Genomic DNA, 114,293 nt, shown 5'->3' with positions numbered 1-114,293 from the left:
CCATCCCATCTCGGCTGGAGTGTGGTCGCCCTTGACGTTGTTGCAGCGCAGGCAGGCGGCCACCAGGTTCTCCCACGAATCGGCCCCGCCCCGGGACTTGGGGTGAACATGGTCAATGGTGTGCGCCGCTTTCCCGCAGTAGGCGCATTTATGCCCGTCGCGCCGGAGTACGCCCCTGCGGCTGACGGCCGTGGAGTGGTTGTACCGGGGCCGGATGTAGCGGTTGAGGAGGATCACGGACGGGCGGCCCAGAATGTCAGTAGGGCCCACCACGGGGTCGTCACCTTCGGCCACCACACTTGCCTTGCCTGTGAGCACAAGCACCAGCGCCCGGCGGAAAGTAATAACCGCCAGCGGTTCATATCCAGCATTCAGAACGAGAGTGCGCATGCACTTACCTCTTCACGGCCGCACCCGTCAGGGGCACGAGGGCCGGCTGCCCTCGGCATGTCCGGGCTATGGATCGACATCACAAGAGTAAACAAAGAAGTGCAGAATCGGGTAATCGCCACCCTGGAGCAGGACAACGGCTGGACACCGCGGGAGGGTCGGCCGCGGGCGGCGCGGGCCGATTAAGCGCGAAGGACCCCCGCCGGGATGGCGGGGGTCCTTGGGGGCATTGCCAGGCCTGCGGCCGTTCAGGCCTGCCTTGGGATGCTTAGTTGACGCGGATGAACACGGGGCCGGAACCCACGTTTGCGCTGAAGACCACAGTCTGGTTTCCGTTGTAGCCGCCGTGGACTGCCATGCCGTTTCCGGCGTAGACAGCAATGTGGGCCATGCCCGCGCCGCCGTCAGCGTAGTAGATCAGGTCGCCCGGCTGCGCTTCGGCTGCACTCACGGTGCGGCCCAGGGACAGGTAGCCGGCGGGCCAGTCATGGAAGTGGATGCCGACGGCGGCCAGCGAGTTGGTGACCAGCATCGTGCAGTCCTGCATAACGCCGAGCTGGGCGTAGGCGGCCGAGAGGATTGCAGCGCCCTTGCCGCTGGCGGAAGCCTGGGCAGCGGGAGCGGCCGGAGCAGCAGCGGTGGCAACCTTGGCGGTGACCTTGGGAGCCGCAACGGGCTCGGCGGCAGGAGCAGCTTCCTGCACCTCGACCTGGGGCTCAGGCTCGGCGACGGGAGCCGGCGTGGTGGTGACAGCGGGCTTCTCGTAGCTGATGGCGATGGTGGAAGCCGCGGAAATCGGGGCGTCGATTGCGGATTCAACTTCCAGTGCGGACGCCGGAGCGGAATCACGCTTGACGTTGGCGTCGGCAGCGTTGGCCGCGATGCCGCTGGTCAGGACCAGGCCGGAGGCGGCAGCGATAACCGCAGCCTGGCGGCCCATGCCGCCTGCGTTGTCGCTGACGGCCTTTGCAATAACAGCGATCGAGTTGGTTTTGGTGACCTCGGCGCGATGCCGTGCGGTGGCACGAGTCGTCATCAGTTCTCTCTTTCGTTTTTCCCTCAAACCGCTTGTAGGCAGGCGAAGGTTGTTGGACGCGCCGGCATCTTGGGGGTACGTCGGCGCGTCCCGAACGGGGATGTGGTTTCTAGCGAAAAAGCCTTGGGCAAAGAAATAGCCCTTGGAGCGTTAAGCCCAAGAACTAGTTGCCGTAGTGGTAGTACGAGGAGGTGCCAGTGGCTGCAGGCGAGTGGAGCAGCGTGCCCTGGGAGGGGTTGAGTGCGCTGATCATCATGCCGTTGCCGACGTAGATGCCGACGTGCGCGCCACCGTTCTGGACAACCAGGTCACCCGGCTGCGGGGTGGAGGTGGGAGTCATGATGCTCCACGCATTGGTGCGGGGGATGCTGATTCCGGCCTGGGCGTAAACCCACTGCACGAACCCGGAGCAGTCCCAGCCGGTGACCGGGCTGGTGCCGCCCCACACGTAGGAGTGGCCGATGCCGGTGTAGGCGATGGCAGCGATGCCCGAGGTTGCCGCAGCGGATACGGTCTCCGCCGTCTTGGCGGCCGGAGACGCCTCCTGGCCTGTAGTGGTGGCGCGGTTCGCCGATGCCGTGGACTGGGTACGCACCGCTTCCACCTTCGGAGCAGCGGTGGTCTTGACGACCGGACGCTCGAAGGACACCGTGGCCGTGGGTGCGGCCGTGACAGCGAGGGCTGCCTGGGACGAGCCGGACTCGGTGGAGGCAGAGACACCGGCCGTGGTGTCAGCTGCCGTGGCGGGCAGGCCCATGCTCAGGATGAGGCCGGAAGCCGCTGCCACAACGGCAGCCTGGCGGCCTACGGTCCCGGCATTTGCACTGACGGCCTTGGACATGGCGTCCAGGGGGTTGGTGCGAACCGTTTGCGCACGGTGGCGCGCAGAATGATGGCGTGAAGACACGAAGGTAGCCTCTCCCAATGCCTGCGAGGTGAGCTGTCGGATTCGGATGGGAGTCACCCGGCCACGCTGCTTCCTGGGAAGCTTGTGACTTAACCCCAAGGCCTTCTGAACATGAAGGCCAAAATTGGTTCCCCCGCCCCTGCCAGACGATGAAATGCGAACGGACCTTGAGCGGTGGCAGAGTTAGGCAATCCACTCAAGAGCGTCAACTTCGGAAAAGTTGACGCGAGTTAGACGGTACAGCAGTTTTGCTTCAATGTCACATTCAGGTCACGGCGCGTCGCGGACATGTGAGAGAGGGCAACCATTTGGTTACAGCCAGCCCATGGGATCGACAACTTCGCCATTGACCTGCACCTCGAAGTGGAGGTGGCAGCCGGTGGATGCGCCCGTGGTACCGCTCAGTGCCACCACGTCCCCGCGGGAGACGGTCTGGCCCACCTTGACGTTGAAGGACGAGAGATGGTTGTAGGTGGTCTCCAGCCCGTTGCCGTGGTCAATGACCACGCGGTTTCCGCCACCGAACTGGTGCCAGCCGGCAAAGGTCACGGTACCTGTCGCGGCGGCCAGGACCGAGGTCCCGCACTGCGCCACGAAGTCCTGGCCCCGGTGGAAGTCTCCGGAGCCTCCGGTGATGGGACTGACCCGGTAGCCGAAGGGGGAAGCGGTGGTGAGGGAGGCGAGGGGTGCAGCCAGGGTGCCGGCCGAAGCGGCACGCGTGACGGAGCCGGCGGACTGGGCGCTCAGGAGTTGCTTCAGCTTCCCGTCCGGGTCGGCCTGGGTCACCACGGCCGACCGGCTGAAGTCGATCTGTGCTCCGACATCGGCCGAGATCTGGGGCTGGGGGCTGACGGCGGACGCGGCCATGGGGGCACTGCCGGCGGCATCCGTGGCCATGACGGGACTCGTGGCGGGCACCGTGACCGTCAGCACCAGGCCTGTGGCGGCAAGGGCAATGCCGGCTTTTTGGCCAATACCGCTGGCGGCGGCAAACTCCGTCATCTGCCGGAAGGGACCCCGGCGGCGGCGCGCGTCACGATGCAGGTCGCGGGGGCGCTCCGCTGCGACAACTTCGGCAACCCGGGGTGCCGAAGGGGGGCCGGCCGCGCGGCGGCGGCCCCGGGAGGTCTGCATGGTCAAGAAGGGTTCCTCTCTGGAAGAAGCCTGCGGAGTTAGCTGTCGGATTCGGGTCAGAGAGATCAAAGACCCGGTCCGCCGTAGGCAAGCTTCTGCACAGGGGGTATTCCCGGAAGAATCCTTCACTGGAGAGGCTTGCTGCTGACGGACTTCACCCCAAGGCAGTCCCCCGCTGCCGCTTGTGGTTCCCCCGCCTCTGCCAGTAACGACTCGTGCACCTGGCCCGCTGGCAGAGCTCGGCTCCGGATCAGGTAACGCTTATGTATCAACGCTTGGTTCCACTATAGGGGCTTAAGACCCTAGGTAACAATTCCGTTACCTTTGCGTGGTTGCCCCTCCGTGGGGTATGGGCGCCCCGATCAGGGCTGGCTGATGGCCACGAAGACGTGGGCGGCAACCTCGGGCGGCAGCTCCAATGCGCCTTCGATTCCGGGGACCCGCACGGAGATGTATTCGCCCACGCGTTCCAGCGCCACGGCGGCACCCGGCCGGATACCGCCCTCGTCCAGCTGCGCCAGCAGTTCCGGTTCCACCTGGATCGGCTCTGCCAGGCGGCTGATGGTCACTCCGGAGGCGGGCCCGTAATTCTTCATCGCTTCCACCAGGCTGATGGCGCCGTCGGCAAAGCCGGGCCCCGCCTGGCCGCCCAGCGCCGCAAGGCCAGGGATGGGGTTGCCGTACGGCGACTCGGTGGGGTGGTCCAGCATCTCGTAGATGCGGCGCTCAACGCGCTCGCTCATGACATGTTCCCAGCGGCAGGCTTCGTCGTGGACGTAGGCCCAGTCCAGGCCAATGACGTCTGCCAGCAGGCGTTCGGCCAGCCGGTGCTTGCGCATGACCTCCGTGGCGCGCTTGCGGCCCGTGTCCGTGAGTTCCAGGTGCCGGTCGCCGGACACGACCACCAGCCCGTCCCGCTCCATGCGGCCGATGGTCTGGGAAACGGTGGGACCGGAGTGGCGCAGACGCTCGGCGATACGGGCCCGAAGGGCAACGATGTTTTCTTCCTCAAGCTCCAGAATGGTCCTGAGGTACATCTCCGTAGTGTCGATCAGATCCGTCATCCAGCTCAGCTCCTCGAGCGCAGTACCTTGCGTTGTCCCACCGTATCGCCTCTTCGCGCAAAGTAGTCCGGGGGAAAGCTTAGCCTATTTTGACTTTGTCCGAATAGCCGCGCCCCGAGGGGCTGCGCGGGGACGGCACGTCTCACTGTCCGGACTATGACGGGCCTGGCTCCCGCCCCCGGCGGCGGTTCAGGCAGAATGGGAATGGCCCGCAGCGCAGCCACCGGCGCTGCCGGCCACCGACCGCCCGCCCTTCCGGACCAAACTTTTGTCCCCGCCGAATTGGAGCACCTGTGAGCGACACCAGCATCACGATCCCCGCCGACCTCCTGCCCCAGGACGGGCGGTTCGGAGCCGGCCCGTCAAAGGTCCGGCAGGAGCAGATCGACGCGCTGGCAGCAGCTTCCAAGACGATCCTTGGCACATCGCACCGGCAGGCCCCGGTCAAGAACCTGGTCGGAGCGGTCCGTGAAGGGCTGAGCCAGTTCTTCCGCGCCCCGGAGGGCTACGAGGTGGTCCTCGGCGTCGGCGGCTCCACGGCTTTCTGGGACATCGCGAGCTTCGGCCTCGTGGAGAAGAAGGCCCAGCACCTGTCCTTCGGTGAGTTCGGGTCCAAGTTCGCCGCCGCCACCAACAAGGCGCCCTTCCTGGAAGCCTCCTCCATCATCAAGTCCGAGCCCGGCACCCGGCCCGCAGCCAAGGCCGAGGCCGGCGTGGACGTCTACGCCTGGCCGCAGAACGAGACCTCCACCGGCGTCGCCGCCCCCGTCAAGCGGGTAGCCGGAGCCGACGAGGGATCACTGGTCCTCGTGGACGCCACGTCGGCGGCCGGCGGATTGGACGTGGACGTTGCCGAGAGCGATGTCTACTACTTCGCCCCGCAGAAGAACTTTGCCTCCGACGGCGGCCTCTGGCTTGGCCTGTTCTCCCCCGCAGCGCTGGAACGCGCCGCGCGCATCAAGGCCAGCGGCCGCTGGATCCCGGATTTCCTGGACCTGCAGACCGCCATCGATAACTCCCGCCTGAACCAGACCTACAACACCCCGTCGCTGTCCACGCTGGTGACGCTGAATGCCCAGGTCCAGTGGCTGAACTCCAACGGCGGCCTGGACTTCGCGGCTGCACGGACGGCCGATTCAGCCGGCCGCATCTACAGCTGGGCGGAAGCGTCCGGCTTCGCCACCCCGTTCGTGGCCAAGCCCGAGGAACGCTCCAACGTGATCGCCACGATCGACTTCGACGAATCGATTGATGCCGCCACCGTGGCCAAGGTCCTGCGCGCCAACGGCATCGTGGACACCGAGCCTTACCGGAAGCTGGGCCGCAACCAGCTGCGCATCGCCACCTTCGTGGCCATCGAGCCCAGCGACGTCTCCGCCCTGCTGGCCAGCATCGACTACGTGGTGGGCGAGCTGCGCAAGTAACCCGAGCTGCGCAAGTAACCACAGTTAAAGCACGACGGCGCCGCCCGGGTTTCCCCCGGACGGCGCCGTTTGTTTGTGGTCAGGAAGTCCTTGTTTCGGCGTCAGGCTCCGCGCCGTCGTCGGCCGGCCCTTCATCCCCGGGTTCCCGCTCCGCTGCCCGAAGCCCATCCGGGGTCCCCTGCCCGGGCTCCTGCTGTTCCGGTTCCTGCTGTTCCGGCTCCTGCTGCTGTTCGTCCTCGGGACGGACGCGTTCGGCCCACGGCACCCACTCCGGGGCCAGGACGGAGTCCCCGGACGGCAGCAGGCCCAACTCGTTGACCGTGACCACCTTGGAGCGCGAGTTACGGGTCAGTACCGCATACCACTGCCAGCCCACATAGCCGGGCAGCCGGGATTCGAACAGGTGCGTGACCAGCCGGTCGCCCTCGCTCTTGGCTGCCAGGTGCGGCCCGATGGTGCCGGCCGGGGTGATGCCCTCCACTGCAGCCCGGGCGGTGTCCACCGCCGCGGCCAGGAAAGCATCGGGCTTGCCCGTGCGCCACACGGGCACGCCTGCCTTGCGCTTGGGCTGGGTCTTGGCAGCCTGCTCCTGCACTGGCGTGCCCGGCTGATCAGGTTGGGGGTCCATGGGCAGCCTAAACGTCCAGCTCGTCGGCAACCTTACGCAGGGCGGCAGCAATGGCCTTGCCCTTGTTGCCGTCCGGGTACTTGCCCTTGGACAAGGTTCCGGACAGGTTGTCCAGGACGGTCACCAGGTCCTGAACCAGCGGGGCGAGGTCCTTCGCGCTGGGGCGCTTGGCCTTGGCGATGGACGGGGTCTTGTCCAGCACCCGCAAGCCCAGGGCCTGGGCGCCCTTGCGGCCGTCCGCAACCCCGAACTCCACCCGGGTGCCCGCTTTCAGTTCCGTCACGCCCTCGGGCAGCGACGACTTGGGCAGGAAGACCTCCTGGCCGTCTTCGCCCGCGAGGAACCCAAAGCCCTTGTCCTTGTCATACCACTTGACCTTGCCGGTAGGCACGTAATCAACCTTCTTCGTTCTGCTGTCATGAGACACGGCCGGCTGCCACCGCGTCCGCATTGTTGTGCGGGTTCAAGGTATGGCCAGCGCAAACCGTGTTGGTCTGTATCCTTCAAGGTTATCCTGCCGCGTGCCCTAATCACGCTTCCGGCCGCCCCGTTCCGCCCCGGGCGCAAGCTCCCGGTGCTTTCACTTGCGGCGCTGCTGCCGCTGTAGCGTTACGTCCATGACTCCCTTGCGTTACCGGCGGCCGCTGATGGTCCTCGCCGCTGTTATGGCCGTGCTTTCCCTCATTGCTGTGGGAACTGTGATGGCGCTTGCCTTCGCCGACACGGTCGCCCCCGCCTGGGTCACCTACTCGGCCCTTTACGGCCTGCCGGCGGCCTTCATCCTGATGCTCCTGGTGGTCCTGGACGGCGTTGCCGCCCGGCGGCGGGCGGGGAAGCGGGAGCCGCGGTAACGTTGGACTGATGTCCCTCATTCGAGCGCTCGGCAAGGACCTGGAGGCGCGCAGCGACGACTCGTTGCGCGTGTTGTTCGCCGCGCGGCCGGACCTCATTTCCCCTTCTGTTCCGGACTTCGCCGCGCTTGCGGCGCGTGCCAGTTCACGGGTCAGCGTCCAGCGTGCGCTGGAGCGCCTCACCCGGCCACAGATGCAGGTGCTTGAGACCCTCCATCTGTGCACCAACACGGACACCGGGCACAGCGCCTCGGCGGACGGCCTGCACCAGTTGATCCGGGGTTCATCCCTGGCCGTCATTGAACAGATCATGGACACCCTGCAGGAACTCGCTTTGGCGCATCCTGCGGTCCCCCCGCATGGCGCCCCTGCCCAGGCTTCCGGGCACCACTACTACCTCCCTGTCGGCTCCCTCAAGGATGTGGTGGGAATCTATCCCGCCGGGCTGGGCCGCAGCTACACGGAGCTGGTCCGCCTGCAGCCGGCCTTCGCCCAGCGGGTTGTCCAGCTGGTCTCCGAACTGCACCGCGGTGGATTCGCGATCCACGATGCCAGCACGCCCATGGAGGCGGCGCTGGCGCTCCAGCACTGGACCTCCTCCCCCGAGGCACTGCGGGACATCCTCGCCAACGCCCCGGAACGGACGACGGCGTTGCTCGCCAGGTTCCGCAACTGGGCCATGGGTGCCGTTCCCCAGGCGCAACGGAAAGCGTCGGTCACCACGGAGGGTGCCGACGTCGGGCCCGTGGACTGGCTCCTTGCGCGCGGGCTGCTGGTTCCGCTGGATGCCGCCCACGTGGAGTTGCCGCACAGCGTGGGGCTGGCCCTGCGCGGCGGGGCGATCATCGACGACTTCACCCTGTCCCCGCCGGTCCCGGAGCTTGGCCGGACCACCGCGGCGCTGCGCAGGAATGCAGCGCTCAGCGCCATCTCGGAAACCCTGCGGCTGGTCTCCGAACTGCTGCATGCCGTCAGGGAGAACCCGCTGGCCACGCTGCGCAGCGGAGGCGTGGGGATACGCGAGATGCGCCGCCTGTCCGACCAGCTGCGCGTCGACCAGGGCGTGACGGGCCGGCTGCTGGAGCTGTGCGGCCTGGCGGGCCTGATCCGCCTCGACGTCGACTCGTCCTCATGGGTGCAGCCGCCGCAGCTGGAATGGCTGGTACTGCCGAGGCAGGAACAATGGCTGTGGCTGGTCAACGCCTGGCTGGCCAGCGAGCGCGTGCCGTCGATGGTGGGCCAGCCCATGAACACGGCAGCGGCAGCACCATCCCGGGGACCGTCAGGAGCCACCATCCCGGCGTTGTCCGCCGGTGCGCAGCGGCCTGACGCCCCGGTGGTCCGCAAGCGCATCCTGGAGATCCTGCACGAACTCACGGTCGAAGCTGCAGGACCGGACGGCACCGTGCCCGTGCTGGATGCCGCCGCGGTCCTGCAGCGTGCGGAATGGTCCCAGCCGCGGATGGCCCGGCGGTTCAGTTCCCTCATCCGGGGAGTCCTCGCCGAGGCGGAGATGCTGGGCCTGGTGGGCTCAGGTGCGCTGAGCCAACTCGGAAGCGCGTTCGCCGAAGACCAGCCCGATGCTGCCCTTGCCATCCTTGGCGAGCACCTGCCGGCAGCCCTGAACCATGTGCTGTTGCAGGCAGACCTGACCGCCGTTGCGCCCGGCTACCTCGCTCCCGCCCTGACCGAAAAGCTCCTGGTCATGGCGGACGCCGAGGGGCAGGGCCCGGCCACCATCTACCGCTTCTCGGCGACGTCCATCAAACGGGCACTCGATGAGGGCTACGACGCCGCAGGCCTGCTGGCGTTTCTCCGGGAACACTCCGCCACCGCTGTCCCGCAGCCGCTGGAGTACCTGGTGGAGGACACGGCCTCCCGGCACGGCCAGCTCCGGGTGGGCCAGGCCGCAAGCTTTGTCCAGAGCGATGATGAAGCCGCACTCCGCGAGTTGCTGGCGGGGCCCAAAGCGGCGCAGCTCGGCCTGGCCCGCCTTTCCCCCACGGTCCTCACGTCGTCGGCACCGCCCCGCGAACTCGCCGCCGCACTTCGGAGCCTGGGCCTGTCCCCTTCTGTGGACGGCGTCGAACCCGCCGCCCACGTCCGCCGGTCTTCCGTACCGCAGGAAAGCCTGCGTCCCGTCTACACCGCCCCGCGGATGGCGCCCGCGGCGGAGGAGGTTGACGCCCAGCTGGACGTCCTGCGGCGGCCGGGCCCCGCCGTCGGACACCACCCCGGTACCGCCGCCGGCGGCGAGGCAGCAACCCAGCTGGGGCTTGAGGCACTGCAACGGGCCATCCGGCTGAAGCAGCGGATCCACATGAACGTGGTGGACAATCTGGGGAATGCAAGCCTGGAAATTGTTGTTCCGCTTTCTGTGAGCGGGGGCCGGGTCCGCGTGTTCGATCCTGCCAAGGACACCGAGCGGGTCCTGTCCGTCCATCGCATCATCGACATTGAGGCCGCAGAGGAACTGCGCCAGTAAAGGATTCCCCGCGTGACCGACGGACCCCTGATCGTCCAAAGCGATAAAACCATCCTCCTCGAGGTGGACCATGAGCTGGCCACCGAGGCCCGGCACGCCATTGCGCCGTTCGCCGAACTGGAGCGGGCGCCCGAGCACATGCACAGCTACCGTCTGACCCCGTTGGGGCTGTGGAACGCCCGGGCCGCCGGGCTGGATGCGGAGAAGGTGCTGGATGCGCTGCTGAAGTACTCGCGTTTCCCGGTTCCGCATTCGCTGCTGATCGACGTCGAGGAGACCATGTCCCGGTATGGACGCCTCCGCCTCGAAAAGGACCCGCGCCACGGACTGGTCATGCGGACCGATGACTACCCCGTGCTGGAGGAAGTGATCCGGGCCAAAAAGATCGCACCGCTGCTGGGTCCAAGGATCGATGGCGAGACGGTGGTGGTGCATGCCTCCCAGCGTGGGCAGCTCAAGCAGCTGCTGCTGAAACTCGGCTGGCCGGCGGAGGACCTGGCCGGTTACGTGGACGGCACGCCGCACCTGATCTCCCTCAACGAGGACGGGTGGAAACTGCGGCCCTACCAGCGCCTGGCCAGCGAAAACTTCTGGGCGGGCGGCAGCGGGGTGGTGGTGCTGCCCTGCGGCGCCGGCAAAACCCTGGTGGGGGCCGCGGCCATGGCCACCGGTTCCACCACCACACTGATCCTGGTCACCAACACCGTGGCAGCCCGGCAGTGGAAGGACGAACTGCTCAGGCGCACCTCCCTTACAGAGGAGGAAGTGGGCGAATACTCCGGCGCCCTGAAAGAGGTCCGGCCGGTGACCATCGCCACCTACCAGGTGCTCACCACCAAGCGCGGCGGCATCTACCCCCACCTGGAACTGGTGGACGGCCACGACTGGGGACTCATCATCTACGACGAGGTCCATCTCCTGCCCGCACCGATCTTCAGGATGACGGCCGACCTGCAGGCCCGCCGCCGCCTTGGGCTGACCGCCACCCTGGTCCGGGAGGACGGGCGCGAGGGCGAGGTGTTCAGCCTGATCGGACCCAAGCGGTATGACGCACCCTGGAAGGACATCGAGTCCCAGGGCTACATCGCGCCGGCCGACTGCGTGGAGGTCCGCGTCGACCTGCCAAAGGACGAACGCGTGGCCTACGCCATGGCCGACGACGCGGACAAATACCGGCTGTGCGCCACCTCCGAATCCAAGACACAGGTGGTGGAGCAGCTGGTGGCGCTGCACGCCGGCGAGCAGCTGCTGGTGATAGGCCAGTACATTGACCAGCTGGACGATCTGGGCGAGCGGCTGCAGGCACCGGTGATCAAGGGCGATACCTCCGTCAAGGTACGGCAGAAGCTCTTTGACGCGTTCCGCGCCGGGGAGCTGCAGACCCTTGTGGTGTCCAAGGTGGCCAACTTCTCCATCGACCTGCCGGAGGCCTCGGTGGCCATCCAGGTCTCAGGCTCCTTCGGCTCGCGGCAGGAGGAGGCGCAAAGGCTGGGCCGGCTGCTGCGGCCCAAGAAGGACGGCAGGGCGGCCCGCTTCTACTCACTCGTGGCACGGGACACCCTGGACCAGGAGTTCGCTGCCAGGCGCCAACGGTTCCTGGCCGAGCAGGGGTATGCCTACCGGATCATGGACGCCAAGGACGTGCACGCCGCGGACTGACCCGCAGCGTGCACGCCGTTCACTTCACGCCCTCGGAACTGTCGCGCTCCATGGTGCCCGTTCTGGGATCGAACTGCGGGCGTTCGTAGGCCAGTTCCCCGCCGCTGCGGCCGCCGTAGGGACGGCCGTGGTCCGCAAATTCCTCCCGGAAGAAGGCCAGGCACCATTGCCCCATCTGGATCCTTGCCCCGGTCCGCAGGACGGATGGTCCCGTCCGGGAGACGCTGCCGCTGACGGGACCGTTCGGTACCAGGACGTATTCATCCTGCCCGTCGTGCCTGATTTCGGCGTGCAGCTCCGCCAGGCCCTCGAGCCGGACGTCCGCGCCTGCGCCGCTCCCTATCGTTGTAACGTCTGCCGTGAGGGCCACCTCCCGCGGAATCTGCCCGGTCCAGGTGGCGGCGTCCTGGACAAAGATCAGCCGCGGCCGGCCACCGCCCCTGGCGTAGTGGGTGGTGGTGATGCGGCGGGTGATCTTCCGCTGGACAGTGGGCACCAGCGGCAAGGGAGTCGACGGCGGCAGCAGCCGCATTCCTTTGGGCCTCCGCCTGCCCTGGCGGACCAACGGCAGCAGGGAGCCGAGTTTGCCGAGCTTGATGTGGGGGGAACGCGTGACCAGCCGCTGGGAGGCAGGGCTGGCCACGTTGCCCAGGCTGAGGATGTTTCCGCCGGGGCCGGCCACGGTGATGCTCACCCCCTTGCGGGCCAGCAGCTCCGCCAGCGGTTTGATCTCCTCCAGGGAGGGCAGCCCGCCGCCGGTCAACGGCGCCAGGCCTTCCAGGGACACTGTTACCTCGGTGCCGGCGGCCCTGGCGCTGCCCGAGGTGACGGCACCGGACTCGTCCGTGTAGGAGAAGTCCAGATCAACGTCCAGACGGTACTGGGGCATGTCCGTCAGCCGCGGTTCGCGTCCGACCCGGCGGCATCCCTGTCGCTGGTGGTGACGCGCAGGCTGCCGTTGAGCTTCCATGTGGCGCGCGGCGCGTCCGGGCCGATGTCGCGTGGAACTTCAATGGTCATATCGACGAACTGGTAGTTGATCGCAGCACCCTTGCCGGTGAGATAGGACCACATCTCCTCGGCAAGGTCTGCCCAATCCCGGATGCTGCGTTCGTTTACAGCTGCGTTTTCAGAAGCACTCAGGTCAGTCATGATGGTCTATCCCCTTCGATGGGCCAGGAACTATCGGGTTACTACCGTTGTTGGCGCGGGACCACCAGGGACGGGACGAGGCGGCAGCCGGTGATCCGTTGGAACGCTGGTGCCGGGCTTGACCGCCCGGCAAGCATCACTGTATTCCCGGCCGCAGGGCGGGGGAAGATGCCGGACGCGGAACGTTCTTGCCGTGAATTGGGTTCCCTGGTGCGTAACAGCGGTCTGCGACGCACACTGGAAGCATGAGTCCACGAATCATTCCCGTCGTGCCCGGGCCCGGGCAGGAGTCGGTCTGGGACTATCCCCGGCCGCCGCGGATCGAACCCAGCACGGAACGCATACGCATCGTCCTTGGAGGCGAGGTGATCCTTGACACCACCGACTCGCTGCGCGTTCTTGAGACCAGCCATCCACCGGTGTACTACGTCCGGCAGTCAGCATTCGTCTCCGGCGCGCTGGAGCCTGCTGCCGGCAGCAGCTTCTGCGAGTTCAAGGGCGCGGCCAATTACCTGACGGTGCGCGGCGGGGGTAAGGAGGCGGACGGCGCTGCCTGGTCCTACCCCGAGCCGGCGTCCGGGTTTGAGGCGCTCGCCGGGCGGGTGGCCGTCTACGCCGGGAGGATGGATTTCTGCGAAGTTGACGGGGAACGGGTGCAGGCGCAGCCGGGCCGCTTCTACGGCGGCTGGATCACCAGCCGCGTGGTGGGTCCCTTCAAAGGCGAGCCGGGAACAATGGACTGGTAAGCCCAAGCGGGCCTTCATCATGCTCACAACGAATATCCAGACAACTCCCAGAGACTGGGAGCATGATGGGAACATGAACAAGAACGGTCCAGAAGCCAGGCTGCTCGTCGTCGACGATGAACCCAACATCCGCGAGCTCCTCTCCACGTCATTGCGGTTCGCCGGCTTTGAAGTGGTCTCCGCTGCCAACGGGCGCGATGCCCTCGCCGCGGCCGACACGCACGCCCCTGACCTGGCCGTGCTGGACGTCATGCTGCCTGACATGGACGGCTTCACCGTGACCCGCCGGCTCCGTGCCGCCGGGAAGCACTTCCCGGTCCTCTTCCTGACCGCGAAGGACGACACCGAGGACAAGGTCACCGGCCTCACCGTGGGCGGTGACGACTATGTCACCAAGCCCTTCAGCCTCGACGAAGTGGTGGCCCGGATCCGCGCCGTCCTGCGCCGGACGCAGCCCCTGCTGGACGACGATGCGGTGATCCGCGTTGACGACCTCGAACTCGACGACGACGCCCACGAGGTGCGGCGCGGGGGCACTGTCATCGAGCTCTCCCCCACGGAATTCAAGCTGCTGCGCTACCTCATGCTCAATCCCAACCGGGTGCTGTCCAAATCGCAGATCCTGGACCATGTGTGGGAGTACAACTTCAACGGCGACGCGTCCATCGTGGAGTCCTACATTTCCTACCTTCGGCGGAAAGTGGACATCGACCCGGAGGCGCCGGCCCTGATCCAGACCAAGCGCGGCGTGGGCTACGTGCTCCGGACGGCTGAAAAGCGCTGACCTTGCTGAAGCGGTGGAAGTCGGCCTCGCTCAGGTCGCAGCTGGTGGCCATGATCATGGCCCTGCTGATTGTGGCCCTGACGGTGACCGGAGCGGTCACACTGACGCTGCTGCACAGCTATCTCCAGGGGCAGGTGGACGACAAGCTGAATGCCGCCGTCGACTCTGCCCGGAAACAGCGCTCGTTCACGCAACTGCAGGCGCCCAGCTCCATTCCCACCGACTATTCGCTGATGCTCTTCGCCCCGGGTGAGCAGCCGTACACCTTCGGCGGTGATCCGGACGACCACCCGGACATCAGCGCCATCTCCGTGGAGCAGGCGCAGGCACGCGGGCTGGTTCCCTTCCAGGTCCGTGGAACGGACGGGGAAAACTGGCGGGTGGTGGCAGTGACCGTCCAGAACGGCCAGACCACCGCCGTGGTGGTCATCGGCCTGCCCCTGGAGAGCGTCGACGATGTCCTCAAGCATGCCACCCTGGTGGTCACCGGGGTGGGCCTGTTGACGCTGCTGCTGGCCTCGCTTATTGCCAGCTGGACCGTGTCGAGGTCCTTCCGGCCGCTGGCCCGCGTGGAGAAGACTGCGGCAGCGATTGCCGCCGGTGACCTCTCCCGCCGTGTGGAGGTGGAGAACCCTGCCACCGAGCTGGGCCGGTTGAGCAGCTCGCTGAACGCCATGCTGGCGCACATCGAGACCGCGTTCGCTGCACGGACCGCCTCAGAGGCACGGATGCGCCGCTTCGCCGCCGACGCGTCCCACGAACTGCGCACTCCCCTGGTCACCATCCGCGGGTTCTCCGAACTGTACCGCCACGGCGCCCTGGCGACGGACGAAGACGTGGCCACCGCCATGGGCCGGATCGAAAGCGAAGCCAAGCGCATGGGTTCGATGGTTGAGGACCTGCTCCTGCTGGCACGCCTCGACGAACAGCGGCCGCTGCAGCAGAAGCCCGTGGACCTGCAACTGATTGCGCACGACGCCGTGGTTGACACCCAGGCCAGCGACCGGTCCCGGCTGATCACGCTCACCGGGCTCGACGGCGGACCGGCGGCACCGGCCCCGGTCCTTGGGGATGAGGCCAAGCTGCGCCAGGTGGTGGGCAACCTCGTGGGCAATGCCCTGCGCTATACCCCGGAGGGCAGCCCCATCGAAGTCGCCGTCGGGGTCCGCGGGACCGACGGCGAAGAACGTTCCATCATCGAAGTCCGGGACCATGGGCCGGGTATCTCGGAAGAGGATGCAGCCAAGGTCTTTGAACGCTTTTACCGGGCTGACACGTCCCGGACCAGGGAGACGGGCGGCAGCGGCCTCGGGCTCGCCATCGTGGCGGCCATCGTGGGGTCGCACGGCGGTTCGGTAAGGGTGGAAAAGACCGACGGCGGCGGCGCCACGCTGGTGGTGAGCCTTCCGCGGCGTGAGGATTCCGCCCGCACTGGCGGCGCGGACGGGCAGGAAACCACCGCCCGCAGTGCCGCAGGGGCCAAGGGCAGCGACGGGTCCGTTATCCACATATAGTCCTCCGGCCATGGCTGCCGCCCGGTTCTGCTCCATAGGCTCGTCCCAGCAGCCCGGATCCGCCGGGCGCGGGGGCGCTCCGCCCGCCGTATCGAAAGGCACAGCCATGAGCATTATTTCCGTCGACCCCGAATTACTGCAGCTGAAGTCCGCGAACGTCCAGGCCACCGTGGACCGGATCAGCGCGGACGTGCACGCAATGAAGCGTGGCCTCGACGAACTGCAGGGATCATGGCGCGGTGCAGCGGCCACCAACTTCCAGGCGCTCATCACCGAATGGACCATCACCCAGGGCCGGGTGGAGGCGTCGCTGGCGTCCATCAACGCGGCCCTGGCCTCTGCAGCGGCCACGTATGCCCAGGCGGAGCAGGGAAACACGCAGCGGTTCAGCTAACGCCCGTGTGAGCTGAACGGTTCGCCTAAGCTTCCGGCGTTCCCTGATGGAACCGCAGCCGCCACCGGCCGCCGTCGAGGACCCACAGCGAGCTGCGCAGCGTGGTGCCTGAGCGGGCGAAACTGCGGTAGGTCAGCAGGACCGCGCTGGTGCCGATGCGGTCAGCGCCCAGGATTTCGATATCGGTCCGTTCACCGGGATCCTCTTCGAGGGCCATCATCATGGCGTCCCGGGTCCAGACCCTTCCCGAGCTGCCAATCTCCATGAAGTCCGGGTGCAGCAGGACAGCTGTCCGGCCGATATCCCCCCGCACCAGTGGGCCCAGCAGCTCACGTTCGAGCTCTTCCACCAGCGCCTCAGGCGGGATGGCGCCGGCCTGTTGCGTTGCCTCGGCCATGTCAAGGGCGTCGCTGTCCAGTTCGCTGAACAGGTCAAGTTCATCGAAGGCCGGGAGCGGTTCAGGGGTGGCGCGCGGCCTGCCGGCGCCCGCTGCCGGTGCGCCACCGCCGGCCCCTGGTACCGGGCGCCCAGGAGCAGCGGTCGGGATGTCCAGGGTGGCGGGCGGGAAGCCAATACCGGAGGGCTGCCCGTCGGCGGCATGTCCGGAGCCGGATGGGGTCGCAGCAGGTTGGTGTTCGGCTGCGTGGTGTGCAGCTGCGTGGTGCGCGCCAGGGTGGTGTCCGCCGGGGAACCCGGGCCCGGACCTGGCTGCCACGCCCTGCTGGTACGCCGTTGCCGCGGCCCTGGCCCGTTCGTCCGCAGCCTCGTTCAGCTCATGGCCGGCGTGGCCCTTGACCCACTCAAATGTGTAAACCCGGCCGGCCAGCTCGCGGTCGAGTTCCTTCAACAGTTCCACGTTCAGGACGGGTTTTCCGTCTGCCTTGCGCCAGCCCTTGCGCTTCCAGCCCGGCATCCATTTGGTAATTGAGTTGATCACGTACTGGCTGTCGCAAAGGATGCGCAGGTCCTCACCGGGCAGGTGGGCGGTGGCGCGCAGGAGGTCAAGGACAGCCATCAGCTCACCCTGGTTGTTGGTCCCGTGCGGCCAGCCCCCGGCCCGCCAGCAATCGTCATTCACATACCAGGCCCAGCCGGCCGGACCGGGATTTCCCAAGGCCGAACCATCAGCCGCTGCAGTAATCGTCACCAAACCATCCTGCCAGAAGCCACCGACATTGGACCGACGCCACAGCATCCCAGCCTGGCCGGGCTGCCGCGCCCCTTCCGGCGCCCCCGCAGCGGGCTGTGCGAATGGTCGTAAGCGCAACTTTGACGGCCGAAGCGACAGGGGTTGGGAAAACGCTTACCGAAACTTCTTGACGTGAGCATGCCGGGCGCGACACAATCACTTCATCACTCGAGAAAACGGTTTCTGATCTTCGCCGGTCAGCGCATCACGGCGACCCCGGCGCACAAGGAGCCCATCCGGAAGGAATATCAATGACGATTCCAGTCGTAAGCCGGCGCCGCTTCCAGCTGGGCGCGGCCGCGCTGGCACTCTCCATCCTGGCCACCGGCTGCGGGGCCCCCGGCGGTTCAGGCGACAACGCCCAGGTGACCTTGCGGTTCGCCTGGTGGGGCAATGAATACCTGAACGCACAGACAAACAAGGTCATCGCGGCCTTTGAGGCATCGCACCCGAACATCAAGATCAAAGCGGAGCCGGGAGAATGGTCCAGCTACTGGGACAAGCTGGCAACGAAGACCGCCGCCAACGATGCGCCCGACGTCATCCAGATGGACCAGAAATACATCGCCGAATACGGCGGCCGCGGGGCGCTGATGGACCTGTCCAGGCAAAACGGCATCGATACCTCAAAACTGGACAAGGAAGCGCTTGCGTCGGGCCAGTACGGCGGCGCCCAGTACGGGCTGAGCACAGGCCGGAACGCCTATGTCATCATGGCCAACACGAAAGTGTTCCAGGCAGCGGGAGTGCCCGTGCCGGACGACAAGACCTGGACGTGGAAAGACTTCGTGGACACGGCGGCGAAGATCAGCGCAGCAGGTGACGGGAAGAGTTACGGGGCCGCTTATGGCAGCAACGAAGCCGACCTGATCATCTGGCTGCGCCAGCACGGCGAGAATCTGTACTCAGGGGACGGCAAGCTCGACTTTGAAGCCGCGACTGCAGCGTCCTTCTGGGAACGGATCAAGGAACAGCGCGACTCCAAGGCCAGCCCGGCGGCCACCGTGGCAACCGAGGATGCAGGGGCAGGACTGGAGGAAAGCCTGTTCGGAACAAACCGGGTGGCCATGGCCTGGTGGTGGACCAACCAGCTTGGTTCCCTTGAAGCCACCACCGGCAGCAGCATAAAGATACTGCGGGCCCCCAGCGTCGACGGCGCCTCGGCCGGCAATGGCATGTACTACAAGCCCACCATGTTCTGGTCTGCATCCTCCCGTTCGAAGCATTCCCAGCAGGCCGCGGAGTTCATCAACTACCTCACCAACAGTCCGGAGGCGGGTGCCATCCTGATGACCGACAGGGGCGTCCCCACCAATCCGGACATCGTTTCGGGCATCACCCCGCAGCTTAAGCCGGCTGACACCACCGTGGTTGGATTCCTGAAGGACATAGCCCCGGACATCAAGGACGCACCGCCTGTCCCGCCCGTGGGTGCAGGGAGCGTCCAGAACGTCATCAGGAGGTACACGGATGAAGTGCTGTACGACCGGATGACCCCGCAGGCCGCGGCGGAAGCCTTCAAGAAGGAAGTCCAGGGGATGCTGGATTCGGCCCGGAAGTAACTCCCCTCCCACAGCTCCTTGTCCGGGCGGCCAAGCCGGCACAGGCCGCATCCGTGGCCGGGAACAAAACCTCCGGCACAAAAGTGCGGCCCCCTCGCAAACGAGGGGGCCGCACTTTGCGGTTGGCGGGAGAGGTCCCGGCAGGAGGGCTTAGAAGCCGCCCATGCCTCCCATGCCGCCCATGTCGTCTCCGCCTGCGGGGGCGGCGTTCTTCTCCGGCTTATCAGCCACCACTGCTTCGGTGGTGAGGAAGAGGCCAGCGATGGAAGCCGCGTTCTGCAGGGCAGAGCGGGTTACCTTGACGGGGTCGTTGACGCCGGCAGCCAGCAGGTCGACGTATTCGCCGGTGGCTGCGTTCAGGCCGTGGCCTGCGGGCAGGCCGCGGACCTTGTCCACCACGACGCCCGGCTCGAGGCCGGCGTTGAAGGCGATCTGCTTCAGCGGGGCGTCGATGGCAACGCGGACGATGTTGGCGCCGGTTGCTTCGTCGCCGGAGAGCTGCAGGTTGGCGAATGCCTTGGCACCGGCCTGGATGAGGGCCACGCCGCCACCGGCCACGATGCCTTCTTCAACTGCAGCCTTGGCGTTGCGGACTGCGTCCTCGATGCGGTGCTTGCGCTCCTTGAGCTCAACCTCGGTGGCGGCACCGGCCTTGATGACTGCAACGCCGCCGGCCAGCTTGGCCAGCCGTTCCTGCAGCTTCTCGCGGTCGTAGTCGGAGTCCGAGTTCTCAATCTCGGCGCGGATCTGGGAAACGCGGCCGGCGATCTGGTCGGCGTCGCCGGCACCTTCAACGATGGTGGTCTCGTCCTTGGTGACAACAACCTTGCGGGCCTGGCCCAGGAGCTCCAGGCCGGCGTTCTCCAGCTTGAGTCCAACCTCTTCGGAGATGACCTGGCCACCGGTGAGGACGGCGATGTCGGCCAGCTGGGCCTTGCGGCGGTCGCCGAAGCCCGGAGCCTTGACGGCGACGGACTTGAAGGTGCCACGGATCTTGTTGACGATCAGGGTGGCCAGGGCCTCGCCCTCGATGTCCTCGGCAATGATCAGCAGCGGCTTGTTGGACTGCATGACCTTTTCCAGGACAGCAACCAGTTCCTTGACGTTGGAGATCTTGGAGTTGACGATCAGGATGTACGGATCCTCAAGGACCGTTTCCTGGCGCTCGGCGTCCGTGACGAAGTAGGCGGAGATGTAGCCCTTGTCGAAGCGCATGCCTTCGGTGAGCTCGAGCTCCAGGCCGAAGGTGTTGGACTCCTCGACCGTGATAACGCCTTCCTTGCCCACCTTGTCCAGGGCTTCGGCGATGAGGGCACCGATTTCGTCGTCACCGGCGGAGATGGAGGCGGTGGCCGCGATCTCTTCCTTGGTTTCGATTTCCTTGGCGGAAGCCAGGAGTTCGCGGGTGACAGCCTCGACGGCCTTCTCGATGCCGCGCTTGAGGGACAGCGGGTCGGCGCCGGCGGCAACGTTGCGCAGGCCTTCCTTGACCAGGGCCTGGGCCAGGACGGTGGCCGTGGTGGTGCCGTCACCGGCAACATCGTCGGTCTTCTTGGCAACTTCCTTGACCAGCTCAGCGCCGATCTTCTCGTAAGGATCGTCCAGCTCGATCTCCTTGGCGATGGAAACACCATCGTTGGTGATCGTGGGGGCGCCCCACTTCTTTTCGAGGACGACGTTGCGTCCACGCGGGCCGAGGGTGACCTTAACGGCGTCGGCGAGGGTGTTCAGGCCACGCTCAAGGCCGCGGCGTGCCTCTTCATCAAATGCAATGATCTTGGCCATAACGGCAGTAGTCCTTTCGGGACAGTCGTTAAGAATGAACCTTCGCTGCAGTGCCCGCGACGGACGATCCTTTGACGGCGGCCTCTGTATGCCTCCGGGAGGGGATCTCACTGAAGTGAGGTGTTTCTTTCGCTCCTCGTCCGGTGCCCCGCGCCGCCGGCCGGAACCAGGCTTTGCTTTAGCAGTCGGTACGTCAGAGTGCTAACTCAATAATTAGCACTCCCCAGGTGAGAGTGCAAGCGAAAAGACGCCGGACGGGCGGGTAGGGGCAGCGGCTTCGCCCAGGGCGATCAGCTTGAATGTCCGGCCGTCTCCCGGCCGGTGGGGGTGGGGTTGTTCTCGGGACCGTAGGTGAATACGGAGAAAACGGCGGTGGTGATATCCCCGTTGGAGTCGAAGGCAACCGGTCCTGACTCGCCGTCGTAATTGATGTCCGGATTGGCAGCAAGGCCGCCCAGGCACTCCTTGTACGTCAGGCACGGGGCGGGCGGGGCCGTTGCCCCCGGGGCAGGCGTCCCCGCGGAGGGCATCCCCTGGGATGTGGTCCTGCCCGATGCGGCGCCACCCGAAACCGGAACCAGGTTGGCGGCGATGGAGCGTCCGGCATCGTCCTGGGCCCTTGCCGCCGCCAGGGCCGCCAGGGTCACGGCGTCGTAGGTTTCAGCAGCATACGAGACGTCCTTCAGGGAAGGATCAACGGCCAGGAGCTTTCCCTGGAAGGCGGCGGTGGGCAGTTGGCCCGGGACGACGGCGCGGGCGCCGTCCAGGGCCCGGGAGGGGAGCCCTGATCCGTAGCGGGCAAAGGCGCCATCGCTGAGGAGAATTTTTGAACCCCTGAGGCCGGAGTTGTTCAGCTCGGCCAACGCGCCCTGCGCCCCTTCCCGGGCAACCAGGACCACGGCGTCAGGGCTGGCCTTGGCTGCGGAGCGTGCGGCTTCGGCGGCGGCGCCGGGCTTGAAGGCGGCTCCGGGCAGGACCGTCAGGCCGGACTGTTGCGCGGCTTTCGTGACGGCAGCCGACAGGTCCTTGCCGTAGGCACCTTCCTGGTACACCACGGTGATGCTGGCGGCCCCGGCGTCCTTGGCGAGTTTGGCCAGCACAGGACCTTGCGCGACGTCGGCCGCGGCCGTGCGGAAGTAGTAGCCTCCGCTGGCGATCCCGGAGAGGGCGGCAGCGGTGTTGGCCGGCGAGATGAGGGGTATGCGTGCGTGGGACAGGATGTCCACGGCGGCGGCCGCGTGGCTGGAATCGGTGGGTCCAATGACCACGTCCGCCTTGGCGGCCACCAGGTCCTTGGCCTGGCCTGCGGCTTCCTGGTCCGGATGCGCCGGCAGCAGCTCCACCGGCCGGCCTTTGTGTCCGCCGGCGGCGTTGATTTCCTGGATGGCCAGCTTGGCGGCCGCCAGCTGGGGCGCATTAAGGAAGGCATTGCCGCCGGTGTTGTCCAGGATCAGGCCCACCCGGAGGACGCCATCGCCGGAGGCTTCGACCGGGTCCACCCTGGCGTTGCCGCCGGCGCCCGAACATGCTGTGACCGCGAGGACTGCCCCCAGGGAAACGGCCAGCGCCGCTCGGCCGCGGACCGGGGAACGGTAAAACGGCGTCACTGGGCGGGCCGGACGTTTTCTGCCTGGGGACCTTTTTCGCCCTCCCCGACTTCCAGCTGCACCCTCTGCCCCTCATCCAGTGCGCGGTAGCCCTCCCCCTGGATCGCGGACCAGTGGACAAAAACGTCATCACCGGAGCCGTCAACGGTGATGAAGCCATAGCCCTTTTCAGCGTTGAACCATTTGACGGTTCCCAGTGCCATGATGAACAACTCTTTCCGTTGGGGTTATGCAGCCGTGGGCGGAGCGGGTGCGGCTAGCGGTATCCGGGGCCAAGCACCACCACGAGCGGCACCTGGAATTCGGTGCTGTTCACCACGGTGGGGATGTTGAGCAGCCCGGCAAGCGCCTGTGCGTTTGCCAGTTGCTGGGGGCCGGAGTAGAAGATCACGGAGGATTTTTGCGGGGCGCCGGACCAGTTGCCTACCTGGCCGAGGCGCCATCCGTCCGCCTGGACGGTTCCGGCCACCCGGCTGGCCAGCCCTGCCGTGCCTGCCGCGTTGTAAACCGCCACTGCCTGCGTCCTGTCGACGGCTGCCTCCCGGGTGGCGGAAGGTGTGGCCTGGGGCTCCCGGTCACTGCTTTGGGTTGGTTCAGACGAAGCAGACGGAGACGGCGAAGCAGGAGGCGCGGATGCCTGCGTGGCCGATGGGGTGGTTCCGGTTCCGGCCAGCGGAGCTGACTCCACGCTCGCCGATGCCTGGCTCGCGGTGGCGCTGAATCCCAGCTTGGGAAGGATCAGGAAGGACACCAGCCCTATGGCAAGGGCCGCCATTCCCACTACCAGGATGGGCCACAGCCGCACCCGGGACGGGGCCGAGGCCGTCCGGTGGACACCTTGTCGCGACGCGGCCTCCGGGACCTTGTCGAATTCATCGCGGGCGTATCTGGTCATGGTGGAAGGACATCCTTGTTGATTGCGGCTGTTGGCCCGGCCTGGGGGTTGTTAAGCGTCGGATCCCAGGCGCCGGGCAGTGCGCGCACGGTGGCGCGACGTACGTAGTCTACGCAATCTCTTCACCAGCATGGGATCGTGTGCCAGCGCATCCTCGCGGTCGATCAGTGCGTTCAGGAGCTGGTAGTAATGGGTCGCGGAGAGGTCAAAGAGGTCGCGGATGGCCTGCTCCTTGGCCCCTGCGTACTTCCACCATTGCCGTTCCAGGGCCAGCATCTGCTGTTCGCGCTCGGAGAGGGAGGACTCACGGAGGGTGAAATCCGCCAAAAGGGACTTCCGTGGATCCTGCTCCGGCAGGTGTTCCCGGGCCGGTTCCGCCACGGCACACTCCTTCGCTGGTTACGGTAAATGTCTTACCCCCATGCTACCGGTCGAATAACACGGGTGTCATTCGCGCCCCGCGCCTGCACCGGCCCGGTGCCGCGGGCGGGCGTCCCCCGATGGCCTGCAAGAATGGAACGATGTTTGAATCGGATGCGCTGTTCGAGCTGCAGCAGGACCCGGCGGACGGCACCCGCTTCGCTGACCTGGCTGACCTGCCCCTGGCGGAGCTCATGGCGCCGGACTGGGCCGCGGCCCTGCAGGGAGTGGAGGGCAAGCTCCGGTCGGTCCTGGCCTTCCTGGCTGCCGAAGAGGCGGCCGGGCACCAACTCCTGCCGCCGCCGTCGAACGTCCTGCGCGCCTTCCGCCAGCCGCTCGCCGGCGTCAAGGTCCTCATCGTGGGCCAGGACCCCTACCCCACCCCGGGGCACGCAGTCGGGCTGTCGTTTTCCGTCGATGCCCGCACGCGCCCCCTCCCCCGCAGCCTGGTGAACATCTACCGCGAACTCGAATCGGACCTCGGCATTCCGCCGCGCGTCCATGGCGACCTGTCGGCATGGACGGAGCAGGGCGTGCTGCTCCTGAACCGGGTACTCACGGTCAGGGCAGGATCTGCTGGGTCCCACCGGGGCAAAGGCTGGGAGGACATTACGACGGCGGCCGTCACCGCCCTGGCATGCCGCCGGGCCGCGGATGGGTCCAGGATGCCTTTGGTGGCGGTGTTGTGGGGCAAGGAGGCGGAGGGCCTCCAGCCGCTGCTGGCAGGCGCCCCCGCCGTCATCAGCCCGCACCCCAGCCCGCTGTCCGCCTCCCGCGGGTTCTTTGGCTCCAGGCCATTCAGCCGGGTGAACCAACTGTTGCGCGAACAGGGTGCAACGGCCGTAACCTGGGAACTCCCGCCGTCACCCTAGCTTAGGCTTGCCTTATGAGCACCGTCCCCGCCGCCACCAGCGCCACGAAGAAGAGCCGCCCCCAGGTCACCCTGACCGTGCTGCGCAAGGAACAGCTGTCCCCGCACATGGTCCGGATCGTGGCCGGCGGGGAGGGCTTCAGCGACTTCGCCAACAACGGCTTCGTGGACCGGTACGTGAAGATCGTTTTCCCGCAGCCCGGGGTTGACTACCCCTCCCCGCTGGACCTGTGGGCCGTCCGGGAAACCATGCCGCGCGAGCAGTGGCCGTTCACCCGCACCTATACGCTGCGCTGGGTGGATCCGGAGGCGAGCGAACTCGCCATCGACTTCGTGGTCCACGGCGACGAGGGCCTGGCGGGTCCATGGGCGGCAGGGGCACAGCCGGGCGAGACACTGACCTTCACCGGACCCGGCGGCGCCTACAACCCCAACCCCGAGGCCGACTGGTACCTGTTCGCCGGTGATGAGGCAGCGCTTCCTGCCATCGCCGCATGCATCGAGGCCCTGCCCGCGGAGGCAACCGGGCTTGCCTTCCTGGAGGTAGGTTCCGAGGCCGACATCCAGCCTGTTTCCGCCCCTGCCGGGCTGGAGATTACCTGGCTGGCCCGCAACGGCACACCGGCAGGTGCCAGCGACCTGCTGGTCAGGGCGGTGGCGGAGGCCGAATGGCCCACCGGCACCGTGGATGCGTTTGCACATGGCGAACGCGGCTATATGAAGGCCCTCCGCGAAATCTTCTTCAAGCAGCGCGGCCTGGACCGCCGGCAGGTGTCCCTCTCCGGTTACTGGGCGCAGGGCCGCGTGGAGGACGTCTTCCAGGCCGAGAAAAAGCTCCCGGTCGGCCAGATCTAGCGGCGGCGCGCCCGGCGCCGCTCGTTGCTTGCCAGGCTGCGGGTCAGGGGCCGGGCCAGCACGTCGCCCAGGACGATCCCGCCGGCCGTTCCCAGCACGATGGCACCGGCGCTGAGCATTCCTCCGGCGCCGGCCAGGATCTCGGACTCCTCAACGGTGAGGACGTACATGGACCGGAATATCGTGAGGCCGGGCAGCAGGATCAGGGCTGCGGGAACTGCCACCACCAGCTGCGGCGCACCCATCCGCAGCGCCACCACCCGTGCCAGCAGGCCAATGACGACGGCGGCCATGGCAGGGGCGAAACGGTCCCCGATGCCCAGCAGGCCGCAGCCCAGCAGCACCAGGTAGCCCGCCACGCCTACGGCTGCGGTTGGCAGCAGGAGCTTCCAGGTGGTCTGTTCCGTAATGCCGATGGCCATCACGGCGGCGGCTACGAAGATGATGAGGACCCACAGATCGTAGGCGGGCGGGAAGGTCTGGGTAACGTCGATGCGCTGCAGCCCGGTCAGCTCCCCCACCACGAAGGCAACAGCGATCCCTGCCACGATGGCGCCGAACGTCAGCAGCGTGGACAGGAACCGTCCGGCCGCCGTCACCGGGAAGCCGTTGATGGCATCCTGCACGGAGGACACCAGGCGCCCGGTGGGAAGGAGCAGCAGGATGCCGCCCACCACCACGATGGACGGCGATGCGGTGAGCCCGAACTGCCAGAGCAGCAGCGCCAGCATGGTGACCACGAAAGAGCAGCTGGCGGTGATGAAGAAGTCCGGTACGCGCCAGCGTCCCAGCTGCCGGGCCAGCAGGCTGATGCCGATATTGGCCACGAAAGCAACTGCCGAGGACACCGGACCGCCGCCCAGCACGCCAACGAACACGGCGGCGAAGATGCCGAAGGCGGCCGTGACCATCCAGCGCGGATAGGGTTTCGGGCTGGTGATGGCCTCGTTCAGCCGGCGGATCGCCTCATCCCGGCCCACGCCGCCGGCCACGATGTCCGTGACCAGTTGGTGCACCTTGGCCAGGCCCGCATAGTTGTTGGTCCAGGAGCGCACCACGCGCAGCAGGGCGATCGGCGTCTGGTCCTTGGGTGCGTAGTTGATACCCACGGACTGGTTGGTGATGTCCACCTCGATGTTTTTCAGCCCCAGGGCCGCGGTGACGGCAATGATGCTGGTTTCCACCTCCAGGGCGCCGGCGCCATACCGGAACATGGTCTCGGCCAGGTGCAGGGCGAAATCCAGGGTCTTCCGGGCGGAGGTGTCCACGCCACCCACCTGGATGGTGGGGTTGGCGTAGGGACTCCCCGCCAGCCGGTCCACGATGCTCAACGGGGCGGTTGGTGGATTCTCGCCCTGCACCAGGCGGCGCAGCATCCTCTTGGCGGCAGCGTCCTGCCGAAGCTGCGCAGGGGTCAGCGGTTCAGTCTTGGGCAGGCCGTCAGTCTTTGGCCTGTGCCCTGGCCGTTCGTGCCGTTCGGTCATGCCCGCTTCCTCCCTGTACGCGGTTTATGGACGGTCAGGCTGCACGCTTCAGCGGCAACTTGCCCAGCAGCGTGCGGGCGGCGGCCGCAGCGGACCTGGCGAGCCTGTTGGCATGGAAGACGGCGGGCCGCACCGGCACGACGAAGTCTCCCACCAGCTGGACCACTTCGCCGCCAAAGCCCTTCTTGAATTCGTAGCCGCCGTGGCCTTCCTCGTCCTGGCCGGAGATGCCGAAGGTGCCGTAGAAGTTGTACCGCGGGTATCCCTTCTCGAGGGCATGCAGCATCATTCCCCAGTACAGGGAGGTTGCGCCGTTGAAGTAGATGTAGTCCTGGACGGTGCCGCCGATGACGCACACCACCTCATCGCCGTAGCAAACGAAGTGGATGGCTGCCACGGTGGCCGTCCCCACGGAGTCGGGGAACCTTTCGATGTCCTTCAGGCTCCGCTCGTAGCTGTCCACCAGGTCCTGTACCACTTTGAGCCGGTTGGCCTTCTTTTTGCTGCCGGTCTCCTCCACCTCACGGCGGAGATCTGCTGCGGTGGCTGACTCCGTTGCCAGGCGCTCAGTGATGGATTTCCGGTAGGCCGGGATGTCGATCTTCGCCATCATCAGCTTGGTGAATTCCGGGGTGGTGGTCCGGAGCAGGTGTTCGTAGTAGGCGCGTTCGCGGTAGACGAATCCTTTTTCGTCACCGGCCCGGCTCAGGGCCCCGTAGAAGTCGTCCAGGGTGTCCAGGGTGGCCTGTTCCAGGAAGACGCCGTTCTTTTCCGCTTTGCGGATGGCTTTGCGCGTCCGGTAGCTGGTGCTCATGATCAGTTCTTCGGCGTCCTGGATGCCCACCAGGTTCTTGATGAACATCCAGTTGACGTTGACGAAGTTCATGTCCAGGCCCTGGTGCTCGAACCCCAGCCGTTCCAGGTCGGCCACCAGGGGCCGGTTGTCCTCGACGTCGGGGTGCTCGGCGCCGTCGGCGTCCCGGGCGATGTACCTGACGTTCGGCGAGATCCGCAGTTCAGCGGCTTTGCGGCCTGCCGCGTGCTTGCGGAGAAGCTCGACGACGGCGCCCACCAGGTTCCGGTCCGTGTAGTCCATAAGGGGGCCCTTGGCGCATTCACAGACGGTGTAGCCGAGGCGGTTTGTGGTGTAGTTGAGCTTTCCTGCCGCCACGAGTTCCCCGTTGCGCCGGACCCCGAAGAGTTCCACCTGCTGGCCGCGTGCTCGCTGGAAACGGGCAAAATCAATGGACTGCAGGAAACTGTTCTGCGGGTGCTTCAGGGCGAAGGCCTCAAAGTCGGCGTCGCTGAGGTTGGCGTATTCAAGCCCGGTAGCGGCGGAAACTGGATTCAAGGGGTGACCTTCTTCTGGACTCTTCGCGGCCTGGTGGGCGCGCGATGGGCGGGCGGTGTTCGGGGCGGCCGGCACGCGGGCGTGCTGGTCCGGCGGGGGTCGCGGGAGCTTTGCGGGTCTGGCGGCTGCAGGTCAGTAGAACTGCTGGCCGGTCCGTGCGGTTTCAATCCGGCGGAAGATCTTTTCGCCGCCTTTGACCCAAAGCCGGTGCCGCAGCGGGGACAGGACGTAGTCGTGGCAGCCCACGAAGTCGGTCACTGTCTTGGTGAAGCTGGTCTTGAACATGCCCATTCCGTAAAGGTTGTGGGTCTTGTCCTTGATGCGCGCAGCTGGAGGCGTGCCGCAGAAGTCGTACTCGGTGCAGCCGAGTTCCTGCATCCGGCGGATGGCCGCCCACTGGACCAGGTGCGAGTCACCGTACTGTTTGCGGTTCTGGGTGGAACCGCCGTCCTTGTAGGTTGCCTTGGCACCGTAGTTGATGACGAATGCGCCCACGCTGGGCTTTCCGTCCTCGTAGGTGAAGAAGAAGTTGCCCTGGCCGCGGTTGCTGAACTCATCCCAGAACTGTGCGTAGTAATCGTAGCTGCGCAGGGGCATGGATCCCTTGGCGCTGACGGTGTTGACCATCAGGTCGTACAGGGCGCGGTAGGTTTCAGGTCCGGGTTCCTGCCGGACCACCTGGCAGCCTTCGCGTTCGGCACGCCGGATGGCATTGCGGGCGCGCGAGGAGATGGCTTTGAATACTGCCTCTTCGGAGCCGGAGATATCCAGCAGGGCGGTGGAGTCGTTGGACTGGATATTGGGCGCTTTCACCAGGTTGGCCGCGCGCAGTTCCTTCTGCACCTCGTCGGAGTCGATAATGTCCGGTTCCACTTTGATGGTGAAGACATTCAGCTTCCTGCCGCGGACAAACGCGGCAACGGATTCAAGGACGGGGCCGAGGTCCGCTGCATCGGCCAGGTCGGGGCCCTTGATCAGATACCACAACCGTCCCAGGACGGGGAAGCTCTTCTCCAGCACCAGGTTGTAGCTGGAGTTTCCGGGGCTTTCCAGCACCAGGAACCGGACTTTCCAGCCGCTTCCGTTCTTGACCGATGCATAGGCGGCGGACTGCAGCATATTGCCGCCGTTCGGATTGGCCGTGACGTGCTTGTCCCAGTTTTCAATTTCCTCGGCGGTGGCAAAACGTGCGGTGAATTGTCGCAAGGGGGCCTTGTCCAATCGGGTCTGTGCGCGGTTTCGGTAGTTCTGGGTGCGTGCGGACATGCAGCCTCAAGTCTAAAGCCTGATGTGCTTCCGGCTTTTCGCCGCCTTGCAGGGCATGCGGGCCAGCGGGGTTCAGGATGCCCGCTTGACGCCGCTGTTGGCGGTCAACAAGGGTGTAGGCATGAGGCCGGATGGGGAAGAGACTACAGCCCGCACGGGGAGCGACGGACAGCCATACAGCGCCGGGGTGCAGGTGGCCGCGCTTATCGGATTCCTGGTGGCGTCACTGTTGGTGGCGGCGCTGGGCGGCCTGGCCTCGGCGGCCAATGTCTCCGGCTGGTACGCCACCGCAGACAAGGCGCCCTGGTCCCCGCCCAACGGCGTGTTTGGTCCCGTCTGGACCGTCCTCTATGCGGCAATGGCTGTCGCAGCGTGGCTGGTCTGGCGCCGGCGGACCAGCAGGACACGTCCGGCAATGGCCGCCTACGCCGTCCAGCTGGTCCTCAATCTTGCCTGGACCCCCGCGTTTTTCGCCCTTTACCCCGCCCTTGGCACGCCGGCCCTGTGGCTGGGGCTGGCCATCATCCTTGCCCTGATCGCCGCCGTCGCAGTAACCGTTGCGTATTTTGGTCCCATTAGCCGCACGGCCGGGCTGCTCCTGCTGCCCTACGTGTCATGGCTGGTGTTTGCGGCCAGCCTGAACTGGTGGGCCGCGGCGCATAACTAAGCGATGGTCTCCGCGTGGCCTGTGGCGTCGCGTTGCCAGGTGGGGATCAGCATTCGACGACGTTGACGGCGAGGCCGCCCATGGCGGTTTCCTTGTATTTTGAGGACATGTCCTTGCCGGTTTCGCGCATGGTGATGATGACTTCGTCCAGGGACACGCGGTGGGTGCCGTCGCCCCAGAGCGCCATTTTCGCGGCGTTGATCGCTTTCGCGGCCGCGATCGCGTTCCGTTCGATGCAGGGGACCTGGACCAGCCCGCCGATCGGGTCACAGGTCAGGCCCAGGTTGTGTTCCATCGCGATTTCCGCGGCGTTCTCCACCTGCGCCGGGGTCCCGCCCATGACCTCGGCCAGGCCCGCGGCCGCCATCGAGGACGCCGACCCCACCTCGCCCTGGCAGCCGACCTCGGCCCCGGAGATCGAGGCCTGTTCCTTGTACAGCACCCCCACCGCGCCCGCGGCCAGCAGGAACCGCACCACCACAGCGTCCCGGTCCTCCTCGGTGGCTTTGTCCATGCCCGGGGCGAAATGCAGGGCGTAGAACAGCACCGCGGGGATGATCCCTGCCGCCCCGTTCGTCGGGGCGGTGACCACCCGCCCGCCGGAGGCGTTCTCCTCATTCACCGCCAACGCCACCAAATTAACCCACTCCTGCCAATACCTGGCATCGAACGGGCCCGCGTCCCACGCCGCATCCGTCTCCTCGACCGGGCCGCCCGCGGATTCCTTCTTCAACCGGTCGTACCAGTCAGGGGCGCGGCGGCGGACCTTCAACCCGCCCGGCAGCACCCCTTCCCGCCTCAACGAGGCGGCCACGCAGCCCTCCATCACCGACCAGATCTGCAGCAACCCCGCCCGGATCGCCTCCTCGTCCCGGGAGACTTTTTCGTTCACGAGCATCACGCCAGCGATGCCCAACCCGGTCACCGCGCAGTGCCCCAGCAGCTCCGCCGCGGTCCGGAACGGCAGCGGCAGCTCCTGTTTGGACGCGTCCAGTTCCTGCTGCGCCGCGTCCTCCTCGCCCTCCCGGACGATGAACCCGCCACCCACCGAGAAAAACGTCGCCGCATGCAGCACCTCCCCGGCCGCATCAGTGACCGTGAACGTCATCCCGTTCGTGTGCCGCGGCAACACCGTCAACGGCCGCAGCACCATATCCTTCACCCCGTACGGCAAGGCCACCGAACCGGCCAGGTTCAGCACCCCGGTCCCCGCGATCGACGCCAGCCGCTCCTCCACCTCGGCGGGCAGGATCAACTCCGGATGGAACCCCTCCAACCCCAACAAAACGGCGGTCATCGTCCCATGCCCATGACCCGTCGCCGCCAACGACCCATACAAATCCACCCGCAACCCCGCCACATCACCCAGGACACCCAGGCCCTTGAGCTCCTCAGCGAACACCGCAGCAGCCCGCATCGGCCCCACAGTATGAGACGACGAAGGCCCAATCCCGATCGAAAACAGGTCAAAGACACCAACAGCCATAACGGGGTATTTCCTAACTAAATCTGGTTCGGTTGCCGCTCAACCCACTCCCTGTACGTCCTGTCAGCCTCGACACACCGGTCCATGCGCACCAGGGGCCGGCAGAGCCGGACCCGAAGCCGGCCACGGTGCGGTACAGGGCTTACTTTTGGCGTTTGTAGAACGGGAGGTCGACGACTTCGAATGGCTCCGCCTTGCCACGGAGGTCCACGTCGAGGGCGGTGCCGGGTGCCGAGTATTCGACGTCGACGTAGGCCATGGCGATGGGGTAGCCGAGGGTGGGCGACGGCTGGCCGGAGGTGACTTCGCCAACCGTGGCGCCGTCCTTGAGGACGGGGTAGTGCGCGCGTCCGGCGCGGCGGCCCTGGCCTTTGAGCCCCACGAGGCGGCGGCCGGAGGTGCTGCCGGCTCCGGCTTCCTTTTTGGCGGCCAGGGCGGCTTTGCCGACGAAGTCGCCTTCCTTGGAGAGCGCGACGACGGGGCCGAGGCCGGCGGCGAACGGGTCGCCCTGCAGCGACAGTTCGTTGCCGTACAGGGGCATTCCCGCTTCGAGGCGCAGGGAGTCACGGGAGGCGAGGCCTGCCGGGGTCAGTTCCCTGTCGTCGGCGACGGCGATCAGTGACTGCCACAGCGCGGGGGCATCGTCGTTGCCCACGAAGATTTCGAACCCGTCCTCACCCGTGTACCCGGTGCGCGCAAGCAGGAGTTCCTTTCCGGCGCCGCCTACCAGGAGCGGCACGCTGACGGCGGCGTAGTACCTCAGCTCAGTGACCAGTGCGTGCTGCGCGGCCGGGACCAGGCGCAGCAGGAGTTCCTGGGCCTTGGGGCCCTGGACGGCGATCAGCGACGTGCGGGCTGAGGCATCCTCCACTACAACATCGAACCCGGCGGCCCGTTCCTGCAGGGCAGCGGCCACCACGGTGGCATTGCCCGCGTTGGGGACCACCAGGAAGACGTCGGTGCCGTCCTGCGCGGCAGGGCGTCGGTAGGTGATGAGGTCGTCGATGATACCGCCGTCCTCATTGCAGATCAGCGAGTATTTTGCCTTGCCCACGGCCATGGCGGAGATGTTTCCCACCAGGGCGTAGTCCAGGAAGGCGGCGGCGCCGGGGCCGGTCACCCAGACCTCGCCCATGTGGGAGAGGTCGAACAGGCCGGCCGCCCGGCGCACGGCATGGTGTTCAGCAAGCTCCGAGCTGTACTTCAGCGGCATCTGCCACCCGCCGAAGTCCGTGAAGGAAGCTCCAAGCTTCTTGTGCTCGTCGTAAAGAGCGGTGTATTTCTCGGTCATGGCGCCGGTCCTTAGTTTTCGAAGTCTTCCAGCGGCGGGCAGGAGCAGATGAGGTTCCTGTCACCTGCGGCGCCGTCGATGCGTCCCACGGGCGGGAAGTACTTGTCCTGCTTGTGGTGGGCAGGGAACGCCGCCTGCTCCCGCGGGTAGGCGCGGTCCCAGTCAGAGCTGACGACGGCGGCCGCCGTGTGGGGTGCGCGGCGCAGGGGTGAATCCGCTACAGCAAAGTCGCCGTTGGCCACCTGGTCGATTTCCTTGCGGATGCTGATCATGGCCTCGATGAAGCGGTCGATCTCGGCCAGGTCCTCTGACTCGGTGGGCTCCACCATCAGCGTACCCGCGACAGGGAACGAAAGGGTGGGGGCGTGGAAACCGAAGTCTATCAGCCGCTTGGCCACGTCCTCGGCGGTGACTCCCGTCTTCGCCGTGAGTTCGCGCAGGTCCAGGATGCACTCGTGCGCCACCAGCCCGCCTTCACCGGTGTAGAGGACCGGGAAGTATTCGTTCAGGCGGGACGCGACGTAGTTGGCCGCCAGCAGCGCGGACTTGGTGGCCTCGGTCAGGCCCTGCCCGCCCATCAGCTTCACGTACGCCCACGAAATCGGCAGCACGCCGGCCGAACCGAACCGGGACGCCGAGATCGCCACACCGTGCCCGGCTTCGTGCGCCGCCTTGTTCGCGTCGCCCGGCATGAACGGTGCCAGGTGCGCCTTGGCGGCAACGGGCCCGACGCCGGGTCCCCCGCCGCCGTGCGGGATGCAGAAGGTCTTGTGCAGGTTCAGGTGGGACACGTCCCCGCCGAACTGGCCCGGCTGGGCCAGCCCCACGAGGGCGTTCAGGTTGGCGCCGTCGATGTAGACCTGTCCCCCGGCAGCATGCACGGAATCGCAGACTTCACGGACGTCCCCGTCATACACCCCATGCGTGGACGGGTAGGTGATCATGATGCAGGACAGGACATCCTTGTGGGCCTCGATCTTGGCCGTGAGGTCATCGTGGTCGATGGTGCCGTCAGAAGCTGTGGCCACGACGACGACCTTCATCCCGGCGAGCACGGCGGACGCGGCATTGGTGCCGTGGGCTGATGCCGGAATCAGGCAGACGTTGCGCTGCTGGTCGCCGCGGGAGTGGTGGTAACCGCGGATCGCCAGCAGGCCCGCCAGCTCACCCTGGGAGCCGGCGTTGGGCTGGATGGACACCTGGTCGTAGCCGGTGATCGTGGTCAGGTCCGCCTCAAGGTCGGCAATGAGTTCACGCCAGCCTTCGGTCTGGGAGTCAGGGGCGAACGGGTGGATGGAGGCGAACTCGGGCCAGGAAATGGCCTCCATCTCCGCGGTGGCGTTCAGCTTCATGGTGCACGAGCCCAGCGGGATCATGGTGCGATCCAGCGCCAGGTCCCGGTCCGAGAGCTTGCGGATGTAACGCAGCAGCTGGGTTTCAGACCGGTGCGTGTTGAAGACCGGGTGCTGCAGGTAGTCGGAGGAACGCTCGACGGCGGCCTCCAGCCCAAAGCCCTGGCCCTCGCCCTGGACCTCGGCAACCGTGGCGCCAAAGACGTCGGCAACCTGGGCGACGATGGCCGCCGTCGTGGTTTCATCGAGGGCGATGCCTACGGTGTCGGCGTCGACGCTGCGCAGGTTGATGCCCCGCGCCTCGGCGTCGGCGATGATGCCAGCAGCCCGTCCGGGGACCCGGACCGTAAGGGTGTCGAAGAAGCTCGTGTGCAGCACCTCGACGCCGGCGGCCGCAAGCGAGGCCGCCAGGCTACGGGCGTGGCGGTGCGCCGTTTGGGCAATCGCCTTCAGTCCGTCGGGGCCGTGGTAAACGGCGTACATGGACGCAACGATGGCCAGCAGCGCCTGGGCGGTGCAGATGTTGGACGTGGCCTTCTCGCGGCGGATGTGCTGCTCGCGGGTCTGCAGGGCCAACCGGTAGGCAGGCGTGCCGGCGTCGTCCTTTGACACCCCAACCAGGCGGCCAGGCAAGGAACGCTCCAGGCCTTTGCGGACAGCCATGTAGGCGGCATGGGGGCCGCCGAAGAACAGCGGCACGCCAAAACGCTGGGCTGAGCCGACGGCAATGTCCGCGCCCTGCTCGCCCGGAGGGGTGATCAGTGTCAGGGCCAGCAGGTCCGCAGCGACCGTGACCAGCGCGCCCCGGTCCTTCGCTGCAGAGATCACCGCGGACTGGTCCCACACGCGGCCGGAAGCGCCGGGCTGCTGCAGCACGATCCCGTTGATGTCGCCCTCGGGCAGGCCCTTGGACAGGTCGGCGACCTCCACCTCGAAGCCGAGCGCCTCCGCACGCCCCAGCACGATGGCGATGGTCTGCGGCAGCACGTCGATGTCCAGGACGGTCTTGCCGTCTGCCGCGGGCTTGGTCTTGTTGGCGCGGCGCATCAGCAGCACGGCCTCGGCCACGGCCGTTGCTTCATCCAGCAGCGAAGCGTTGGCGATGGGCAGGCCCACAAGGTCCTGCACCATGGTCTGGAAGTTCAGCAGCGCCTCAAGCCGGCCCTGGGAAATCTCCGGCTGGTAGGGCGTGTAGGCGGTGTACCAGGCCGGGGATTCCAGGATGTTGCGGCGGATCACCGGTGGAGTCACGGTGTCGTAGTAGCCCTGGCCGATCAGCTGCACCGCCGTCTTGTTCTTGGCGGCAAGCTTCCGCAGTTCCGTGAGGACTTCAACCTCACTGAGGGCGTCCTGCAGGCGAAGGGCGGTGTCCTGGCGGATGACCTTGGGAACCGCGGTGTCCACAAGGGAATCGACCGAGTCGTAGCCTACGGCTTTGAGCATGGTGTCGACGTCGGCCTGGCGGCGCGCGCCGATATGGCGGTCTACGAAAGTGGTGGAGGCTGGGGTAACCGACACGAAGGAACTCCATTTACTCAGGCGGCGAAGGGTACGCCACAGCTATTCGGGTTCCTCCCCGCTCTGTATTGGACCTGAGAGTTTCCGCGTTCCCTGCCTGGGCAGGACCCGCTTGCACCGTCGGTGAGCACAACAGTCCCTACCTCTCCAAAAGAGAATAAGACTGCCTGCTGCTTTCCAGAGGTGCCTCGCCGCGGCGGTACGGGGGCCTGCGAGATTCCTGGGGAGGATTTGCTCCTACGGCGCCTGCCTGTACTTCCGGCAGAACTCTCCCGCCGCAGATCAAAGGCTATTCATTTGTTGGATCATGAAGGCCGGTGACAGCCCTCACAACTTTCTATTGTCCTACGCGGCAACCCCTCCCGGCAAATGACGGAGCTACCTGCGGAGCCGTTCCAGCGCGGCCAGGAGTTCCTCCACGTCAGCGGCCGCTCCCCCAGCCGGCGCAGGGGCCACGGACAGCATGGCGTTGAAGTACAGGCCGTCCCCCATATAGAGGACTGCCTTGGCCAGCCCAGGTCCCACATCCGCAGCAATTTCGTCCAGCCAGCGCTGCTGGATGGCCGCGAAGCGGCGCCGCGTCTCCTCGTGGGCCACCTCTGCAAGCCGGGTGGCGGCCACGATGGCACGGTCCAAAGGGGTATCCGCCCAGACCGAGGAACGGATGAAGTAGGCCGCGGCGCCTTCAGCTGCCGACGCCATGGCATCGGCATCCTCGCTCGCCAGGCCCTCCAGGCGGTCAAGCAACACGGCAATCAGGGCTTCCTTGTTGGGAAAGTGGTAGAGGAGGCCGCCTTTGGATACGCCGGCCTTGCGAGCCACGGCATCGAGGGTGGCCGCCCGCTCACCCACTTCAATCAGCAGGGACTCGAAGGCGTCAAGGACCGCGTCACGGGCAACAGGCTTTCGGGGCATGCCCTCCATCATGCCCTCCCCCGTGCAGGAATGAGGAAAACCATCGCATTCTTAAACTATACCGTCCGGACGGTATAGTTATCTCATGACCACTTCCATCGAGAGTTCGGCAACCGGGCAGGCAAGCAGCACTTCCGTGCGTCCTCCGTGGCGCGACTGGCTGGCGCTGGGGCTCCTGATGTTTCCCGTGCTGCTGGTGGCGGTGGACAACACCGCACTGACGTTCGCGCTGCCGGCCATCGCCCGGGCCCTGGAACCCACGGGCGTGCAGCTGCTGTGGATCGTTGACGCCTACCCCCTGGTGCTGGCCGGGCTGCTGGTATCAATGGGAAGCCTCGGCGACCGGATTGGGCGGCGGAGGCTGCTCATCCTTGGCAGCATCGGCTTTGCCGCGCTGTCCGTTGCGACGGCTTTTGCACCCGCGCCGGAATGGCTCATCGCCGGCCGCGCCGCCCTGGGATTCTTCGGCGCCATGCTGATGCCGTCCACCTTGTCGCTGATCCGCAACATTTTCCCCGAGCCCAATCGCCGCAGGCTGGCCGTCGCCATCTGGGCCGCCGGATTCTCCGGCGGCGCGGCCCTGGGTCCGATCTTCGGCGGCTGGCTGGTGGAGCACTTCTGGTGGGGTGCCGTCTTCCTGGTGGCGGTCCCCCTCATGCTCCCCCTGCTGGCGTTTGGACCGGCCCTCATCCCGGAATCGAAGGATCCGGCACCCGGCAAGGTGGACATCCCCAGCATCCTGCTCTCCATGCTGGTCATGGTGCCCGTTGTCTACGGGATCAAGGCAGTTGCCACCGAAGGTCCAGGGGCGGCAGGTCTGGGCGCCATCGCCTTCGGCCTGGCCACGGGGGCGGTGTTCGTGCAGCGGCAGCAGCGGCTGGCGCACCCCCTGCTGGACATGTCCCTGTTCCGGAACAGGGTGTTCAGCATGGCCATCAGCGCCAACATCCTTGCCCTGTTCTCCTTCAACGGCTTCATCCTGTTCCTCGCCCAGCACCTCCAACTCCTCGAGGGAATGACGCCGTCCGCAGCCGGCGTTGCCATGATCCCGGCACTGGCCGCCACGGTGGTGGCCGGCCTGGTGGTGGTGCCGCTGGTCCGCAAGGTCCGCCCGGGATACGTGGTGGCAGCGGGGTTGGCGTTCAGTGCCACCGGCTACACCATGGTGGCATTCGGGAACCACGACGGCGGCCCCTCGCTGCTGCTGGCAGCCCTGCTGGTCCTTGCACTGGGCGTGGGTACGGCCGAAACCATCTCCAACGACCTCATCCTCGGGTCCGCGCCGCCGGAGAAGTCAGGCGCTGCCGCGGCAATCTCCGAGACCGGCTACGAGGTGGGGTCGCTGCTGGGCACGGCGGTACTGGGCTCCATCCTGACGGCGTCCTACCAGCAGAACCTGCGGTTGCCCGCAGGCCTTGACGGCATGCTGCCCGGCTCCTCCCTGCACAGCGCGAGGGAAACACTTGCCGGCGCAGTGGAAGCAGCAAACCTGCTGCCCGCTTCCCTGTCGGACACCGTCCGGGACGCTGCGGCGTCAGCGTTCGATTCCGGCGTGCACATCACTGCGGCAATTGGGCTGGTACTGATGGCGACGGCGGCAGTCCTCGCCGCCGTCGTGCTGCGGAAGGTGCCGAAAGCGGCCTGACCAAGCGAAACAAAAAGGGCGCCTGGTACCGGATCAATTCCGATACCAGGCGCCCAAAGGGTCCAGGCGGGTGGCTGCCGGCTACTTGGAGTCGGCGACTGTGACCTTGGCGGTCGGCTTCATGTTTTCAGCCTGTACCATCCAGGCAAATTGCTCCAGCCGGGCAATGAACTCGTGCAGGAGGTCCGCGGAGGTGGGATCCTCCTCGTCCACCTCGTCATGGACTTTGCGCATGGTGCCCACGGCGGCTTCCATGGCGGCAACGATCCGCTCGATGGCATCCGTAGTGCTGATCAGCCCTTCAGGGAACTGGGCCAGGCTGGTGGTTTCGGCAACGGTGGAGCTGCGGCCGTCCGGGAGTGCATGCAGGGCGCGCATCCGTTCGGCCGTGTCGTCGGCGAACTGGCGGGCAGCGTCGACGATCTCATCAAGCTGCAGGTGCAGGTCGCGGAAGTTGGTGCCCACGATGTTCCAGTGCGCCTGCTTGCCCTGGACGTGCAGTTCGATCAGGTCGGCCAGGACAGCCTGCAGATTGTTGGTCAGTGTCGGTGAAGCTTTCATGCGTCCTCCTCAAGTGGTCCAATACGGCCGACGCTACCAGCCGAGCACCTAGCGGCGGCAGGGCTTTCGCCAATTTCTCAGTGAGCTTACTAATTTGGAAAGGAAGTCATAAACGAATGTGATTCATATTGCGTCTTGCATCACAGGTCCGGCACCCCCATACTAAATGAACGCCATTCATATAGTGACCTCCGTCTCACAGCCTTCCAGAAAGTGGTGCCATGACAGAGACAATCCGCACCAGTACGGCCAAACCCGGTCCGCACGCCCACGCCCCGTCCGCGGACGGCGTCAGCGCCAAAGGCCTCAAGGGCGGGCAGCTCGGGCTCCTCGCCGTCGTCGTCCTGGGCATTTCAACCATCGCCCCCGCCTACACCCTCACCAGCGCACTCGGACCCACCGTCAATGAAGCCGGACTCCAGTTGCCAGTCATCTTCCTGATCGGGTTCATCCCCATGATCCTGGTCTCGCTCGCCTACCGGGAGCTCAATGCCGACTCCCCGGACAGCGGCACAACCTTCACCTGGGTGACCAAAGCCTTCGGCCCCTGGGTCGGCTGGATGGGCGGCTGGGGCCTGCTGGCCGCCAACATCATCGTGCTGTCCAACCTGGCCGGCGTCGCCGTCGACTTCTTCTACCTCTTCCTGTCCCAGCTCACCGGCTCACCGGAACTGGCAGACCTGGCCGGCAACAAAGCGTTGAACGTCCTGACCTGCTTCGTGTTCGTGGCGCTGGCTGTTTGGGTCAGCTACCGCGGGCTGCACACCACCAAGGTGGTGCAGTACGGCCTGGTGGGCTTCCAGCTTCTGGTGCTGGGCCTGTTCGTCGCCATGGCCTTCGCCAACTGGTCCACGTCCGAAACGGCCATCCCGTTCAGCTGGGACTGGTTCGACGTCACGAAGATCGAGACTTTCGGCCAGATTGCCGCCGGCATCTCGCTGTCGATCTTCGTGTACTGGGGCTGGGATGTGTGCCTAACGGTCAACGAGGAAACAGCGAACGGCCAGAAGACGGCCGGACTGGCCGGCACCCTGACCGCCGTCATCGTCCTGGCTATCTACCTCCTGGTCAGCATCGCCACCATGATGTTCGCCGGCGTCGGGGACACCGGCAACGGCCTGAACAACGCCGACAACCAAGAGAACATCTTCACGGCCCTGGCCTCCCCCATCATGGGCCCCTTCGCCATCCTGATGTCCCTCGCCGTGCTGTCCAGTTCCGCGGCCTCCCTCCAGTCCACGTTCATGTCGCCGTCCCGAAGCCTGCTGGCCATGGCGCACTACGGCGCCCTGCCTGAACCGTTCAGCCGGATCAGCAGGAAGTTCGCGACGCCGGGCTACGCCACCATCGCCGCCGGCATCCTGTCCGCCGGGTTCTACGCGGTGATGCACGTGGTCAGCGAAAACGTCCTGAATGACACCATCCTGGCCCTGGGTCTGATGATCTGCTTCTACTACGGCCTCACCGCGCTGGCCTGCACCTGGTACTTCCGCCACAGCCTGTTCAACAGCACCCGCCACTTCCTGCTGCGGCTGGTATGCCCGGTGGTGGGCGGCGTGGGCCTGTTCGTGGCGTTCGTCCAGACCGCCGTGGACAGCCTGGCGCCGGAGTTCGGCAGTGGTTCCGAGGTCTTCGGCGTGGGCCTGGTGTTCATCCTGGGCATCGGCATCCTGGCCCTGGGCGCCGTCGTCATGCTGGTCATGTCCCGCACGCACCCCGGCTTCTTCCGCGGCGAAACCCTCAAGCGGGACACCCCCGCGCTGGTAGTGCCGGAATAGATCGCTGAAGGCCGCCACAACGCTGCCTGAACGAAAAAGGTGCCGTGCCCCCATCAGGGGCACGGCACCTTTTTCGTTTTCACCAGTAGTGCGCCACGTCGATCACCAGGCGCGAGCCCGGGCCGGGACCGGCCAGGGTGAAGACCCGGAACGGCAGGCGGGCCCGGACGCCCAGACCGAGGCTTGTGTACCCCTCGAAGCTTCCGGCAGAAACCACCTGGCGGAACGTCTGGTAGCCGGCCACGTTGCTGAGTTCAGCCTTGTCCGCCGGGTTGTAGGTGGGGTTGCCGTTCTGGTCGTAGGACGGCGCCTTGATGCTGATATGCAGGCGCGCGCCGCCCCGTACCGGGATGAAGGCCCCGGAGCCTTCCTGCTCAATCCGCGGCACATACTGCACCGTGTAGGACACGGCGGGCCCGTTGAGGTCCACCACCAGCCGGTCGAAGCAGTAGTGCTGCCCGGTCCGGACATTGGTGACCGATGCGGTCCCCGTATCCTGCCCGGTCTTCGCAAGGGAGCCCCATGTGAGGCCGCAGTAGGGCGCCGCCGAGGCGGGCGCCTGGACCACGATTCCCAGCCCGGAAGCCAACAGGATTGCCGCGAGCCAGGTGAGGAACTTCTTCATAGCAGTGCCATCCACGACTAAAGACCATTGGATGCTTCCAGCGTAGGAGTGTCCGGACCGGGAAACGAGGGGGCATTTTGATAACGACGGCGTCCGGGGACAAAGCAGCGCCGGCCACCTCGAGGAGGTGGCCGGCGCCGGCAAAAATCAGGAAGACACTCAGCCTTCGCAGTCGCGGCAGTACTTCAGGCCGTCCTTTTCACGGGCAACCTGGGAGCGGTGCCGGACCAGGAAGCACGACGAGCAGGTGAACTCATCGGACTGCTCGGGAACCACAATGACGGTCAGTTCCTCATTGGACAGATCGGCGCCGGGCAGGTCGATGCCTTCAGCGGTGTCGTTCTCGTCGACATCGATAACCGCGGTCTGCGCGTTGCCGCCCCGTGACGCCTGGAGGGCCTCGAGAGAGTCGGCCGGCGACTCTTCTTCCTGCTTGCGTGGAGCATCGTAATCGGTAGCCATAGCGTGTTCACTTTCGTTGCTGCGCAGCGCCATTTCAGGCACCTCAGTGCAGCAGTTTAGGGCATTATCGCGCTACCGGCGCAATAGTGTGGCTAAGCAGACATTCTGCCGCTTCCGCCCGCTGTTCCTGCATGCCCGGACCGGGCCTGGTCGGCACCGAGGGACACTCCGCTCAAGGCCGGAAGCCAGCCCCACCGGGTGGCGTCGGCCATGGCGCCGGCGGCACTGGACTCGGATTCGTAGGTGAAGGTGTCCAGCAGCCAGTCGCGGAGCCGGATGAGCAGGGTAGCCGTCATGCACTGAAAACTACGCAGCGATTGTTGTGGCCACGTTTCGCGCCGGTCTCCCCCGGATTAAATCAGCTGCCGGCAGGATCTCCGGCCGGATTCGGCAGGCGGGTTCTTCAGGCGGGCGGTGCCGTGCTGCTGCGCAGGACGAGTTCCGGCTCCACGACAAGTGTCCGGGGTCCTTCCGCGCCGCTGAACGCCGTCAACATCATCTGCATGCACCGCCGGCCCAGTTCCTCGAAGTCCTGCCGGACCACCGTCAGCGGCGGACTGAAATAGCCGGCCTCGGGCTGGTCGTCGAAGCCCACCACGGACACGTCCTGCGGCACTTTGATGCCGGCCTCGGTCAGGGCGCGCAGGACTCCCAGGGCCATCTGGTCGTTGCCCACGAAGAGGGCGGTGGCCCGGCGGGTGGCCGCGATCCGCCGGCCGATGGCGTAGCCGCTGCCGGCGCTCCAGTCACCTTCGATGATCAGGTCCGCCTCGAGTCCTGCGGAGGCAAGGGTGGACCGCCAGCCGTCGGCACGCGCCACGGCATCGATCCAGTCCTGCGGGCCCGCGACGTGCCCGATCCTGACGTGCCCCTGCCCAATGAGGTGCCGCACGGCGAGTTCGGCCCCGCGGCGCTGGTCCACCCTGACGCCGCCAACAGTGTCATTCCCCTCGGGTCCAACGGCCACCACCGGGACCCCGATGGGAAGTTCCGCCAGGGCGGCCAGCGTCTCAAGGTGCGGAACGATCACCACGATGCCGTCCACCGACTGGTCCAGGAAGTGCCTGACGGCGTCCAGGATCGCGTCCCGGCTGACCTCCCGCAACGCGGCGACGCTGACGAAATATCCGGCGTCCCTCGCAGCGCGTTCCACGCCCAGCAATGTATTGGCAGGACCGTACTGGGAGAGCTCGCTGCCCAGGACCCCTATGGTCTGCGAGCGCCGGGTGACCAGGCTCCGGGCTGCGGTGTTGCGGCGGTAGCCGAGCCGGGCTATCACCGCTTCCACTTTTTCCCGCGTCCCCGGGCTCACGTTGGGGTGGTTGTTGACCACCCGTGACACGGTCTGGTGTGAGACCCCGGCCAGCTCCGCCACGTCCTCAAGCCTCGGCAGCCGGCGTGGTTTGCCGTGCGTCACGGGGTTGTTGTCCGTGGCGGGCGCCGGGAGCTCAGCCGTGCCATTGGATCAGATCCCGCCTGCCAGCTTGTAGTAGGCGGCGTTCCAGTTCAGGTCCTTCTTGAACTGCCGGATGGTGGTGTCGTGGTCAATGGTCAGCAGTTCGGTTTTGGCGATCTCGGCGAAGTCTTCGAACACGTCCATGCCCACCTGGGTGGAGAGCACGGTGTGGTGGGCAGCGCCGGCCGTGAGCCAGGCTGCTGCGGAGGTTGCGAAGTCCGGCTTGGGCTCCCACAGGGCGCGGGCCACGGGCAGGTTTGGCAGCGGCTGGTCCAGGGGAACGACGTCGACGGCGTTGGCTACCAGGCGGAAACGGTCCCGCATGTCGGACAGGGCGACGACGACGCCCGGGGAGGCATCGGCGTCGAACACCAGGCGGACCGGGTCCTCCTTGCCGCCGATGCCCAGCGGGTGGATTTCCAGGCGCGGCTTCGACGCCGTGAGGGAGGGGCAAACTTCCAGCATGTGGGCGCCCAGGATCTTCTCGGACCCGGGCTCCAGGTGGTACGTGTAGTCCTCCATCAGGGAGGCACCGCCGGGCAGGCCGGCACCCATCACCTTCGCGGCGCGCACCAGGATGGCGGTCTTCCAGTCGCCTTCGGCGCCAAAGCCGAAGCCGGCGGCCATGAGCCGCTGGACCGCAAGGCCGGGAAGCTGCCGCAGGGCGCCCAGGTCCTCGAAGGAGGTGGTGAACGCGGCGGAGCCGTTGCCCTCCAGGAAGCTGCGCAGGCCCAGCTCGATCCGGGCGCCGTACCGCAGCGATTCATGCCTGGCCGCGCCTGCGCGGAGCTCCGGCACCACGTCGTAAAGGTCCGCATATTCCGCCACCAGCGCGTCGACGTCGGCCTCCGCCGCGCCGTGCACGGCGTCCGCGAGCTCGTTGACGGACCAGGTGTTCACGGCGACGCCGAAGCGCAGCTCCGCCTCGGTCTTGTCGCCTTCGGTGACGGCGACGTTGCGCATGTTGTCCCCGAAGCGTGTCAGCTTAAGGGTGCGGACGGCGGCCCAGCCGGCGGCGGCGCGCTGCCAGGAGCCCACCTGGCGTGCCACCTCGGGGTTGGAGACATGCCCGACGACGGTCTTCCGGGCGATGCCCAGGCGGGACTGGATGTACCCGAACTCGCGGTCGCCGTGCGCGGCCTGGTTCAGGTTCATGAAGTCGAAGTCGATGTCCGCCCACGGCAGGTCCCGGTTGGCCTGGGTGTGCAGGTGCAGCAGGGGCTTACGCAGCAGGTCCAGGCCCTGGATCCACATCTTGGCCGGGCTGAACGTGTGCATCCAGGCGGTCACACCGATCACCGAATCATCGGCGTTCGCCTCCAGGGCGGTGCGCCGGATGGCATCCGAATCGGTGAGGACCGGCTTCCAGACGATCTTGACCGGGACGGCGGAATTGGCGTTGAGCTGGTTGGCGATCTCCTGCGACTGGGCGGCCACCTGCTTGAGGACCTCCTCCCCGTACAGGTGCTGGCTGCCGGTGAGGAACCAGACCTCGTAGCCGTCGAGGGAGGTGCTTGCTGCGGTGCTCATGGATTCTCCTGGGAAGTTGTGTAATGACGGCGCCGTGGATTACTGGCCTGTGTTGTTTATTGGCCGTAGACGTTCTGGTAGCGGGCATAGAGGGAGTCGATGGAGCCCTGGTCGATGGGCAGCGGTTCGCCCAGCTGGCGGGAGATGTGGACGGTGCGGGCCACTTCCTCGCACATCACGGCGGCCTTCACCGCGGAGCGGGCGTCCTTGCCGATGGTGAAGGGGCCGTGGTTCTGCATCAGGACCGCCGGTGAATTGGAGTTCTTCAGCGTCTCCACGATCCCGTGGCCGATCGAGTCGTCCCCGATCAGCGCGAATGGGCCCACCGGGATGGAGCCGCCGAACTCATCGCCCATCATGGTCAGCACGCACGGAATGGCCTCCCCCCGGGCAGCCCAGGCAGTGGCGTAGGTGGAGTGGGTATGCACCACGCCCCCCACCTCCGGCATGTGCCGGTACACATAGGCGTGCGCTGCGGTGTCCGACGACGGCGACAGCGGCGGGTTGCCCCAGTCCACGGTCCCGCCGCCACCGACGTTGGTGCCCCTGACGGGCATGCCGTGCAGGTCCGTCACGATCATCTGTTCCGGGGTCAGGTCCTGGTAGGCGACCCCGGAGGGCTTGATAACCATGAGGTCGGTGCCCGGGACCCGGGCGGAAACGTTGCCTGCGGTCCACACCACCAGTTCGTAGCGGGTCAGCTCGGCATGCAGCGCACACACTTCCTCACGGACCCGGGCGATGGTTTCTAGGATCCCGGTGTCGGTGCTCATGCGGAGACCCCCACGGCAGGTTCGGCGGCGGAGCCGGGCAGGCTGGCCCGGGCGGCTTTGCGCTGGATGGCCTTGAGCCGGTGCATCACGTCATTGCCGCCGCGGCCGAAGTAGTCGTGCAGTGCCTTGTATTCCTGGAACAGTTCCTCGTACGCGGCAACGTTTTCCGGGATCGGCGTGTAGACCTCGCCGGGTTCGGCGCCCATGGCGGCGGCGGCTTCCCGGATGTCCGCGTATTCACCCGCGGCCACGGCGGCGTGGATGGCCGATCCCAGGGCCGGGCCCTGCTCCGAGCCGATGGTGGACAGCTGCAGGCCGGTGGCGTCCGCGTAGATCTGCATCAGCAGCCTGTTCTTGAGCAGGCCGCCGGCCACGATGAATTCCCTGACCGGAACCCCGGCGTCGCGGAAGGCGTCCACGATGGTGCGGGTTCCGAAGGCCGTGGCTTCCAGCAGGGCACGGTAGGTGTCCTCGGGCCGGGTGGCAAGGGTCTGGCCCACCACGATGCCGGACAGCTCGTGGTCCACCAGCACCGAGCGGTTGCCCGAGTGCCAGTCGAGCGCGATCAGGCCGTGCTCCCCGATGGCCTGCCGCGACGCCAGTCCGGTGAGGTACTCGTGGATTCCCAGCCCCGCGTCCCTGGCAGCCTCATGGTATTCGGGCGGGACGCCGTACCTGGTGAACCAGCCGAAGATGTCCCCCACACCGGACTGACCGGCCTCGTAGCCCCACAGGCCGGGCACGATGCCGCCGTCCACTGCCCCGCACATTCCCGGCACTTCACGCAGTTCGCTGCCGTTCATCACATGGCAGGTGGAGGTGCCCATGATAGCCACCAGCTGGCCGGATTCCACGGCCTTGGCAGCAGGGGCAGTGACGTGGGCGTCAACGTTTCCCACGGCCACGGCGATGCCCTCCGGCAGCCCGGTCCAGGCTGCAGCCTCCGCCGTCAGGGTCCCTGCGGCGTCCCCCAGCCGCCCGATCGTGTGCTCCAGCTTGGAACTGACAAAGTCCTTGAAGTCCGGATTCAGGGCGGCCAGGAAATCCTCCGAGGGGTACCGCCCGTCCTGGTAGATGCCCTTGTAGCCGGCGGTGCAGGCGTTGCGGACGTAGCGGCCGCACAGCTGCCAGACGATCCAGTCGGCCGCCTCCACCCAGTGGTCCATTTCGGCGTAGGCCTCCGGGTCCTCTTCCAGCAGCTGCAGGCCTTTGGCGAATTCCCACTCGGACGAGATCAGGCCGCCGTAGCGGGGAAGCCAGTCCTCGCCCCGTTCGGCCGCCAGCCGGTTGATCCGGTCGGCCTGCCCCTGGGCGGCGTGGTGGCGCCAGAGCTTCACGTAGGCATGCGGGCGGTTGGCATAGCCCGGCAATTCGTTCAGCGGCGTGCCATCGGCCTTCACGGGCACCATGGTGCAGGCGGTGAAGTCGGTGGCAATGCCGACGACGGCGGCCGGGTCGATCCCCGCGTCAGCCACCGCGGCAGGAACGGCGGTGCGCAGGACGTCCCGGTAGTCGTTGGGCACCTGAAGCGCCCATTCGCCGGGAAGCCGCGTGCCGTCGTCGCCCGCCACGTCACCGGGCAGGGAGCCGGCCACCACCGCATGGGGATATTCATGGACGGCGCTCCCAAGCTCCTTGCCGTCGCGGACCCGCACCACCACGGCGCGGCCGGACAGGGTCCCGAAGTCCACGCCGACCACGCAGTGGTCGTGGCGGGGGTCGGAGCTTGAAGTAAACAGCGCATCTGGCATGGGGTTGCCTCCATCCGGGAGGCAAGCGGCCTCATTACCGGTTTTGTAGGGTCAGGGTCGAGCTAAGTGCTGCAGCAAGTGTGAACGCTAACAAAGAAGAAGTCAATGACATCGAAAGATTTCGGAGTTTCCGGGAGAAGGCTCTTGTTAGCGTTCACAAATCAGTCTATATTGAACCGACACATCAACCATGTGGCCAGGACCGGGAGCACCGTTGCTTCCCGGCCCAACAACACTTCGCGGCAATGCTGCCGCGGAAGGAGATTATGGTGAGAATCAAAAAACTCATGGGCGCGGTGGCCCTTGTCCTCGCCCTGACCGTGGGAGCCACCGGTTGCGGCTCCCGTGGCGGAACCAGCGAATCCAGCGGCGCAGCGAAGCCCAGCGACTCGCTGGTTGGCATCTCGATGCCAACCCAGACATCTGAACGGTGGATCGCCGACGGCGCCAATGTTGAGAAGTCCCTGAAAGACCTCGGCTACAAGACGGACCTCCAGTTCGCCAACGACGACATCCCCACGCAGGTCTCGCAGATCGAAAACATGCTGACCAAGGGCGCCAAGGCCCTGATCATCGCTGCCATCGACGGCACCACCCTGACCGACGTCCTGGCCAAGGCCAAGGAGCAGAACGTCAAGGTCATCGCCTACGACCGCCTTATCAACGGCACTCCGAACGTGGACTACTACACCACGTTCGACAACTACACCGTGGGCGTCCAGCAGGCCACCTCGCTGCTGACCGGCCTGGGCCTGGTCGACGCGAGCGGCAAGAAGGTGGACGGCAAGGGCCCCTTCAACATCGAACTTTTCGCCGGAAGCCCGGACGACAACAACGCCAACTTCTTCTGGACCGGCGCCATGGACACCCTCAAGCCCTACATGGATGCCGGCACCCTGAAGGTCCCCAGCGGCCAGACCAAGTTTGAGCAGGCCGCCATCCTTCGCTGGCAGGCACCCGTGGCGCAGAAGCGCATGGAGGACATCATCACCTCCGCCTACAGCTCGGGCACCAAGCTGAACGGCGTCCTTTCCCCGTACGACGGCCTGTCCATCGGCATCATCTCCGCCCTCACCAGCACCGGCGGCTACGCCAAGGGAAGCCTTCCGGTGGTCACCGGCCAGGACGCCGAAAAGGGCTCCGTGAAGTCCATCGTCGCGGGCGAGCAGTACTCCACCATCTTTAAGGACACCCGCCAGCTCGGCGCACAGGCCGTCAAGATGGTCGACGCCGTCCTCAAGGGCCAGGAACCTGAAACCAACGACACCAAGACCTACAACAACAAGGTCAAGGTTGTTCCGGCCTTCCTGCTGAAGTCCGTGATCATCACCAAGGACAACTACAAGAAGGAACTGATCGACTCGGGTTACTACACCGACGCCGACGTCAAGTAGTCAGCGTCCGGGGGCTGTGGCCGGACCTCCATCCGGCCGCAGCCCCGCCCGCAACCTCCTGCAGCAGCAGGACGGCCAAGCTTCGACCAGTCAGTGGGAATTGACGATGAACACACCCATTCTTCAAATGCGAGGAATCACCAAGACCTTCCCCGGCGTGAAAGCGCTGCAGGACGTCACCCTCGATGTGAACCGTGGAGAGGTCCACGCCATCTGCGGCGAAAACGGCGCCGGCAAATCAACGCTCATGAAAGTGTTGTCCGGCGTCTATCCACACAACGGCTTCGAAGGGGAAATCCTCTTCGAAAACGAACCCTGCAACTTCTCCAGCATCTCGGACAGCGAGAAGCGGGGCATCGTGATCATCCACCAGGAATTGGCGCTGAGCCCGTACCTCTCCATCGCGGAGAACATCTACCTTGGCAATGAACAAGCCACCAACGGATGGGTGGACTGGCGCAAGACCAACCTGGAGGCGGCAAAGCTGCTGGCCCGCGTGGGCCTCGACGAAAACCCCGTCACCCCCGTCCAGCACATCAGCGTGGGCAAGCAGCAACTCGTGGAGATCGCCAAGGCGCTGTCCAAGGAAGTGAAGCTGCTCATCCTGGACGAGCCCACGGCCGCCCTCAACGACGAGGATTCCGGCCACCTGCTGGACCTGATCCTCCATCTGAAGGGCCAGGGGGTAACCAGCATCATCATCAGCCACAAACTCAATGAAATCCGCAAGGTGGCCGACGCCGTCACCATCATCCGGGACGGCAAAACCATTGAGACCCTCCGGCTCGATGAAGGCCAGATCACCCAGGAACGCATCATCCGCGGCATGGTGGGCCGCGACCTGGAGAGCCTGTACCCGGACCGCGAGCCGAACATCGGTGAGGAAGTCCTGCGGATCGAGGACTGGTCCGTCCGGCATCCCCAGGACCACAGCCGCATGGTGGTCCGCAACGCCAACCTGCATGTCAGGAAGGGCGAGGTGGTGGGACTTGCCGGGCTGATGGGCGCCGGGCGCACCGAACTCGCCATGAGCGTCTTCGGCCGAACCTACGGCACCGCAATGTCCGGCAAGGTCTATAAGTACGGCGAGGAAATCAACACCTCCACCGTCTCCGACGCCATCCGCCACGGCATCGCCTACGCCACCGAGGACCGCAAGCACTACGGCCTGAACCTCATCGAGGACATCAAGCGCAACATCTCCCTTGCAGCGCTGCGCAAGCTCGCCAAACGCGGCTTCGTGGACAAGAACCAGGAGACCGTGGTGGCCAACGGCTACCGGAAGAGCATGAACATCAAAGCGCCCTCGGTGGCCGCCATCACCGGCAAGCTCTCCGGCGGCAACCAGCAGAAGGTGGTGCTCAGCAAATGGATGTTCTCCGACCCGGACGTGCTCATCCTCGATGAACCCACCCGCGGGATCGACGTCGGGGCAAAATTCGAGATCTACACGATCATCGCCAAACTGGCGGCCGAAGGAAAAGCCGTGATCGTCATTTCCTCGGAACTTCCCGAACTCCTGGGCATCTGCGACCGCATCTACACCCTCGCCGCCGGCCACATCACCGGCGAAGTCCCCATCGCCGAGGCCACCCAGGAAACCCTGATGCACTACATGACCAAAGAGAAGGAATAGCGAAATGTCCGCCTTACGAGAATCGCTCGGATTCCTCACCAGCCGCCTCCGCCAGGTTGGCATCTTCGTTGCCCTGATCCTGATCGTCCTGCTGTTCCAGGGGCTGACCGGCGGGATCCTGCTGGAACCGCAGAACGTCACCAACCTGGTGGTCCAGAACAGCTACATCCTCATCCTGGCCATCGGCATGGTGATGGTGATCATCGCCGGGCACATTGATCTTTCCGTCGGATCCGTTGCCGGGTTCATCGGCGCGGTGGCCGGCGTCATGATCGTGCACTGGGGCTGGCCGTGGTGGGCCGCAATCCCTGCCTGCCTGGTGGTGGGTGCCCTTGTGGGCGCCTGGCAGGGCTACTGGATCGCCTATGTGGGGATCCCGGCCTTCATCGTCACGCTGGCGGGCATGCTGATCTTCCGCGGACTCACGCTCATCACCCTCAAGAACCAGCAGATCACCCCCTTCCCCGCCGAACTGCGGGCCCTGGGCGGCGGCTTCCTTCCGGACATCTCCGGCGGCACCTCCGTCCTGGAATGGCTCACCGTCATCCTGGGTGTCGGCGCTACGGTGGCGCTGCTGATCCAGGCCCTCAAGGAGCGCAGGATCCGCAGGAAGTTCGATCTCGAAAGCGAACCCCTGGTCTGGTTCGTCATCAAAACCGCCTTCACGGCGCTGCTCATGCTCATCATCACCTTCCTGCTGGCCTCCTACCGCGGCACGCCGATCGTCCTGGTGGTCCTGGCGGTCCTGGTGATCGCCTACACCGCCCTGATGAGCAACAGCGTCTTCGGGCGGCACACGTACGCCATCGGCGGCAACCTCCACGCCGCTGAACTGTCAGGCATCAAGACCAAGGCCGTCACGTTCCGGCTCTTCGTGAACATGGGCGTGCTCGCCGCACTGGCAGGCCTGGTCTTCACCGCGCGGCTCAACTCGGCGCAGCCCGCCGGTGGAACAGGCTTCGAACTGGACTCCATCGCCGCGGCCTTCATCGGCGGCGCCGCCGTTACCGGTGGCATCGGAACAGTCGCGGGAGCCATGATCGGTGGCCTGATCATGGGCGTGCTCAACAACGGCATGTCTATCCTGGGCCTGGGCACCGATTACCAGCAGCTCATCAAGGGCCTGGTACTCCTTGTCGCCGTCGGCTTCGATATCTTCAACAAGAACCGCAGCGGCGGCGGTGGTGACCTCGGCAAGCGGTTCAAGCTGAAGACTACGCCCCCGCCCGCCGAGGAAAAGCCAACGCCGGCAGCCAGCGAAACCGTGGGCGTCAAGTAGCGGCTACCGCGGCCGCGGCGCTGCTCCGTGCAGACCCGGGCCTTGGACGACGCGTCCGGGGCCCGGGTATTTGCGGCTCAGGGCGCTGCCGCGAGCCCGGTAGCAACATCTGCCGGCGAGCGCCGGCGGCGGCTGAGGAGGATGAAGGGTGCCGCCAGCAGCTGCACCGCGCCGCCCAATGCGAGCGATGCCGGGTAGCCGTAGAGGTCTGCGGCCCTGCCGAGCGCCGGCTGCACCACCACTCCCCCACTGGACCCCATGAGCGAGGCGAAGCTCAGGACGGTTGCCCGCTGTTTCGAGCCGATCATGTCGTTCAGGTAGGCCTGGCGCACGGGGGTTCCGGCGGAGGCCACCACGGCCCAGAGTGCCAGGAGCACCAGTGCCAGCCAGAAGATGCTGGTGGCCAGGAGCACCACCAGGACCACCGAGCTGGTGATGGTTGAAATGATCAGGACGGTGGTGCGCCGGCGGACCAGTTTCCGGACCAGCGGAGCCAGCCAGCCGCCCAGGATGTCCGCGCCGGCAACAATGGCCGCTGCCAGGCCTGCGATGGCGTAGGCCCTGGGATCTCCGAAAAGCTGCAGCAGGTAAGGCTGGAGGGCATAGAAGACATAGAATCCCACGCCCTCGGTGAACGGCGCAGCCAGCATCATGTACCTCACCGGCGGGTTCCGCAGGCCGCCGTCCAGCGAGGCGCGCAGGACAGCCCGCGTGGCCTGCACCGGGTGGGCCGAACGCTCCGGGGTGAAGCCGACGTCGTGCATGAGCAGGAAGGCCACCGCGAACATTGCCACCAGCACCGCGACGCGCAGCAGGAACGGCACGCCCAGGTTCGTTGCCTGCGCGATGACGCCGCCGGCCACTGACCCTGCCAGCATGGCGATCCCGGAAACCATCTGGCCGCGGCCCAGGACCGCTTCCAGGCCGCCGTCGTAACCGGAGAAGTGCAGGGCGTCCACCAGCCAGGCTTCCACTGCCCCCGAAAAGAAGGTGAAGCCAAGCCCCAGCAGCGCCGACACCCCGGCCCACCACCAGAACGGTGCGGACAACTGCCACAGCAGGTAATAGAGGTAGGTGGATCCTGCCAGGGTTACGGTGCCCAGCAGGAAGGAGGTCCGGCGCCCCCAGCTGTCCGCGACTACCCCGGTGGGCACTTCGAAAAGCACCATCCCGGCAGTGAAGAAGGCGTTTGCAGCGAAGGCCTCCAGGTTGGTCAGCCCGGCGTCGAGCAGGAACAGCGTATTGATGCCCCAAATGAACGACGCCGCAAGGGTATTGCCCAACGTCAGCGTCAGGTATACGGTCTGGATCTTTCGTGCTGCGGCGTTCACCGGCGGCCGTTCCCTTTATCTGTTCCTGCCATGGCGGGCTCAGGATGGGCTGTAATTGGGGGGTACGGGGTCATGGCGCAGGTACTGGCGGCGGAAGCGCCCGGTGCCGGCGGTCAGCGCCCGCAGTTCCACGGCATACCGCAGGAGTTCCTGGTCCGGGACTTCGGCGCTGATCTCCGTGAGGCCCTCACCGGAAGAGGTGGTGCCGGTGAGGCGTCCCCGCCGGCCGGACAAATCACTCATCACTGTGCCCACATGTTCATCGGCGACCGTGATGGAGACGGATGACACCGGCTCCAGCAGCTGGATCCTTCCTGCTGCCGCGGCCTCCCGGAGCGCCAGCGCCCCGGCCGCCTGGAACGCCGCATCCGACGAATCCACGCTGTGGGCCTTGCCGCCCACCAGGGTGACCCGCAGGTCAACTACGGGAAAGCCCGCGGCGACGCCCTTGTCCATTTGGGCCCGGACGCCCTTCTCAATGGACGGGATGAACGTTCCCGGGATCACGCCGCCCACCGTCTTGTCCACGAACTCGAACCCCGCGCCGCGCTCCAGCGGTTCCACCTCGATGTCGCACACGGCGTACTGGCCGTGTCCGCCGGACTGTTTAACATGGCGGCCGTGGCCGGAGGCGGCTGTGGCAAACGTTTCCCGCAGCGGCGTCACCACGTCCACGGTGTGCAGTTTCACTCCCTGTTCGCGCAGCCTGTCCAGGACCACCTCCGCGTGCGCTTCGCCCATGCACCAGAGGACCAGCTGATGCGTTTCGGCGTTCCGGTCCACCCGCAAGGTGGGGTCTCCCGCCGCTATCCGGCCCAGGCTGCGGGCCAGCGCGTCCTCGTCGCTGCGGGAATCGGCTTCCACGGCAACCGGCAGCAGCGGCTCAGGCATTTCCCACGTGGCGAGCAACAGCGGGCTTTCCCGGGCGGAAATGGTGTCGCCGGTTTCGGCGCTGCCCAGCTTCGCCAGGGCACACATGTCCCCCGCCACGCAAAAGGGGACGGGGCGAAGGGTGGCACCCAGCGGTGAGTAGATATGGGTCACCCGTTCATCGGTGTCATGGTCCTGGTGACCCCTGTCGGCCAGGCCGTGGCCGCCCACGTGGACCGGCGAGTCTTCCCGGAGCGTTCCGCTGAACACCCGCACCAGGCAGATGCGGCCCAGGAAGGGATCGTTGGAGGTGCGCACCACCTCGGCGGCGAGGGGGCCGGACGGATCGCAGGACAGGCTCCCGGCCGGTTCCCCCGCGAGGTCGGTGGTGTCCGGCAGGCTGCGCTCCCCTGGCGGCGGAAAGGCGCGGACCAGCAGGTCCAGCAGTTCGGCGGTCCCCAGCCCGGTGACGGCGGACGTGGGCAGCACGGGAAAGAACGAGCCACGTGCGACGGCGGTTTCCAGGTCTGCTGCGAGCACTCCGGTGTCGATGTCCTCGCCTTCCAGGTAGCGGTCCATCAGCGTTTCGTCTTCGCTTTCGGCGATGATGCCCTCGATGAGTGCGCCCCGGGCAGGCCCGGCAGCCGCGAGTTCATCCGGCGTGGCGGCCCGGACTTCAGGGGTTGCCTCGCCGGAGGAGTAGTCCGTTACCTCCCGGGACAGCAGGCCCAGGAGGGACAGCGGCCCGGCGGCCTCCTCTGCTGAGGGCAATGGGACACACAGCGGCAGCACGCCCTCGCCGAACGCTTTGCGGCAGGCGGCCAGGGCGCCGTCGTAATCTGCCCGCGGGTGGTCCAGCCGGGTGATCACGACGGCGCGTGGCAGCAGCATGTGCGCGCACTCGCCCCACAGGGCGGTGGTGGTGGCGTCGATTCCGTCCACGGCCGACACTATGAAGAGGGCAGCATCGGAGGCGCGCAGCCCCGCCCGCAGCTCACCAATGAAGTCGGGGTAGCCCGGTGTATCCAGGAGGTTCACTTTTGTCTCGTCCACCATCAGGGGCACCAGGGACAGGGTGACGGAGCGCTGCTGGTGAACCGCGGCGGGGTCCGAGTCGCTGACCGTGGATCCGTCGGCGATGGAGCCTTTGCGCGTGATCATGCCGTTGGCTGCCAGCAGCGCCTCGATCAGCATTGTTTTCCCGGCGCCCGAGTGACCCACCAGGGCCACGTTCCGGATCCGCGCCGGGTCCTGGGCCGCGATGCCGGTGGCTTGGTCGGCGCGCTTTGACTCAGGCCCGTTCCTGCCGCCTCCCGCCCGCGCTGACTCCTTGGTGCTCTTCACCGACATTGGAACCTCCTGGCATCATCGCCGACCCGACCTGACGTGTCCCTCTGATTCGACACCTTGGACGGCAGGACGGCAAGAGCACAGGCTATTTGCTGCGGGCTTTGCGGGTGGCGGCGTCGTTGGCCTTCTGGATGGCCTTGACCAATTCACCCTTGTCCATCTTCGAGCGGCCTTTGACGTCCAGTTCCCTGGCCAGTTTGTAGAGGTGGTCCTTGGACGCATTGGCGTTGACTCCGCCCGCGGTGGGTTCGGAGGAGCTGATGCCCTGTTCTGCGCGCTTGTCCGACGGGCCCCTTTTTTCCTTGGGCTCCCAGTGGTCGCCCACTTTCTCGTAGCTGTGCTTCAGGGATGCGTATGCTGCCCGGGCCGCCCGCTGCTCATCCTGGTCGTACGACTCAAGGGCGGAATCATAGGTCTTGGCGAATGTGTCCTGCGCCTTTTGCTCAGAACGCTGCAGGGTGGAAGGAAGTTCTTCCTTGCGGGCATGATCGTTCTTGCCGGTCTTGGGCATGGCACCCATCCTCCTTTAGTCAGCACGCTGATTATGTGGATGGATCCAGCTTAAACCCGGAGGTTGAATGGAGCCCCCTGTCGGATTCGAACCGACGACCCCCGCTTTACAAGAGCGGTGCTCTGGCCAACTGAGCTAAGGAGGCGCGCCCCTGCGGGCGTGCACCGTGAAGGCGCTAGATAAGGTTAGCCCAACTCCCGCCGGGCGTAAAAACGCCGGACTACTGGCGGTGAATGCGCCAGGGGCCCGCCCCGGAAACGGTCCGGAGCGGGCCCCTGCCCTGGCTGGGAATCCTTAGCCCTTGGCGGCGATGGCTGCCTGCAGGAAGTCCGGCAAGGGCGTCTGCGCGCTGTCGCCCTTGCCCCACTGCTTGCCGTCCACGAACACGGTGGGCGTACCGGTGACGCCGATGGCCGCGGCCTCCTTCGTGGTGAACTTCACGAACGGGCGGTAGGTCTTGTCATCGACGCAGGAACCGATGTTGACGCCCATGTCGGACGCCATCTTCTTCAAATCACTGTCGGAAAGGCCTGCGCTGCCTTCCGCCGGCTGCTTGGCGAACAATGCGTTGACGAAATCGGAGTACTTCTCCGGGGATTCGTTGACCACGCACGCTGCTGCGTTGGCGGCCCGGGATGAGTAGTTGGTGGTGGACCGGCTGTCCAGGAATCCGAGGGCCCGGTACTCAACGGTGATCTTGCCTTCGTTGCGCAGCGACGTGAGCTGGTCGTTGTACTGGGTCTCGAAGTTCTTGCAGATGGGGCAGATGAAGTCGATGTAGAGGACCACCTTGACCGGCTTGCCCGCCTCCGCTTCGGCGCCGGGAGCCACTACCTCGGCGGGCGCCGTCTTCGGCGCGTCCCCCAGGGAGGCGGCGTCAACCGTGGCCGGTTCCGACTTGGCCACATCCGTATTGGCCAGCAAAGTGACGCCGCCATGCACGTTGGCGTTGGCAGGCGTGGGGCCCTGGTCCGCTATGGGGGCGTTCTGCTTGAGGCTGTTCGTCACCACCAGCGCCACCACCACCAGGATGGCCACCACTGCCGCCACGATGCCCCAGCCGATCAGCAGCTTGTTGCGCTTGTCCTTCTTCAGCTGCTCTTCCCTGATCAGGCGCGCCTTTTCCCGCGCCTCCGCGGTTCGCTCAGCCTTGGACTTACGTACTTCGTTTGCGGGGCTCATGAGTTCCTTGGGTCGGTCGACGTAGGGGGACCACTTCGTGGCACTCCAACATTTTAGGGGAGAAAGCTGAGCGCTTGCGGTTTCAACCATTCCACCGGCTTGACCAACGGACGAATAGCCCCGATGATTCCGTCCGGCTAGGGTGGCTAAGAGGCACAAGCAACCCCAGGGGGCAGCAATGCAAACACCCGTCCAGGAAAAACCCGCCGGCAAAGCAACGGCCGGCAGCTCCGGTCCCAGCCATGCCGGCCATACGAAGTACGACTTCATGGTGGTCTCCAACAGGCTGCCTGTTGACCGGGTCGCGGCAGGGGATGCCGGTGATGACGAGTCTGGCTGGCGCCGCTCCCCCGGGGGACTGGTGACCGCCCTGGCCCCCATGATGACCAAGACAGACGGCGCCTGGGTCGGATGGCACGGCGCGCCGGACGAGACTGTCAAACCCTTCAGCCACGGCGGCATGGACCTCGTCCCGGTCCAGCTCAGCAACGACGACGTGGAGCTGTACTACGAGGGGTTTTCCAACGCCACCCTCTGGCCGCTCTACCATGACGTCATTGCCCCGCCGGAGTTCCACCGCACCTGGTGGGACGCCTACCGAAGGGTCAACCGCAGGTTCGCCGACGCCGTCGTACAGCATGCGGACCAAGGCGCCACCGTGTGGGTGCAGGATTACCAGCTCCAACTGGTGCCCCGCATGCTGCGCGAGGCGCGGCCGGACCTGCGCATCGGATTCTTCAACCACATCCCGTTTCCTCCGCCGGAGATCTTTGCCCAGCTGCCGTGGCGCCAGGCCATCATCGACGGACTCCTCGGCGCAGACCTGGTGGGTTTCCAGCGGCCCAGCGATGCCGGAAACTTCATGCGCTCCGCTCGCCGTTTCCTCGGTGCCAGCGTTAAGCAGCAGCAGGTCCACGTAAAGGGCCAGGACGGGCAGGTCACACACATTGCCCGGGCACAGGCCTTCCCCATCTCCATCGACGTCAAGCACATCAGCGAGCTTGCCGCCAGGCCGGACATCATTGAGCGCTCCCGCCAGATCCGCCAGGATCTGGGGAACCCGAAGACCATCCTGCTCGGCGTCGACCGACTGGATTACACCAAGGGCATCAGGCACCGGCTTAAAGCCTTCGAGGAGCTCCTGGCAGACGGCAAGCTCTCGGTTGGAGACGCCACCCTGATCCAGGTGGCCAGCCCCAGCCGCGAACGCGTCGAGCAGTACCGGCTCCTGCGTGAGGAGGTGGAGGGCACGGTGGGCCACATCAACGGCACCTACGACACCATCGAGAACACCGCCGTCCGCTACCTGCACCACAGCTACCCCGTGGAGGAGATGGTGGCGCTGTACCTTGCCGCCGACGTCATGCTGGTCACGGCCCTTCGGGACGGCATGAACCTGGTCGCCAAGGAATACGTCACGGCGCGCACCAACAACGACGGCGCGCTGGTCCTCAGTGAGTTCGCCGGCGCAGCCGACCAGCTCAAGCAGGCACTGCTGATGAACCCGCACGACATCGACGGCCTCAAGAGCGCCATCATGCGTGCCGTGGAGATGCAGCCGCGGGAGTCCGGCCGCAGGATGCGGGCCATGCGGAAGCAAATCCTCGAACACGACGTGGACCACTGGTCCGCCGACTTCCTGAACGCACTGAACGAGAAGGTGGTCCGCGATGACTCCTGACGGCCACACCAAGGCAGCGCTGGCACTCACCCCAGAACTGCGGGAAGCGCTGCACCGGATCGCCGGGACCGGGCACCTGCTGGTGGCCATGGACTTTGACGGGACCATGGCCCCGATCGTGGGCCGTGCCCAGGATGCGCGGCCGCTTCCACGCTCAGCCGCGGCGCTCGCGGGGCTCGCCGTGCTTCCACGCACGACGACGGCACTCATCTCCGGGCGCGCCCTCGCCAGCCTGCGGGAGGTGGCGTCTCCGCCCGTGGACACCCTGCTGATTGGCAGCCATGGGGCCGAAGCCTGGCTTGGGCCGGGCTCCACGGAACTGACGCTGGACGACGGCCAGAAGACCCTCCTTGAAGAGGTGCGCGCCGAGCTGGCGGCTATCGTCGCGGAGGCGCCTGGCACGTCCCTGGAATACAAGCCCGCCGGCGTCGTCCTGCACACCCGACTGGCTGCGGATGACGTGGCCGAGGACGCGGTGTCAGCAGCCCGGTCGGTGCTCCAGGAGCGAAAGGGCGTCTTCCTCAAGGAGGGCAAGCGCGTCCTGGAGACCTCCGTGGTCAATGCCTCCAAGGGCGAAGGCGTCAGCTTCCTGCGGCAGGCCACCGGGGCCACTGCCGTGCTGTTCGCCGGTGATGACGTGACGGACGAGGACGCTTTCGGCCGGCTTGAACCAGGCGACGTGGGGGTCAAGGTTGGCCTCGATTTCACCCAGGCCCAATACCGGGTGGAGGCGCCTGTCCATATCGCGGAGCTGCTGGAAGCCCTGCTCCAGGAGCGGAGCATCGCCGTCGCCGAGGAAGACCCCCAGGCCGCTTCCGGATAGCCCGTGGCCGGAAGCACATGTGACATCCGTAACATTTGCGGTAAAAGAAGCAACTTCTGGCATACTCTTGGGTGTGATGTGGCGCACAACAACCGTGCGGCGTCACGTGGTGCTCCGCGCAAAGCCGCGGAGCATTTTGTGGGAACACAACTGAATAAACATGAACCATTCACAACGGATCGTCCGGCACGTACCTGCCGGTGAAGGGATTGATAACTGTGGCTACAGTTACTTTTGATAACGCTACGCGTCTGTACCCGGGCACAGATAAGCCCGCCGTCGATAAGCTCAACATCGACATCGCCGATGGCGAATTCCTGGTCCTCGTTGGACCCTCCGGCTGCGGCAAGTCCACCTCCCTGCGCATGCTCGCCGGCCTGGAGGACGTCAACGCAGGCCGCATCCTGATCGGTGACCGTGACGTCACCGATGTTCCGCCGAAGGACCGCGACATCGCGATGGTTTTCCAGAACTACGCGTTGTACCCGCACATGACTGTGGCCGACAACATGGGCTTCGCCCTGAAGATCGCCGGCGTCTCCAAGGAAGAGCGCGCCGAGCGCGTCCGCGAAGCCGCAAAGCTCCTTGACCTTGAGCAGTACCTGGACCGCAAGCCGAAGGCACTCTCCGGCGGCCAGCGCCAGCGTGTTGCCATGGGCCGCGCAATCGTCCGTAACCCCCAGGTCTTCCTCATGGATGAGCCGCTGTCCAACCTGGACGCCAAGCTCCGTGTCCAGACCCGCACCCAGATCGCATCCCTGACCCGCCGCCTGGGCGTCACCACCGTCTACGTCACGCACGACCAGGTCGAGGCCATGACCATGGGCGACCGCGTCGCCGTGCTGAAGGACGGCCTGCTGCAGCAGGTGGACACCCCCCGCAACCTCTACGACCGCCCCAAGAACGTCTTCGTTGCCGGCTTCATCGGCTCCCCCGCCATGAACCTGCTGGAACTTCCCGTCGTCGACGGCGGCGTCCAGTTCGGCGGCACCGTCTACCCCGTGCCGCGCGACGTCCTCGAAGAGGCACACGGCTCCACGGTTACGCTGGGCAGCCGTCCCGAGGACCTGGAAACCGCTCCGCACGGCGAAGGCCTGAAGGTTGAGGTGGATGTCGTTGAAGAGCTCGGCGCCGACGCCTACGTCTACGGCCACACCACGCTGGACGGCAAGGACCACGACATCGTGGCCCGTGTCGACGGCCGCCGCCCCCCGATGAAGGGCGAGGTCATTTACGTCCGTCCGCAGTCCGGCCACGTGCACCTCTTCGACACGAAGACCGGCCTGCGCCTGGGCGACTAAACTCCCCACCGGCACCCTAACGGCGTGGGCCCACCCACGCGCGTAACTGACGGCGGTCCGCACCTTTTCGCAACGGTGCGGGCCGCCGTCGGCCTTTAACCATGGCCGCACAGGATTTACCGTCCCTGCCCTGAGTACGGAAGAATTGAGCCCATGACCGAGGAACACAGCGCCCAGTGGCATGACGAACCCACAGACTATGCCCAGGTGGGTAAGCTCCCGCGGTTCGTGGCCGCCAGCGCCGACGAGAACAAGGCCGCTTCGGTAGCCTCCTCGCTGAGCATCACCGCCGCAGCGGCGGATCCGGAGCTGCTGGACCTGCCCTGGCACATCGCCCTCGAGGAGTGGCCGGCGCAGTACCTGGCCGCACTCCCCCGGGGCATCTCCCGGCACATCGTGCGCTTCGCCCACCTTGGCGGCTCGGTGATTGCCATCAAGGAAACCTCCGAGCATGTGGCCCGGCACGAGTACCACATGCTGCGCAAGCTGGCCCGGCTGGACGTCCCCTGCGTGGAGCCCGTGGCCGTGATCACCGGCCGCACCACCCCTGACGGACGCCCGCTGAACCCCGTCCTGGTGACCCGGCACCTGAAATTCTCCATGCCGTACCGCGCACTGTTTTCGCAGATGCTGCGCAAGGACACCCTGACCCGCCTCATCGACGCCCAGGCGCTGCTCATGGTGCGGCTGCACCTGATCGGGTTCTACTGGGGCGACGTCTCGCTGTCCAACACCCTGTTCCGCCGCGACGCCGGCGCGTTTGCCGCCTACCTGGTGGACGCCGAAACCGGTGAGCTCTACCCCGACCTCTCCACCGGCCAGCGCGAATACGACCTTGAGATCGCCAGGGTGAACATCGCCGGCGAGCTGATGGACCTCCTGGATGGCGGTCTCATCGAGGAAAAGGTGGACCCCGTGGCCACCAGTGAGCTGATCATGGACAGCTACCGGCGGCTGTGGGCCGAGCTGACGGAGAAGGAATCCTTTGAGCTGGGCGAACGCTGGCGGGTGAGCGCCCGCATCCGGCGCCTGAACGAACTCGGCTTCGACGTCGAGGAATACGCCATAAAGACCACCCAGAACGGCTCCACCATCCAGCTCCAGCCCAAGGTGGTGGACGCGGGGCACCACCAGCGGCGGCTGCTGCGGCTTACCGGCCTGGACGCCCAGGAGAACCAGGCCCGCCGCCTCCTCAATGACATGGACTCCTTCCGGGCGGACAACAACCCGGACATGGATGAGGAATACAGCGCCCACCTGTGGGTCAGCCAGATCTTCGAACCGATCGTGCGCGCCATTCCCCGGGACCTGTCCGGCAAACTGGAGCACGCCGAGGTGGTCCACGAGGTCCTGGAGCACCGGTGGTACATGTCCGAGAAGCAGGAGCGCCACATTCCGCTGGCGGAAGCTGTCCAGTCCTACATCGACTCGATCCTCCGGCACCGCCGGGACGAGGCCGCGATCATGCTGAACCCTGATACCGAGCTGCTGAAAATCCTTGAGGTGGAGACCGAGGAGTCCCGTTACGGCGAAGACGAATCGGTGGACGAATACCCGGATTCGGACGACTGAGTCCTAGATCGCCTTACCGGGGTTGAGGATCCCCGCGGGATCGAACAGGTCCTTGATCCTGCGCTGGAGCTCCCGCACCGGTTCCGGCTGCTCCTGTCCCAGCCACCGGAGCTTGTACTGCCCTACTCCGTGCTCACCGGTGATGGTGCCGCCCATCGCCAGCGCCGCGGTGATGGACTCGTCCAGTGCCGCCTGCAGCCGCTGCATGGCTGCGGAGTCCACGCTTGCCCCCTGCCGGTCGATCCAGAATGTGGGGTGCAGGTTGCCGTCACCCGCGTGGGCCACCACCTTGAGGTGTACCTGCTGCCTGCCGGCCATCGCTTCGAGCTCCGCGACGTAGTCCACCAGCCGGGACCGGGGAACAGCCACATCTTCGCCGACGCGGTACTCGTCGTCCACCTCCGTCCCCCTGCTGTGACGGCGAAGTTCCACCAGCCGTTCCGCCTCGGCACTTGCCTCCGTGCTGACAGTTGCCCCGCCTTCACGGAGGACCTGGCGGACCACCTCCGCCTCGGCGGCGGCACCGAACCCGTCCGTCTGGATCAGCAGCAGTGATTGTCCGCGGGCGGTGAGGTCGGAGCCGTGAATGTCGTCGAGCTGGGCCAACGTGCCGCCGTCGAGCAGTTCCATGATGGCGGGCTGCACGCGCGCCTTGCCCACGGCCAGGACCCCTGCGGCGGCGCTCCTGAAATCCGGGTAGAAGGCGGCCACGGTGTGGACTTCGCGGGGCAGGTACTTCAGCCGCACGGTAATTCCGACGACGATGCCCAGGGTTCCTTCAGACCCCACGAACAGGCCCGTGAGGTCGTAGCCCGCCACCCCTTTGAAGGTTTGGTGGCCTGTGTGGATGAGCGAACCATCGGCCAGGACGACGTCCAGCGCCAGGACCGAATCCCTGGTGACCCCATATTTGGCGCAGCGCAGGCCGCCGGCGTTGGTGGCGACGTTGCCGCCGATGGTGGAGCTTCGGAAACTGGCCGGATCGGGCGCGTACATGAGGCCGTGCGCTGCTGCGGCTTCGTTGAGGACGGCATTGACCACGCCGGGCTCCACCATGGCTGTCTCATCGTCGGGGTTCAGGGCGAGGATCCGGTTCATCCGCTCCAGCGAGAGGATGATGCAGTTCCTGGTGGCATGGGCACCACCGGAAACGCCTGTACCCGCACCCCGGGGGACAATGGCCACTCCGCTGCCGGCGCAGGTTTTCACCACCGCCTGCACGTCGGCCACTGATTCGGCGAACACCACCGCCAGGGGAAGCTGGAAATCGATGACGGGGGCCTGGTCGATGGCGTACCGCCGGAGCGAGACCTCGCTGACATCCAGCTGCCCTGGCGCCAGGATGGCCTCCAGCTCGTCAACGATGCTTCCCACAAAGCCTCCACCCGTCGTCGGACATGTCTACCCAGTCTAGGGCGTGCGACGCTCCGGTCTTTTGGATTTGCCGGCGTGCAATCGCTTCCAGTTGTTGGACTGGAGAGCCTTGAAAGTTCGTGCGAAATTAGGCGAAACATGTATGGAAGCGTTTTCATTTATCGCCCGTCCGCCGCTATGCTGGCTTTCATGTCTGTCGATACTGTGACCCAGGACACCTCAGCTGCCACTGGCCCCCTGACGCTCATCCACGCTGCCGATACCGCTCCCGGCTGGTGGCGCTCTGCCGTGATCTATCAGGTCTACCCCCGGTCATTCCGGGACCTGAACGGTGACGGCGTGGGAGACCTCGCGGGAATTACCGAGGAACTGCCGCATCTGGCGGACCTGGGCGTCGACGCTGTCTGGCTGTCACCCTTTTACCGTTCCCCCCAGCGTGACGCCGGATACGACGTCAGCGACTACTGCGACGTTGACCCGATCTTTGGCACACTCGCCGACTTCGACGTCATGATGGCCGAATCCCACCGCCTGGGCCTGCGGGTCATCGTGGACCTGGTGCCCAACCACTGTTCGGACCAGCATCCGGCGTTCCAGGCAGCCCTTGCGGCACCGGCCGGAAGCCCCGAACGGGACATGTTCATCTTCCGTGACGGCACCGGGCCTGACGGAGAGGAGCCACCGAACAACTGGCAGTCACACTTTGGCGGACCTGCCTGGACACGGGTAACAGACGCCGACGGCCGGCCGGGCCAGTGGTACCTGCACCTCTTTGACTCCTCCCAGCCGGACTTCAACTGGGACAACGCCGCCGTCCACGCCGAGTTCGAGCGCGTGCTGCGTTTCTGGTTGGACCGCGGCGTGTCCGGTTTCCGGGTGGACGTAGCCCATGCCCTGGTCAAGGCCCCGGGCCTGCCCGCCTGGGGCGGCCGGGCCGATGGCGGCAACAGCGACGGGTACCCCGGCCAGGAGGCACCCATGTTCGGGCAACCCGGCGTCCACGACATCTACCGCAACTGGCGGCTGATCCTGGACGAGTACGGCCCGGACCGGATCCTCTGCGCCGAGGCAAGCGTGGACCTTCACCGGCTGGCCCACTGGGTCAGGCCCGACGAGATGCACCAGGCGTTCAATTTCCCCTACCTCCATGCGGGCCTGGACGTCTACCGGCTGCGCTCGGTCATCACCGATTCCCTGACCGTCCTTGACGGCGTCGGCGCCCCGAGCACATGGGTGCTGTCCAACCACGATGTGGTCCGCCATGCCAGCCGGTTTGGCTACAACGGCCATGGCCCACGGGACGGCGACGGCATCGGGGCGGCCGATCCCCAGCCGGATGAGGAACTCGGCCGGCAGCGCGCAGCTGCTGCCTCGCTGTTCATGCTGGGACTGCCCGGTGCCGCCTACCTCTACCAGGGCGAGGAGCTGGGGCTGCCGGACGGCATCGACATCCCCGGCCACCTGCGCCAGGACCCCACGTTCGCCCGGACCGGCGGGCAGCGGCTTGGCCGTGACGGCTGCCGGGTGCCGCTGCCCTGGCGTGCCGGAGAACAACACCTGGGCTTCGGTTCGGGAAATGAACCATGGCTGCCCATTCCCGCTTCCTTTGGCGGGTTGGCGAGGGACCTGCAGGCGGAATCGCCGTCGTCGCACCTGTCCCTCTACCGCGACGCCCTGGCACGCCGCCGCGACCTGGACCTGGGCCGGGGATCCCTGTCCTGGGCCGAGGACTGGTGCACCGGGTCATCGCTGGGCTACCTCAACGGCACTACGCTGGTGGTTATGAACCTGAACCACGAGCCGCTGGAGATACCTGCGGGCCGCGTCCTTATCCGCAGTACGAGGTCCGGCACGGAAGGACTGCTGGCTTCGGGCGAAACCGCCTGGATCCGCATCACAGCTGCAGGCTGACCATGGCGGGCATCAAAGAAGTTGCCAGCCGGGCCGGCCTGTCCGTGGCCACCGTCTCCAGGGCGCTGAGCGGCAAGTCCAACGTCTCCTCCAGGAGCCGCCGCCTTGCGCAGGAGGCGGCACGGGAACTCGGGTTCGTCCCCTCTTACCACGCCTCCAGCCTCGCCTCCGGGCGGAACCACAACATCGGCCTGGTGGTGCCCAACGTCCAGCGCTGGTATTTCTCTTCGGTCCTGGAGGGCGTTTCGGAAGCCCTCCTGGATGCCGGCTACGACCTGACGCTGTACAACGTGGGAGAGCAGCCGGAGCACCGCAGCAGCATTTTGAACGATTTCCTGCTGCGGAAACGCCTGGACGCCGTCATTGCGGTGGCGCTGGTACTCAGCGAGGAAGAGATCGGCCAGCTGCTCGCCGTGCACCGTCCGATTGTGGGCATCGGCGGGGCGCTGCGGGGCGCCTCGACCATAAGAATCGACGACGAAGGCCTGGCCATGATGGCCACCCGGCACCTGATCGGGCTGGGCCATACCCGGATCGCGCATGTTACCGGGGATGCGGCCTTGAACCGCGACTTCAACCTTCCGCAGCTGCGCAAGAAGGGCTTTGCTGCGGCGATGGCAGCAGCCGGGCTGACGGTGCGGCAAGAGTGGCAGGCCACGGCCGACTTCACCATCCAGGGCGCGTACGCGGCGGGCCGCCGGCTCCTGGGCATCTCCGCTGACCGCCCCACCGCAGTCTTCGCCGCGTCCGACGAGATGGCCGTGGGCATCATGCTCGCCGCCCGGGACTTCGGCCTTCAGGTCCCACAGGACCTTTCCGTCGTGGGGATTGACGGGCACGAACTTGCAGAGACATTCGGGCTGACCACAATCAGCCAGGATCCACGCGGACAGGGAAGGCTGGCGGCTGCCACGGCTTTGGCCCTACTGGACAATGCCGGTGGAAGTTCCGAGGGCGCAGGTTCCGACGGCGGCCTGGCGGCGGATGGAGCGCGGGACCAGGAATACCCTACGGAGCTTGTGATCCGGAACAGCACCGCCGTGCCGCCGGACAAGGCCGCGGGGCGGGGCTAGGCCACGCCTCCAGGCGAGCTGTCCTCTGCGGCGTCCCCGGCGCCCATGAACCGCGCATACCTGTCCAGGATCCGGGGCCACGCCTCCGCGTACTCTTGACGCGCGGCGGCAGGATCCTCGGCGCCTTCCCACCCTTCATGGAAGACCCGGACTTCAGTTCCGCCGCCGAGGGCGCGGAACGCCACCAGGAGCTCGGTGGACCACAGCGCCGTAGTGCCGGGATGCCAGGTGGCATGGAAGGACAGGGGCGGCTGCCAGTCATCAAGGGTTCCCCAGATACTGGTGCGGCCGTCATCGGCTGTTTCGAGGATGAGGTTCTCTTCAAACTCCACGTAGGAGCCGGCACCATAGACACCGTGCTGCTCAAGGGGCCACCAGAGGTGGGTGTGCTCCGTGAAACCAACGAAAGCCCGGGCCACGGGACCGGGCACGACTACGGTGTTGACCACCGGTTCCAGCGGCTCAATTGCCCGCTGTCCGGCTTCTTCGAAAGGGTCCTGCGGGTGGCTGAAGATGCTGCTCATGAGGGACTACTCTACCCCCGGGCAGCGGTGCCCGGGGGTAGAGTCCGCCCGGAGGCAGGGCATCCTCTTTGTGCTGTTCGGTTAAAGCAGCAGGGCCCTGACATTCGTTGTCAGGGCCCTGCTTAATGTGTGTCCGGCGGTGACCTACTCTCCCACACCCTCCCGGGTGCAGTACCATCGGCGCTGTGGGTCTTAGCTTCCGGGTTCGGAATGGGACCGGGCGTTTCCCCCACGCTATGACCGCCGTAACCCTTGTACCCGCCCGCCCGGTGTTTTGTTCGGGGGTGGGAAGTCTGGTGGTTACAACATTGTGGTGTTGTTATTCAGTTGTGGTGGTTCCGTGCCGTGACAACCCCGGTGTTGGGGGGTTGTTGGTTGGGAACCACATAGTGGACGCAAGCAGAGTTTGTATGTATCTGTGTGGTGTAAGTTGTTGGCCTATTAGTACCGGTCAGCTTCACGAGTCGTTAGTCCTCGCTTCCACATCCGGCCTATCAACCCAGTGGTCTGGCTGGGGGCCTCTCACACCCGAGGGTGTATGGAAATCTCATCTCGAAGCGAGCTTCCCGCTTAGATGCTTTCAGCGGTTATCCCATCCGAACGTAGCTAATCAGCGGTGCACTTGGCAGTACAACTGACACACCAGAGGTTCGTCCGTCCCGGTCCTCTCGTACTAAGGACAGCCCTTCTCAAATTTCCTGCGCGCGCAGCGGATAGGGACCGAACTGTCTCACGACGTTCTAAACCCAGCTCGCGTACCGCTTTAATGGGCGAACAGCCCAACCCTTGGGACCTACTCCAGCCCCAGGATGCGACGAGCCGACATCGAGGTGCCAAACCATGCCGTCGATATGGACTCTTGGGCAAGATCAGCCTGTTATCCCCGAGGTACCTTTTATCCGTTGAGCGACGGCCATTCCACAATGTACCGCCGGATCACTAGTCCCGACTTTCGTCCCTGCTCGAGATGTCTCTCTCACAGTCAAGCTCCCTTGTGCACTTACACTCGACACCTGATTGCCAACCAGGCTGAGGGAACCTTTGGGCGCCTCCGTTACTTTTTAGGAGGCAACCGCCCCAGTTAAACTACCCATCAGGCACTGTCCCTGACCCGGATTACGGGCCGAAGTTAGATGTCCAAAGTGACCAGAGTGGTATTTCAACGATGACTCCACCCGAACTGGCGTCCGGGCTTCAACGTCTCCCACCTATCCTACACAAGCCACTCCGAACACCAATACCAAACTATAGTAAAGGTCTCGGGGTCTTTCCGTCCTGCTGCGCGTAACGAGCATCTTTACTCGTACTGCAATTTCGCCGAGTTTATGGTTGAGACAGCGGGGAAGTCGTTACTCCATTCGTGCAGGTCGGAACTTACCCGACAAGGAATTTCGCTACCTTAGGATGGTTATAGTTACCACCGCCGTTTACTGGGGCTTAAATTCTCAGCTTCGCCTTGCGGCTAACCGGTCCTCTTAACCTTCCAGCACCGGGCAGGAGTCAGTCCGTATACATCGTCTTGCGACTTCGCACGGACCTGTGTTTTTAGTAAACAGTCGCTTCCCCCTGGTCTCTGCGGCCCCGATCCCCTCCACACCGCAAAGGGTGTATCAAGGTTGGGGCCCCCCTTCTCCCGAAGTTACGGGGGCATTTTGCCGAGTTCCTTAACCATAATTCTCTCGATCGCCTTGGTATTCTCTACCTGATCACCTGTGTCGGTTTGGGGTACGGGCGGCTAAAACCTCGCGTCGATGCTTTTCTCGGCAGCATAGGATCACCAAATCCCCCCAAACGGGGGTCCCATCAGATCTCAGGCACCATGAGTGGCGGATTTGCCTACCACTCGCCCTACATCCTTAGACCGGGACAACCATCGCCCGGCTCGGCTACCTTCCTGCGTCACACCTGTTAATACGCTTGCCTCCCGGGATCAGGTCCTGCGCTCCACCAAAACCCTCACACCACAAGGGCGCTCGGGCAGGCTTCGGGCAGTTAGTATCCCCCGCTCAGCATGGGCGGTTTTTCGCCGGTACGGGAATATCAACCCGTTGTCCATCGACTACGCCTGTCGGCCTCGCCTTAGGTCCCGACTTACCCAGGGCAGATTAGCTTGACCCTGGAACCCTTGATCATTCGGCGGACGGGTTTCTCACCCGTCTTTCGCTACTCATGCCTGCATTCTCACTCGTGTAGGCTCCACCGCTGGTTTACACCGCGACTTCACCGCCCACACGACGCTCCCCTACCCATCCACACGCCTGAACCACAAGGGCTTAGCTAAAATGTGAATGCCACAACTTCGGCGGTGTACTTGAGCCCCGCTACATTGTCGGCGCGGAATCACTTGACCAGTGAGCTATTACGCACTCTTTTAAGGGTGGCTGCTTCTAAGCCAACCTCCTGGTTGTCTGGGCAACTCCACATCCTTTCCCACTTAGCACACGCTTAGGGGCCTTAGTTGGTGGTCTGGGCTGTTTCCCTCTCGACTATGAAGCTTATCCCCCACAGTCTCACTGCTGCGCTCTCACTTACCGGCATTCGGAGTTTGGCTGACGTCAGTAACCTTGTAGGGCCCATTAGCCATCCAGTAGCTCTACCTCCAGCAAGAAACACGCAACGCTGCACCTAAATGCATTTCGGGGAGAACCAGCTATCACGAAGTTTGATTGGCCTTTCACCCCTACCCACAGCTCATCCCCTCCATTTTCAACTGAAGTGGGTTCGGTCCTCCACGACGTCTTACCGTCGCTTCAACCTGGCCATGGGTAGATCACTTCGCTTCGGGTCTAGATCACGCCACTCACACGCCCTATTCAGACTCGCTTTCGCTACGGCTGCCCCACACGGGTTAACCTCGCGACGTAACACTAACTCGCAGGCTCATTCTTCAAAAGGCACGCCGTCACCAGAATCAGACTGGCTCCGACGGATTGTAAGCACACGGTTTCAGGTACTGTTTCACTCCCCTCCCGGGGTACTTTTCACCTTTCCCTCACGGTACTGGTCCGCTATCGGTCATTAGGGAGTATTTAGGCTTATCAGGTGGTCCTGACAGATTCGCACGGGATTTCTCGGGCCCCGTACTACTTGGGATACTCTCACAGGCGGTACAAACACATTACGGTTACGGGACTAACACCCTCTCTGGCCGGCCTTTCAAAACCGTTCACCTATGCGCGCACATCACACCCCACCAGCCCGGCAGAACTGGTATGGAAAGTCCCACAACCCCGACCATGCAACGCCCGCCGGCTATCACACATGGAACGGTTTAGCCTGATCCGCGTTCGCTCGCCACTACTAACGGAATCACTATTGTTTTCTCTTCCTGCGGGTACTGAGATGTTTCACTTCCCCGCGTTCCCCCCACGCACCCTATGTGTTCAGGTACGGGTCACCGAGTCACTCGCGCGCTCGGCGGGGTTTCCCCATTCGGACACCCTGGGATCACAGTCCGGTTATCGACTCCCCCAGGCTTATCGCAGATTCCTACGTCCTTCTTCGGCTCCTAATGCCAAGGCATCCACCGTGTGCTCTTAAAAACTTGACCACAAAGATCAAAAACATTTCTCGAGAGAACCACAGAAACCAACCACACCCCAACACCCAAAGGGCATCAACAGCGCAGCCAGATCCAGGTTCATTAATCTTGGAAATTGCTTCTTATACAAGATGCTCGCGTCCACTATGTAGTTCTCAAACAACAACCCCACACCACACACCCCACACACCCAAACAGGCGCACGGAACGTCACGGCAGGGAAACCAGAAACAAACAAACCCAGGGGAAAACCCCCGGCCCTGTTGCCTCAGGACCCAACAGTGTGCCAAACACAAAACCACGCATCCCCCCGCCCCACCGTTCCAGAACCATCACTGGCTCGTACTAGACAAGACAAAAAAACACGCAGCCGCTATTTGTTGATATTCCACCCATGAGCACCCGCCACGGAACAATCGTCCATGCTGCGGGCTTGCTTCCTGACAACCCCCCACACCGGCATTCACCAGCACAGAAGAGTTGGAGGTGCTCCTTAGAAAGGAGGTGATCCAGCCGCACCTTCCGGTACGGCTACCTTGTTACGACTTAGTCCCAATCGCCAGTCCCACCTTCGACAGCTCCCTCCCACAAGGGGTTAGGCCACCGGCTTCGGGTGTTACCAACTTTCGTGACTTGACGGGCGGTGTGTACAAGGCCCGGGAACGTATTCACCGCAGCGTTGCTGATCTGCGATTACTAGCGACTCCGACTTCATGGGGTCGAGTTGCAGACCCCAATCCGAACTGAGACCGGCTTTTTGGGATTAGCTCCACCTCACAGTATCGCAACCCTTTGTACCGGCCATTGTAGCATGCGTGAAGCCCAAGACATAAGGGGCATGATGATTTGACGTCGTCCCCACCTTCCTCCGAGTTGACCCCGGCAGTCTCCTATGAGTCCCCACCATCACGTGCTGGCAACATAGAACGAGGGTTGCGCTCGTTGCGGGACTTAACCCAACATCTCACGACACGAGCTGACGACAACCATGCACCACCTGTAAACCAGCCCCAAAGGGGAAACCACATTTCTGCAGCGGTCCGGTTCATGTCAAGCCTTGGTAAGGTTCTTCGCGTTGCATCGAATTAATCCGCATGCTCCGCCGCTTGTGCGGGCCCCCGTCAATTCCTTTGAGTTTTAGCCTTGCGGCCGTACTCCCCAGGCGGGGCACTTAATGCGTTAGCTACGGCGCGGAAAACGTGGAATGTCCCCCACACCTAGTGCCCAACGTTTACGGCATGGACTACCAGGGTATCTAATCCTGTTCGCTCCCCATGCTTTCGCTCCTCAGCGTCAGTTAATGCCCAGAGACCTGCCTTCGCCATCGGTGTTCCTCCTGATATCTGCGCATTTCACCGCTACACCAGGAATTCCAGTCTCCCCTACATCACTCTAGTCTGCCCGTACCCACCGCAGATCCGGAGTTGAGCCCCGGACTTTCACGGCAGACGCGACAAACCGCCTACGAGCTCTTTACGCCCAATAATTCCGGATAACGCTTGCGCCCTACGTATTACCGCGGCTGCTGGCACGTAGTTAGCCGGCGCTTCTTCTGCAGGTACCGTCACTTACGCTTCTTCCCTACTGAAAGAGGTTTACAACCCGAAGGCCGTCATCCCTCACGCGGCGTCGCTGCATCAGGCTTTCGCCCATTGTGCAATATTCCCCACTGCTGCCTCCCGTAGGAGTCTGGGCCGTGTCTCAGTCCCAGTGTGGCCGGTCACCCTCTCAGGCCGGCTACCCGTCGTCGCCTTGGTAGGCCATTACCCCACCAACAAGCTGATAGGCCGCGAGTCCATCCAAAACCACAAAAGCTTTCCACCAACCACCATGCGATGGAAGGTCATATCCGGTATTAGACCCAGTTTCCCAGGCTTATCCCAGAGTCAAGGGCAGGTTACTCACGTGTTACTCACCCGTTCGCCACTAATCCACCAGCAAGCTGGCATCATCGTTCGACTTGCATGTGTTAAGCACGCCGCCAGCGTTCATCCTGAGCCAGGATCAAACTCTCCGTTGAAGTAAAACAAAAACAGACACAACCACAACCACCGGAAATAACGGCAGAAACAGCTGCACAAAATTTGAAACCAGCTAAAAACACCATGCACACCACGGGGTGGCGGCACAGCACAATCAACCAATTACATACATAATCGGTATCAACAAACTTGGCACACTATTGAGTTCTCAAACAACAGACACACCCGGCACCACCCAAACCAACGTCCAGGCTCGCTCCGGAGCAACTTTCCAAACTTACCGGCTGATCTCTCTCGTGTCAAACCGGCGTCCGCGACCATCCTCAGCGTTAGCTTGGGGGGTTCGGTTTTCCGTCTGACTCCGTGGAGCAGCGCGGAAATAAACTCTACCACCACTCATTACGGATCGCCAGTCCGCTGCCGGAGGGCGTCCTGCGGACAGCCAAAAGGCCCGGAACCACGCGGATTCCGGGCCTTTCGCTTACTGCATCTGCCGTTATTTCTTCCCGTCGGCCTGGTCAGCCGATGCGGCCCCGGGCTTGAAGTAGGACGCTCCCAGCGGGGGAAGCGTGACAGTAAGGGTGGCCGGCTGGCCATCCTGTCCCTCGTTGGTGGCCTTCAGCTCTCCACTGTTCAGCACACCCGATCCGCCGTAGGTGGTGTGGTCCGTATTAAGGACCTCGGTCCATGCGCCGGCCGTGGGAACTCCAAGGGTGTAGCCGACGTGCGGCGTACCGGAGAAGTTGATGGCGCAGACGACCGGGTTGCCGTCGGCGTCCCATCGGATGAAGGACAGGACGTTACGGTCGGCGTCTCCCCCGTTGATCCACTGGAAACCCGCAGGAACGTTGTCCTGGGTGTAGAGGGCGGGTGTGGCAGCGTACAGCTCGTTCAGGTCCTTGGTCAGCAGCTGCAGTCCGCGGTGCGCGGGGATGTCCGCGAGCCACCAGTCCAGTCCGTGCTGCTCAGACCACTCCGCTTCCTGGCCAAACTCGGTTCCCATGAAGATGAGCTGCTTGCCGGGGTGCGCCCATTGGTAGGCAAAGAAGGCGCGGAGGTTGGCCAGCTGCTGCCAGCGGTCGCCCGGCATCTTGCGGAGCATGGAGCCCTTGCCGTGGACAACTTCATCGTGGCTGATGGGCAGCAGGAAGTTCTCCGTGAAGGCGTAGACCAGGGAGAAGGTGACCGTTCCGTGGTGCCACTTGCGGTTGAAGGGATCCTCGGAGATGTACTTGAGGGAGTCGTGCATCCAGCCCATGTTCCACTTCAGGCCGAAGCCCAGGCCACCGTGGCTGGTGGGAGCGGTGACGCCCGGGAAGGCCGTCGACTCTTCCGCGATCATGACGGCGCCGGGGTGTGTCTTGTAGACGGTGGCGTTGACTTCCTGCAGGAAGGAGATGGCTTCCAGGTTTTCCCTTCCGCCGAAGCGGTTGGGCCGCCACTGGCCTTCCTGGCGGGAGTAATCGAGGTAGAGCATGGAGGCCACCGCGTCCACGCGCAGGCCGTCGATATGGAACTCATCCAGCCAGTACAGCGCGTTGGCCACCAGGAAGTTCCGGACCTCGGTGCGGCCGAAGTCGAAGATCAGGGTGCCCCAGTCCGGATGTTCCCCCAGCGCCGGATCCGCGTGCTCGTAAAGAGGCTCGCCGTCGAACTGGGCCAATGCCCAGGAATCCTTTGGGAAGTGTGCAGGCACCCAGTCCAGGAGCACGCCGATGCCCGCCTGGTGGAGGGCGTCCACCAGGTAGCGGAACTCGTCGGGATGTCCGAACCTGGACGTGGGTGCGAAATAGGAGGTGACCTGGTAACCCCAGGAACCGCCGAACGGATGCTCCGCGACGGGCATGAATTCCACGTGCGTGAACCCGAGCCACTTGACGTACTCCACCAGTTCGTCGGCGAGTTCACGGTAGCCAAGGCCCAGCCGCCAGGACCCGAGGTGCACTTCGTAGACGCTCATGGCCGAGTTGTGCGGGTCCCGTTTGGCCCGCGCTTCCATCCATTCGTCGTCCTTGAAGGCGTAGGAAGGTTCCACCACCCGGGACGCCGTCAGTGGGGGCACCTCCGTGCCGAAGGCCAGCGGATCGGCCTTTTCCACCCAGTAGCCGCCCCGTGTCAGGATCTCGTACTTGTAGCAGGCACCTGCCGGGACGCCGGGAATGAACACTTCCCAGACACCGGAGGAACCCAGCGACCGCATGGAGTTTTCCCGTCCGTCCCAGGCGTTGAAATCGCCCTTGACCCGGACGGCCTGCGCGTTGGGGGCCCAGACAGCGAACGACACACCGTTGACGTCCCCAAGCGATGATTTGTAGTGCCGCACGTGGGCACCGAGAACCTGCCACAGTTTTTCGTGCCGGCCTTCACCAATGAGGTGCAGGTCCACTTCGCCTACGGTGGGCAGGTAGCGGTAGGGCTCATCAATGGTCACCGGGTCCTTGCCCGGGTAGGTGACCGAGAGCCGGTAGTCGGGAACGTGGCCCTGGTCCTGCGGATCCAGGACCGCAACCCAAACGCCGTGTGCCTCGTGCTGCATTGGCACTTCACCGGCTTGGGTGACCACGGTGATCGCTTCGGCAAGATGCTTCACGGTGCGGATGGTGACATGCCCGTAGTCGTCCAGGTGCGCGCCCAGGACGGAGTGGGGGGCGTGGTGTTCACCGTTCGCGATCCTGCCCAGGGTGCCTTCATCCACGTGCAGCGGCACCCCCGGCTGGTCAGTTCGTGCTGAGCCTGTCATTTTGTTACCTTCCGATGCTGCACCGGCCTGATCGCCGGCACCGTTACCGCTTAGGAGCCGCCTGGAGGCGTTTACTGGAATCGCCACCCAGTCGGGCCTGTTACGCATTTCATAAACAACTTCGTACAGCGCCTTGTCCAGCCACAATGCCACAAACAGGGGCGAGGTCCGGTCCACCGTGCCGGGAATGACCCCCGCGTACCCGGCAAGGAAGGCATCAGCGCAATCGTCGACCCAGCTGTCCGGGACCTGCGCACCTTCCTGCTCGCGCTGCGCCGCACCGGCCGCGTAGTCGAAGGAGCGCAGCATTCCCACCACGTCCCGGAGTGGTACGTCCGGGACGTTCCGTTCGGAGATGGGCCGCAGGGGCTCGCCCTCGAAATCCAGGATGGCCCAGCGCGACTGGTCGCCGGATTGTCCGGTCACGAGGAGGATCTGGCCCAGGTGGAGGTCGCCGTGGATGCGCTGCAGCGGCCCGGCGGGAACCTTGTCCAGGTCAGCCAGCAGGGCGTCCAGGGCGTCGTCGTAAGGCCCGACGGCGGCACGGGCTTCCGCCCAAGCAGCGCGGACACGCTGGGCAACAGCAGCTCCTGGCGCCTTTCCGGGTTCGGGCTCGGCTGACTGCCCCAGTGCCTCCGCCAACCGCTTGTGCACCGTTGCGGTGGCCGCGCCCAGGGCTCGGGCTTCTGCCGTGAAGTCGGTGCCGGAGCGGGCGGCGTCAACCGCCAGCCGCCAGGCGTCGCGGCCGCCGGCGAGGAACTCGTGGGCCACCGCAAGCTCACCTTGGACGTAGCGGCTGCTTTGTCCGGCGTTACCGGATTTTCCGAGCCACTCCCCGCGGACCCAGCCCAGGGTGGCGGGGACTTCCGCTGTGCCGGCCCTGGTCAAGGCAGCACCGACTTCAATCTCCGGGTTGGTCCCGTCCGACAGGACGCGGAAGAATTTCACCATGGCGGCAGATTCGCCGTCGTCCACGATGACTGAACTGTTGGACTGCTCCCCCGAGAGCACCTTCACCACGCCCTTGGCAGTGGGCAGGCGGTGCGGCCCTTCCACCCGGAAGCCGGTGGCACTGCCGCTTGCGGCCTTCGACCCGTCCCGGATGAGGTCGAGCCAGGCGCCTACGAAGTCGGGGTCGTGGACAGCGTCGTAGACCCAGGGACGGGTTGGATCCATTCCTGCGGCTTCGCCTACCAGCGCCCGTTCCATGCCGCCGGCCGGTGCCGGGCGGAAGCTCAAGGGGACCTGGACCACGGCGCTGCGCGGGCCGCCGTCGGGCCCCTCCATGGTGACGTTGAGGAGGAATACGGCCAGCGCGGCGTGCCCGGTGGGATCCTCCAGGCCCAGGCTGCCGGCCTGGGAAATGGCGAAATCGGGTGTCTTGACGGGGAACCATCGCTGCTGCGGCAGCCATTCCTTGAGCAGCGCGGTCAGGGCGGGAGTGAGGATTGGCTGGTTCATCTCAGTTCTCTATCGACAGGATGGGCATGGCCTGGGTGAAGGGCGACGACGGATTGGACCCCGCCGACCGCATGCGGAGCCAGAAGAAGTCATGGCTTCCGAGGGTCAGGGTGAGGGTGCCGTCATCGCCGATGCCGGGGAAGATCTGTCCACCGAAGACGTCGCGCAACCCGCGCCCGGCATATTCCGGAATGCGCAGCGTGGCGGCGACGGGGTGCTGGGAGAGGTTGAAGGCGCACAAAATGATTTCTCCATCGACGCCCGCAGGGTTGCTGTCCGGCAGTTCACGAAGGTAGGCCAGGACGGCGTCGTGGTCCGCCTCCACGTGCTTGAACCCGCCCAGTCCGAAAGCCGGGTGGTTCTTGCGGACGCTGAGGATCTGCCGGGTCCAGCGCAGCAGGGACCCGGAGTGGGCAGCCTCCGCTTCGACATTGGCCATGCCGTAGTTGTAGACCAGCGATTGGATGGGCGGCAGGTACAGCTTGCCGGGATCCGCATGGGAGAAGCCGGCATTCCGGTCCGGGTTCCACTGCATGGGGGTGCGGACGGCGTCGCGGTCCTCAAGCCAGATGTTGTCCCCCATGCCGATCTCGTCCCCGTAGTACAGGAAGGGGCTGCCCGGAAGCGAGAGCAGCAGGGCATTGATCAACTCGATCTCGGCGCGGGAATTGTCAAGCAGCGGTGCCAGCCTGCGCCGGATGCCGATGTTGGCCCGCATCCGGGGGTCGGGGGCGTACCAGCCCAGCATCGCCGCGCGCTCATCGGCGGTGACCATCTCCAGGGTCAGCTCGTCGTGGTTCCGGAGGAATGTTCCCCACTGCGCGCCCTCGGGGATGTCCGGGGTGTCGCGCATGGTTTCGATGATGGGTGCGGCCTTCTGGTCCCGCAGCGCGTAATAGAGGCGGGGCATGATGGGGAAGTGGAACGCCATGTGGCATTCGGGTTCCTCAACGGTGCCGAAATACTCCACCACTTCGGTGGGCGGCTGGTTTGCCTCGGCAATGATGACGCGGCCGGGATAGCTTTCGTCCACCATGGCCCGCAGCCGGCGGAGGAACTCGTGGGTGGCCGGGAGGTTCTCGCAGTTGGTGCCCTCTTCCTCAAAGAGGTAGGGGATGGCGTCTGCCCGGAAACCGTCGATCCCCTGGTCCAGCCAGAACCGGACAACGTCGAAGACGGCGTCGATCACCTTCGGGTTTTCGAAGTTCAGGTCAGGCTGGTGGCTGAAGAACCGGTGCCAGAAGAACTGCCGGCGGATGGGATCGAACGTCCAGTTCGATTCCTCGGTGTCGACGAAGATGATGCGCGCGTCCTGGTACTTCTCGTCCGTGTCGCTCCAGACGTAGAAGTCCCCGAAAGGGCCGTCCGGGTCCTTCCGCGATTCCTGGAACCACGGGTGCTGGTCGGAAGTGTGGTTCAGGGGCAGGTCGATGATCACCCGGACGCCGCGGGCATGGGCTTCTGCCACGAGGCGCTTGAAATCGCTGATGGTGCCGAATTCGTCCAGGACGGAGTTGTAGTCGGAGATGTCGTAGCCGCCGTCGCGCAGCGGTGACTGGAAGAACGGGGGCAGCCAGAGGCAGTCAACGCCCAGCCACTGCAGGTAATCCAACCGGTCGATGAGCCCGGAGAAATCCCCGGACCCATCGCCGTTGGCATCCGCAAAGGCCCTGACAAGTACTTCATAGAACACGGCCTTGCGGTACCACAGCGGGTCATGCTGGAGGCCAGGGGCATTTAGCTCGAACGTGCTCTTTGGGGTGAAGTGGCCGGAACTTTGCGGATTAAAACTCACGAATGCATTCTCCTCACGCTCAGGATGTGGGCCGGTTCCACGTGCGGGTCGAGCCGCACATAGTTGTACTCGCCCCACTCCCAGCTTTGGCCGGAGATCAGGTCGTCAACGTAGAAGCCGCCGCCCGGGGTGCGGTCCTGCGGATCGAGCTCCAGGGCTGCCAGGTCCAGCACCACGCTGCTTTCCTTGGTGACATGCGGGTCCACGTTGACCACCACGATGATGGTGTCCTTGGTCCCGTCGGGAAGGGTCTTGTGCTTGGAGTACACCACCGTGGATTCGTCCGTGCTCTGGTGGACCGTCAGGTTCTGAAGGTCCAGCAGCGCCGGGTGGTCACGGCGGATGTGGTTCAGCCGTGTGATGTACGGTGCCAGCGAGCGCCCGGACTCGGCTGCGGCGTCCCAGTCGCGGGCCTTGTACTCGAACTTCTCGTTGTCGATGTACTCCTCGGCGCCGGGCCGGGCCACATGCTCGTACAGTTCGTAGCCGGCGTAGACGCCCCAGAGCGGGCTTCCGGTGGAGGCAAGGACCGCCCGGATCCGGAACGCGGCGGGGCCGCCGTACTGCAGGTATTCGGTCAGGATGTCCGGGGTGTTGACGAAGAAGTTGGGGCGGAAGAAGGCCGGGGATTCGTGGCTGACTTCGTCGAAGTACGCCTCGATCTCCTTCTTGGTGTTGCGCCAGGTGAAGTAGGTGTAGGACTGCTGGAAGCCGGCCCTGCCCAGTGCGTGCATCATGGCGGGGCGGGTGAACGCTTCGGCGAGGAACACCACGCCCGGGACCGTTTTATTCACTTCGGCAATAAGCCATTCCCAGAACCACACCGGTTTGGTATGCGGGTTATCCACCCGGAAAATCTTTACGCCGTGGCTGACCCACAACAGGACAATCCGCAGAATTTCCCGGGAAAGCCCTTCAGGATCATTATCGAAATTGAGCGGATATATGTCCTGGTACTTCTTCGGCGGGTTTTCGGCGTAGGCAATGCTGCCGTCCACCCGGGTGGTGAACCATTCCGGATGGGACTCCACCCAAGGGTGGTCCGGGGCTGCCTGAAGCGCAAGGTCCAGGGCAACTTCCAGGCCCAGTTCGTTGGCCCGCGCCACGAAGGCGTCGAAGTCCTCGAAGGAACCGAGGTCGGGGTGGATGGCGTCATGGCCGCCCTCCTTGGCTCCAATGGCCCAGGGCGAGCCGGGATCATTGGGGCCGGCAACCAGGGTGTTGTTGGGTCCCTTGCGGTGCTGCACGCCGATGGGATGGATGGGCGGCATGTACAGGACGTCGAAGCCCATGGCGGCCACGGCGTCGAGCCGCCTTGCCGCGGTCCGGAAGTTTCCTGACGTCCAAGCGCCCGTGTTGTGGTCCTTGACCGCGCCTTCAGAGCGGGGGAAGAACTCGTACCAGGCGCCGCGGCCGGCGCGGTCCCGCTCCACCAGGAGGGGGAACTTCTCGGAAACCGTCACCAGTTCCCGGATGGGCTGCCGGGCCACGATGTCAGCGATTTCCTGGCTGAACCCTGCCCCGAGCCGTTCCTCGGTGCTGCGGGACTGGTCGGCCAGGACGTCGGAGGCGTGCCGCAGCGCTGCCCGGTCCACCTCGTCCCGGAAGTCCTCGGTGGACGCTTCGCCCAGCAGTTTGGCACCTTCGGTAAGCATGAGTTCGACGTCGATCCCGGCGTCGATCTTCACCTCGGCGTTGTGGTGCCAGGTGCCGTAGCGGTCGTGCCAGGCTTCGATCACAAAGGACCAGTTCCCGGTTTCCGACGGCGTGAGCACGCCTTCCCAGCGGTCCGTTCCCATGCCGCGTTCCCCGCGGGGCGGCGCGAGCCGCACACGCTGGCGCTCCGCGCCGGAGGGGTCCAGGAGCACGGCGCTCACACCGAGCTGGTCATGCCCTTCGCGGAAGGCGGTGGCGCCCACCACGATGGCTTCGCCGGGCAGGGCTTTGGCCGGAAACTTGCCGCCCTCGACGACGGGCTGCACTGCGGTAATGGGAAAACGCCCGAACCGAAGGCCCTCCGTGATACGGCGCTGGGGCATTTTGGTGGATGCGGCACTGGTTCCTGAGTTAGTCGTCACAGGCTCGACGTTAGCGAGAAATGGCCAGGATTGCTAAGCGTGCTCACTAAAATTCCTCGCGCCGCGGCCCAATTTCTTCACGCCCCTGTCATTTACCCAAAAGAAACCGAAAGCTGGTTCCAGCCGCGCATGTTGTCGATTAGTGTGACGCAGGTGAAGGCAATCCGCAGGTTTACGGTCCGTACAGTCCTCCCCGAGCCCATCCGGCCCCTGGCCAGGCTGGCCAGCAACTTGCGGTGGTCCTGGCACCGGCCCACGCGGGAGCTTTTCGCGGCACTGAACCCGCGCCTCTGGGAGGAAAGCGGGCAGGATCCCATCGGCTTCCTGGGAATGGTCAGCCGCGAGGAATTCCAGCGGCTCGCCGCGGACCAGTCAGTGGTGGACCGGGTGCGGGCTGCCGAAGAGGACCTCGACCGGTACCTTGAGGAACCCCGCTGGTACCAGGGCCTGGGCCCGGACGCCCCCGCCTCCATCGCCTACTTCTCCCCCGAGTTCGGCATTACCGAGGTCCTCCCCCAGTATTCGGGCGGCCTGGGCATCCTGGCCGGTGACCACTTGAAGGCTGCCTCGGACCTGGGTGTTCCCCTGATCGGGGTGGGCCTGCTGTACCAGGCGGGTTATTTCAAGCAATCACTCTCGCGCGATGCCTGGCAGCAGGAGACCTACCCGGTCCTGGATCCGGACGGGCTGCCCCTGACCTTGCTCCGCGAGCCGTCCCCCGACGGCAACGGCAAGGCCCTGCAGATCTCACTCCCCCTCCCCAACGGAAGGCGGCTGCTGGCACACATCTGGCGTGCCGACGTCGGACGCGTTCCCCTGCTCCTGCTGGACTCCAACGTGCCGGGCAACGACGATGCCGCCCGCAGCATCACGGACCGGCTGTACGGGGGCGGCGGCGACCACCGGCTGCAGCAGGAACTCCTGCTCGGCATGGGCGGCGTCAAGGCCCTGCGCGCTTTCCAGAAGCTGACAGGCTGCGCCGCACCGGAGGTGTTCCACACCAATGAAGGGCACGCCGGGTTCCTTGGGATCGAACGCATCCAGGAGCTGATGTCCGGTGAACAGGCCCTGAGCTTCGACGAAGCACTGGCCGCGGGGCGTGCCTCCACGGTGTTCACAACGCACACGCCCGTCCCGGCAGGCATTGACAGGTTCGAAATCAACCAGATCAGCCACTTCTTCCAGGCCGGCCTGGCTCCCGCGGTGCCGCTGGACCGGATCCTGGAACTGGGCAGGGAAAACTATGCGGACGGCAACCCGTCCGTCTTCAACATGGCGGTGATGGGCCTGCGCCTTGCCCAGCGCGCCAACGGCGTGGCCAAACTGCACGGCGAAGTGTCCCGCGGCATGTTCTCCGCCCTGTGGCCGGGCTTCGACCACTCCGAGGTGCCCATCACCTCGGTTACCAACGGCGTGCACGTGCCCACCTGGGTGGACAGCCGCATCTCCAAACTGGCCCGCGACCAGTTCGGCAGCGAGGCGGAAGCGCTGGGCAAATGGGACCTGGCCTACAACGTCAGCGACGCCGATGTCTGGGCGCTCCGCCGGGAGATGCGGGCTGCGCTGGTGGAGGACGTCCGCCGCAGGCTGCGCGCTGCCTGGAAGAAGCGCGGCGCGGCCGACGCCGAGCTGGGCTGGACGGACAGCGTCCTGGACCCGGATGTGCTGACCATCGGTTTTGCCCGCCGGGTGCCCACTTACAAGCGGCTTACCCTGATGCTGCGCGAACCTGCCCGGCTCAAGGCGCTGCTGCTGCACAAGGAGCACCCCATCCAGCTGGTCATCGCTGGAAAGTCGCACCCTGCCGATGATGCCGGGAAGAAAATGATCCAGGACCTGGTGCGCTTCACGGACGATCCCGAGGTGCGGCACCGTATCGCGTTCCTGCCCAACTACGACATCGCCATGGCCAGGACCTTGTTCCCGGGCTGTGACGTCTGGCTGAACAACCCGCTGCGGCCGCTGGAGGCCTGCGGGACCTCCGGCATGAAGGCGGCGCTGAACGGCTCGCTGAACCTGTCCGTCCTGGACGGCTGGTGGGATGAGATGTACGACGGCGAGAACGGCTGGGCGATTCCCACCGCCAACAACGACGCCTCCCCCGAGGAACGCGACGACATCGAGGCGGCGGCGCTGTACGAGCTGCTTGAAACACAGGTGGCACCGCGCTTCTACGGGAGCACGGTATCCGAGGGGGCAGGAGCTGCCGGGCCTTCGACCACCAGGAGCGAGAAGGTCCCCACGCACTGGGTGTCCATGATCAAGCACACCCTGTCCCACCTGGGTCCGGCCGTTTCCGCGGAGCGCATGCTCCGCGACTACGTGAACATCCTGTACCGCCCCGCCGCCGAAGCCGGCCGCAGCGCCACCGCCAACTCCTATGCCCAGGCCCGTGCCCTGGCGTCGTGGTCGGCCAAGGTCCGCGGGGCCTGGCCCCAGGTGCACGTGGAGCACGTGGATTCCGTGGGTGTGTCCGAGGATCCGCAGATCGGCGACACACTGCAGGTCAACGCCTACATAGCGCTGAATGCCCTCACCCCCGAGGATGTCTGCGTGGAAGTGGCTTATGGCCGGGCCGAAGAGAACGACGCCCTGGCAGACATCACCATGATGGAGCTGCAGGTGAAGGAGGACCTGGGCAACGGACGGCACCTGTTCAGCGGTTCGCTGGTGATCGACCGCTCCGGACCGTTCGGATACACCGTCCGCGTACTGCCCCGGCATGAAGCACTGGCCTCCAAGGCGGAGCTGGGGCTGATCGTCAACGCTTAGCCCGCCGCTCCGATGGGTACGGCTCCTGGGCAGGCAGGGACCAACCCGACGCAGGAGGGCGCAATGACCGAACGTACGGTAGCGGATGTGATCGTGGAGCGCCTCACCACGTGGGGTGTGGGGCGGGTCTTCGGCTACAGCGGGGACGGCATCAACGGATTCATGGGTGCCCTGCGCCGCACCGATGGACGGGTTGAGTTCGTCCAGGCCCGGCATGAGGAGTCGGCGGCCTTCATGGCCGTGGGCCATGCCAAGTACACGGGCGGAGTGGGCGTGGTGACCTCCACCCAAGGCCCCGGCGCCGTCCATCTGCTCAACGGGCTGTACGACGCGAAGCTGGACGGCGTGCCGGTGGTGGCCATCGTGGGGCAGCAGAGCCGCACCGTGCTGGGTTCGGCCTACATGCAGGAAATCGACCTCAACGCCTTGTTCAAGGACGTCGCCTCCCAGTTCGTGCAGCTGGTGAGCGCGCCCGAGCAGGTGCCCATGGTGCTGGACCGTGCCTTCCGGACGGCGAAGGCAACCTCCTCCCCCTGCGTGGTCATCATTCCGCATGACGTGCAGTCCGCGCCTGCCCCGGAGCTGGAACAGCAGCACGGCATCGTCGTCACAGCCCCCTCCTGGAGTGCTGCGGCCAAGAGCCCCCGCGGGGAAGACCTGGCCGCCGCAGCTGCCCTCCTCAATTCCGCAGAGAGGGTGGCCCTCCTGGTGGGCCAGGGTGCCAGGCACGCCGGCAAGGAAGTGGTTGCCGTGGCGGAAAAGCTTGGGGCCGGCATCGCCACCAGCCTCCTGGGCAAGCCCTACGTGGATGAGAACCTGCCCTTCGCGGTGGGAACCATGGGGCATCTGGGCACCACGGCCAGTGCCCACCTTCTGGGCAATTGCGACGCCCTCCTCATAGTGGGTTCCAACGACCCCTGGACCGAGTTCTACCCGCCGCCCGGGGCCGCCCGCGCCGTGCAGATCGACATTGACGAGAAGAAGATCGGCAACCGCTACCCCGTGGAGGTGGGCCTGGCGGGAGACGCCGCGTCCGCCCTGGAAGCCTTGAACCAACGGCTGGAACACCGCCCACGCACCCAATGGCGTTCAGATGTGGAGGAGGCCGTCAGCCGGTGGCGCATCCTCTCGGCAGACCGGGCTGCAGTTGCGGCGAGCCCCATTAATCCTGAACGTGTGGTGCGTGAGCTTAACGGCAGGCTGCCGGAGAACGCCCAGCTGAGTGTCGACGTCGGAAGTTGTGTTTACTGGTATGCCCGTCAACTGGTGCTGCCCCTGAACGTCCCGGCGCACCTGTCCGGGACGCTGGCCAGCATGGGCTGCGCCATCCCTTACGGGATTGCCGCCAAGCTGGCGCATCCGGACCGCCCGCTCGTGGCCCTGGCCGGGGACGGTGCCATGCAGATGCTGGGCGTGGCCGAGCTGGTCACGGTGGCGCACAGGTGGCGCCAGTGGCAGGACCCACGGTTCGTGGTGTGCGTCTTCAACAACCGGGAACTTACCGAGGTCACGTGGGAGCAGCGTGAGTCGGAGGCCGAGCCGCGGTTTGCCGCAAGCCAGGAGCTTCCCGATTTTCCGTTCGCCGGCTACGCGGAACTGCTGGGTTTGAGGGGCATCCGGGTGGAGGACCCGAAGCAAATCGCAGACGCCTGGGACCAGGCCTTCGCCGCGGACTGCCCCGTGGTGATCGAGGTACTGACCGACCCCGAGGTCCCATTGCTTCCGCCGTTCCCGGCCGGGCGCCAGAAGGCGGAGAGCATGCGGAAAGGGCTGTCAGCGGAGGACGACGGCGGCCGGGCCTCGGCGCTGCTGGACACCTATGCCGCGCATGAGGAGCGACCGGAGGGCTAGCCGCGTGTGCCCGGTCCCTTGGGGAGGAACGGGACTTTCAGGACGGGAGCCCGTTCAGAGCATGACGGCGGTGACGGCAAGGTCATTGCCCGCGTACCGTTCGGCGTCCTGCAGGATTTCGCAGATGATCCCGAACGACCTGTCGCTGCGGAACGGGGCAGCGACCTGCCACAGGACCGTGACGGGTGGGTTGCCGTTGTCGGTGATGCTGTCCGCGAAGTCGTGAAGCGAGTCGTTCAGCGCGTCCAGGTTCACGCCATAGTGTTCGGGAAAATCCAGGACCTCACCGAAGGTTTCCAGGACGGCGCGTTTGCTGTCCGCGGGTGGGACCACCACGCTGCGCCGGCCGGCATCCGCCACCTGTTCCTGCAGCTCTTCCAGGGTCCAGGTGTCGCCGGAGAAGATTCTCATGGTTGCGCTAGCTGCCTTCCGCTATGTACTTGAACGTTGCGTAGTGGTCACTGGTGTAATACTTCTCCCCGCCGTCACCGGCGACGATGCGCCGTGCGCCCCGGTCCGGTTCGCCGGGGGTGGGGACGGTGTACTCGCGGTAATAGCCACGGTTCCGGACCGGCAGGACCCGCTCGAAGTTGCCGAACACCTGCTGGTCCTGGCTGTACTGGAACGGACCGCCCGCCCGGATCAGCCCCAGCACCCGGCGGCCCTCCACGGGAAGGGCGGACTCCCTGATCTCCGGCAGGCTGGACGGGTTCGCGCCCCGCTGCGGCGGGGACTGCTTCGCTGCCGGGGACGTTGCCGCTCCGCCCGGTGTGGGGGTGCGGCTGGAAGCAGTTTCCGGCGTCGGGCCTTCCGTCTGCCGGCCCAGCAGCCCGGCGCCGCCGAACGCCACGATGGCCAGCACTACCAGCACGGCCAGGAACAGGGGGAGGATGGAGCGGTTCCGCATGTGAGCTACGTGCGGTAGATGCTGATGGAGTTGGCCTCGGCCAGGTCGGTTTCCCCCGAAGCCACCTGGATGCCTTGCCGCTGCTTGTGGCGGGGCGAGGTGGTCAGCCGAAGCTCGAACAGGCTTGGATTCTTCCTCCCGGCGTCCGGCAGGGTGACCGTGACGTCCGAGGCACTGCCGTTCACTACCACCAGGCCGGCCAGTTCGCCGCCGTCGTCACCCAGCAGGAGCTGCATGACGCGGTGGTGCGGATCGTTCCAGCGTTCAGCGGACATGGGCTGGCCGTGCTGGTCGAACCAGTAGAGGTAGGACTGCTCGTCCCGCACCGGGAAATCATGCGGCTGGGCAGCCAGGAACTCCTTGCGCAGGCGGATGTACCGTTTGGTGCTGCGCAGCATTTCGTGCGCTTCCGGCGTCATGGTCCAGTCAAGCCAGGTGATGGCATTGTCCTGGCAATAGGCGTTGTTGTTCCCCTGCTGCGTCCGGGCGAGCTCGTCCCCGGCGGTGATCATGGGAACCCCCAGCGAAACCATCAGTGATGCCATCAGGTTCCGCCGCGACTGCGCCCGCCGGGCGAGGATCACACCGTTCTCGGTGGGGCCCTCCACGCCGTGGTTGTAGCTGCGGTTGTCCCCGTGCCCGTCCCTGTTCTCTTCGCCGTTGGCCTCGTTGTGCTTGCGGTCGTAGGACACGAGGTCGTTCATGGTGAAGCCGTCGTGGGCGGTGACGAAGTTGACCGATGCCAGGCGTGACCGGCCGGACGCCTGGAAGAGGCTGGCGGAACCGGACAGGGCGTCGGCGAGTTTGGCCATGGTCCCGCCGTGCCCGCCAGTGTCGATGGCGGCACGGTCTGCCAGCCAAAAGGTACGGACGGCGTCCCGGAAGTGGTCGTTCCAGTCCACCCATCCGGGCGGGAAGCGGCCTGTCTGCCAGCCTCCGTAGCCAATGTCCCAGGGCTCGGCAATCAGCTTCACCTCGGACAGGACGGGGTCGGCGGCGACAGCGGTGAGGAAGGGATGTTCGGGGTCGAATTCGTTCGCGGCGTCCCGGCAGAGCGTGACGGCCAGGTCGAACCGGAACCCGTCAATGTGGTATTCGTCCACCCAGTACCGGAGGGAATCGGTCACCAGCTGGACCACGCGCTGGTCCGCGAAGTTCAGCGTGTTGCCGCAGCCCGTCGTGTCGATGTACCTGCCGTGACCGTCCACGCGGTAGTAGGTGTCCTCCCCCAGTCCGCGGAAGCTCAGGACCGGTCCGCCCGGGCCGGCCTCGGCGGTGTGGTTGTAGACGACGTCGAGGATGACCTCCAGCCCGGCCTCGTGGAGTGCCTTGACCATGGCCTTGAACTCATCCTGGACAGCCTGCGGGCCTTCCTCCCGGGCGGCCCGGGTGGCGTACCCGGGGTGCAAGGCGAAGAACGCAGCGGTGTTGTACCCCCAGTAATTGGTCAGTCCCAGGTCCTGCAGGTGCGGCTCATCGACGTGGAAGTGCACCGGCAGGAGCTGGACGGAGGTAACGCCCAGGCTGGTCAGGTGCTCCACCACGGCAGGGTGGGCCAGGCCGGCATAGGTGCCCCTCAGCTCTTCCGGCACGTCGGGATGGAGCATGCTCTGGCCACGGACATGGGCTTCGTACACGATCGTGTTGCGCCAGGGAAGGCGCAGGCGTTCGTCCGACCCCCAGTCGAAGTCGGTTGCGGTACGGACGCTGGTGAGGACGCCGTCGCGCTGGTCCACTCCCCGGCCATAGGGGTCCAGGAGCAGGGGCTGGCTGCCGGAACCGTTCCCATTGCCTGCAGGAAGCCCGGAGGGCAGGGTTTGGCGGTCCGGCGTGGGACAGAAGCCGTAGTGCGATCCGTAGGGCAGGTCCTCGACAATGCCGTGATGGACGCCGCGCGTAACGTTGGGCAGCGTCTGGACCCGCCACTGGCCACCCGGAGGGCAGTACACGATGTCCAGGCTGGACACCCCGGGGGCAAGGCAGGCGACGTTGGCGCGCGCGCCGGCGTGGTGGCGGGTACCGCCGGAATCAGCGCGCGGAACGCTGACACCGAGGGGAACAGCCGAGGAGGCATCCATGGCGGAAGCAGTGTCGAAGAGCGGCATGACCATCACCTAAATAGTAGCCGCCAGCGGCACCTGACCTGCCCGTACGCCACAGCGGCGCCGGGTAACCATCCCGGGATACCGGGCTGGAAGTACTTACCCCGCCGCGCGTTGGCGGGAGACCTCGTACAGCGAGATGCCCACGGCCATCGACGCGTTGAGTGACTCCATGGCGGAATCGATGGGGATGGAGACGATCTGGTCGCAGTTCTCACGGACCAGGCGGCTCAGGCCCTTGCCCTCGGAGCCCACAACGATGCACACCGGTTCTTTGGCCAGGGTGAGGTCAGGCAGCGAAACGTCGCCGTCGCCGTCGAGCCCCAGGACGAAGATGCCCATGTTCTTGAACTGCTTCAGGGCGTTGTTCAGGTTGGAGGCGCGGGCCACGGGCACGCGGACCGCCGCGCCGGCGCTGGTTTTCCAGGCCGAGGCGGTGACGCCCACCGAGCGGCGCTCGGGCACGATCACGCCGTGGCCGCTGAAGGCGGAGACGGAGCGGATAATGGCACCCAGGTTCCGGGGGTCCGTGATGCCGTCCAGTGCAACGAAGAGCGGCGCGTTGGCGACGTGCCCCTTCTTCCACTTCTCCACAGTTTCCTCGGCCAGTTCGTAGGCGTCCTGGTAATCGTAAGGCGGGATCTGCAGCACCAGGCCCTGGTGGACGGCGTCGTCCGTCATCCGGTCCAGTTCCGCCTTGCCGGTTTCCATCAGCGGGATGCCGCGTTCGGCGGCGAGCTTCAGGGATTCCTTGACGCGGTCGTCCATCTCGATGCGGATGGCAACGTGCAGGGCTTTGGCAGGGATGCCGGCGCGGAGCGCTTCTACGACCGAATTGCGTCCGGTCACCACTTCCTCGGTGGCACGGCCCTTGGGTCCGGACTTGGCGGCACCGGCACTGCGGGCACCGGTTCCGCGCTTGGCAGCGGAGCGCTCGGCCAGCTGCTTGGCTTTGTGTGCCTTGTGGTACGGACGGTCCTCGGCCTTGGGCGTGGGGCCCTTGCCCTCGAGGGCCTTGCGGCCATGGCCACCGGTTCCGATGGTTGGGCCCTTCTTCGCTTTAACCGATCGGCGACCATTGTTGGCCATGATGTTCCACCCTTGATTGTGTTGACTGAATCTGCCTACCAGTCTACTGACCGAAGAAAAATCGGCAGCGCCGGCAAGCGATCCGTCCCCTGGGGCGGGTAGGGATCAGTCCCGCTTGAGGCTCCACGTGGCGCCGTCCGGACCGTCTTCCACCACGACGCCGGCCTGGTTGAGCGTGTCCCGGATGGCGTCGGAGGCGGCCCAGTCCTTTTGGGCCCGGGCAGCCGCGCGGGCGGCCAGCTGCGCTTCGACCAGCACGCCAAGGGCCTCGGCCTCCCGGGTTGCCGCGGCAGCGGAGCCTTCGACTGCGTTCAGCCCCAGGACCCCGAGCATGTCGTGGACATGGTGCAGCGCCTGCCGGGCGTCCTCCAGCCGGTCCTCAGTGAGGGCGGTGTTTCCGGAGCGGACCGTGTCATGGAGTACTGCCAGCGCCTGGGGGACGTTCAGGTCGTCATCCATGGCGCGTTCGAACGCCTCGGGAACAAGACCGTCCGTGGCAAGGGTGTAGGTTCCGTCAGAGGAAAGTGCACGCACGGCCCGGCTGATGAAGCCGTCAATGCGTTCGACGGCGGCCGCGGCCTCCTGCAGGGAGGTGGGCCGGTAGTCCAGGATGGAGCGGTAGTGCGCCTGGCCGAGGTAGTAGCGCACCACCCGCGGCGACGCGAGTTCCAGCATCTCCGCGGGGCTGATGGTGTTGCCGATGGACTTGGACATCTTTTCGCCCTGGTAGGTCACCATGCCGTTGTGCATCCAGAAGTTGGCGAACGGGTGTCCGGCCGCCTGTGACTGCGCCATCTCGTTTTCGTGGTGCGGGAAGCGCAGGTCCAGGCCGCCGCCATGGATATCGAATGCGGTACCCAGGTACTTGGTGACCATGGCCGAGCACTCAAGGTGCCAGCCGGGCCGTCCTGCCCCCCAGGGCGAAGCCCAGCTGGCGGTGGCCGGCTCCCCTTCTTTGGAGCCCTTCCACAGCGCAAAGTCGCGGGGGTCCTTCTTGCCGCGGGGGTCGGCGTCGGGCGCTGCCTGCATGTCATCGATGTTCTGCCGGGTCAGTGCGCCGTATGTGTCCCACGAACGGACGTCGAAGTACACGTCCCCTGAATCATCCAGGGCAGGATAGGCATGGCCGCGGTCAATGAGCTGCTGGATCAGGGCATGCATCTCGGGGATGTGCCCGGTGGCCCGGGGTTCGTACGTGGGCCGGGAGACGCCAAGGGTGTCGTAGGCCTTCAGGAATTCCTGCTCGTAGCGGTACGCCAGCGCCCACCATTCCTCCTGAGGCACTTCGCCCACCTCCGGGCTGAAGTCCGGCGCGAACGAAGCCTCGGACTTGGCCAGGATCTTGTCGTCGATGTCCGTCACGTTGCGGACGACCGTGACGCGCAGCCCCCGGTACTCAAGCCAGCGGGTGAGCTGGTCAAAGGCGATGGCGGAGCGGATGTGCCCCACGTGCGGCATGCCCTGGACGGTGGCGCCGCAGTAGTAGAGGCTGACCTTGCCGTCGACGATGGGGACGAAGTTCCGGACTTCGGCGGAGGCGGTGTCATAGAAGCGCAGGGTCACCGCTCCAGACTAGCTGATGGGCTGGGGCTGCTGGGGGTACACCAGCGCGGTGGCCACCGCCGAAATGCCTTCCCCGCGTCCGGTGAATCCCAGGCCGTCGCTGGTGGTTGCCGTGACGCCCACAGAGGCGCCTGCGGCTTCGCTGAGGACCTTTTGGGATTCTTCCCTGCGCGGCCCGAACTTGGGCCGGTTGGCCACGAACTGCACCGCAACGTTGCCAATTTCGAACCCGGCTGCCCGGACAATCCGGGCGGCTTCGGCCAGGAGGGTGGCGCCGGATGCGCCGGCGAACTCCGGGCGGTCGGTACCGAAGTGGGTGCCGAGGTCGCCGATGCCAGCGGCCGAGAACAGGGCGTCCGCGGCCGCATGGGCGACGGCGTCACCATCTGAGTGCCCGGCGAGGCCCCGTTCGCCGGGCCATAGGAGTCCACCGAGCCAGAGGGGCCGGGGCGAGTCTTCCGGCGCGTAGGCATGGACGTCGATTCCCACCCCGGTGCGCGGCAGAACCATCCCCGCGCTCATCCTTCCACCCACCGGGCGCCGAGCGGGCCTTCCAGGAGCCCTTCCGCGAAGATCAGGTCAAGGGGCGTTGTGATCTTGAGGGACTGCGTTGATCCGCGGACGGCATGGACGGGGGTGCCGAGCATCTCCACCAGCATGGCGTCGTCGGTGACGGCCGCGGACTGCTGCTGGTCCAGGGACTGTGCGGCCTGGTGCGCCTGCAGCAGCGCGCCGATCCGGAAACCCTGGGGCGTCTGCACGGCCCGGAGCTCCTGGCGGCGGGCTGTCCCCGTGACAACTTCGGGTGCAAAGGCCGCGTCCTCCCCGGTAGTGGCGGCCACCGTTTTGACGGTGTCTACCACGGGCAGCGCCGGAATGACGGCGGCAGCGCCGGCGGCAAGGGCATCGGAGACGCGGTGGAAAACGGATTCGGGCGTGAGCGCGCGGGCGGCGTCGTGGACCAGGACCGCCTCGATGCCGTCCATCAGTGCCGAGATGCCTGCGCGGACGGAGTCGGCCCGGGTGGCTCCGCCGTCGACAATCGTCAGGAGTGGACCACCATCGGCAAGCTCGCCACGGAAGTCGTCACACAACTCCCGCAGGCCCCGGTCACCGGCAGGCAGCGCCACGCACACCTGGCTGGCCACTCCTGACGCGACAATGCCCCGCAGGGCATGTATCAGGATGGGCTCGCCGCCGAGCGGAACAGCGGCCTTGGGCATGCCGTAGCCGAGGCGCTGCCCGGAACCGGCGGCCACGAGGATGACGGCCGTGACCAGGCGCGTGGGTGATTCACTCATGCGGACTAGCCTACGACGCCGCCACTGCGGTCAGGCGGCTTGGACACCGGCGGGTGATGCCAAAAAAAGAAGCCCCGGCGGCACTTGCGTGCCGCCGGGGCTAAATTCTTAGGAAGCCAGGACCTCGTCGAGAACGCTTGCAGCCTTCTCCTCGTCGGTCTTTTCAGCCAGCGCCAGTTCTGAAATCAGAATCTGACGGGCTTTGGCCAGCATACGCTTCTCGCCTGCGGAAAGGCCCCGGTCGTGATCCCGGCGCCACAGGTCGCGAACGACCTCTGCCACCTTGATGACGTCACCGGAAGCAAGCTTCTCCAGATTTGCCTTGTACCTGCGTGACCAGTTGGTGGGTTCCTCGGTGAACTCGGCGCGGAGCACATCAAACACGTGCTCCAGGCCTTCCTTGCCCACTACGTCCCGGACCCCAACAAGGTCAACGTTCTCTGCTGGAACTTCAATGGTCAGATCACCCTGAGCCACCTTGAGCTTGAGATACATCTTCTCTTCGCCCTTGATGGTGCGCATCTTGATTTCTTCAATCTTCGCAGCACCGTGGTGAGGGTAAACTACTGTCTCGCCGACCTCAAATACCATGTGGACATTTCCCCTTTCCCGCAGACCAGTTTATCACGATTCAGGCATATGACCGGCCGGAGAAAGGGCCTCCAACCGCGAAAATACGCGGAAAATGGGCCCAATCAACCCCCTTCACCCCCTTGACGGATGGGAGGATTAGTGCATCAGGTGAGCGCTCCCACAGTGGATGTGACACCGCCGAATCCTCGTTTGCCCCTCATTGCGGATAGGCTATGGGCTGAAAAAGACTTCAAATTTCTCGAGGAGTACGTGACGTGCGTTCCACTGCGATGAACCGGGCCCAGCGCGGCAAACTGGCACTGACGGCTGCTGCCCTTGGCGCCAGCCTGCTGACCGCGGGCTGCGGTTACATCACGCCCCAGCAGACCAGCCATCAGTACTCCGCCTCGGACGGCATCCGCGCGGACCTCGGTCCCCTGCAGTTGCGGAACATCCTGATTGTTTCCACCGGCGAGGACAAGCCCGGCCGCCTGATCGGCGCCGTTTACAACTCCTCTTCCAAGGACGTGAAGCTCACGGTCAACGGCGCCAAGGGCTCGCAGACCGAGGTACCGGTGAAGGCCAACTCGTACACGCTCCTCAACGAGAAGTCCGACGAAGCCATCCTGAGCACCACTGGTGGCCAGCCCGGCTCCCTGGTGGACGTCAAGATCAGCGAGAACGGCACCAACGTCAGCAACACCGTCAAGGTTCCCGTCCTGGACGCCACGCTGGAGGAGTACAAGGACTACGTACCCACGCCGAGCGCTTCGGCAACGTCCTCGTCGTCCGCTTCTTCATCCGCCACCCCCTCTGCCGGCGCAACCTCCAGCGCCACTTCCAGCGCCTCCGCCCCGGCTACTGCCACCGCGACCGCCACGAGCCGCTAAGCAGGCGCCGGAACCCCGGACACAACGAGAGGGAGGAGCCCACTGGCTCCTCCCTTTTGTTATGCCTGCTGACGGAGTCCCGGTACGGCCTACGGCTCGAATTTGTACCCAAGGCCGCGGACGGTCACCAGGTAGCGGGGAGCGGACGGATCGGGTTCGATCTTGCCGCGGAGGCGCTTCACGTGGACGTCAAGGGTCTTGGTATCGCCCACGTAGTCGGAGCCCCAGACGCGGTCGATGAGCTGGCCGCGGGTCAGCACCCTGCCCGAGTTGCGCAGCAGCATCTCCAGGAGCTCGAACTCCTTCAAGGGAAGCAGGACCTGCTGGCCGTCCACGCTCACCACGTGCCGTTCGATGTCCATGCGGACCGGACCGGCCTGGACGGTTGAGGAAATCAGCTCCTCAGGCTCCCCCTGGCGCCGCAATACCGCCCGGACGCGGGCCACCAGTTCGCGGGAGGAGTAGGGCTTGGTGACGTAATCGTCAGCACCGAGTTCCAGGCCCACCACCTTGTCGATTTCCGAGTCCTTGGCGGTCAGCATGATGACGGGGACGCTTGAGCGCTGGCGGAGCTGCCGGCACACCTCAGTGCCGGAGAGGCCCGGGAGCTGCAGGTCAAGCAACACCAGGTCGGCGCCGTTGCGGTCGAATTCGGTGATGGCATCAAGGCCGTTGTCCACCACCTCCACCTCGAACCCTTCTTTGCCCAGCAAATAGGACAAGGGATCGCTGAACGACTCCTCGTCCTCGACAATCAAAATCCTGCTCAAGCGCTGGCTCCTCGATCTGTTGCGCCGGCGGCGCGGGGTAGGTGGGTAAGACTGGGTTTTTCCGGCGCCTGTGCCGGTGCTTCCGGCCCGGCCGGCGCGTCCTCGCCGTCCTGGCCTTCCATTTCGGGCAGCCGGAGGGTGAAGGTGGACCCCTGCCCGGGCTGGGACCAGAGGGTCACTTCGCCGCCGTGGTTGGACGCCACGTGCTTCACGATGCTCAGGCCCAGGCCGGTACCGCCCGTCTGGCGGGAACGGGCGGCGTCCACCCGGTAGAAGCGTTCGAACACGCGTTCCTGGTCCTCAGGGGTCAGCCCCTCGCCCTGATCCGTCACGGAAATCGAGACTACGCCTTCCCTGGAACGTACACCGATCCCCACCCGGGTGTTGTCGGGTGAATAGCGGATGGCGTTGTCGATAAGGTTTCGCAGCGCCGTCACCAGCAGGTCCTGGTCACCGAAGACCTTGCCCTCGGTGCGGCCGCCCACCACGATGCTGATGTTCTTGCTTTCCGCGGGAAGCTGCGACCGGTCCACGGCCTCGGCGATGACGGCGTTGATGTCCACCGGGCCGCCCTGCTGGGTCACGCTGGCGCCCTGCAGACGGGAAAGTTCGATGATGTCCTGGACCAGGGCGGCCAGGCGGGCGGATTCCTTGTGCATGCGCTTGGCGAAGCGGCGGACAGCGTCAGGATCGTCGGCGGAGGATTCGAGCGCCTCGGCCAGCAGCGAAATGGCACCCACGGGGGTTTTCAGTTCGTGGGATACGTTGGCGACGAAGTCGTTGCGGATCTCTTCGGTGCGCGTGATCTCCGTCCGGTCATCGGCGAGGAGCAGGATGTATTCCTCACCCAGCATGGCCGCCCGCACCTGGACGATGATGGTTCCCTTGCCCAGCGGCCCCCTCGGGAGTTCGAGCTGCTTTTCCAGGATGACGCCGTCCCGCCGGACTCCCGCGGTCATGTCCAGGAGTTCCCTGTGGACCACGGTGTGCCCGCGGACCAGGCCGTACGCGTACGCTGCGGGGCTGGCCCGGACCACGCCGTCCACGTCGTCCAGCACCACAAAAGCCCGTCCGACGACGGCGAGCACCTCCGCTGCGCCGGGCGGCAGTGCCAGCTCCCCGGCGTCGATCTCCAGCAGCTCGCGCTGCTTCTCGCTGACCCGGTAGGCAAGCACGCCGAACGTGCCAAGCGCCAGGCCGATAAGGCCGGCAACCAGACCAATGAGCATAGGATCCACAGCTCCACTTTATGCTCTTGCCCTAAGCCCCCTGCCGACTTCCGGCCTATCCGGCCAACGGTTCAACTAACGTTCATCTGTGTGGGCATAATCGTTTACCGGGCGATGACAGAGTTGGTGGTCAGAGCGCCTAATGGCGACACGATTCCTGCTGCCCTGCAGCGGCCGGCGGGAGTTCCAAGGAAAGGACGCCTACGTGCGTAAGGTTTTTCAGGAAGAGCTCACCCAGGTCGGTGACCAGCTGGTGGAGATCTCCCGACTGGTCAGCGAAGCGATCAACAAGGCCACTACCTCGTTCCAGGTAGCGGACGTGGACCTCGCGCAGGATGTCATCGCCGCGGACGCGCGCATCGATTTCCTGCAGAACAGCCTCGATGAGCGGGCCATCGACATTCTGGCACTGCAGGGTCCTGTCGCCAGCGACCTGCGCATGATCGTCGGTTCCCTGCGGATGAGCGCGTCCCTCGAGCGGATGGGCGACCTGGCCCGCCACATCGCCCAGCTGGCCCGCCTCCGCTACCCCTCCACGGTGATTCCGGAGTCCATGACGGAGACCTTCAACCGGATGGCCGAGCTCGACCAGGAGATCGCCGACAAGCTGACCGTCCTGCTTGAAAGCCGCGACCTCGAGGTGGCCAGGGACATCCTCAAGGCCAACACGGCGATCAATGACCTGCACCTGAGCGTCTTCAAGGCCATCGCCGCGCCTGAGTGGCACGAGTCCCCCGCCACCACCGTGGACGTGGCCCTCGCCAGCCGCTACTTCGAGCGCTTCGCCGACCACGGCGTCTCCGTCGCCCAGAAGGTGACCTACCTGGTCACGGGCGCATGGCAGCCCACCGGGACAGAACACAGCTGACACCCAAGCTGCCGTCGTACGGGTTTAATGTCCTATTTCTTGCCCTGGTTTGCCACTGCCAGGATGGCTTCTTCGGCAGCTTCGGGGTCCAGGTACGTTCCGCCGGGCTTGACCGGCTTGAAGTCCTCGTCCAGTTCGTACACCAGCGGGATGCCGGTGGGGATGTTCAGGCCGGCGATGGCTTCGTCGCTGATGCCATCGAGGTGCTTGACCAGGGCACGCAGCGAGTTGCCGTGCGCGGTCACCAGGACCGTCTTGCCTGCCTTGAGGTCCTCCTTGATGTCCGATTCCCAGTAGGGCAGGAGCCGCACCAGGACATCCTTGAGGCACTCGGTGCGCGGCAGGGCATCGCCGAGTCCCGCGTACCGGGGGTCGTGCGCCTGGGAGAACTCGGAGTTGTCGTCGAGGGGCGGCGGCGGGGTGTCGTAGGAACGGCGCCATTCCATGAACTGCTCTTCCCCGTATTCGGCGAGGGTCTGCGCCTTGTCCTTGCCCTGCAGCGCGCCGTAGTGGCGTTCGTTCAGGCGCCAGTCGCGCTTGACCGGAATCCAGCCGCGGTCGGCCTTGTCCAGGGCGATGTTCGCGGTGTTGATGGCCCGCTTCAGCAGGGAGGTGTAGAGCACGTCGGGAAGGATGTTGTTCTCCACCAGCAGCTCACCGCCGCGCGCTGCTTCCGCGCGGCCCTGGTCGTTCAGGTCAACGTCCACCCAGCCGGTGAACAGGTTCTTTGCGTTCCATTCGCTGTGGCCGTGGCGCAGCAGAATCAGCTTGTAAGTCATGATTTTCATCCTAGCCGAGCAGTGTTGCCGCCCGCCCAGCGTTACAAGCCAGGCCGCGGTGGGCCCGCTTCCGCCAGGGCCAGGGATAGGGTTGTGCGGTGGTTCAAAAGGCTGAACGGGTGAACTCCCCGCAACTATCCGGCAGGACATCCGCCGCCCGGCAGGGCCGTCCGGTGGGCAACGTCACCCGCGGCACCACCAACCCCAACCGGATGCGCCGGGTGGACCGCTGGCTGGCCGGACCTCAGGCCTGGCGCCTGCGGTCGGCGGCTGACCCGCTCGTCATTGACCTGGGCTACGGCGCAACACCAGCCACCGCCGTCGAACTCCATGAAAGGCTCGCCGCTGTCCGGCCGGACGTGCGGGTCTGCGGGATCGAGATCGAACCGGAGCGCGTCCGCGCTGCGCTTCCGCTGCAGCGGCCCGGGCTGACCTTCCACCTGGGCGGCTTCGAGCTGCCCGTTCCCGGCCATCCTGTCCTGGTCCGCGCCTTCAATGTCCTGCGGCAGTACGAGGAAGCTGATGTCCGGGGCATCTGGCAGCTGGTGCAGGGCAGGTTGTCGCCGGGCGGCATATTCGTGGACGGCACGTGCGACGAGATCGGGCGGCGCGTGGCGTGGGTGACCCTCGACCGGGACCGTCCGCTGTCGCTGAGCATCTCGGTCCGTTTCGGGAGCTTCGACCTGCCTTCGGACGTAGCCGAGCGGCTTCCCAAGGCCTTGATCCACCGCAACGTCCCTGGCGAACCTGTTCATGCCTTCATGCAGGCGATGGACCGCGCATGGCTTGGGAGCGCGCCGCTCGCCTCGTTCGGCAACAGGCAGCGCTGGGTCGGCATGTGCCGGGGCCTGCGCGAGGCCGGGTGGCCGATGCAGGACGGGCCGGCCAGGTGGCGGCTGGGCGAGCTGACGGTGGACTGGGCGGCCGTGGAACCTGGTTACCAGGGGCCGTAGGGGCCCATGTTGCGGCTGCCGCCGCGGCCTGCGTCCTTCACTGCGGGACGGACGTCGGCCAGGTAGACGGAGGCTGCCACCACGGCGGCGAGCCCGAAGAGGCCAAGGGTGCTGATAATGCCGCCACCGGCGCCGAACAGCGAAATGATGCCCACCAGCAACGCACCGCCGGTGAGGGCAAGCCAGAACGTCTTGGTCCGCTTGCCCGTGGCTTCGAAGGCGTTGGCCCGGTGCCTGGCACAGTCCACGAACGCCCACAGTTCAAGCCCCAGGGCCACCAGGCCAAGGATAAAGAACACTGCCTGCTCTACGTACGCGATAATTATTCGACCGTCCACAAGCCCAGCCTAGCCCTCCAGCGTGTCCAGCGCCTGCTTCAGGTCAGCCCACAGGTCCTCAACATTTTCCACCCCGACGCTCAGCCGAACCAGGTTTTCGGGGACGCTGGCGGGTTCCGCCGAGTGCCGGCGCCGCCGTTCGATCAGGGATTCGACCCCGCCCAGGGAGGTGGCCGGCAGCCAAAGCTCCAACGCCTGCACCAGCTTGTCCGCGGCGTCGGCGCCGCCCAGGCCCGCCGTGGGTGCCACCTGGACACAGATAATGGAGCCAAAGCCCTGCATTTGTTCCTTGGCGCGGGCATGGCCGGGGTCGGAATCGAGCCCGGGGAACCGGATGGAATCAATGGCGGGGTGGGCGGCGAGGCGTTCCGCCAGGATCATTGCCGACTCCTGCGACCGTTCCACGCGCAGCGCGAGGGTCCGCAGACCCCGCAGTGCGAGCCACGCTTCGAAGGGACCCGCGATGGCGCCGTGGATGATGCGGTGGTGGAGCAGCGACGACCGGATGTCCGGATTGGAAGTAACCAGGGCGCCAAGGACGACGTCGGAGTGCCCGGCGAGGTACTTGGTCACCGAGTGGAGGACGACGTCGGATCCGAGCTGCAGGGGCTGCTGCACCAGTGGCGTGGAAAAGGTGTTGTCAGTGACGACGATTGCCCCGGCTGCATGGGCGGCCTCAGCGACGGCCGGCATGTCCGCTATTCCGAGCATGGGGTTGGTGGGGCTTTCCAGCCACAGCATGGCCGCGGCTTTCGCCGACGGGCCTTGCGGTGCCAGGGCATCCTTGACGGCGTCCGTGTCGGCAATGTCCACGGTCCGGAGTTCGATGAATCCTTTTTGGGCAAGTTCCGTCGCCATCACCAGGGAGCCGGAGTAGCTGTGGTTGGGCATGACCAGCACGCCGCCGGCAGGGATCAGGGACAGCGCGGAACTGACCGCCGCCAGCCCCGACGCGTAGAGCAGTCCGGGAAGGGCAGCTCCTTCAAGCTGGCCGAGGGCCTCCTCAAAGGGATCCCAGGTGGGGTTGGAATAGCGGCCATAACCCCGGTCGCCGTCGCCCAGCGGACCGGTACCGAAGTAGGTGGAGGAAAGCGTGATGGGAGGATTGACCGGCTGGTCCCTTTCCCGCGGCGGACGCCCGGCCGCCACCACCACGGTCTCGGGTGAAAGGGAAGCGGCCTGGTGCTCGGAAAGACTCATGGTGAAAAGCGTACTGTTCCTGCCGGATCCGCCGGAAAGCGGTGTCGTTTTGTGGACGGCTGCCGTTCACCGGACTGCCGCCTTCGAGGTAGCTACGGATCGGGAAAAGTCGGTACCCCTCGGTAGGCTTGAGAAGTGAACAAACAGAGGGCCGGCGTATTCATCGCGTTCGAGGGTGGCGATGGTGCAGGCAAGTCCACCCAGGCCGGCCGGCTTGCGGCAGCATTGGAGTCCCTGGGCTACACCGTGCTGCGCACCCGGGAGCCCGGCGGCACCCCGGTTGGCGAGAAGCTGCGGTCGCTTGTGCTGGACCACGGCAATGGCGACATCGACGCGCACACCGAAGCCCTCATATTTGCGGCTTCCCGGGCCGCGCACGCCACCCAGGTAATCCGCCCGGCTCTTGGCCGCGGTGAAATCGTCCTGACGGACCGGTACATCGACTCCTCGGTGGCCTACCAGGGTGCCGGCCGCAACCTGGGCCTGGACGCGGTGCGTTCCCTCAATGAGTGGGCCACATCGGGCCTCCAGCCCCACCTCACAGTCCTTTTGGACGTTGACCCCCAACTTGGCCGCCGCCGCCGAACTGCCGGCCAGGCAGCGGAAGACCGCCTGGAATCCGAGGCTGACGAGTTCCATACCCGGATCCGGGAGGCCTTCCTTAGCCTTGCTGCGGACCGCCCGGAGTCGTACCTGGTCCTCCCGGCCCACCTGCCGGTGGAAGACCTTGCCGCTCAGATCCTCGCCCGGGTGGAAACCCTCCTTGCCGTTCCTGCCGCCGCAGCAGCCACGGACGGCGGTGACTCATGACCGTCTGGGATGACCTCCAGGGCCAGCCCGCCGTCGTCGAACAACTGCGCCAAGCCGCCGGCGGCGAAAGCCTGACGCACGCCTGGCTGTTCACCGGTCCGCCGGGGTCCGGCCGCTCCAATGCCGCCAAGGCGTTCGCGGCCGCACTGAACTGCGACCAGGAGGACGTGGGCCAGCGTGGCTGCGGACAGTGCCAGGCCTGCCACACGATCCTGGGTGAAACGCATTCGGACGTGACCTTCGTGCGCACAGAGAAGGTCACCATCACTATTGACGAGGCCCGCGAACTGGTGGCAACCGCCGGCAACCGGCCGTCGTCCGGGCGGTGGCGGATCATCGTGGTGGAGGACGCCGACCGCATGGCCGAGCGGACCACCAACGTGCTGCTCAAGGCCATCGAGGAACCCACGCCGCGGACCGTGTGGATGCTCTGCGCGCCGTCCCCGGCCGATGTCCTGGTGACCATCCGGTCCCGCTGCCGAAGCGTTGCCCTGCGGCTGCCGCCCGCGTCGGACGTGGCAGCGCTGCTGGTCCGGCGCGACGGCGTGGACCCTGCCCTTGCGGAGCAGGCCGCCCGCGCTGCCCAAAGCCATGTGGGCATCGCCCGGAGGCTGGCCAGGGATCCGGCGGCAAGGGAACGCCGCCTGGAGACTGTCCGCTTCCCGCTGGGGCTGCGCGGCGTAACAGCGGCGGTCATGATGGCGGACAAGCTGGTCAAGATCGCCACTGCGGAGGCCAACAGCTCCAACGAGGAACGCGATGCAGCAGAGAAGGCCGCACTGCTGGCGACGCTGGGAGCACCGGAAACCGGCGCCCTCCCCCCGGCCATGCGCAGCCAGCTGAAACAGCTCGAAGACGACCAGAAGCGGCGGGCCAAGAGATCCATCACGGACTCCCTGGACCGGACCCTGACGGATTTATTGTCCTTCTACCGCGACGTCCTGATCATCCAGCTTGGGAACGCCGTGGAGTTGGTCAACGTTGAGCTGAGGAGTGAGCTGGAAGAGTTCGCAGCCCGCTCCACGCCGGAGGCCACGCTGGCCCGCATGGACGCCATTAACAAAGCCCGTGAACGCATCACCACCACCAACGTTGCCCCGCTGCTGACCATTGAGTCCATGGCTGCCAGCCTGATACAGCCCTCCAAGGAGACCCGATGACTGCCCGCCCCCTGCCCGCACGCCACAGGTCCCTGACGGTCGCTGTCCGCGCCGCCGCAGCAATGGCCGTGGCCGTTGTCCTGGCCTCCTGCGGCCTCCTTGGTGGCGACAAGAACCCGCCGGAAGCTGCCACGGCCAAGGCTGACCCCTCCATCGTGGCGTCTGCTCCCGCAGGGCTGGAAAAGTTCTACTCGCAGCAAATCGTGTGGGAGCCCTGCGAAGGGGAATTCCAGTGCGCCAAGGTGAACGTGCCCATGGATTACGCCAATCCCGGCGGCGACACCATCCAGATCGCAGCGCTCCGGGCACCCAGCACCGGTAAGAAGACCGGCAGCCTCCTGGTCAATCCCGGCGGCCCGGGCGCCTCCGGTTACGACTTTGTCAAAGACGCTGCCGGAACCCACTTTTCAGCGGCTGTCCGCAACGCCTACGACCTCGTGGGCTTCGATCCGCGTGGCGTGAAGCGCTCCGCTCCGGTCACCTGTGCCACGGACGCCGAACGCGACGCCGCCCGGGCCAAGATCTACGCGTACGAAACCGATACCGGGCTGGCGGCGGCACTGGCTGACAGCAAGGCAATCGCTACCCAGTGCGCGTCACAAACAGGCCCCGTCCTGGGCCACATCGACACCGTCAGCGCCGCGAAGGACCTGGACGTGCTCCGCGCGGTTGTGAACGACTCCAAGCTGAACTACCTGGGGTACTCCTACGGCACGTTCCTGGGCTCCACCTACGCCTCGCTTTTCCCGGACAACGTAGGCCGGATGGTCCTCGATGGCGCCCTCGATCCGTCAATCAGCAATGAGGACCTGACCAGCGGCCAGGCCCGGGCCTTCGAAAAGGCGCTCCACAGCTACGTGGCCAGCTGCCAGAAGCAGACCAAGTGCCCCCTGGGCGGTGATGTCGACTCCGGTGTTCAGCAGATCCGGGACCTCATTGACTCCATACGGCAGACACCCCGCACGGCCAAGGACGGGCGGCTGGTCAATGCAACCCAGTTCGTCAGCGGCCTGATCACCCCGCTCTACAACGACCAAAGCTGGCCGGCCCTCACCCAAGCGCTGGAGGCCGCCGTTTCCGGGGACGTCAGCCTCATGCTCCGGCTTGCCGATATCGGTGCCGACCGGGCCCCCGACGGCTCCTATACGTCCAATTCGGCGCTCGCTTTCAATGCGGTCAACTGCCTGGACTACCCCATGGTTTCGGACGCCGCGGGCATGCGGGCGGAGGAAAAGCGGCTGGAACAGGATTCACCCACCTTGGGCTACTTCTTTGCCTACGGCGGAACCATCTGCGCAGACTGGCCGTACAAAAACGTCCGCACGCCGGCGGCGGTGGAGTACAGCGGCGACTCCCCCATCGTGGTCATCGGCACCACCGGCGACCCCGCAACCCCCGTTGAATGGGCAGCGTCACTGCGCAAGCAGCTGGGGAACGCCTCCCTGCTGACCTGGAAGGGTGAAGGACACACCGCGTACGGCCGGGCCAACAGCTGCCTGGAGGATTCCGTGGACAACTATCTGGTCAGCGGCAAGCTGCCGGCCGACAATACGGTGTGCTGAGGGTCGCAGCAGCGTCACGCCGGCCATTTTGACCGGGGCGGCGGGACTCTATTACAGTTGACTCTTGCATGAAGCGCCCGGTTCGTCCGGGGGATTTGGTGCGGTGCTTCCTTAGCTCAGTCGGTAGAGCGTTTCACTCGTAATGAAAAGGTCATCAGTTCGATTCTGATAGGAAGCTCGGGATAAACCCCGGACAGCCCCTGTTTTCAGGGGTTTCCGGGGTTTTTCGCTGGTTAAGCGGTGAAGTCTTCCTGAGGGCAGGGCACACTTATGGCACACTTTGATCTCCTTCCAAATACTTCTGACTCGTAGAACTGCGATTCTAGCCATCACGGAGAAGCTCTGGCCGAAGACTATGGTGAGGCTATGAGCCTCATGGAATGGGCCGCTGACCTCGGCTACACCCTCAAGTCATCCGGTCACGGCCTTGAGCAGGTCACCTTGGCGTCAGCCGAAGATTTCAAGGGCTGCGCACTCATCCTCGACACCGCTCGAACAGTCGCAGCTGCAGCGGGATGGCCGGTTACCGAGCTATCACCGAAGGATCTCAGGGAGCTGAAGTCTCTTCCACGACACGGCTACCTGATAATTCACGCAGGGTCGGGCCGGCTCCCTCACGAGGTGCCCACAGCCGTGGCGGCATTCCAGCACTTAGTCGGTGAAGATTTGCAGGTTGCCCTACTGGTCTTGGGCACACCGAAAGTCATTCGGACGCTGCGACGAGAACCAGGACTGGGTTGGCTGAGCCGCGCATGGCCCGTGAATGTTCCGAAGTTTCCCGAGGAAGGGTAATGGAACGGTGGCCAGTGATCCGCAGCCGGGACAACCTCCTCTAGCGCAGCTGTTGCCTGGTGCATAGCACCAAAAGCCCAGCCAAGCACCCCTAATCAGGGGCGGGAGCGGTTCCACCCTGCGACCCAAGGGCCCACCTACTCGCAAGGAACTCCTTTGGGTCCCGATCAGATGCCCACGACCATGTCAGGACCGAATCCAGGCTTTACGCCCGCCGCCGCAGACTGCGCCGAGACGCTCAACAAATTTCGGGCCGATCGGCCGGTCTAATACCGGCGGTCATTAACGCAGCACGGCTTGGACAAAGCGGTTCAGGACCGGATTCTCAGCGGGGTGACCTCGGGCATGCTATTCTCCGCCCATTGGACAACAACTACGTTCCCGCCCCAGGAGCCCTCGTGGGCAAGGACGTGAGCGGCCGTGACGGTGCCGTCGGTCCAGATAAGCTCTTGGCTTCTGCGCTGATGCCAGTGCCCGGAGAACAGCAGGGCGGGTTTGAGCACCTCGACGGTTCTCTGGAGCAGTTCTCTTGTCTCCTGTGCAGCAGACATGACATCGGGCGGCAGCGCGAGCCCCTCAAGTCCATGGACGCCAGCAGGGACGTCGTGCGTCAGGAGTACCTCCACTGGAGCCGAAGCGAAGAGGCGTTCGGCTTCCGCTGGTGTCGGTTCCTCTAGGTCAGCCCAGAGGTCTTTGCTTTCCGTCCGCCATCGCCGGTCAACACTGTATGCACCCCCGAGGCCCCCGATGCGGATACCCTGGTGCTCAATAACAGTCCCTCGGGGGATGTAGCTCATCCGACTAGACAGCCTTCTGGTCCCGTCAGGATTAGGGCGCAGCTCGCGGAGTTCCCGGTGGTTGTCATGGTTGCCGTCAATGAACAGGAATTCGATGTCGGCTTCGTCGAGCAGTTGGTCGAGGCGCTTATCGAAGCGACCTTTTTTGGGCCCGGGCCATCGAACGGCTAGGTCGCCGACGTGGAGGAGCAGGTGGACGTCCTCGTTCTTCAGCGTTCGGACGACGGCTCGGGCGATGCTGAGGTCGCCATGCCAGTCGCCGGCGACGGCGAAGCGTAGGGTGTTCACACTGCCACCCTTCTGATGATTTTAACGGGAGTTGTTGTTCTCGTTGTCTCGATACCGTCGCCCCGGACGTTGATTCGGAAGACAGCTCGCCGCCCGAGCTGAAGTTCAATAATTCCGAGTAAGGGCACAGCCTCCCCGTCCCGCCTTAGCGGTACCGCCTCCCATTCGCCCTCAGCTGGTGCAAGGGAGGACCGGACGACTGAGCTGGACTCAGGTCCAACACCGAGAAAGTAGGCAGATCCTGAAGCGGTAACTACTAGATACCGACCGTAGTCGAGGTCGGTGACGGCATCTACCGATTCGGCGTCGATAGACCGGGTTCTTAAGAGTCGATTTTCATGCTCGGGTTGCGGAGTCTCCATCATTCGGCCTCACTGCTCCCCGCAACTTCAGATGCCCGTGGTGCGGTGGGAAAGTCCACGGCGAGGTAAGCCAGCCTGTCCTCCAGCATGTGGCGGCAACGCAAGTCCATCCTGTCGTCGACGTACTGCGGTATGCAGTTGAGGAAGGTTCGGAGATCGCGAATGGAGACTGATTCTGAAAGATCGAGTCTGACCTGTACTGCCAAAGTTGGTTCCCCTTGTCTTGGAGGTGATTTAGGTCCCATGTCCAACTAGTTGGACAGACAACCAGGTCCTATCCTAGTGACATTGGACGGTGCCCGTTCCCCGCAAGCCCTCCTCCCAACAGCTAGAGGTTTGGAGCATGCGCCGCAAGGCGGTGGGGGCTCGGATACGGGAATTACGACTGGAACGAAGTCTGACCCAGGAGGAGCTGGGAAACGCCTCAGGAATGGATCGGAAGACTGTCCTGTACGTCGAACTGGGCCAGAGGAGTTTGAGCTTTGAGCGCCTTTGGGACATCGCAGCGGTGCTGGGCGTTGACGTGGTCGAGCTCTTTTTCCCACCTGAAAGCATGCCCGAGAGGATCATTTATCGTGGTGGCCGGCGTCGCCACCGAGATCGCAACTTAACTTCTCAAGAGTCGACGCCAGAGCCCTAGCGCAGAGCAGGTCGAAGGTCCTGCAACTCACGCCCTCGTCCAACCTGCCATAGTGCCTCACGCAGGGGGCTGATGGGCAGCACGAACTCCAGATTCTCGGATCCCTTCCTTTACGGCATTCGTCCACGGGGACGTCCTTTGATCGACGATAACTCGACCATCAAAGGCTCCCAGACTCCCTTTTGGAAGCAGCTCGTTGTGGATTGCCCGTACAACCGGCATCTCGATATGCCCCGCATGTCGGACTGGCGGAAGTGGCGCGAAGCGGTCTATCCGATGCTGGAGAAGACCTTCGCGATGCACTGACGGTTTAGACCGACCGGCCCGCAGCCCCGTTTTCGGACTGCGCGGCGGGCCTTTTGGTTCCCCGGGGATTGAGCCTCGCGACCGCCAAAACAGGCCCTTCCGAGTGAAAACCCACCCTTTTGAGGGCCAAACCCACCCCGTACCAGCCCGAAACCGACCCCCGGTCGGTCTAATTCATACCCCGTTTTGCCGCGGATTCTAGCGGTTTTTAGGGTCGGCGGAGGGGGTAAACCGACCAGACCGACCGGGGAACAACATCTCCATGAGAGAGCAGTGATGTTAATGATTCCCAGCTCAGAAAACATCATCACTGTGAGCCCCTGTATGTGTGTGTGTTTTAAGGTAGGTAAGTAGGTATAGATAGATAGATAGGGCCTACCTCCCTTTATTCACGGGCTTTTTGGATCAAAATTTAGACCGACCACCCGGTCGGTCTTGGTCGGTTTCGGTCGGTTCGACACCGACCGCCCGAAAACGGGCCTTACCGGTGAAAGATGTGCCGTTCCTCGCCGCAGGGTCACCGGTGAGGAGGAATGATGCCCGCACCCGGGATTGAAGCCCGCTGTTCAAGCGCTGCCGCCGCACACGATGCCGGTATGAGCACCTCACCAGTGAACCGCCAGCCGCAGCGCATCCCTGCCGGCGGCCAGTCCGCCCCTTCCGCCCATCCTAAATTCGCCGTCGCCCTGGCCCCGGCCGCGCAGCCCATCATCCTCGCCCCGCGCGAATCCGAAGACTTCACCGAGTATGCCGACGGTGATGTCATCGTCCGGCTCTCCGTGCTGCGCTCGGACGACGGCGGCACATTCCATGTCGAGGCATCCAAGTTCCTGAACTTCAAGGACATCATCCTGCCCGCCGACCTGGGCACCGACGAGGCCGGCCGCGATGCCTGGCTGGACGCCAACAGCCTCATCATCGAAAGCTACCTCCGCGACCGCTGCGACGCCGAGGCGGACACCACGACTGGGAGGACGTCCGCACCGAATGCGGCGTCTCCATCCAAGCTGACTTCATCACGGGCCCCAGATCACCCGTGAGGCGTCGAACCGGTCGAAGAGGGTCCGTAACGGCCGCGGTCAGCACCGCGCACCGTCCCGCCCGTGTGCCGCCACCGTTCGCCTTCGGCGTCAGGAGGCACCCGCCTCCAATGCGGTCACGCAGCGGACACCCCTAGAAGTGCGATTCAGACCCGAATGGCCCAGCATGGAACATCCAAAGCGGGGCGTGCGGCATTAGTGGCTGGGCCTACGCATGGTCTAGTGCAGAGACGTGAGCCCTCCGGGTGTTCGCGTTCCAGGCTTCTTGAAGGCCGATTGTTTGAGAATTTCACATTGCACCGCCCCTGAGGGGTCGGCGCCAGCGGCATGATCATGTGGCAGGTGCGAGAAAGTAAGAGGGCACCGATGGACATCAGGCCTGGCGCAAGGGTTGAGGAGTTAGACCAGGATTCCGCGTGCGGAAGAACGGAAGCTCCAACAGCACCCAGCTGAACGCAATTGATGACCCACGGCGCTGCTACCCAACTCGCATATTCTTTCCGGGCGGCCAACTTCTGCTGCTCCCCGACCAGGGATCGTCTTTCTGGTACCGCGCCTCCGAGGGCAGTTGCTCGGACTCAACATACGATGTCGTCATGATGACACCGTTGAGGGTTGGGGCCGCACAGGTTGATTTCGAGGAGGCAAAGGTCTGGGCAACAGAGTATTTGGTTGGGAGACCGGGTGCATCGGCGTACCCCGCCTACGACGGGTATCCAGGATCGGACAGCGATCTGATCGCGCCGCAGGATCTTCTGGCCGTGACCTTACTCAATGTCTCGAACAAGCCTCTAAAGGTCTACTACGGCCTGCAGAGTCAGCTGGATCTTCTCAACGAGCGATTGCAAAGCCCGGATCTGAAGGGCAGCCTGCGCGACGCCTCGGCTGCCACCTTGGAAGCTATAGCCAACCTCTTCGACGTCATGGAAGAGAAGCCCGCCGACAACGTAAAGCTCACCACCTTGTCCAAAGTCCTCCACCGCAAACGCCCTGACCTGCTGCCACTCTTCGATGCCAAGATCCGCTACTGCTACACCGACTGTATCGGCGCTCCCGTTCCTCCCAAGAAGAATCGAAGCAAGCGGGATTACCGGCTCGCATGGCTGGAGGCGCTGCAACATGATTTGGATCAGCAACATGCGCAATGGGAGGAAATCGCTGCTCTCGCCCCCGGTCCACACATTTCGCCGCTGCGAGCCTTGGACATCATTGGCTGGGAGCTGGGCGGGCGCAGGAAGTGAGGGTTGTTTGCGCTCCTGGGCCAACCACGATGCGACAGCGACGCACGCTTTCGCTTCGATCTGGGTGTACTTCCGATCCTCCTCTGCGCCGCCGGACGAGGTGGCCCCTAGCATGCGGCTGATCCAGGCTAGGGAGGTCCCGGTCGGGAACTGGATGGCCATCTTGGATTCGGCACCGGAGATCGCAAACAGGACCATCGTCGTCGTGGAGGGTACCGATTCGATGTACTCGTCGTAGGACTGCATGACGATCGACTGGCCGGTGACCACGGACTTCACCCGGACCTTGGCGGTCAGCTGGGTTGCCCACTGGCGGGCGAGGGATTCGAACGCAGTCCCCAGGACTCGGGCGTGTTCCCTGGCGAGCGTGGTGGGGCGTCGGAAGTCGTACAGTTCAACGGTCTTCTGGGGCTTTTCTGTGTCCTGTGCGCTCAAGGAGTCAGGACCGCCCGGGCAGAAACGGGCAGGGAAGGGTCAGCCATGGATCCTATGTGTGCGGAGAGGCGCGGGTGTCACCCTGGGTCAGGCTATTGGCCCCAGGGGACGTAGGTGTTCATGATGCTCGTGCCGCCCGGCAGCGCAACAACCGGCCCTTGCGGGCAGTCCGCGTAGGTCCGGAAATCTGAGTAGTAGTCGACCGAATCTTTCGGGTTCACGTACCAGGCGGCCGTGGTGCGGAGCATCTCCGTGAGGATTCCGGTGCTCTGGACTGTGTAGGTCAGATCCTGTCCCGGCTGAAGGATGATCTGCGACGGCCGCGGCTGGCCAAGGGGCGGCACCCAATCGAACTCGCCGGTGAGGTAGAAGGTTACCCTGCCGTTGACGTCTAGGCCCTTCACTGAGGGGGCACTGTTGAAGATGTAGACCGGGGCGGTCGTGCGGTTCCGGATTAGTCCGTGGCCGAGAACGTCGGCCTCGGTGCTGATGTCCGCGACCGTGGTGTACCGCTCGTTAACCACCGTGACGTCCGTCAGACCGGACTCCACCACCCCGGACGGGCACACCGTCTGGGGTATTGCCGCCGGAGCAGGACGCTGCGGCTGCTGCTGTGCCGGCGGTATCGGTGCCTGCACCGTCTCAATGACTTTAGGCGCGTAGGCGGTGGGCTCAGGCATCGGCCGGCTTGGGGCTGAGGCGGGTGCCGGGGACGGCCGGGGCGTCGCGGTGGCCGGGACGGAAGTTGGGGCCACAGCTTGTAGGGAGGCTGCTGGTCCCGGCTTCCCCGTTGAGCCGGTCTTGCGGTTTGCCGCCGCGCGCTCGGACTCCATAACGCCGGCCATGACTGCGCCAACGGCCACTCCGACGGCAACGACGGACGCCAGAACGATCAGGACGATCTTCAGAGTGCGGTTCATCCGCGGGCCGGTCATACCGGAAGTGTACGCAGCCTCCGCTTACAGCGCGGTTGTTACACCTTCTCCTGTGCCCTCAGATGCAGCCAGCACTTCCGAAGGGCCAGTACGGCCATGCGACGTCGCCCAGGTCCACGCTCAGGCGCCCGTTGTCGGTCTTCCGGGCGCCGGGGCGATTCTCGCTATAGCTGCCTCATCAACTCCGTGCGCTTGAGGTCGTACTCGGAGATGCTGATTAGGCCCTGATCCTTGAGCCGAGCAAGGTCTTCTAGCCGGCTCGCGACTGTCGGCTCCCCCGCTGCCACTGCGGGCGCCGCTGCACGGTTCTTCCCGATGGCCCGGATGATGATTCCGACCAGGACGAGGGCAATGCCGAGCACGATCAGGATCCACGTCGGTACGGCGGTCGCGGCGATGCTCTTCTCGCAGCTTCTGGCGGCGCCGCCGAGGCTGCCTCCGAGCGTGTCGTACAACTCGGCGACCCGGCTCTTCGGACTGAAGACGCTGCCGCACATGCTACCTGCGCTCATCGACCCGATAATGATGCCGATTATGGTGACGACCGGTCCGACAATGACCAGCCACAGCCAGCCACGCACCGGTGCGTGGAGACCTTTTTCGGACATGATTCCCCCTTTGAAAATCTGAATGATGCAGAGGGCATCATATCCGCAGGCAGGACATCTCCCGCCGGCGCCCGGACCTTAGCATTCCCGTGCCGGCGGCCGGGCAGTATCCTGCTCTGAAACGAACTGGGGGGATCATGGCGGAGACTGAGACGGAGAAGCTTGGGGACGGCGGCTCGATGGAGCTGATCCGCGTGCCGGCCTGGGAAGTGAAATACCGGCTGACCGACAACCTGGCGCACTTCGTCTGCTGCCGCGACATGGACTGGCGCAAGGCTGCGTGCGGCTATGAGGAACCGGACATGCCGATCCTGAAGGAAGCCAGGGTCGTCTGCACCATGTGCGTGGAGGTCATCCGGGGCCTCGGCGGCGAACCGGGCGTCCCAGTCTGCCCCTACGACCAGCAGGCCTGCCCGGACGACGAAGAGATGGACCGAATCATCGAGGAGCGGACTTCGCGGTAGCTTTTACGGAGCAGGCTACGTGTGAGTATGTCGGCTGCCAACTGTAGATCGTTCCCTGTGTAGCGGTGCAAATTGCGAGTGGCCGATTCGCATAAGGCAAGATACTTCCCATGGGTTCAGCAAGTTTCGAAGACGTCCTTGATCGTCTGTATTTCTCGGCGAGTGATCAGCACGACAAGGGCACCAAATTCGAACACCTGATGAAGCGCTACCTGGAGTTGGAACCCAAATACGCAGACCAGTTCTCAGACGTCTGGCTGTGGACCGAATGGCCGGGCCGGAACGGGCACGTCGACACCGGCATCGACCTGGTCGCCAAGGACCGCTACACGGGCGAACTGACCGGGATCCAGTGCAAGTTCTACGACCCTGCCCGGACGCTCGATAAAAAGCAGATCGACTCGTTCTTCACCGCCGTCGGCAAGGCTGACTTCTCCTACGGCATGGTCGTCTCCACCACCGATAAGTGGTCCAAGCACGCCGAGGACGCCCTTGAGGGGCAGTCCAAGCCGATGACCCGGCTCCGATTCGCGGACGTGGCCGACTCCACTATTGACTGGTCCGAGTTCAGCATTGACGCCCCCGAGCAGATGAAGCAGCTGGGCGGCAAGGAGCCCCGCAAGTACCAGCGCGAAGCGATCGATGACGTGAAGAAAGGATTCACGGAGAGTGACCGCGGCCGGCTGATCATGGCTTGCGGCACCGGCAAGACCTACACGTCACTGAAGATGGTTGAGGAGATCGTCCCCATCGGCGGGTCCGTGCTGTTCCTGGTCCCGTCCATTGCGCTGCTGCAGCAGACCCTGAACGAATGGACCGCCCAGGCGTCCGTTCCGCTGCGGCCGCTGGCCGTCTGCTCCGACACCAAGGTTGGCCGCAAGGAGCACGAGGACGTCAGTGTTCACGACCTGGCGTTCCCGGCCACGACCGACCCCTCGAAGCTCCTGATCCGGGCGAGGATCGGCACTGGCCAGGAAGCCATCACTGTGGTCTTCTCCACGTACCAGTCCATCGACGTGATCCACCAGGCACAGAAAGACGGCCTGCACGAATTCGACCTCATCATCTGCGACGAAGCACACCGCACCACGGGGATCACCGAGGCGAACAACGACGACTCCGCGTTCGTACGGGTGCACGACAACACCTATATCGAATCCGGCAAACGGCTCTACATGACCGCAACGCCGCGGATCTATGTCCAGGAGGCCAAGGCCAAAGCCGGCCAGGACGACGTCAAGATGTACTCCATGGACGACGAGGCCATCTATGGTCCCGAATTCCACCATCTTGGCTTCGGCAAAGCTGTGGAGATGGGCCACCTCGCCGACTACAAGGTCCTCGTCCTGGCCGTGGACGAGGAAGCCGTCAGCAAGTCCTTCCAGGGCCTGTTCGAGGCGAACGGCGACCTCAACCTGGACGACGCTGCCCGGATCGTGGGCTGCTGGAATGGGCTCTCGAAGCGCGGAGTCAACGGAGAGCGGTTGGAGATCTCCGACGGAACCCCAGTGCGGCGGGCGGTGGCGTTCGCCCGGAACATCAAGGAGTCCAAGAAGCTGGCCGCCGACTTCGAACTCGTCGGCCAGCAACTGTTGGTCAATCAGGGCGAGACGGACACCGCACCGGCCCTCAAGCTGGAGGCCGAACACGTCGACGGCACCTTCAACGTGTTGGAGCGTTCCGCGAAGCTGGATTGGCTGAAGGCCGAGGATGCCGGGGCCGATAGCTGCCGCATTCTCACGAACGCCCGCTGACCCGAGGCGATTTAGTTGGTCCCGTCGCCTGCAATCACGGTACAAGAGCGGAAACGATCTGGTCTTCAGCAACGGTGCGCTTCGCAGCGCGATCTACCGCCCGTTCCAGAGGTCATGGCTTTACTTCGGAGCAGGACTGAACGAGGACACCCGACAGCTGCCCGCTGTCTTTCCTACCACCGAGGCCGTCAACCAGGGCATCTACATAACGTCTCCCTCGTCCCATTACCCGACATTCGAAGCCCTCATGGTCGACTCCGTTCCGGATTTGCACATGCTGGACACGGGTCAGTTCTTCCCCCGCTATACGTACTCCGCTTCAGCCTTGGGAACGCTTTTCGAAACGGCTGAGGGCGAAGTGCAGAGGGTAGACAACATCACCGACGCCGCCCTCGACGAGTATCGTGCCGCTTACGGCCCGGCCATAACGAAGGACGACGTCTTCCATTACGTGTACGGGGTGCTGCACTCTCCTGAGTACAGAGCTACTTTCGCTGCCGACCTCAAGAAGATGCTCCCCCGAATTCCACACGTCCTGGGACTCGAAAGGTTCCAAGCCTTCGCCGACGCCGGCAAGGCACTCTCTGACCTGCACATCGGCTATGAGTCCCTGGCGCCGTATGCGCTAGATGAAGTCGGTATCGGGCTGGCAGACGAGCAAGACGAGCATGTTCGGTATTCAGTGAAGAAGATGAAGTACGCCGGCAAGGCAGGAGCCTGGGACAGGTCGCGCATCATTTATAACGCCCATATTAACTTGGAGGGGATCCCCGAGGAGGCTCACCGCTATAAGCTGGGCTCTCGATCAGCGGTTGACTGGATCCTGGAGCGGTACCAAGTCAAGACGGACAAGGCTTCGGGCATCGTCAACGACCCAAACGACTGGTCACGCGAGCATGATCAACCCCGCTACATCGTAGACCTGATTGGCCGCGTTGTGACGCTCAGCTTGGAAACCAACCGCATCATTGGCTCGCTACCGACGCTCGGAATCGACTAAGTAACCAAGCTCGACCGAGGGACGTGACTCGACTTGAAAGGAAACCATGTTTCATCTGTTCGACGAGGACGCGCGGACGAGGTCCCAGGTACAGGCTGATCTAGACTGCGTGGATCTGACCATCTCAATGTACGCGGTCAGCGACCGTGAGGGGGCGCGTAAGGCCGGTTCAGTCTTCCGCGCCGAGAAAGACGACTGGGTAGCTGTTAGGGGGACGTACGGGCAGTTCAAGGCAGAGTCCG

At 65.2% G+C, this 114,293-nt stretch carries 95 protein-coding genes, 2 tRNA genes, 3 rRNA genes, 1 pseudogene and 4 riboswitches (2 of these 105 only partly in view); of the genes and pseudogenes, 41 read left to right on the top strand and 60 right to left on the bottom strand.

Annotated features, from left to right (window positions below; all coding sequences use genetic code 11):
• From ACEN9K_RS05365 to ACEN9K_RS05345, 5 genes are all read right to left on the bottom strand, one after another.
• Positions 1–390, bottom strand: the 5' portion of a protein-coding gene (locus ACEN9K_RS05365) for an HNH endonuclease (protein WP_018769554.1). It extends 111 nt beyond the left edge of the window; 390 of the gene's 501 nt are visible here — the first part of the coding sequence; it begins with the start codon at positions 388–390; its stop codon lies beyond the left edge, outside the window.
• 268 nt (positions 391–658) lie between these two features.
• On the bottom strand, positions 659–1,426 hold the full coding sequence (locus ACEN9K_RS05360; protein WP_018769553.1) for an NlpC/P60 family protein: 768 nt from the start codon (positions 1,424–1,426) through the stop codon (positions 659–661).
• A gap of 163 nt (positions 1,427–1,589) precedes the next feature.
• A complete protein-coding gene (locus tag ACEN9K_RS05355; protein ID WP_018769552.1) occupies positions 1,590–2,267 on the bottom strand; it encodes a C40 family peptidase in 678 nt (225 codons plus the stop codon).
• 70 nt (positions 2,268–2,337) lie between these two features.
• Positions 2,338–2,517: riboswitch (cyclic di-AMP (ydaO/yuaA leader) on the bottom strand.
• Positions 2,518–2,645: 128 nt separating this feature from the next.
• Positions 2,646–3,467, bottom strand: coding sequence for a M23 family metallopeptidase (locus ACEN9K_RS05350; protein ID WP_134165667.1), 822 nt, complete (start codon positions 3,465–3,467; stop codon positions 2,646–2,648).
• Positions 3,468–3,479: 12 nt separating this feature from the next.
• Positions 3,480–3,704: riboswitch (cyclic di-AMP (ydaO/yuaA leader) on the bottom strand.
• 125 nt (positions 3,705–3,829) lie between these two features.
• Positions 3,830–4,531, bottom strand: coding sequence for an iron-dependent transcriptional repressor DtxR (locus ACEN9K_RS05345; protein WP_018769550.1), 702 nt, complete (start codon positions 4,529–4,531; stop codon positions 3,830–3,832).
• 293 nt (positions 4,532–4,824) lie between these two features.
• On the opposite strand from ACEN9K_RS05345, the gene serC reads away from it, so the two are divergent.
• On the top strand, positions 4,825–5,955 hold the full coding sequence (gene serC, locus ACEN9K_RS05340) for a phosphoserine transaminase (protein WP_056389141.1): 1,131 nt from the start codon (positions 4,825–4,827) through the stop codon (positions 5,953–5,955).
• Between the two features lie 79 nt (positions 5,956–6,034).
• Here the strand turns inward: serC and ACEN9K_RS05335 are convergent, their stop codons facing one another.
• Complete coding sequence (locus ACEN9K_RS05335; protein ID WP_144601287.1) at positions 6,035–6,583, bottom strand: DUF3027 domain-containing protein; 549 nt, start codon at positions 6,581–6,583, stop codon at positions 6,035–6,037.
• A 7-nt stretch (positions 6,584–6,590) separates the two neighbouring features.
• The gene (locus ACEN9K_RS05330; RefSeq protein ID WP_018762148.1) at positions 6,591–6,974 is read right to left on the bottom strand and encodes a cold-shock protein; all 384 of its coding nucleotides are present in this window, start codon (positions 6,972–6,974) and stop codon (positions 6,591–6,593) included.
• Between the two features lie 226 nt (positions 6,975–7,200).
• Here ACEN9K_RS05330 and ACEN9K_RS05325 point away from each other — a divergent pair, with 226 nt between their 5' ends.
• Genes ACEN9K_RS05325 through ACEN9K_RS05315 form a run of 3 tightly spaced genes read left to right on the top strand, consistent with a single transcriptional unit; the run spans position 7,201 to position 11,578 of the window.
• Positions 7,201–7,434 (top strand): hypothetical protein, encoded by a 234-nt coding sequence (locus ACEN9K_RS05325; RefSeq protein WP_056389147.1) that lies wholly within the window; start codon positions 7,201–7,203, stop codon positions 7,432–7,434.
• 10 nt (positions 7,435–7,444) lie between these two features.
• Entirely contained in the window at positions 7,445–9,919 is a 2,475-nt protein-coding gene (locus tag ACEN9K_RS05320; protein WP_495635315.1) for a helicase-associated domain-containing protein, read from the top strand.
• 12 nt (positions 9,920–9,931) lie between these two features.
• Entirely contained in the window at positions 9,932–11,578 is a 1,647-nt protein-coding gene (locus ACEN9K_RS05315; protein WP_134165646.1) for a DNA repair helicase XPB, read from the top strand.
• A 19-nt stretch (positions 11,579–11,597) separates the two neighbouring features.
• Here ACEN9K_RS05315 and ACEN9K_RS05310 read toward each other — a convergent pair whose 3' ends face one another.
• Both ACEN9K_RS05310 and ACEN9K_RS05305 read right to left on the bottom strand, forming a co-directional pair.
• Complete coding sequence (locus ACEN9K_RS05310) at positions 11,598–12,467, bottom strand: FHA domain-containing protein (RefSeq protein ID WP_495635314.1); 870 nt, start codon at positions 12,465–12,467, stop codon at positions 11,598–11,600.
• A gap of 5 nt (positions 12,468–12,472) precedes the next feature.
• Positions 12,473–12,730: a hypothetical protein gene (locus ACEN9K_RS05305; protein WP_134165648.1), complete on the bottom strand. Its 258-nt coding sequence runs from the start codon at positions 12,728–12,730 to the stop codon at positions 12,473–12,475.
• A gap of 245 nt (positions 12,731–12,975) precedes the next feature.
• On the opposite strand from ACEN9K_RS05305, the gene ACEN9K_RS05300 reads away from it, so the two are divergent.
• The 4 genes from ACEN9K_RS05300 (at position 12,976) to ACEN9K_RS05285 (ending at position 16,168) form a co-directional block, all read left to right on the top strand.
• Positions 12,976–13,476, top strand: coding sequence for a DUF427 domain-containing protein (locus ACEN9K_RS05300; protein WP_026265813.1), 501 nt, complete (start codon positions 12,976–12,978; stop codon positions 13,474–13,476).
• A 73-nt stretch (positions 13,477–13,549) separates the two neighbouring features.
• Positions 13,550–14,260: a response regulator transcription factor gene (locus ACEN9K_RS05295; protein ID WP_018769540.1), complete on the top strand. Its 711-nt coding sequence runs from the start codon at positions 13,550–13,552 to the stop codon at positions 14,258–14,260.
• Between the two features lie 2 nt (positions 14,261–14,262).
• Positions 14,263–15,774: a sensor histidine kinase gene (locus ACEN9K_RS05290; RefSeq protein ID WP_268002622.1), complete on the top strand. Its 1,512-nt coding sequence runs from the start codon at positions 14,263–14,265 to the stop codon at positions 15,772–15,774.
• Between the two features lie 106 nt (positions 15,775–15,880).
• On the top strand, positions 15,881–16,168 hold the full coding sequence (locus ACEN9K_RS05285) for a WXG100 family type VII secretion target (protein WP_268002621.1): 288 nt from the start codon (positions 15,881–15,883) through the stop codon (positions 16,166–16,168).
• A gap of 25 nt (positions 16,169–16,193) precedes the next feature.
• On the opposite strand, the gene ACEN9K_RS05280 is transcribed toward ACEN9K_RS05285, so the two are convergent.
• Positions 16,194–17,315 (bottom strand): ribonuclease HI family protein, encoded by a 1,122-nt coding sequence (locus ACEN9K_RS05280; protein WP_268002620.1) that lies wholly within the window; start codon positions 17,313–17,315, stop codon positions 16,194–16,196.
• Positions 17,316–17,608: 293 nt separating this feature from the next.
• On the opposite strand from ACEN9K_RS05280, the gene ACEN9K_RS05275 reads away from it, so the two are divergent.
• Entirely contained in the window at positions 17,609–18,919 is a 1,311-nt protein-coding gene (locus ACEN9K_RS05275) for an ABC transporter substrate-binding protein (RefSeq protein WP_495635313.1), read from the top strand.
• 150 nt (positions 18,920–19,069) lie between these two features.
• Here ACEN9K_RS05275 and groL read toward each other — a convergent pair whose 3' ends face one another.
• From groL to ACEN9K_RS05250, 5 genes are all read right to left on the bottom strand, one after another.
• Positions 19,070–20,704, bottom strand: a complete 1,635-nt coding sequence (gene groL / locus ACEN9K_RS05270; protein WP_018769535.1) for a chaperonin GroEL — start codon at positions 20,702–20,704, stop codon at positions 19,070–19,072.
• A 290-nt stretch (positions 20,705–20,994) separates the two neighbouring features.
• Positions 20,995–22,311, bottom strand: a complete 1,317-nt coding sequence (locus ACEN9K_RS05265; protein WP_495635312.1) for an ABC transporter substrate-binding protein — start codon at positions 22,309–22,311, stop codon at positions 20,995–20,997.
• Positions 22,308–22,514: a cold-shock protein gene (locus ACEN9K_RS05260; RefSeq protein ID WP_134165653.1), complete on the bottom strand. Its 207-nt coding sequence runs from the start codon at positions 22,512–22,514 to the stop codon at positions 22,308–22,310. The genes ACEN9K_RS05265 and ACEN9K_RS05260 overlap by 4 nt, the downstream gene beginning before the upstream one ends.
• Before the next feature lie 53 nt (positions 22,515–22,567).
• The gene (locus ACEN9K_RS05255) at positions 22,568–23,206 is read right to left on the bottom strand and encodes a LytR C-terminal domain-containing protein (protein WP_495635311.1); all 639 of its coding nucleotides are present in this window, start codon (positions 23,204–23,206) and stop codon (positions 22,568–22,570) included.
• 51 nt (positions 23,207–23,257) lie between these two features.
• A complete protein-coding gene (locus tag ACEN9K_RS05250) occupies positions 23,258–23,587 on the bottom strand; it encodes a DUF3263 domain-containing protein (RefSeq protein ID WP_018769531.1) in 330 nt (109 codons plus the stop codon).
• A 140-nt stretch (positions 23,588–23,727) separates the two neighbouring features.
• On the opposite strand from ACEN9K_RS05250, the gene ACEN9K_RS05245 reads away from it, so the two are divergent.
• Together ACEN9K_RS05245 and ACEN9K_RS05240 are read left to right on the top strand one after the other, a co-directional pair.
• Complete coding sequence (locus tag ACEN9K_RS05245; RefSeq protein WP_056389170.1) at positions 23,728–24,498, top strand: uracil-DNA glycosylase; 771 nt, start codon at positions 23,728–23,730, stop codon at positions 24,496–24,498.
• Positions 24,499–24,512: 14 nt separating this feature from the next.
• Entirely contained in the window at positions 24,513–25,352 is an 840-nt protein-coding gene (locus ACEN9K_RS05240) for a siderophore-interacting protein (RefSeq protein ID WP_495635310.1), read from the top strand.
• Here ACEN9K_RS05240 and ACEN9K_RS05235 read toward each other — a convergent pair.
• From ACEN9K_RS05235 to ACEN9K_RS05225, 3 genes are all read right to left on the bottom strand, one after another.
• Positions 25,349–26,836 (bottom strand): threonine/serine exporter family protein, encoded by a 1,488-nt coding sequence (locus ACEN9K_RS05235; RefSeq protein ID WP_018769528.1) that lies wholly within the window; start codon positions 26,834–26,836, stop codon positions 25,349–25,351. The two genes, ACEN9K_RS05240 and ACEN9K_RS05235, sit on opposite strands and share 4 nt — an antisense overlap.
• 34 nt (positions 26,837–26,870) lie before the next feature.
• Positions 26,871–28,187, bottom strand: coding sequence for a peptidoglycan bridge formation glycyltransferase FemA/FemB family protein (locus ACEN9K_RS05230; RefSeq protein WP_134165655.1), 1,317 nt, complete (start codon positions 28,185–28,187; stop codon positions 26,871–26,873).
• A gap of 132 nt (positions 28,188–28,319) precedes the next feature.
• Complete coding sequence (locus tag ACEN9K_RS05225) at positions 28,320–29,453, bottom strand: lipid II:glycine glycyltransferase FemX (RefSeq protein ID WP_056389176.1); 1,134 nt, start codon at positions 29,451–29,453, stop codon at positions 28,320–28,322.
• Between the two features lie 121 nt (positions 29,454–29,574).
• Between ACEN9K_RS05225 and ACEN9K_RS05220 the strand changes: the two genes are divergently transcribed.
• The gene (locus ACEN9K_RS05220; RefSeq protein WP_495635680.1) at positions 29,575–30,120 is read left to right on the top strand and encodes a TspO/MBR family protein; all 546 of its coding nucleotides are present in this window, start codon (positions 29,575–29,577) and stop codon (positions 30,118–30,120) included.
• Positions 30,121–30,166: 46 nt separating this feature from the next.
• On the opposite strand, the gene ACEN9K_RS05215 is transcribed toward ACEN9K_RS05220, so the two are convergent.
• The 4 genes from ACEN9K_RS05215 to ACEN9K_RS05200 form a co-directional block, all read right to left on the bottom strand.
• Positions 30,167–31,606 carry an L-serine ammonia-lyase gene (locus ACEN9K_RS05215; RefSeq protein ID WP_495635309.1) on the bottom strand — a complete coding sequence of 480 codons (1,440 nt, stop codon included), beginning with the start codon at positions 31,604–31,606 and terminating at the stop codon, positions 30,167–30,169.
• A 142-nt stretch (positions 31,607–31,748) separates the two neighbouring features.
• On the bottom strand, positions 31,749–32,897 hold the full coding sequence (gene gcvT, locus ACEN9K_RS05210) for a glycine cleavage system aminomethyltransferase GcvT (protein WP_495635308.1): 1,149 nt from the start codon (positions 32,895–32,897) through the stop codon (positions 31,749–31,751).
• Positions 32,898–32,908: 11 nt separating this feature from the next.
• Positions 32,909–35,767 (bottom strand): aminomethyl-transferring glycine dehydrogenase, encoded by a 2,859-nt coding sequence (gene gcvP, locus ACEN9K_RS05205; RefSeq protein ID WP_495635307.1) that lies wholly within the window; start codon positions 35,765–35,767, stop codon positions 32,909–32,911.
• 53 nt (positions 35,768–35,820) lie between these two features.
• A riboswitch (glycine riboswitch) is annotated at positions 35,821–35,928 on the bottom strand.
• 26 nt (positions 35,929–35,954) lie between these two features.
• Positions 35,955–36,052, bottom strand: a riboswitch (glycine riboswitch).
• Positions 36,053–36,145: 93 nt separating this feature from the next.
• Positions 36,146–36,682: a TetR/AcrR family transcriptional regulator gene (locus ACEN9K_RS05200; RefSeq protein ID WP_142068613.1), complete on the bottom strand. Its 537-nt coding sequence runs from the start codon at positions 36,680–36,682 to the stop codon at positions 36,146–36,148.
• 85 nt (positions 36,683–36,767) lie between these two features.
• On the opposite strand from ACEN9K_RS05200, the gene ACEN9K_RS05195 reads away from it, so the two are divergent.
• Positions 36,768–38,327, top strand: coding sequence for an MFS transporter (locus tag ACEN9K_RS05195; protein WP_495635306.1), 1,560 nt, complete (start codon positions 36,768–36,770; stop codon positions 38,325–38,327).
• A gap of 81 nt (positions 38,328–38,408) precedes the next feature.
• Here ACEN9K_RS05195 and ACEN9K_RS05190 read toward each other — a convergent pair whose 3' ends face one another.
• Complete coding sequence (locus ACEN9K_RS05190) at positions 38,409–38,888, bottom strand: Dps family protein (RefSeq protein WP_495635305.1); 480 nt, start codon at positions 38,886–38,888, stop codon at positions 38,409–38,411.
• 221 nt (positions 38,889–39,109) lie between these two features.
• On the opposite strand from ACEN9K_RS05190, the gene ACEN9K_RS05185 reads away from it, so the two are divergent.
• On the top strand, positions 39,110–40,666 hold the full coding sequence (locus ACEN9K_RS05185; protein WP_495635304.1) for an APC family permease: 1,557 nt from the start codon (positions 39,110–39,112) through the stop codon (positions 40,664–40,666).
• Between the two features lie 79 nt (positions 40,667–40,745).
• Here the strand turns inward: ACEN9K_RS05185 and ACEN9K_RS05180 are convergent, their stop codons facing one another.
• From ACEN9K_RS05180 to araB, 7 genes are all read right to left on the bottom strand, one after another.
• The gene (locus ACEN9K_RS05180) at positions 40,746–41,291 is read right to left on the bottom strand and encodes an AMIN-like domain-containing (lipo)protein (protein ID WP_018772032.1); all 546 of its coding nucleotides are present in this window, start codon (positions 41,289–41,291) and stop codon (positions 40,746–40,748) included.
• A gap of 159 nt (positions 41,292–41,450) precedes the next feature.
• Complete coding sequence (locus ACEN9K_RS05175) at positions 41,451–41,753, bottom strand: DUF4193 domain-containing protein (protein WP_026266196.1); 303 nt, start codon at positions 41,751–41,753, stop codon at positions 41,451–41,453.
• Positions 41,754–41,845: 92 nt separating this feature from the next.
• On the bottom strand, positions 41,846–42,049 hold the full coding sequence (locus tag ACEN9K_RS05170) for a hypothetical protein (RefSeq protein WP_018772034.1): 204 nt from the start codon (positions 42,047–42,049) through the stop codon (positions 41,846–41,848).
• A 107-nt stretch (positions 42,050–42,156) separates the two neighbouring features.
• Positions 42,157–43,170, bottom strand: coding sequence for a LacI family DNA-binding transcriptional regulator (locus ACEN9K_RS05165; protein ID WP_018772035.1), 1,014 nt, complete (start codon positions 43,168–43,170; stop codon positions 42,157–42,159).
• A gap of 48 nt (positions 43,171–43,218) precedes the next feature.
• Positions 43,219–44,739, bottom strand: a complete 1,521-nt coding sequence (gene araA / locus ACEN9K_RS05160; RefSeq protein ID WP_488315066.1) for an L-arabinose isomerase — start codon at positions 44,737–44,739, stop codon at positions 43,219–43,221.
• A gap of 56 nt (positions 44,740–44,795) precedes the next feature.
• Entirely contained in the window at positions 44,796–45,512 is a 717-nt protein-coding gene (locus ACEN9K_RS05155; RefSeq protein ID WP_018772037.1) for an L-ribulose-5-phosphate 4-epimerase, read from the bottom strand.
• Complete coding sequence (gene araB / locus ACEN9K_RS05150; RefSeq protein ID WP_495635303.1) at positions 45,509–47,263, bottom strand: ribulokinase; 1,755 nt, start codon at positions 47,261–47,263, stop codon at positions 45,509–45,511. Before araB ends, ACEN9K_RS05155 begins: the two co-directional genes overlap by 4 nt.
• A gap of 266 nt (positions 47,264–47,529) precedes the next feature.
• On the opposite strand from araB, the gene chvE reads away from it, so the two are divergent.
• The 3 genes from chvE to mmsB all read left to right on the top strand — a co-directional run bounded on the left by chvE (position 47,530) and on the right by mmsB (position 51,572).
• Positions 47,530–48,657, top strand: coding sequence for a multiple monosaccharide ABC transporter substrate-binding protein (chvE, locus tag ACEN9K_RS05145; RefSeq protein ID WP_142068633.1), 1,128 nt, complete (start codon positions 47,530–47,532; stop codon positions 48,655–48,657).
• Positions 48,658–48,763: 106 nt separating this feature from the next.
• Positions 48,764–50,293: a multiple monosaccharide ABC transporter ATP-binding protein gene (mmsA, locus tag ACEN9K_RS05140; RefSeq protein ID WP_495635302.1), complete on the top strand. Its 1,530-nt coding sequence runs from the start codon at positions 48,764–48,766 to the stop codon at positions 50,291–50,293.
• A 4-nt stretch (positions 50,294–50,297) separates the two neighbouring features.
• Positions 50,298–51,572: a multiple monosaccharide ABC transporter permease gene (gene mmsB, locus ACEN9K_RS05135; RefSeq protein ID WP_018772041.1), complete on the top strand. Its 1,275-nt coding sequence runs from the start codon at positions 50,298–50,300 to the stop codon at positions 51,570–51,572.
• Between the two features lie 77 nt (positions 51,573–51,649).
• Here the strand turns inward: mmsB and ACEN9K_RS05130 are convergent, their stop codons facing one another.
• From ACEN9K_RS05130 to ACEN9K_RS05110, 5 genes are all read right to left on the bottom strand, one after another.
• Entirely contained in the window at positions 51,650–52,903 is a 1,254-nt protein-coding gene (locus ACEN9K_RS05130) for an MFS transporter (RefSeq protein WP_056391193.1), read from the bottom strand.
• Between the two features lie 39 nt (positions 52,904–52,942).
• Positions 52,943–55,123, bottom strand: a complete 2,181-nt coding sequence (locus tag ACEN9K_RS05125; protein WP_144601303.1) for an elongation factor G-like protein EF-G2 — start codon at positions 55,121–55,123, stop codon at positions 52,943–52,945.
• 85 nt (positions 55,124–55,208) lie between these two features.
• Positions 55,209–55,634 (bottom strand): ChaB family protein, encoded by a 426-nt coding sequence (locus ACEN9K_RS05120; RefSeq protein ID WP_043425668.1) that lies wholly within the window; start codon positions 55,632–55,634, stop codon positions 55,209–55,211.
• A gap of 68 nt (positions 55,635–55,702) precedes the next feature.
• A tRNA-Thr gene (locus ACEN9K_RS05115) sits at positions 55,703–55,779 on the bottom strand.
• A 149-nt stretch (positions 55,780–55,928) separates the two neighbouring features.
• Entirely contained in the window at positions 55,929–56,816 is an 888-nt protein-coding gene (locus tag ACEN9K_RS05110) for a DsbA family protein (protein WP_495635301.1), read from the bottom strand.
• Between the two features lie 178 nt (positions 56,817–56,994).
• On the opposite strand from ACEN9K_RS05110, the gene ACEN9K_RS05105 reads away from it, so the two are divergent.
• The 4 genes from ACEN9K_RS05105 (at position 56,995) to ACEN9K_RS05090 (ending at position 62,193) form a co-directional block, all read left to right on the top strand.
• Positions 56,995–58,497, top strand: a complete 1,503-nt coding sequence (locus ACEN9K_RS05105) for an alpha,alpha-trehalose-phosphate synthase (UDP-forming) (protein WP_495635300.1) — start codon at positions 56,995–56,997, stop codon at positions 58,495–58,497.
• The gene (gene otsB, locus ACEN9K_RS05100; RefSeq protein ID WP_056391189.1) at positions 58,487–59,320 is read left to right on the top strand and encodes a trehalose-phosphatase; all 834 of its coding nucleotides are present in this window, start codon (positions 58,487–58,489) and stop codon (positions 59,318–59,320) included. Before ACEN9K_RS05105 ends, otsB begins: the two co-directional genes overlap by 11 nt.
• Positions 59,321–59,538: 218 nt before the next feature.
• Positions 59,539–60,621, top strand: a complete 1,083-nt coding sequence (locus ACEN9K_RS05095; RefSeq protein ID WP_018772048.1) for an ABC transporter ATP-binding protein — start codon at positions 59,539–59,541, stop codon at positions 60,619–60,621.
• Between the two features lie 153 nt (positions 60,622–60,774).
• The gene (locus ACEN9K_RS05090; protein ID WP_018772049.1) at positions 60,775–62,193 is read left to right on the top strand and encodes a DUF4032 domain-containing protein; all 1,419 of its coding nucleotides are present in this window, start codon (positions 60,775–60,777) and stop codon (positions 62,191–62,193) included.
• Positions 62,194–62,196: 3 nt separating this feature from the next.
• Here ACEN9K_RS05090 and ACEN9K_RS05085 read toward each other — a convergent pair whose 3' ends face one another.
• A complete protein-coding gene (locus ACEN9K_RS05085; RefSeq protein WP_495635299.1) occupies positions 62,197–63,567 on the bottom strand; it encodes an FAD-binding oxidoreductase in 1,371 nt (456 codons plus the stop codon).
• A gap of 177 nt (positions 63,568–63,744) precedes the next feature.
• On the opposite strand from ACEN9K_RS05085, the gene ACEN9K_RS05080 reads away from it, so the two are divergent.
• Together ACEN9K_RS05080 and ACEN9K_RS05075 are read left to right on the top strand one after the other, a co-directional pair.
• On the top strand, positions 63,745–65,478 hold the full coding sequence (locus ACEN9K_RS05080) for a glycoside hydrolase family 13 protein (protein ID WP_495635298.1): 1,734 nt from the start codon (positions 63,745–63,747) through the stop codon (positions 65,476–65,478).
• Positions 65,479–65,480: 2 nt separating this feature from the next.
• Complete coding sequence (locus tag ACEN9K_RS05075; protein ID WP_495635297.1) at positions 65,481–66,551, top strand: LacI family DNA-binding transcriptional regulator; 1,071 nt, start codon at positions 65,481–65,483, stop codon at positions 66,549–66,551.
• Here the strand turns inward: ACEN9K_RS05075 and ACEN9K_RS05070 are convergent.
• From ACEN9K_RS05070 to ACEN9K_RS05040, 7 genes are all read right to left on the bottom strand, one after another.
• A complete protein-coding gene (locus ACEN9K_RS05070; protein WP_056391176.1) occupies positions 66,548–67,075 on the bottom strand; it encodes an SRPBCC family protein in 528 nt (175 codons plus the stop codon). The genes ACEN9K_RS05075 and ACEN9K_RS05070 overlap by 4 nt on opposite strands.
• Before the next feature lie 131 nt (positions 67,076–67,206).
• Positions 67,207–67,323: ribosomal RNA gene (gene rrf, locus ACEN9K_RS05065) — 5S ribosomal RNA — on the bottom strand.
• Positions 67,324–67,495: 172 nt separating this feature from the next.
• Positions 67,496–70,625, bottom strand: a 23S ribosomal RNA gene (locus ACEN9K_RS05060).
• A gap of 488 nt (positions 70,626–71,113) precedes the next feature.
• Positions 71,114–72,636 (bottom strand): 16S ribosomal RNA (locus ACEN9K_RS05055).
• The 16S, 23S and 5S rRNA genes sit together here, the layout of an rRNA operon.
• A 458-nt stretch (positions 72,637–73,094) precedes the next feature.
• Positions 73,095–76,799: a 1,4-alpha-glucan branching enzyme gene (locus ACEN9K_RS05050; protein ID WP_018771178.1), complete on the bottom strand. Its 3,705-nt coding sequence runs from the start codon at positions 76,797–76,799 to the stop codon at positions 73,095–73,097.
• A gap of 1 nt (position 76,800) precedes the next feature.
• Positions 76,801–78,594 carry a maltose alpha-D-glucosyltransferase gene (gene treS / locus ACEN9K_RS05045; RefSeq protein ID WP_018771179.1) on the bottom strand — a complete coding sequence of 598 codons (1,794 nt, stop codon included), beginning with the start codon at positions 78,592–78,594 and terminating at the stop codon, positions 76,801–76,803.
• Positions 78,591–80,633 carry an alpha-1,4-glucan--maltose-1-phosphate maltosyltransferase gene (locus tag ACEN9K_RS05040; protein WP_134165860.1) on the bottom strand — a complete coding sequence of 681 codons (2,043 nt, stop codon included), beginning with the start codon at positions 80,631–80,633 and terminating at the stop codon, positions 78,591–78,593. The genes treS and ACEN9K_RS05040 overlap by 4 nt, the downstream gene beginning before the upstream one ends.
• Before the next feature lie 192 nt (positions 80,634–80,825).
• Between ACEN9K_RS05040 and glgP the strand changes: the two genes are divergently transcribed.
• Both glgP and ACEN9K_RS05030 read left to right on the top strand, forming a co-directional pair.
• The gene (gene glgP / locus ACEN9K_RS05035) at positions 80,826–83,444 is read left to right on the top strand and encodes an alpha-glucan family phosphorylase (RefSeq protein ID WP_200830954.1); all 2,619 of its coding nucleotides are present in this window, start codon (positions 80,826–80,828) and stop codon (positions 83,442–83,444) included.
• 63 nt (positions 83,445–83,507) lie between these two features.
• The gene (locus ACEN9K_RS05030) at positions 83,508–85,295 is read left to right on the top strand and encodes a thiamine pyrophosphate-requiring protein (protein WP_495635296.1); all 1,788 of its coding nucleotides are present in this window, start codon (positions 83,508–83,510) and stop codon (positions 85,293–85,295) included.
• 54 nt (positions 85,296–85,349) lie between these two features.
• On the opposite strand, the gene ACEN9K_RS05025 is transcribed toward ACEN9K_RS05030, so the two are convergent.
• From ACEN9K_RS05025 to ACEN9K_RS04990, 8 genes are all read right to left on the bottom strand, one after another.
• On the bottom strand, positions 85,350–85,706 hold the full coding sequence (locus ACEN9K_RS05025; RefSeq protein WP_018771183.1) for a barstar family protein: 357 nt from the start codon (positions 85,704–85,706) through the stop codon (positions 85,350–85,352).
• 7 nt (positions 85,707–85,713) lie between these two features.
• Positions 85,714–86,202 (bottom strand): guanyl-specific ribonuclease, encoded by a 489-nt coding sequence (locus tag ACEN9K_RS05020; RefSeq protein ID WP_495635295.1) that lies wholly within the window; start codon positions 86,200–86,202, stop codon positions 85,714–85,716.
• Between the two features lie 5 nt (positions 86,203–86,207).
• Positions 86,208–88,313 (bottom strand): glycogen debranching protein GlgX, encoded by a 2,106-nt coding sequence (glgX, locus tag ACEN9K_RS05015; protein WP_134165807.1) that lies wholly within the window; start codon positions 88,311–88,313, stop codon positions 86,208–86,210.
• Positions 88,314–88,403: 90 nt separating this feature from the next.
• Positions 88,404–89,393, bottom strand: coding sequence for a 23S rRNA (guanosine(2251)-2'-O)-methyltransferase RlmB (gene rlmB, locus ACEN9K_RS05010; protein ID WP_018771186.1), 990 nt, complete (start codon positions 89,391–89,393; stop codon positions 88,404–88,406).
• 105 nt (positions 89,394–89,498) lie between these two features.
• Entirely contained in the window at positions 89,499–90,956 is a 1,458-nt protein-coding gene (cysS, locus tag ACEN9K_RS05005; RefSeq protein ID WP_018771187.1) for a cysteine--tRNA ligase, read from the bottom strand.
• Positions 90,957–90,965: 9 nt separating this feature from the next.
• Entirely contained in the window at positions 90,966–91,466 is a 501-nt protein-coding gene (gene ispF / locus ACEN9K_RS05000; protein WP_018771188.1) for a 2-C-methyl-D-erythritol 2,4-cyclodiphosphate synthase, read from the bottom strand.
• An 8-nt stretch (positions 91,467–91,474) separates the two neighbouring features.
• On the bottom strand, positions 91,475–92,257 hold the full coding sequence (gene ispD, locus ACEN9K_RS04995; protein ID WP_018771189.1) for a 2-C-methyl-D-erythritol 4-phosphate cytidylyltransferase: 783 nt from the start codon (positions 92,255–92,257) through the stop codon (positions 91,475–91,477).
• 108 nt (positions 92,258–92,365) lie between these two features.
• A complete protein-coding gene (locus tag ACEN9K_RS04990; RefSeq protein WP_011690592.1) occupies positions 92,366–92,848 on the bottom strand; it encodes a CarD family transcriptional regulator in 483 nt (160 codons plus the stop codon).
• A 272-nt stretch (positions 92,849–93,120) separates the two neighbouring features.
• Here ACEN9K_RS04990 and ACEN9K_RS04985 point away from each other — a divergent pair, with 272 nt between their 5' ends.
• The gene (locus tag ACEN9K_RS04985; protein WP_495635679.1) at positions 93,121–93,720 is read left to right on the top strand and encodes a hypothetical protein; all 600 of its coding nucleotides are present in this window, start codon (positions 93,121–93,123) and stop codon (positions 93,718–93,720) included.
• Between the two features lie 89 nt (positions 93,721–93,809).
• Here the strand turns inward: ACEN9K_RS04985 and ACEN9K_RS04980 are convergent, their stop codons facing one another.
• Both ACEN9K_RS04980 and ACEN9K_RS04975 read right to left on the bottom strand, forming a co-directional pair.
• Positions 93,810–94,490 carry a response regulator gene (locus ACEN9K_RS04980; protein WP_026266060.1) on the bottom strand — a complete coding sequence of 227 codons (681 nt, stop codon included), beginning with the start codon at positions 94,488–94,490 and terminating at the stop codon, positions 93,810–93,812.
• The gene (locus ACEN9K_RS04975) at positions 94,487–95,719 is read right to left on the bottom strand and encodes a sensor histidine kinase (RefSeq protein ID WP_018771192.1); all 1,233 of its coding nucleotides are present in this window, start codon (positions 95,717–95,719) and stop codon (positions 94,487–94,489) included. Before ACEN9K_RS04975 ends, ACEN9K_RS04980 begins: the two co-directional genes overlap by 4 nt.
• A gap of 205 nt (positions 95,720–95,924) precedes the next feature.
• Between ACEN9K_RS04975 and phoU the strand changes: the two genes are divergently transcribed.
• On the top strand, positions 95,925–96,587 hold the full coding sequence (phoU, locus tag ACEN9K_RS04970) for a phosphate signaling complex protein PhoU (protein WP_018771193.1): 663 nt from the start codon (positions 95,925–95,927) through the stop codon (positions 96,585–96,587).
• Between the two features lie 32 nt (positions 96,588–96,619).
• Here the strand turns inward: phoU and ACEN9K_RS04965 are convergent, their stop codons facing one another.
• Positions 96,620–97,366: a phosphoglyceromutase gene (locus tag ACEN9K_RS04965; protein ID WP_018771194.1), complete on the bottom strand. Its 747-nt coding sequence runs from the start codon at positions 97,364–97,366 to the stop codon at positions 96,620–96,622.
• A gap of 98 nt (positions 97,367–97,464) precedes the next feature.
• Between ACEN9K_RS04965 and ACEN9K_RS04960 the strand changes: the two genes are divergently transcribed.
• A complete protein-coding gene (locus ACEN9K_RS04960; RefSeq protein ID WP_495635294.1) occupies positions 97,465–98,319 on the top strand; it encodes a class I SAM-dependent methyltransferase in 855 nt (284 codons plus the stop codon).
• On the opposite strand, the gene ACEN9K_RS04955 is transcribed toward ACEN9K_RS04960, so the two are convergent.
• Positions 98,304–98,657 (bottom strand): DUF2516 family protein, encoded by a 354-nt coding sequence (locus tag ACEN9K_RS04955; protein WP_026266062.1) that lies wholly within the window; start codon positions 98,655–98,657, stop codon positions 98,304–98,306. The two genes, ACEN9K_RS04960 and ACEN9K_RS04955, sit on opposite strands and share 16 nt — an antisense overlap.
• 9 nt (positions 98,658–98,666) lie before the next feature.
• Positions 98,667–99,857, bottom strand: coding sequence for a trans-sulfuration enzyme family protein (locus ACEN9K_RS04950; protein WP_018771197.1), 1,191 nt, complete (start codon positions 99,855–99,857; stop codon positions 98,667–98,669).
• A gap of 135 nt (positions 99,858–99,992) precedes the next feature.
• Here ACEN9K_RS04950 and tmk point away from each other — a divergent pair, with 135 nt between their 5' ends.
• From tmk to ACEN9K_RS04925, 5 genes are all read left to right on the top strand, one after another.
• Entirely contained in the window at positions 99,993–100,667 is a 675-nt protein-coding gene (tmk, locus tag ACEN9K_RS04945; protein ID WP_018771198.1) for a dTMP kinase, read from the top strand.
• Positions 100,664–101,827, top strand: a complete 1,164-nt coding sequence (locus ACEN9K_RS04940) for a DNA polymerase III subunit delta' (protein WP_056389228.1) — start codon at positions 100,664–100,666, stop codon at positions 101,825–101,827. Before tmk ends, ACEN9K_RS04940 begins: the two co-directional genes overlap by 4 nt.
• Positions 101,824–103,389, top strand: a complete 1,566-nt coding sequence (locus ACEN9K_RS04935; RefSeq protein ID WP_495635293.1) for an alpha/beta hydrolase — start codon at positions 101,824–101,826, stop codon at positions 103,387–103,389. Before ACEN9K_RS04940 ends, ACEN9K_RS04935 begins: the two co-directional genes overlap by 4 nt.
• 105 nt (positions 103,390–103,494) lie before the next feature.
• Positions 103,495–103,567 (top strand) — tRNA-Thr (locus tag ACEN9K_RS04930).
• Positions 103,568–103,755: 188 nt separating this feature from the next.
• Positions 103,756–104,181, top strand: a complete 426-nt coding sequence (locus tag ACEN9K_RS04925) for a hypothetical protein (protein WP_495635292.1) — start codon at positions 103,756–103,758, stop codon at positions 104,179–104,181.
• Between the two features lie 311 nt (positions 104,182–104,492).
• Here the strand turns inward: ACEN9K_RS04925 and ACEN9K_RS04920 are convergent, their stop codons facing one another.
• On the bottom strand, positions 104,493–105,266 hold the full coding sequence (locus ACEN9K_RS04920; protein WP_495635291.1) for a metallophosphoesterase family protein: 774 nt from the start codon (positions 105,264–105,266) through the stop codon (positions 104,493–104,495).
• 705 nt (positions 105,267–105,971) lie between these two features.
• Between ACEN9K_RS04920 and ACEN9K_RS04915 the strand changes: the two genes are divergently transcribed.
• From ACEN9K_RS04915 to ACEN9K_RS04900, 4 genes are all read left to right on the top strand, one after another.
• A complete protein-coding gene (locus ACEN9K_RS04915) occupies positions 105,972–106,268 on the top strand; it encodes a helix-turn-helix domain-containing protein (RefSeq protein WP_495635290.1) in 297 nt (98 codons plus the stop codon).
• A gap of 72 nt (positions 106,269–106,340) precedes the next feature.
• Positions 106,341–106,574: a hypothetical protein gene (locus ACEN9K_RS04910; protein ID WP_495635289.1), complete on the top strand. Its 234-nt coding sequence runs from the start codon at positions 106,341–106,343 to the stop codon at positions 106,572–106,574.
• Between the two features lie 596 nt (positions 106,575–107,170).
• A complete protein-coding gene (locus tag ACEN9K_RS04905; protein WP_495635288.1) occupies positions 107,171–107,614 on the top strand; it encodes a hypothetical protein in 444 nt (147 codons plus the stop codon).
• A gap of 596 nt (positions 107,615–108,210) precedes the next feature.
• A complete protein-coding gene (locus ACEN9K_RS04900; protein ID WP_495635287.1) occupies positions 108,211–108,855 on the top strand; it encodes a DUF6308 family protein in 645 nt (214 codons plus the stop codon).
• A gap of 57 nt (positions 108,856–108,912) precedes the next feature.
• On the opposite strand, the pseudogene ACEN9K_RS04895 reads toward ACEN9K_RS04900, so the two are convergent.
• The 3 genes and pseudogenes from ACEN9K_RS04895 to ACEN9K_RS04885 form a co-directional block, all read right to left on the bottom strand.
• Positions 108,913–109,290: pseudogene (locus ACEN9K_RS04895) on the bottom strand (hypothetical protein); the annotation flags it as partial.
• A 92-nt stretch (positions 109,291–109,382) separates the two neighbouring features.
• Entirely contained in the window at positions 109,383–110,225 is an 843-nt protein-coding gene (locus tag ACEN9K_RS04890) for a hypothetical protein (RefSeq protein WP_495635286.1), read from the bottom strand.
• 164 nt (positions 110,226–110,389) lie between these two features.
• Entirely contained in the window at positions 110,390–110,833 is a 444-nt protein-coding gene (locus ACEN9K_RS04885) for an SHOCT domain-containing protein (RefSeq protein WP_495635285.1), read from the bottom strand.
• A gap of 137 nt (positions 110,834–110,970) precedes the next feature.
• On the opposite strand from ACEN9K_RS04885, the gene ACEN9K_RS04880 reads away from it, so the two are divergent.
• From ACEN9K_RS04880 to ACEN9K_RS04865, 4 genes are all read left to right on the top strand, one after another.
• Positions 110,971–111,297 carry a hypothetical protein gene (locus tag ACEN9K_RS04880; protein ID WP_495635284.1) on the top strand — a complete coding sequence of 109 codons (327 nt, stop codon included), beginning with the start codon at positions 110,971–110,973 and terminating at the stop codon, positions 111,295–111,297.
• A 110-nt stretch (positions 111,298–111,407) separates the two neighbouring features.
• Positions 111,408–113,051, top strand: a complete 1,644-nt coding sequence (locus ACEN9K_RS04875) for a restriction endonuclease (RefSeq protein ID WP_495635283.1) — start codon at positions 111,408–111,410, stop codon at positions 113,049–113,051.
• On the top strand, positions 113,008–114,051 hold the full coding sequence (locus tag ACEN9K_RS04870; protein ID WP_495635282.1) for a type ISP restriction/modification enzyme: 1,044 nt from the start codon (positions 113,008–113,010) through the stop codon (positions 114,049–114,051). The genes ACEN9K_RS04875 and ACEN9K_RS04870 overlap by 44 nt, the downstream gene beginning before the upstream one ends.
• Before the next feature lie 46 nt (positions 114,052–114,097).
• Positions 114,098–114,293, top strand: partial view of a hypothetical protein gene (locus ACEN9K_RS04865; protein WP_495635281.1) — the 5' portion only. 41 nt of this gene lie beyond the right edge of the window; only the first 196 of its 237 coding nucleotides appear in the window; the start codon lies at positions 114,098–114,100; the stop codon falls past the right edge of the window.

This window comes from Pseudarthrobacter sp. Pseusp20, assembly GCF_059492155.1.
This window is presented reverse-complemented; position numbering and strand designations above follow the sequence as displayed.

Excerpts from the sequence above, each read along its gene's own strand:
- ACEN9K_RS05360 (WP_018769553.1), bottom strand. The coding sequence starts at position 1,426 with ATGACGACTCGTGCCACCGCACGGCATCGCGCCGAGGTCACCAAAACC.
- ACEN9K_RS05355 (WP_018769552.1), bottom strand. The coding sequence starts at position 2,267 with ATGTCCAAGGCCGTCAGTGCAAATGCCGGGACCGTAGGCCGCCAGGCT.
- ACEN9K_RS05350 (WP_134165667.1), bottom strand. The coding sequence starts at position 3,467 with ATGCAGACCTCCCGGGGCCGCCGCCGCGCGGCCGGCCCCCCTTCGGCA.
- ACEN9K_RS05345 (WP_018769550.1), bottom strand. The coding sequence starts at position 4,531 with ATGACGGATCTGATCGACACTACGGAGATGTACCTCAGGACCATTCTG.
- ACEN9K_RS05335 (WP_144601287.1), bottom strand. The coding sequence starts at position 6,583 with ATGGACCCCCAACCTGATCAGCCGGGCACGCCAGTGCAGGAGCAGGCT.
- ACEN9K_RS05325 (WP_056389147.1), top strand. The coding sequence starts at position 7,201 with ATGACTCCCTTGCGTTACCGGCGGCCGCTGATGGTCCTCGCCGCTGTT.
- ACEN9K_RS05320 (WP_495635315.1), top strand. The coding sequence starts at position 7,445 with ATGTCCCTCATTCGAGCGCTCGGCAAGGACCTGGAGGCGCGCAGCGAC.
- ACEN9K_RS05310 (WP_495635314.1), bottom strand. The coding sequence starts at position 12,467 with ATGCCCCAGTACCGTCTGGACGTTGATCTGGACTTCTCCTACACGGAC.
- ACEN9K_RS05305 (WP_134165648.1), bottom strand. The coding sequence starts at position 12,730 with ATGACTGACCTGAGTGCTTCTGAAAACGCAGCTGTAAACGAACGCAGC.
- ACEN9K_RS05300 (WP_026265813.1), top strand. The coding sequence starts at position 12,976 with ATGAGTCCACGAATCATTCCCGTCGTGCCCGGGCCCGGGCAGGAGTCG.
- ACEN9K_RS05295 (WP_018769540.1), top strand. The coding sequence starts at position 13,550 with ATGAACAAGAACGGTCCAGAAGCCAGGCTGCTCGTCGTCGACGATGAA.
- ACEN9K_RS05285 (WP_268002621.1), top strand. The coding sequence starts at position 15,881 with ATGAGCATTATTTCCGTCGACCCCGAATTACTGCAGCTGAAGTCCGCG.
- ACEN9K_RS05275 (WP_495635313.1), top strand. The coding sequence starts at position 17,609 with ATGACGATTCCAGTCGTAAGCCGGCGCCGCTTCCAGCTGGGCGCGGCC.
- groL (WP_018769535.1), bottom strand. The coding sequence starts at position 20,704 with ATGGCCAAGATCATTGCATTTGATGAAGAGGCACGCCGCGGCCTTGAG.
- ACEN9K_RS05260 (WP_134165653.1), bottom strand. The coding sequence starts at position 22,514 with ATGGCACTGGGAACCGTCAAATGGTTCAACGCTGAAAAGGGCTATGGC.
- ACEN9K_RS05255 (WP_495635311.1), bottom strand. The coding sequence starts at position 23,206 with ATGACCAGATACGCCCGCGATGAATTCGACAAGGTCCCGGAGGCCGCG.
- ACEN9K_RS05245 (WP_056389170.1), top strand. The coding sequence starts at position 23,728 with ATGTTTGAATCGGATGCGCTGTTCGAGCTGCAGCAGGACCCGGCGGAC.
- ACEN9K_RS05240 (WP_495635310.1), top strand. The coding sequence starts at position 24,513 with ATGAGCACCGTCCCCGCCGCCACCAGCGCCACGAAGAAGAGCCGCCCC.
- ACEN9K_RS05235 (WP_018769528.1), bottom strand. The coding sequence starts at position 26,836 with ATGACCGAACGGCACGAACGGCCAGGGCACAGGCCAAAGACTGACGGC.
- ACEN9K_RS05225 (WP_056389176.1), bottom strand. The coding sequence starts at position 29,453 with ATGTCCGCACGCACCCAGAACTACCGAAACCGCGCACAGACCCGATTG.
- ACEN9K_RS05220 (WP_495635680.1), top strand. The coding sequence starts at position 29,575 with ATGAGGCCGGATGGGGAAGAGACTACAGCCCGCACGGGGAGCGACGGA.
- ACEN9K_RS05215 (WP_495635309.1), bottom strand. The coding sequence starts at position 31,606 with ATGGCTGTTGGTGTCTTTGACCTGTTTTCGATCGGGATTGGGCCTTCG.
- gcvT (WP_495635308.1), bottom strand. The coding sequence starts at position 32,897 with ATGACCGAGAAATACACCGCTCTTTACGACGAGCACAAGAAGCTTGGA.
- ACEN9K_RS05200 (WP_142068613.1), bottom strand. The coding sequence starts at position 36,682 with ATGCCCCGAAAGCCTGTTGCCCGTGACGCGGTCCTTGACGCCTTCGAG.
- ACEN9K_RS05195 (WP_495635306.1), top strand. The coding sequence starts at position 36,768 with ATGACCACTTCCATCGAGAGTTCGGCAACCGGGCAGGCAAGCAGCACT.
- ACEN9K_RS05190 (WP_495635305.1), bottom strand. The coding sequence starts at position 38,888 with ATGAAAGCTTCACCGACACTGACCAACAATCTGCAGGCTGTCCTGGCC.
- ACEN9K_RS05185 (WP_495635304.1), top strand. The coding sequence starts at position 39,110 with ATGACAGAGACAATCCGCACCAGTACGGCCAAACCCGGTCCGCACGCC.
- ACEN9K_RS05180 (WP_018772032.1), bottom strand. The coding sequence starts at position 41,291 with ATGAAGAAGTTCCTCACCTGGCTCGCGGCAATCCTGTTGGCTTCCGGG.
- ACEN9K_RS05175 (WP_026266196.1), bottom strand. The coding sequence starts at position 41,753 with ATGGCTACCGATTACGATGCTCCACGCAAGCAGGAAGAAGAGTCGCCG.
- ACEN9K_RS05170 (WP_018772034.1), bottom strand. The coding sequence starts at position 42,049 with ATGACGGCTACCCTGCTCATCCGGCTCCGCGACTGGCTGCTGGACACC.
- araA (WP_488315066.1), bottom strand. The coding sequence starts at position 44,739 with ATGAGCACCGCAGCAAGCACCTCCCTCGACGGCTACGAGGTCTGGTTC.
- ACEN9K_RS05155 (WP_018772037.1), bottom strand. The coding sequence starts at position 45,512 with ATGAGCACCGACACCGGGATCCTAGAAACCATCGCCCGGGTCCGTGAG.
- araB (WP_495635303.1), bottom strand. The coding sequence starts at position 47,263 with ATGCCAGATGCGCTGTTTACTTCAAGCTCCGACCCCCGCCACGACCAC.
- chvE (WP_142068633.1), top strand. The coding sequence starts at position 47,530 with ATGGTGAGAATCAAAAAACTCATGGGCGCGGTGGCCCTTGTCCTCGCC.
- mmsA (WP_495635302.1), top strand. The coding sequence starts at position 48,764 with ATGAACACACCCATTCTTCAAATGCGAGGAATCACCAAGACCTTCCCC.
- mmsB (WP_018772041.1), top strand. The coding sequence starts at position 50,298 with ATGTCCGCCTTACGAGAATCGCTCGGATTCCTCACCAGCCGCCTCCGC.
- ACEN9K_RS05125 (WP_144601303.1), bottom strand. The coding sequence starts at position 55,123 with ATGTCGGTGAAGAGCACCAAGGAGTCAGCGCGGGCGGGAGGCGGCAGG.
- ACEN9K_RS05120 (WP_043425668.1), bottom strand. The coding sequence starts at position 55,634 with ATGCCCAAGACCGGCAAGAACGATCATGCCCGCAAGGAAGAACTTCCT.
- ACEN9K_RS05110 (WP_495635301.1), bottom strand. The coding sequence starts at position 56,816 with ATGAGCCCCGCAAACGAAGTACGTAAGTCCAAGGCTGAGCGAACCGCG.
- ACEN9K_RS05105 (WP_495635300.1), top strand. The coding sequence starts at position 56,995 with ATGCAAACACCCGTCCAGGAAAAACCCGCCGGCAAAGCAACGGCCGGC.
- otsB (WP_056391189.1), top strand. The coding sequence starts at position 58,487 with ATGACTCCTGACGGCCACACCAAGGCAGCGCTGGCACTCACCCCAGAA.
- ACEN9K_RS05090 (WP_018772049.1), top strand. The coding sequence starts at position 60,775 with ATGACCGAGGAACACAGCGCCCAGTGGCATGACGAACCCACAGACTAT.
- ACEN9K_RS05080 (WP_495635298.1), top strand. The coding sequence starts at position 63,745 with ATGCTGGCTTTCATGTCTGTCGATACTGTGACCCAGGACACCTCAGCT.
- ACEN9K_RS05075 (WP_495635297.1), top strand. The coding sequence starts at position 65,481 with ATGGCGGGCATCAAAGAAGTTGCCAGCCGGGCCGGCCTGTCCGTGGCC.
- ACEN9K_RS05070 (WP_056391176.1), bottom strand. The coding sequence starts at position 67,075 with ATGAGCAGCATCTTCAGCCACCCGCAGGACCCTTTCGAAGAAGCCGGA.
- ACEN9K_RS05050 (WP_018771178.1), bottom strand. The coding sequence starts at position 76,799 with ATGAACCAGCCAATCCTCACTCCCGCCCTGACCGCGCTGCTCAAGGAA.
- ACEN9K_RS05040 (WP_134165860.1), bottom strand. The coding sequence starts at position 80,633 with ATGCCCCAGCGCCGTATCACGGAGGGCCTTCGGTTCGGGCGTTTTCCC.
- ACEN9K_RS05030 (WP_495635296.1), top strand. The coding sequence starts at position 83,508 with ATGACCGAACGTACGGTAGCGGATGTGATCGTGGAGCGCCTCACCACG.
- ACEN9K_RS05025 (WP_018771183.1), bottom strand. The coding sequence starts at position 85,706 with ATGAGAATCTTCTCCGGCGACACCTGGACCCTGGAAGAGCTGCAGGAA.
- ACEN9K_RS05020 (WP_495635295.1), bottom strand. The coding sequence starts at position 86,202 with ATGCGGAACCGCTCCATCCTCCCCCTGTTCCTGGCCGTGCTGGTAGTG.
- glgX (WP_134165807.1), bottom strand. The coding sequence starts at position 88,313 with ATGGTCATGCCGCTCTTCGACACTGCTTCCGCCATGGATGCCTCCTCG.
- rlmB (WP_018771186.1), bottom strand. The coding sequence starts at position 89,393 with ATGGCCAACAATGGTCGCCGATCGGTTAAAGCGAAGAAGGGCCCAACC.
- ispF (WP_018771188.1), bottom strand. The coding sequence starts at position 91,466 with ATGGTTCTGCCGCGCACCGGGGTGGGAATCGACGTCCATGCCTACGCG.
- ispD (WP_018771189.1), bottom strand. The coding sequence starts at position 92,257 with ATGAGTGAATCACCCACGCGCCTGGTCACGGCCGTCATCCTCGTGGCC.
- ACEN9K_RS04990 (WP_011690592.1), bottom strand. The coding sequence starts at position 92,848 with ATGGTATTTGAGGTCGGCGAGACAGTAGTTTACCCTCACCACGGTGCT.
- ACEN9K_RS04985 (WP_495635679.1), top strand. The coding sequence starts at position 93,121 with ATGAACCGGGCCCAGCGCGGCAAACTGGCACTGACGGCTGCTGCCCTT.
- ACEN9K_RS04975 (WP_018771192.1), bottom strand. The coding sequence starts at position 95,719 with ATGCTCATTGGTCTGGTTGCCGGCCTTATCGGCCTGGCGCTTGGCACG.
- ACEN9K_RS04965 (WP_018771194.1), bottom strand. The coding sequence starts at position 97,366 with ATGACTTACAAGCTGATTCTGCTGCGCCACGGCCACAGCGAATGGAAC.
- ACEN9K_RS04950 (WP_018771197.1), bottom strand. The coding sequence starts at position 99,857 with ATGAGTCTTTCCGAGCACCAGGCCGCTTCCCTTTCACCCGAGACCGTG.
- ACEN9K_RS04940 (WP_056389228.1), top strand. The coding sequence starts at position 100,664 with ATGACCGTCTGGGATGACCTCCAGGGCCAGCCCGCCGTCGTCGAACAA.
- ACEN9K_RS04935 (WP_495635293.1), top strand. The coding sequence starts at position 101,824 with ATGACTGCCCGCCCCCTGCCCGCACGCCACAGGTCCCTGACGGTCGCT.
- ACEN9K_RS04925 (WP_495635292.1), top strand. The coding sequence starts at position 103,756 with ATGAGCCTCATGGAATGGGCCGCTGACCTCGGCTACACCCTCAAGTCA.
- ACEN9K_RS04915 (WP_495635290.1), top strand. The coding sequence starts at position 105,972 with ATGCGCCGCAAGGCGGTGGGGGCTCGGATACGGGAATTACGACTGGAA.
- ACEN9K_RS04910 (WP_495635289.1), top strand. The coding sequence starts at position 106,341 with ATGGGCAGCACGAACTCCAGATTCTCGGATCCCTTCCTTTACGGCATT.
- ACEN9K_RS04905 (WP_495635288.1), top strand. The coding sequence starts at position 107,171 with ATGAGCACCTCACCAGTGAACCGCCAGCCGCAGCGCATCCCTGCCGGC.
- ACEN9K_RS04900 (WP_495635287.1), top strand. The coding sequence starts at position 108,211 with ATGATGACACCGTTGAGGGTTGGGGCCGCACAGGTTGATTTCGAGGAG.
- ACEN9K_RS04890 (WP_495635286.1), bottom strand. The coding sequence starts at position 110,225 with ATGACCGGCCCGCGGATGAACCGCACTCTGAAGATCGTCCTGATCGTT.
- ACEN9K_RS04885 (WP_495635285.1), bottom strand. The coding sequence starts at position 110,833 with ATGTCCGAAAAAGGTCTCCACGCACCGGTGCGTGGCTGGCTGTGGCTG.
- ACEN9K_RS04880 (WP_495635284.1), top strand. The coding sequence starts at position 110,971 with ATGGCGGAGACTGAGACGGAGAAGCTTGGGGACGGCGGCTCGATGGAG.
- ACEN9K_RS04875 (WP_495635283.1), top strand. The coding sequence starts at position 111,408 with ATGGGTTCAGCAAGTTTCGAAGACGTCCTTGATCGTCTGTATTTCTCG.
- ACEN9K_RS04870 (WP_495635282.1), top strand. The coding sequence starts at position 113,008 with ATGCCGGGGCCGATAGCTGCCGCATTCTCACGAACGCCCGCTGACCCG.